The 111,631-nt window shown below is 64.9% G+C and carries 119 protein-coding genes and 3 pseudogenes (2 of these 122 running past the window's edge); 41 read left to right on the plus strand and 81 right to left on the minus strand.

Going from position 1 to position 111,631, the window contains the following annotated elements; translation table 11 throughout:
* The 5 genes from GJG85_RS09450 to GJG85_RS09470 form a co-directional block, all read right to left on the minus strand.
* Positions 1–231, minus strand: partial view of an acetoin dehydrogenase dihydrolipoyllysine-residue acetyltransferase subunit gene (locus tag GJG85_RS09450; protein ID WP_050013212.1) — the beginning only. Its footprint begins 885 nt before the window's first position; the window shows 231 of its 1,116 coding nt (coding positions 1–231); its start codon is at positions 229–231; its stop codon lies off the left edge, out of view.
* A gap of 4 nt (positions 232–235) precedes the next feature.
* Positions 236–1,240: an alpha-ketoacid dehydrogenase subunit beta gene (locus GJG85_RS09455; protein ID WP_050013213.1), complete on the minus strand. Its 1,005-nt coding sequence runs from the start codon at positions 1,238–1,240 to the stop codon at positions 236–238.
* 53 nt (positions 1,241–1,293) lie between these two features.
* Entirely contained in the window at positions 1,294–2,277 is a 984-nt protein-coding gene (locus tag GJG85_RS09460) for a thiamine pyrophosphate-dependent dehydrogenase E1 component subunit alpha (protein ID WP_050013214.1), read from the minus strand.
* A 78-nt stretch (positions 2,278–2,355) separates the two neighbouring features.
* Positions 2,356–3,132 carry an SDR family NAD(P)-dependent oxidoreductase gene (locus GJG85_RS09465; RefSeq protein ID WP_050013215.1) on the minus strand — a complete coding sequence of 259 codons (777 nt, stop codon included), beginning with the start codon at positions 3,130–3,132 and terminating at the stop codon, positions 2,356–2,358.
* Between the two features lie 57 nt (positions 3,133–3,189).
* The gene (locus GJG85_RS09470; RefSeq protein WP_089488500.1) at positions 3,190–4,248 is read right to left on the minus strand and encodes an NAD(+)/NADH kinase; all 1,059 of its coding nucleotides are present in this window, start codon (positions 4,246–4,248) and stop codon (positions 3,190–3,192) included.
* Between the two features lie 533 nt (positions 4,249–4,781).
* Here GJG85_RS09470 and GJG85_RS09475 point away from each other — a divergent pair.
* On the plus strand, positions 4,782–6,701 hold the full coding sequence (locus GJG85_RS09475) for a sigma-54-dependent Fis family transcriptional regulator (RefSeq protein WP_089488501.1): 1,920 nt from the start codon (positions 4,782–4,784) through the stop codon (positions 6,699–6,701).
* A gap of 19 nt (positions 6,702–6,720) precedes the next feature.
* On the opposite strand, the gene GJG85_RS09480 is transcribed toward GJG85_RS09475, so the two are convergent.
* Positions 6,721–7,155 (minus strand): carboxymuconolactone decarboxylase family protein, encoded by a 435-nt coding sequence (locus tag GJG85_RS09480; RefSeq protein ID WP_050013218.1) that lies wholly within the window; start codon positions 7,153–7,155, stop codon positions 6,721–6,723.
* A complete protein-coding gene (locus GJG85_RS09485) occupies positions 7,139–7,600 on the minus strand; it encodes a MerR family transcriptional regulator (protein WP_089488502.1) in 462 nt (153 codons plus the stop codon). Before GJG85_RS09485 ends, GJG85_RS09480 begins: the two co-directional genes overlap by 17 nt.
* Before the next feature lie 296 nt (positions 7,601–7,896).
* Here GJG85_RS09485 and GJG85_RS09490 point away from each other — a divergent pair, with 296 nt between their 5' ends.
* Together GJG85_RS09490 and GJG85_RS09495 are read left to right on the plus strand one after the other, a co-directional pair.
* Positions 7,897–8,508: a helix-hairpin-helix domain-containing protein gene (locus GJG85_RS09490; RefSeq protein ID WP_050013220.1), complete on the plus strand. Its 612-nt coding sequence runs from the start codon at positions 7,897–7,899 to the stop codon at positions 8,506–8,508.
* A gap of 90 nt (positions 8,509–8,598) precedes the next feature.
* Positions 8,599–9,027, plus strand: coding sequence for a YidB family protein (locus GJG85_RS09495; protein ID WP_050013221.1), 429 nt, complete (start codon positions 8,599–8,601; stop codon positions 9,025–9,027).
* Positions 9,028–9,161: 134 nt separating this feature from the next.
* Here the strand turns inward: GJG85_RS09495 and clpB are convergent, their stop codons facing one another.
* Both clpB and GJG85_RS09505 read right to left on the minus strand, forming a co-directional pair.
* The gene (gene clpB, locus GJG85_RS09500) at positions 9,162–11,759 is read right to left on the minus strand and encodes an ATP-dependent chaperone ClpB (RefSeq protein WP_050013222.1); all 2,598 of its coding nucleotides are present in this window, start codon (positions 11,757–11,759) and stop codon (positions 9,162–9,164) included.
* A 158-nt stretch (positions 11,760–11,917) separates the two neighbouring features.
* A complete protein-coding gene (locus GJG85_RS09505; protein WP_050013223.1) occupies positions 11,918–12,436 on the minus strand; it encodes an Rrf2 family transcriptional regulator in 519 nt (172 codons plus the stop codon).
* Positions 12,437–12,688: 252 nt separating this feature from the next.
* Here GJG85_RS09505 and GJG85_RS09510 point away from each other — a divergent pair, with 252 nt between their 5' ends.
* The gene (locus GJG85_RS09510; RefSeq protein ID WP_089488503.1) at positions 12,689–13,249 is read left to right on the plus strand and encodes a group III truncated hemoglobin; all 561 of its coding nucleotides are present in this window, start codon (positions 12,689–12,691) and stop codon (positions 13,247–13,249) included.
* A gap of 62 nt (positions 13,250–13,311) precedes the next feature.
* On the opposite strand, the gene GJG85_RS09515 is transcribed toward GJG85_RS09510, so the two are convergent.
* The 6 genes from GJG85_RS09515 to GJG85_RS09540 form a co-directional block, all read right to left on the minus strand.
* Complete coding sequence (locus GJG85_RS09515) at positions 13,312–13,788, minus strand: molybdenum cofactor biosynthesis protein MoaE (RefSeq protein ID WP_050013333.1); 477 nt, start codon at positions 13,786–13,788, stop codon at positions 13,312–13,314.
* Between the two features lie 19 nt (positions 13,789–13,807).
* The gene (gene moaD, locus GJG85_RS09520; RefSeq protein ID WP_050013225.1) at positions 13,808–14,065 is read right to left on the minus strand and encodes a molybdopterin converting factor subunit 1; all 258 of its coding nucleotides are present in this window, start codon (positions 14,063–14,065) and stop codon (positions 13,808–13,810) included.
* 18 nt (positions 14,066–14,083) lie between these two features.
* Positions 14,084–15,331 (minus strand): gephyrin-like molybdotransferase Glp, encoded by a 1,248-nt coding sequence (glp, locus tag GJG85_RS09525; protein ID WP_050013226.1) that lies wholly within the window; start codon positions 15,329–15,331, stop codon positions 14,084–14,086.
* A gap of 257 nt (positions 15,332–15,588) precedes the next feature.
* Positions 15,589–17,040 (minus strand): threonine synthase, encoded by a 1,452-nt coding sequence (thrC, locus tag GJG85_RS09530; protein WP_124554576.1) that lies wholly within the window; start codon positions 17,038–17,040, stop codon positions 15,589–15,591.
* A 10-nt stretch (positions 17,041–17,050) separates the two neighbouring features.
* Positions 17,051–18,379 (minus strand): homoserine dehydrogenase, encoded by a 1,329-nt coding sequence (locus GJG85_RS09535; protein ID WP_089488504.1) that lies wholly within the window; start codon positions 18,377–18,379, stop codon positions 17,051–17,053.
* 53 nt (positions 18,380–18,432) lie between these two features.
* Positions 18,433–19,671, minus strand: a complete 1,239-nt coding sequence (locus GJG85_RS09540) for a pyridoxal phosphate-dependent aminotransferase (protein WP_050013229.1) — start codon at positions 19,669–19,671, stop codon at positions 18,433–18,435.
* A 315-nt stretch (positions 19,672–19,986) separates the two neighbouring features.
* On the opposite strand from GJG85_RS09540, the gene GJG85_RS09545 reads away from it, so the two are divergent.
* The 9 genes from GJG85_RS09545 to GJG85_RS09585 all read left to right on the plus strand — a co-directional run bounded on the left by GJG85_RS09545 (position 19,987) and on the right by GJG85_RS09585 (position 28,373).
* Positions 19,987–20,361: an Mth938-like domain-containing protein gene (locus tag GJG85_RS09545; RefSeq protein ID WP_012328660.1), complete on the plus strand. Its 375-nt coding sequence runs from the start codon at positions 19,987–19,989 to the stop codon at positions 20,359–20,361.
* Between the two features lie 124 nt (positions 20,362–20,485).
* Positions 20,486–22,162 (plus strand): glycosyltransferase family 39 protein, encoded by a 1,677-nt coding sequence (locus GJG85_RS09550; RefSeq protein WP_089488505.1) that lies wholly within the window; start codon positions 20,486–20,488, stop codon positions 22,160–22,162.
* 13 nt (positions 22,163–22,175) lie between these two features.
* Complete coding sequence (locus GJG85_RS09555) at positions 22,176–22,547, plus strand: EamA family transporter (protein ID WP_050013231.1); 372 nt, start codon at positions 22,176–22,178, stop codon at positions 22,545–22,547.
* A 140-nt stretch (positions 22,548–22,687) separates the two neighbouring features.
* Positions 22,688–23,839 (plus strand): DegT/DnrJ/EryC1/StrS aminotransferase family protein, encoded by a 1,152-nt coding sequence (locus GJG85_RS09560; protein WP_050013232.1) that lies wholly within the window; start codon positions 22,688–22,690, stop codon positions 23,837–23,839.
* 6 nt (positions 23,840–23,845) lie between these two features.
* Positions 23,846–24,898, plus strand: coding sequence for a glycosyltransferase (locus tag GJG85_RS09565; RefSeq protein WP_050013233.1), 1,053 nt, complete (start codon positions 23,846–23,848; stop codon positions 24,896–24,898).
* Entirely contained in the window at positions 24,895–25,842 is a 948-nt protein-coding gene (locus GJG85_RS09570; RefSeq protein WP_050013234.1) for a formyltransferase, read from the plus strand. Before GJG85_RS09565 ends, GJG85_RS09570 begins: the two co-directional genes overlap by 4 nt.
* Positions 25,839–26,894, plus strand: coding sequence for a bifunctional UDP-4-keto-pentose/UDP-xylose synthase (locus GJG85_RS09575; RefSeq protein WP_060733329.1), 1,056 nt, complete (start codon positions 25,839–25,841; stop codon positions 26,892–26,894). The genes GJG85_RS09570 and GJG85_RS09575 overlap by 4 nt, the downstream gene beginning before the upstream one ends.
* 13 nt (positions 26,895–26,907) lie before the next feature.
* Complete coding sequence (locus GJG85_RS09580) at positions 26,908–27,804, plus strand: polysaccharide deacetylase family protein (RefSeq protein WP_050013236.1); 897 nt, start codon at positions 26,908–26,910, stop codon at positions 27,802–27,804.
* Positions 27,805–27,911: 107 nt separating this feature from the next.
* Positions 27,912–28,373, plus strand: coding sequence for a peroxiredoxin (locus tag GJG85_RS09585; protein ID WP_050013237.1), 462 nt, complete (start codon positions 27,912–27,914; stop codon positions 28,371–28,373).
* A 213-nt stretch (positions 28,374–28,586) separates the two neighbouring features.
* Here the strand turns inward: GJG85_RS09585 and GJG85_RS34965 are convergent.
* A pseudogene (locus GJG85_RS34965) lies at positions 28,587–28,813 on the minus strand (hypothetical protein); the annotation flags it as partial.
* On the opposite strand from GJG85_RS34965, the gene GJG85_RS09590 reads away from it, so the two are divergent.
* Positions 28,709–30,511: a PhoH family protein gene (locus tag GJG85_RS09590; RefSeq protein ID WP_050013238.1), complete on the plus strand. Its 1,803-nt coding sequence runs from the start codon at positions 28,709–28,711 to the stop codon at positions 30,509–30,511. The pseudogene GJG85_RS34965 and the gene GJG85_RS09590 overlap by 105 nt on opposite strands.
* 239 nt (positions 30,512–30,750) lie before the next feature.
* On the plus strand, positions 30,751–31,848 hold the full coding sequence (locus tag GJG85_RS09595; RefSeq protein ID WP_050013239.1) for a C40 family peptidase: 1,098 nt from the start codon (positions 30,751–30,753) through the stop codon (positions 31,846–31,848).
* A 149-nt stretch (positions 31,849–31,997) separates the two neighbouring features.
* Here the strand turns inward: GJG85_RS09595 and GJG85_RS09600 are convergent, their stop codons facing one another.
* The 10 genes from GJG85_RS09600 to GJG85_RS09645 all read right to left on the minus strand — a co-directional run bounded on the left by GJG85_RS09600 (position 31,998) and on the right by GJG85_RS09645 (position 39,608).
* Complete coding sequence (locus GJG85_RS09600) at positions 31,998–33,008, minus strand: inorganic phosphate transporter (RefSeq protein ID WP_050013240.1); 1,011 nt, start codon at positions 33,006–33,008, stop codon at positions 31,998–32,000.
* Between the two features lie 10 nt (positions 33,009–33,018).
* Positions 33,019–33,645: a DUF47 domain-containing protein gene (locus GJG85_RS09605; RefSeq protein WP_006478627.1), complete on the minus strand. Its 627-nt coding sequence runs from the start codon at positions 33,643–33,645 to the stop codon at positions 33,019–33,021.
* Between the two features lie 138 nt (positions 33,646–33,783).
* On the minus strand, positions 33,784–35,166 hold the full coding sequence (locus GJG85_RS09610) for a replicative DNA helicase (RefSeq protein WP_006486249.1): 1,383 nt from the start codon (positions 35,164–35,166) through the stop codon (positions 33,784–33,786).
* A gap of 142 nt (positions 35,167–35,308) precedes the next feature.
* Entirely contained in the window at positions 35,309–35,761 is a 453-nt protein-coding gene (gene rplI / locus GJG85_RS09615; protein ID WP_006486256.1) for a 50S ribosomal protein L9, read from the minus strand.
* Positions 35,762–35,788: 27 nt separating this feature from the next.
* Entirely contained in the window at positions 35,789–36,064 is a 276-nt protein-coding gene (rpsR, locus tag GJG85_RS09620) for a 30S ribosomal protein S18 (protein WP_004193360.1), read from the minus strand.
* 4 nt (positions 36,065–36,068) lie between these two features.
* Positions 36,069–36,368, minus strand: a complete 300-nt coding sequence (gene priB / locus GJG85_RS09625) for a primosomal replication protein N (protein WP_011549649.1) — start codon at positions 36,366–36,368, stop codon at positions 36,069–36,071.
* A 40-nt stretch (positions 36,369–36,408) separates the two neighbouring features.
* Complete coding sequence (gene rpsF / locus GJG85_RS09630; RefSeq protein WP_006486255.1) at positions 36,409–36,783, minus strand: 30S ribosomal protein S6; 375 nt, start codon at positions 36,781–36,783, stop codon at positions 36,409–36,411.
* Between the two features lie 226 nt (positions 36,784–37,009).
* Positions 37,010–37,897, minus strand: coding sequence for a zf-HC2 domain-containing protein (locus GJG85_RS09635; protein WP_050013241.1), 888 nt, complete (start codon positions 37,895–37,897; stop codon positions 37,010–37,012).
* Positions 37,887–38,528, minus strand: a complete 642-nt coding sequence (locus tag GJG85_RS09640) for an RNA polymerase sigma factor (protein WP_050013242.1) — start codon at positions 38,526–38,528, stop codon at positions 37,887–37,889. The genes GJG85_RS09635 and GJG85_RS09640 overlap by 11 nt, the downstream gene beginning before the upstream one ends.
* 168 nt (positions 38,529–38,696) lie before the next feature.
* Positions 38,697–39,608: a LysR family transcriptional regulator gene (locus GJG85_RS09645; RefSeq protein ID WP_050013243.1), complete on the minus strand. Its 912-nt coding sequence runs from the start codon at positions 39,606–39,608 to the stop codon at positions 38,697–38,699.
* 171 nt (positions 39,609–39,779) lie between these two features.
* On the opposite strand from GJG85_RS09645, the gene gcl reads away from it, so the two are divergent.
* The 4 genes from gcl to lysM all read left to right on the plus strand — a co-directional run bounded on the left by gcl (position 39,780) and on the right by lysM (position 44,270).
* Positions 39,780–41,555, plus strand: a complete 1,776-nt coding sequence (gene gcl / locus GJG85_RS09650; protein ID WP_050013244.1) for a glyoxylate carboligase — start codon at positions 39,780–39,782, stop codon at positions 41,553–41,555.
* A 39-nt stretch (positions 41,556–41,594) separates the two neighbouring features.
* Positions 41,595–42,404 carry a hydroxypyruvate isomerase gene (hyi, locus tag GJG85_RS09655; RefSeq protein WP_089488506.1) on the plus strand — a complete coding sequence of 270 codons (810 nt, stop codon included), beginning with the start codon at positions 41,595–41,597 and terminating at the stop codon, positions 42,402–42,404.
* Between the two features lie 41 nt (positions 42,405–42,445).
* Positions 42,446–43,339 carry a 2-hydroxy-3-oxopropionate reductase gene (locus GJG85_RS09660; RefSeq protein ID WP_050013246.1) on the plus strand — a complete coding sequence of 298 codons (894 nt, stop codon included), beginning with the start codon at positions 42,446–42,448 and terminating at the stop codon, positions 43,337–43,339.
* Positions 43,340–43,799: 460 nt separating this feature from the next.
* Positions 43,800–44,270: a peptidoglycan-binding protein LysM gene (lysM, locus tag GJG85_RS09665; RefSeq protein WP_050013247.1), complete on the plus strand. Its 471-nt coding sequence runs from the start codon at positions 43,800–43,802 to the stop codon at positions 44,268–44,270.
* A gap of 94 nt (positions 44,271–44,364) precedes the next feature.
* Here the strand turns inward: lysM and GJG85_RS09670 are convergent, their stop codons facing one another.
* Positions 44,365–45,387 (minus strand): asparaginase, encoded by a 1,023-nt coding sequence (locus GJG85_RS09670; protein WP_124554584.1) that lies wholly within the window; start codon positions 45,385–45,387, stop codon positions 44,365–44,367.
* A gap of 271 nt (positions 45,388–45,658) precedes the next feature.
* On the opposite strand from GJG85_RS09670, the gene GJG85_RS09675 reads away from it, so the two are divergent.
* The 3 genes from GJG85_RS09675 (at position 45,659) to GJG85_RS09685 (ending at position 47,504) form a co-directional block, all read left to right on the plus strand.
* A complete protein-coding gene (locus GJG85_RS09675; protein ID WP_011549641.1) occupies positions 45,659–45,949 on the plus strand; it encodes a PsiF family protein in 291 nt (96 codons plus the stop codon).
* Positions 45,950–46,207: 258 nt separating this feature from the next.
* Positions 46,208–46,657, plus strand: coding sequence for a hypothetical protein (locus GJG85_RS09680; RefSeq protein WP_204383281.1), 450 nt, complete (start codon positions 46,208–46,210; stop codon positions 46,655–46,657).
* Positions 46,658–46,916: 259 nt separating this feature from the next.
* Complete coding sequence (locus tag GJG85_RS09685) at positions 46,917–47,504, plus strand: YSC84-related protein (protein ID WP_050013250.1); 588 nt, start codon at positions 46,917–46,919, stop codon at positions 47,502–47,504.
* A gap of 123 nt (positions 47,505–47,627) precedes the next feature.
* Here the strand turns inward: GJG85_RS09685 and GJG85_RS09690 are convergent, their stop codons facing one another.
* The 9 genes from GJG85_RS09690 to mltG form a co-directional block, all read right to left on the minus strand.
* Positions 47,628–48,692, minus strand: a complete 1,065-nt coding sequence (locus GJG85_RS09690; protein WP_050013251.1) for a glycosyltransferase family 4 protein — start codon at positions 48,690–48,692, stop codon at positions 47,628–47,630.
* A 282-nt stretch (positions 48,693–48,974) separates the two neighbouring features.
* A complete protein-coding gene (locus tag GJG85_RS09695) occupies positions 48,975–50,150 on the minus strand; it encodes an AAA family ATPase (protein ID WP_050013252.1) in 1,176 nt (391 codons plus the stop codon).
* Between the two features lie 35 nt (positions 50,151–50,185).
* Positions 50,186–51,358, minus strand: coding sequence for a mechanosensitive ion channel domain-containing protein (locus GJG85_RS09700; RefSeq protein ID WP_050013253.1), 1,173 nt, complete (start codon positions 51,356–51,358; stop codon positions 50,186–50,188).
* 89 nt (positions 51,359–51,447) lie between these two features.
* Complete coding sequence (locus GJG85_RS09705) at positions 51,448–51,804, minus strand: Rap1a/Tai family immunity protein (RefSeq protein WP_006485939.1); 357 nt, start codon at positions 51,802–51,804, stop codon at positions 51,448–51,450.
* Between the two features lie 122 nt (positions 51,805–51,926).
* A complete protein-coding gene (locus GJG85_RS09710; RefSeq protein WP_050013254.1) occupies positions 51,927–52,637 on the minus strand; it encodes an ankyrin repeat domain-containing protein in 711 nt (236 codons plus the stop codon).
* Between the two features lie 43 nt (positions 52,638–52,680).
* Positions 52,681–53,460, minus strand: a complete 780-nt coding sequence (locus GJG85_RS09715) for a TatD family hydrolase (protein WP_050013255.1) — start codon at positions 53,458–53,460, stop codon at positions 52,681–52,683.
* A 141-nt stretch (positions 53,461–53,601) separates the two neighbouring features.
* Positions 53,602–54,630 carry a DNA polymerase III subunit delta' gene (locus GJG85_RS09720; RefSeq protein WP_050013256.1) on the minus strand — a complete coding sequence of 343 codons (1,029 nt, stop codon included), beginning with the start codon at positions 54,628–54,630 and terminating at the stop codon, positions 53,602–53,604.
* Between the two features lie 18 nt (positions 54,631–54,648).
* Positions 54,649–55,269, minus strand: coding sequence for a dTMP kinase (tmk, locus tag GJG85_RS09725; RefSeq protein ID WP_050013257.1), 621 nt, complete (start codon positions 55,267–55,269; stop codon positions 54,649–54,651).
* Entirely contained in the window at positions 55,269–56,288 is a 1,020-nt protein-coding gene (gene mltG / locus GJG85_RS09730; RefSeq protein WP_050013258.1) for an endolytic transglycosylase MltG, read from the minus strand. Before mltG ends, tmk begins: the two co-directional genes overlap by 1 nt.
* Positions 56,289–56,365: 77 nt before the next feature.
* On the opposite strand from mltG, the gene GJG85_RS09735 reads away from it, so the two are divergent.
* Together GJG85_RS09735 and GJG85_RS09740 are read left to right on the plus strand one after the other, a co-directional pair.
* Positions 56,366–57,400: a folate-binding protein YgfZ gene (locus tag GJG85_RS09735; protein ID WP_050013259.1), complete on the plus strand. Its 1,035-nt coding sequence runs from the start codon at positions 56,366–56,368 to the stop codon at positions 57,398–57,400.
* Between the two features lie 76 nt (positions 57,401–57,476).
* On the plus strand, positions 57,477–58,322 hold the full coding sequence (locus GJG85_RS09740) for an NRDE family protein (RefSeq protein WP_050013260.1): 846 nt from the start codon (positions 57,477–57,479) through the stop codon (positions 58,320–58,322).
* A 16-nt stretch (positions 58,323–58,338) separates the two neighbouring features.
* Here GJG85_RS09740 and GJG85_RS09745 read toward each other — a convergent pair whose 3' ends face one another.
* The 4 genes from GJG85_RS09745 to GJG85_RS09760 form a co-directional block, all read right to left on the minus strand.
* Positions 58,339–58,785: a GNAT family N-acetyltransferase gene (locus tag GJG85_RS09745; RefSeq protein WP_050013334.1), complete on the minus strand. Its 447-nt coding sequence runs from the start codon at positions 58,783–58,785 to the stop codon at positions 58,339–58,341.
* Positions 58,786–58,825: 40 nt separating this feature from the next.
* A complete protein-coding gene (locus GJG85_RS09750; RefSeq protein WP_050013261.1) occupies positions 58,826–59,785 on the minus strand; it encodes an alpha/beta hydrolase in 960 nt (319 codons plus the stop codon).
* A gap of 161 nt (positions 59,786–59,946) precedes the next feature.
* Positions 59,947–60,426 (minus strand): PaaI family thioesterase, encoded by a 480-nt coding sequence (locus GJG85_RS09755; protein WP_050013262.1) that lies wholly within the window; start codon positions 60,424–60,426, stop codon positions 59,947–59,949.
* Positions 60,423–60,737 (minus strand): Dabb family protein, encoded by a 315-nt coding sequence (locus GJG85_RS09760; protein ID WP_012328683.1) that lies wholly within the window; start codon positions 60,735–60,737, stop codon positions 60,423–60,425. The genes GJG85_RS09755 and GJG85_RS09760 overlap by 4 nt, the downstream gene beginning before the upstream one ends.
* A gap of 178 nt (positions 60,738–60,915) precedes the next feature.
* Here GJG85_RS09760 and GJG85_RS09765 point away from each other — a divergent pair, with 178 nt between their 5' ends.
* The 3 genes from GJG85_RS09765 to GJG85_RS09775 all read left to right on the plus strand — a co-directional run bounded on the left by GJG85_RS09765 (position 60,916) and on the right by GJG85_RS09775 (position 64,568).
* Complete coding sequence (locus GJG85_RS09765; protein ID WP_089488509.1) at positions 60,916–62,145, plus strand: integrase arm-type DNA-binding domain-containing protein; 1,230 nt, start codon at positions 60,916–60,918, stop codon at positions 62,143–62,145.
* A gap of 247 nt (positions 62,146–62,392) precedes the next feature.
* Positions 62,393–63,124, plus strand: coding sequence for a hypothetical protein (locus GJG85_RS09770; protein WP_143328874.1), 732 nt, complete (start codon positions 62,393–62,395; stop codon positions 63,122–63,124).
* 508 nt (positions 63,125–63,632) lie between these two features.
* On the plus strand, positions 63,633–64,568 hold the full coding sequence (locus GJG85_RS09775) for a hypothetical protein (protein ID WP_143328875.1): 936 nt from the start codon (positions 63,633–63,635) through the stop codon (positions 64,566–64,568).
* Between the two features lie 61 nt (positions 64,569–64,629).
* On the opposite strand, the pseudogene GJG85_RS09780 reads toward GJG85_RS09775, so the two are convergent.
* Positions 64,630–64,881, minus strand: a pseudogene (locus tag GJG85_RS09780) (SOS response-associated peptidase family protein); the annotation flags it as partial.
* A gap of 149 nt (positions 64,882–65,030) precedes the next feature.
* On the opposite strand from GJG85_RS09780, the gene GJG85_RS09785 reads away from it, so the two are divergent.
* A complete protein-coding gene (locus GJG85_RS09785; RefSeq protein ID WP_080334439.1) occupies positions 65,031–66,128 on the plus strand; it encodes an IS5-like element ISButh6 family transposase in 1,098 nt (365 codons plus the stop codon).
* 197 nt (positions 66,129–66,325) lie between these two features.
* Here GJG85_RS09785 and GJG85_RS09790 read toward each other — a convergent pair.
* Positions 66,326–66,691: pseudogene (locus GJG85_RS09790) on the minus strand (DUF159 family protein); the annotation flags it as partial.
* Positions 66,692–66,771: 80 nt separating this feature from the next.
* Here GJG85_RS09790 and GJG85_RS09795 point away from each other — a divergent pair.
* From GJG85_RS09795 to GJG85_RS09820, 7 genes are all read left to right on the plus strand, one after another.
* Entirely contained in the window at positions 66,772–67,224 is a 453-nt protein-coding gene (locus tag GJG85_RS09795) for a hypothetical protein (protein ID WP_179233133.1), read from the plus strand.
* Between the two features lie 47 nt (positions 67,225–67,271).
* Complete coding sequence (locus GJG85_RS09800) at positions 67,272–67,661, plus strand: hypothetical protein (RefSeq protein WP_143328876.1); 390 nt, start codon at positions 67,272–67,274, stop codon at positions 67,659–67,661.
* Between the two features lie 206 nt (positions 67,662–67,867).
* Positions 67,868–68,281, plus strand: a complete 414-nt coding sequence (locus GJG85_RS09805) for a PAAR domain-containing protein (protein ID WP_089488513.1) — start codon at positions 67,868–67,870, stop codon at positions 68,279–68,281.
* Positions 68,282–68,284: 3 nt separating this feature from the next.
* Positions 68,285–68,788 (plus strand): DUF4123 domain-containing protein, encoded by a 504-nt coding sequence (locus GJG85_RS09810; protein ID WP_089488514.1) that lies wholly within the window; start codon positions 68,285–68,287, stop codon positions 68,786–68,788.
* Complete coding sequence (locus GJG85_RS34970) at positions 68,781–69,260, plus strand: hypothetical protein (RefSeq protein ID WP_239468898.1); 480 nt, start codon at positions 68,781–68,783, stop codon at positions 69,258–69,260. Before GJG85_RS09810 ends, GJG85_RS34970 begins: the two co-directional genes overlap by 8 nt.
* Positions 69,261–69,378: 118 nt before the next feature.
* Positions 69,379–69,738, plus strand: coding sequence for a restriction endonuclease fold toxin 5 domain-containing protein (locus GJG85_RS35285; protein ID WP_306427003.1), 360 nt, complete (start codon positions 69,379–69,381; stop codon positions 69,736–69,738).
* 2 nt (positions 69,739–69,740) lie between these two features.
* The gene (locus GJG85_RS09820; protein WP_089488516.1) at positions 69,741–70,451 is read left to right on the plus strand and encodes an immunity 52 family protein; all 711 of its coding nucleotides are present in this window, start codon (positions 69,741–69,743) and stop codon (positions 70,449–70,451) included.
* Positions 70,452–70,490: 39 nt separating this feature from the next.
* Here GJG85_RS09820 and GJG85_RS09825 read toward each other — a convergent pair whose 3' ends face one another.
* The 28 genes from GJG85_RS09825 to GJG85_RS09960 form a co-directional block, all read right to left on the minus strand.
* Positions 70,491–71,282, minus strand: a complete 792-nt coding sequence (locus tag GJG85_RS09825) for a DNA adenine methylase (RefSeq protein WP_089488517.1) — start codon at positions 71,280–71,282, stop codon at positions 70,491–70,493.
* 157 nt (positions 71,283–71,439) lie between these two features.
* Positions 71,440–72,081: a hypothetical protein gene (locus GJG85_RS09830; protein WP_239468900.1), complete on the minus strand. Its 642-nt coding sequence runs from the start codon at positions 72,079–72,081 to the stop codon at positions 71,440–71,442.
* A 2-nt stretch (positions 72,082–72,083) separates the two neighbouring features.
* Positions 72,084–72,650, minus strand: coding sequence for a glycosyl hydrolase 108 family protein (locus GJG85_RS09835; protein WP_089488519.1), 567 nt, complete (start codon positions 72,648–72,650; stop codon positions 72,084–72,086).
* A complete protein-coding gene (locus GJG85_RS09840; protein WP_060157964.1) occupies positions 72,647–73,096 on the minus strand; it encodes a hypothetical protein in 450 nt (149 codons plus the stop codon). Before GJG85_RS09840 ends, GJG85_RS09835 begins: the two co-directional genes overlap by 4 nt.
* A gap of 74 nt (positions 73,097–73,170) precedes the next feature.
* Positions 73,171–74,223: a contractile injection system protein, VgrG/Pvc8 family gene (locus tag GJG85_RS09845; protein ID WP_089488520.1), complete on the minus strand. Its 1,053-nt coding sequence runs from the start codon at positions 74,221–74,223 to the stop codon at positions 73,171–73,173.
* Positions 74,224–74,233: 10 nt separating this feature from the next.
* Positions 74,234–74,440 (minus strand): tail protein X, encoded by a 207-nt coding sequence (locus tag GJG85_RS09850; RefSeq protein ID WP_059585231.1) that lies wholly within the window; start codon positions 74,438–74,440, stop codon positions 74,234–74,236.
* The gene (locus GJG85_RS09855) at positions 74,415–75,296 is read right to left on the minus strand and encodes a phage tail protein (protein WP_089488521.1); all 882 of its coding nucleotides are present in this window, start codon (positions 75,294–75,296) and stop codon (positions 74,415–74,417) included. The genes GJG85_RS09850 and GJG85_RS09855 overlap by 26 nt, the downstream gene beginning before the upstream one ends.
* Positions 75,297–75,306: 10 nt before the next feature.
* Complete coding sequence (locus tag GJG85_RS09860) at positions 75,307–77,721, minus strand: phage tail tape measure protein (protein ID WP_089488522.1); 2,415 nt, start codon at positions 77,719–77,721, stop codon at positions 75,307–75,309.
* A 55-nt stretch (positions 77,722–77,776) separates the two neighbouring features.
* The gene (locus GJG85_RS09865; RefSeq protein WP_089488523.1) at positions 77,777–78,106 is read right to left on the minus strand and encodes a phage tail assembly protein; all 330 of its coding nucleotides are present in this window, start codon (positions 78,104–78,106) and stop codon (positions 77,777–77,779) included.
* Positions 78,107–78,199: 93 nt separating this feature from the next.
* Positions 78,200–78,703, minus strand: a complete 504-nt coding sequence (locus GJG85_RS09870) for a phage major tail tube protein (protein WP_069617823.1) — start codon at positions 78,701–78,703, stop codon at positions 78,200–78,202.
* 10 nt (positions 78,704–78,713) lie between these two features.
* Positions 78,714–79,883 carry a phage tail sheath family protein gene (locus tag GJG85_RS09875; protein ID WP_089488524.1) on the minus strand — a complete coding sequence of 390 codons (1,170 nt, stop codon included), beginning with the start codon at positions 79,881–79,883 and terminating at the stop codon, positions 78,714–78,716.
* Between the two features lie 78 nt (positions 79,884–79,961).
* The gene (locus GJG85_RS09880; protein ID WP_089488525.1) at positions 79,962–80,423 is read right to left on the minus strand and encodes a phage tail assembly chaperone; all 462 of its coding nucleotides are present in this window, start codon (positions 80,421–80,423) and stop codon (positions 79,962–79,964) included.
* Positions 80,424–81,503: a hypothetical protein gene (locus tag GJG85_RS34975; protein ID WP_239468902.1), complete on the minus strand. Its 1,080-nt coding sequence runs from the start codon at positions 81,501–81,503 to the stop codon at positions 80,424–80,426. It lies immediately after the preceding gene.
* On the minus strand, positions 81,500–82,069 hold the full coding sequence (locus GJG85_RS09890; RefSeq protein ID WP_089488526.1) for a phage tail protein I: 570 nt from the start codon (positions 82,067–82,069) through the stop codon (positions 81,500–81,502). Before GJG85_RS09890 ends, GJG85_RS34975 begins: the two co-directional genes overlap by 4 nt.
* Positions 82,059–82,952 carry a baseplate J/gp47 family protein gene (locus GJG85_RS09895; protein ID WP_089488527.1) on the minus strand — a complete coding sequence of 298 codons (894 nt, stop codon included), beginning with the start codon at positions 82,950–82,952 and terminating at the stop codon, positions 82,059–82,061. Before GJG85_RS09895 ends, GJG85_RS09890 begins: the two co-directional genes overlap by 11 nt.
* Positions 82,949–83,293 carry a GPW/gp25 family protein gene (locus tag GJG85_RS09900; protein WP_089488528.1) on the minus strand — a complete coding sequence of 115 codons (345 nt, stop codon included), beginning with the start codon at positions 83,291–83,293 and terminating at the stop codon, positions 82,949–82,951. The genes GJG85_RS09895 and GJG85_RS09900 overlap by 4 nt, the downstream gene beginning before the upstream one ends.
* Positions 83,290–83,496, minus strand: a complete 207-nt coding sequence (locus tag GJG85_RS09905; RefSeq protein WP_089488529.1) for a hypothetical protein — start codon at positions 83,494–83,496, stop codon at positions 83,290–83,292. The genes GJG85_RS09900 and GJG85_RS09905 overlap by 4 nt, the downstream gene beginning before the upstream one ends.
* Positions 83,497–83,559: 63 nt before the next feature.
* Entirely contained in the window at positions 83,560–84,240 is a 681-nt protein-coding gene (locus tag GJG85_RS09910) for a phage baseplate assembly protein V (protein ID WP_089488530.1), read from the minus strand.
* Positions 84,237–84,761, minus strand: a complete 525-nt coding sequence (locus GJG85_RS09915) for a hypothetical protein (protein WP_089488531.1) — start codon at positions 84,759–84,761, stop codon at positions 84,237–84,239. Before GJG85_RS09915 ends, GJG85_RS09910 begins: the two co-directional genes overlap by 4 nt.
* The gene (locus GJG85_RS09920; protein WP_089468123.1) at positions 84,754–85,281 is read right to left on the minus strand and encodes a phage tail protein; all 528 of its coding nucleotides are present in this window, start codon (positions 85,279–85,281) and stop codon (positions 84,754–84,756) included. Before GJG85_RS09920 ends, GJG85_RS09915 begins: the two co-directional genes overlap by 8 nt.
* Before the next feature lie 5 nt (positions 85,282–85,286).
* Entirely contained in the window at positions 85,287–85,577 is a 291-nt protein-coding gene (locus GJG85_RS09925) for a hypothetical protein (protein ID WP_089488532.1), read from the minus strand.
* Between the two features lies 1 nt (position 85,578).
* A complete protein-coding gene (locus GJG85_RS09930; protein ID WP_059585215.1) occupies positions 85,579–86,574 on the minus strand; it encodes a major capsid protein in 996 nt (331 codons plus the stop codon).
* 73 nt (positions 86,575–86,647) lie between these two features.
* Positions 86,648–86,992, minus strand: a complete 345-nt coding sequence (locus tag GJG85_RS09935; RefSeq protein WP_089488533.1) for a head decoration protein — start codon at positions 86,990–86,992, stop codon at positions 86,648–86,650.
* Positions 86,993–87,021: 29 nt separating this feature from the next.
* The gene (locus tag GJG85_RS09940) at positions 87,022–88,128 is read right to left on the minus strand and encodes a head maturation protease, ClpP-related (protein WP_204383284.1); all 1,107 of its coding nucleotides are present in this window, start codon (positions 88,126–88,128) and stop codon (positions 87,022–87,024) included.
* Positions 88,125–89,618 (minus strand): phage portal protein, encoded by a 1,494-nt coding sequence (locus GJG85_RS09945; protein ID WP_089488535.1) that lies wholly within the window; start codon positions 89,616–89,618, stop codon positions 88,125–88,127. Before GJG85_RS09945 ends, GJG85_RS09940 begins: the two co-directional genes overlap by 4 nt.
* Complete coding sequence (locus tag GJG85_RS09950) at positions 89,615–89,821, minus strand: hypothetical protein (RefSeq protein ID WP_006497114.1); 207 nt, start codon at positions 89,819–89,821, stop codon at positions 89,615–89,617. Before GJG85_RS09950 ends, GJG85_RS09945 begins: the two co-directional genes overlap by 4 nt.
* 13 nt (positions 89,822–89,834) lie before the next feature.
* The gene (locus GJG85_RS09955; protein WP_343300046.1) at positions 89,835–91,877 is read right to left on the minus strand and encodes a terminase gpA endonuclease subunit; all 2,043 of its coding nucleotides are present in this window, start codon (positions 91,875–91,877) and stop codon (positions 89,835–89,837) included.
* The gene (locus GJG85_RS09960) at positions 91,822–92,352 is read right to left on the minus strand and encodes a MarR family transcriptional regulator (protein ID WP_179233134.1); all 531 of its coding nucleotides are present in this window, start codon (positions 92,350–92,352) and stop codon (positions 91,822–91,824) included. Before GJG85_RS09960 ends, GJG85_RS09955 begins: the two co-directional genes overlap by 56 nt.
* Positions 92,353–92,573: 221 nt before the next feature.
* Between GJG85_RS09960 and GJG85_RS09965 the strand changes: the two genes are divergently transcribed.
* Entirely contained in the window at positions 92,574–93,689 is a 1,116-nt protein-coding gene (locus GJG85_RS09965) for a hypothetical protein (protein ID WP_143328877.1), read from the plus strand.
* A 281-nt stretch (positions 93,690–93,970) separates the two neighbouring features.
* Here the strand turns inward: GJG85_RS09965 and GJG85_RS09970 are convergent, their stop codons facing one another.
* The 4 genes from GJG85_RS09970 to GJG85_RS09985 all read right to left on the minus strand — a co-directional run bounded on the left by GJG85_RS09970 (position 93,971) and on the right by GJG85_RS09985 (position 98,462).
* Entirely contained in the window at positions 93,971–94,558 is a 588-nt protein-coding gene (locus GJG85_RS09970) for a hypothetical protein (protein ID WP_089488537.1), read from the minus strand.
* Positions 94,559–94,778: 220 nt separating this feature from the next.
* Positions 94,779–97,286, minus strand: a complete 2,508-nt coding sequence (locus tag GJG85_RS09975; RefSeq protein ID WP_089488538.1) for a VapE domain-containing protein — start codon at positions 97,284–97,286, stop codon at positions 94,779–94,781.
* Between the two features lie 260 nt (positions 97,287–97,546).
* Positions 97,547–97,930, minus strand: coding sequence for a hypothetical protein (locus tag GJG85_RS09980; RefSeq protein WP_089488657.1), 384 nt, complete (start codon positions 97,928–97,930; stop codon positions 97,547–97,549).
* Positions 97,917–98,462, minus strand: coding sequence for a hypothetical protein (locus GJG85_RS09985; protein ID WP_089488539.1), 546 nt, complete (start codon positions 98,460–98,462; stop codon positions 97,917–97,919). Before GJG85_RS09985 ends, GJG85_RS09980 begins: the two co-directional genes overlap by 14 nt.
* Before the next feature lie 388 nt (positions 98,463–98,850).
* Between GJG85_RS09985 and GJG85_RS09990 the strand changes: the two genes are divergently transcribed.
* The 4 genes from GJG85_RS09990 to GJG85_RS10005 all read left to right on the plus strand — a co-directional run bounded on the left by GJG85_RS09990 (position 98,851) and on the right by GJG85_RS10005 (position 101,664).
* Positions 98,851–99,279 (plus strand): transcriptional regulator, encoded by a 429-nt coding sequence (locus tag GJG85_RS09990; RefSeq protein WP_089488540.1) that lies wholly within the window; start codon positions 98,851–98,853, stop codon positions 99,277–99,279.
* Between the two features lie 456 nt (positions 99,280–99,735).
* A complete protein-coding gene (locus GJG85_RS09995) occupies positions 99,736–99,954 on the plus strand; it encodes a hypothetical protein (protein WP_089488541.1) in 219 nt (72 codons plus the stop codon).
* 37 nt (positions 99,955–99,991) lie between these two features.
* Complete coding sequence (locus tag GJG85_RS10000; protein ID WP_239468904.1) at positions 99,992–100,366, plus strand: beta-hexosaminidase; 375 nt, start codon at positions 99,992–99,994, stop codon at positions 100,364–100,366.
* The gene (locus tag GJG85_RS10005; RefSeq protein ID WP_089488542.1) at positions 100,366–101,664 is read left to right on the plus strand and encodes a pyridoxal phosphate biosynthetic protein PdxJ; all 1,299 of its coding nucleotides are present in this window, start codon (positions 100,366–100,368) and stop codon (positions 101,662–101,664) included. Before GJG85_RS10000 ends, GJG85_RS10005 begins: the two co-directional genes overlap by 1 nt.
* Before the next feature lie 440 nt (positions 101,665–102,104).
* Here the strand turns inward: GJG85_RS10005 and GJG85_RS10015 are convergent, their stop codons facing one another.
* The 5 genes from GJG85_RS10015 to GJG85_RS10035 all read right to left on the minus strand — a co-directional run bounded on the left by GJG85_RS10015 (position 102,105) and on the right by GJG85_RS10035 (position 106,233).
* Complete coding sequence (locus tag GJG85_RS10015) at positions 102,105–102,692, minus strand: hypothetical protein (RefSeq protein ID WP_143328878.1); 588 nt, start codon at positions 102,690–102,692, stop codon at positions 102,105–102,107.
* A complete protein-coding gene (locus tag GJG85_RS10020; RefSeq protein WP_179233135.1) occupies positions 102,670–103,290 on the minus strand; it encodes a type II TA system antitoxin MqsA family protein in 621 nt (206 codons plus the stop codon). The genes GJG85_RS10015 and GJG85_RS10020 overlap by 23 nt, the downstream gene beginning before the upstream one ends.
* 65 nt (positions 103,291–103,355) lie before the next feature.
* Complete coding sequence (locus tag GJG85_RS10025) at positions 103,356–103,649, minus strand: hypothetical protein (protein ID WP_143328879.1); 294 nt, start codon at positions 103,647–103,649, stop codon at positions 103,356–103,358.
* A 654-nt stretch (positions 103,650–104,303) separates the two neighbouring features.
* On the minus strand, positions 104,304–105,782 hold the full coding sequence (locus GJG85_RS10030; RefSeq protein WP_050013263.1) for a sensor domain-containing diguanylate cyclase: 1,479 nt from the start codon (positions 105,780–105,782) through the stop codon (positions 104,304–104,306).
* Between the two features lie 58 nt (positions 105,783–105,840).
* Complete coding sequence (locus GJG85_RS10035; protein ID WP_143328881.1) at positions 105,841–106,233, minus strand: hypothetical protein; 393 nt, start codon at positions 106,231–106,233, stop codon at positions 105,841–105,843.
* Between the two features lie 422 nt (positions 106,234–106,655).
* On the opposite strand from GJG85_RS10035, the gene GJG85_RS10040 reads away from it, so the two are divergent.
* Positions 106,656–108,797 carry a hypothetical protein gene (locus tag GJG85_RS10040; protein WP_050013264.1) on the plus strand — a complete coding sequence of 714 codons (2,142 nt, stop codon included), beginning with the start codon at positions 106,656–106,658 and terminating at the stop codon, positions 108,795–108,797.
* Between the two features lie 70 nt (positions 108,798–108,867).
* Here the strand turns inward: GJG85_RS10040 and GJG85_RS10045 are convergent, their stop codons facing one another.
* Both GJG85_RS10045 and GJG85_RS10050 read right to left on the minus strand, forming a co-directional pair.
* Positions 108,868–110,268, minus strand: coding sequence for a sensor domain-containing diguanylate cyclase (locus GJG85_RS10045; protein WP_050013265.1), 1,401 nt, complete (start codon positions 110,266–110,268; stop codon positions 108,868–108,870).
* A gap of 265 nt (positions 110,269–110,533) precedes the next feature.
* Positions 110,534–111,631, minus strand: partial view of an acetyl-CoA C-acyltransferase gene (locus tag GJG85_RS10050; RefSeq protein WP_050013266.1) — the 3' portion only. It continues 81 nt past the right edge of the window; only the last 1,098 of its 1,179 coding nucleotides appear in the window; its start codon lies off the right edge, out of view; it ends in the stop codon at positions 110,534–110,536.

A 111,631-nucleotide genomic window follows, 5' to 3' on the forward strand; every position in this document is an offset into this window, starting at 1 on the left:
GACGACGCCGAGCAGCGCGCCGACCGGCAGCGTCTCGCCCTCCTGCGCGACCTGCCGGCGCAGCGTGCCGTCGAACGCGCATTCGACGCCCGACGAGATCTTGTCGGTCTCGACGTCGAGCACCTCGTCGCCCTTCGCCACGCGTTCGCCGATCGCCTTCAGCCAGCCGTTGACCTGCCCCTGCTCCATCGACAGCCCCCACTTGGGCATCGTGATCATGTGAATCGACATCGTGTCAGCTCCTCGTCTTGAGTACCGCCCGCGCGATCGCATCGGCGGACGGGATATACAGGTCTTCCAATACGCCGGCGAACGGCGTGGGCGTATGCGGCGCGGTCACGAGCTCGATCGGCGCCTTCAGCGAATGGAACGCACGCTGCGCGACGAGCGCGGCGATGTCGGTCGCGATCGAACAGCGCGGATTCGCTTCGTCGACCACCACCACGCGCCCGGTGCGCTCCGCGCTTTCGAGGATCGTTTCCTCGTCGAGCGGCGACGTCGTGCGCAGGTCGATCACGTCGCACTGGATGCCGTCCTTCGCGAGCGTCGCGGCCGCGTCCATCGCGAGATGCACCATCCGGCCGTACGTGACGATCGTCGCGTCGTCGCCGTCGCGCAGCACGCTCGCCTCGCCGAACGGAATCGCATAGGACTCCTCCGGTACGTCGCCCTCGCGCGTATAGAGCAGCTTGTGTTCGAGAAAGATCACAGGATCGTTGTCGCGGATCGCCTGGATCAGGAGCCCCTTCGCGTCGTACGGCGTCGACGGGCACACGACCTTCAGCCCCGGGATGTGCGTGAACAGCGACGTGAGCATCTGCGAGTGCTGCGCAGCCGCGCGCAGGCCCGCGCCGTACATCGCGCGAATCACGACCGGCGTCACGGCCTTGCCGCCGAACATGTAGCGGAATTTCGCGGCCTGGTTGAAGATCTGGTCGAAACACACGCCCATGAAATCGATGAACATCAGTTCCGCGACGGGCCGCATCCCGCACGCGGCCGCGCCGACCGCCGCACCGATGTAGCCGCCCTCCGACAGCGGCGTATCGAGCACGCGGCCCGGAAACTTGTGGAACAGCCCCTTCGTCACGCCGAGCACGCCGCCCCATGCGTCGTCCTCGCCCGGCGCACCCGCGCCGCCCGCGTTGTCCTCGCCCATCACGATCACGCTGTCGTCGCGCGCCATTTCCTGCGCGAGCGCCTCGTTGATCGCCTGCGAATAAGTGATCTTCCTTGCCATGTCTGTCTCCTGGAATATTGGGTTGCCGTGCCGGCTGCCGGGTCAGCCCGCGCTCACGGATACGACACGTAGACGTCGGCCAGCAGGTCGGCGGCATCCGGCAGCGGCGCGGCCTTCGCCTGCGCGACCGCGTCGTCGATCAACGCCTTCACTTGCGCGTCGATCGCGCGCAGGTCGTCGGTCGTCAGCGCCTCGGCGCGCACGACGCGCGTTTCGAAATGCTTCAGGCAGTCCTTCTCGTCGCGCAGCTTCTGCACCTCGCCCGGCGCGCGGTAGGTTTGCGCATCGCCCTCGAAGTGGCCGAAATAGCGCGTGAACTTCACCTCGACGAGCGTCGGGCCGCCGCCGTTGCGCGCGCGTTCGACGGCCTCGCCGAGCGCCTCGTGCACCGCGAAGAAGTCGAAGCCGTCGACGATCACGCCCGGCATCCCGAACCCGTTCGCGCGATCGGCGATGTTGTCGGTCGCGACCGACCAGCTCGACGACGTCGCTTCCGCATAGCCGTTGTTTTCGGCGACGAAGATCGCGGGCAGCCGCCACACCGACGCGAGGTTCATCGATTCGAAGATCACGCCCTGGTTCGACGCGCCGTCGCCGAAGAAGCACACGCCGACGCCGCCCGTCTTCTTGTGCTTGGCCGCGAGCGCCGCGCCGCACACGAGCGGGCCGCCCGCGCCGACGATCCCGTTCGCGCCGAGCATCCCCATCGACAGGTCGGCGATGTGCATCGAGCCGCCCTTGCCGCGGCAGACGCCCGTCTTCTTGCCGTAAATCTCGGCCATCATCCCGTGCACGTCGACGCCCTTCGCAATGCAGTGGCCGTGGCCGCGGTGCGTGGTGGCCACGTAGTCGTCGAGGCCGAGGTGCAGGATCGTGCCGACGGCGGACGCCTCCTCGCCCGCGTACAGGTGAACGAAGCCGGGAATCTCGCCGGTCGCGAATTCGACGTGCAGGCGTTCCTCGAATTCGCGGATCGTGCGCATCAGCCGATAGGCGTCCAGCAGCTTGTCCCTGCCGAGCTGTGTCGAAGCGGTCATGTGTGTCTCCTGGTTAGGTCTGACTGCGAATGCCGCCCCGGCCGTGCCGTGGCGGCGGATTGCACGGCCTCGCGGCCGTCAGTGGAACGTGAAGCCGCCGTCGACGTTCACGGCCTGGCCCGTCACGTTGTCCATCGTCGCGAAGAACAGCGCGAGCCGGCCCATGTCTTCCGGCGTCTGCGCGCGGCCCTGCGGAATCAGCGTCAACTGGTGCCGCTGCCACGATTGCTCGACCGATTCGCCGTCGGTCTTCCATTCGTCGGACAGCCGGTCCCACATGTAAGTGCGGACGATGCCGGGACAGATCGCGTTGACGGTTACGCCGTCGCGCGCGAGTTCCTTCGCCAGCGCATTGGTGAAGCCGACGACCGCGAATTTCGATGCGCTGTAATGCGCGAGATTCGGAAAGCCTTCCTTGCCCGCGATCGACGCGACGTTGATGATCCGGCCGCGGCCCTGCGCCTTCAGGTGGGCCAGTGCCGCCCGGCAGCCGAGGAACGTGCCCTTCGCGTTCACGTCCATCACGAAATCCCAGTCGCGCTCGGTCAGTTCGGCGACCGGATGAATGCTGATCACGCCCGCGCAATTCACGAGGATGTCGAGCCGGCCGAGTTCGGCGAGCGCCTGCGCGACCATCGCGTCGACCTGCGCGGCCTGCGTGACGTCGACCTTCGCGATCGCGGCCCGGCGGCCGAGCGCGCGGACCTCGCGCGCGGTGGCGTCGAGCGCGTCGTCGAGCAGGTCGGCCAGCAGGATGTCCGCGCCGGCGCCGGCAAGCGTCAGCGCGATGCCGCGGCCGATGCCGCGCGCGCCGCCCGTGACGATGGCGACCTGTCCTTCGAGAGGGGCTGTCATGCGATGTCTCCTTGATGATCGTTATGGATGGCGAAGCGTCTTCGTCAAACCGGTGTATCAGTCGTGCCACGCGCCGGCGGCGCGCAGCAGCTGCCGCGACGATGCGTAGCGCAGCGTGCGACCGACGTCGACCGTCAACGGCCCGCGCCAGTCGAGCGCGATCTCGTAGCGATCGCCGCGCGCGACCTCGATCTCGCGCTCGCCGTCGAACGCGAGCGTGCCGCGCTCGAACGGAATCGCGTGCCACGTGCCGGGTTCGAGCCGCTCGCAACTGCGCATCACGACACGATCGACGCGCCCCGGCGCGATCGGCGCGACGAGCGGCGTGCCGGCCGCGTTGCCGGCTTGCGCGAAGCGCATCGAGAGCCCGTGCGGCGCGCTGCGCTCGAGCGGCGCCCACGCGCCGCCGAGCGCGGACAGGCCGATGCCGTCCGGTTCCGCGAACGTCAGGTAGAGCGAGTCGATGTCGTCGGAGCCGGAAATCGCGCGCGCGCCGATGAAGCGCTGCCGCGCGGCGCACACGTCGACGAGCGCAATCTCCTCGCGCCCCGGCTGCGCGCCCGCGACGCAGCGCACGACGAGCCGCTTGTTGCGCACGAACGCGACCTCGGCCGGCACGGCGCCGGTCGCGGCGAGCCCCGCGGCGACGCCCGCGACGGTTGCCTCGCGATGTTCGGGAAACGCGTTGTTGGTGCCGGTGGACAGCGCGACGAGCGGCGTCGCGCCGCAATGCGCGGCCACCGCGCGATGGGTGCCATCGCCGCCGAGCACGACGATCAGCGACACTTCCATCCGATGCAGATAGGCAGCGCCCGCCTGCGTGTCGGCGACGCTGTCGGTGATCGGCAGGTCGACGAATTCGACGTGGGGCCAGCGCTCGTGCGGCGCGACCGCGCGATGCGTGTCGATCGCGCGCAGCAGCAGCGTCGCGATGCCCGTGCGGTCGCGCAGCGTCAGCACGCGCTCGACGCCCATCGCGCCGAGGCCGGCCAGCAGGCGCACGATCATGTTCGCCTTCTCCGCGGTCGGAAACACGGATGCATGCGTCGTGAGGCGGCGGATGTCGCGCCCCGATGCGGGGTTCGCGATCACGCCGACGGTAACGGGCGTCGTCACGGGTTTGTCTCCATCCAGTCGACGGAGCCGGCGCATTGACGCGCGCCGGCTCCGCCTGTTTCGTCCGCAGCCATCGACGGGCGGCGGATCGTCGTCGCCGACGCGATCGCGGCGGCTTGCCCGTCATTACTGCAAGCGGCATGCCATCGTGCGTGCGATCGCCGCGAAACCCGCGTGGACGCTGGCGCGGCGGGCATGCGCGGGTTCCGGATGCGCGGCCGTGACGACGCAGCGCGCGTCGAATTCGCGCAGACGTCTCACGTCGCCGATACGGCGACGCGATTGCCGCGGCGCCCGTGCATGCGCGGCGTACCGCCCGCAAACCCTGCGTTCGCGCCGCGCCGCGCACGCGACGCCCCGCCGCACGGCCGCCGCGCGCCGCGCATGCGGCCGTCTCAACTGCGCGAGACACGGCGCGATACCGGTGAGACGACCGTCTCATGCGCGCCGCGTGCTGCGATGCAATGTGATTCGCCGAACCGGATGTGCTACAAGAACAGCGACATCCCCGCCGTACGGAACCGGAGCCGACCATGCCCTACGCCGTCCCCCAGGCCCAGCACGCCGACCGTGTACTCGGCGCGCTCGCCGGACGCCTGCCCGCGCCGGCGGATTCCGCGCGCCTCGTGTCGTCGTGGCAACGGTCGCTGGAGCGCTACCGTCTCGACCCCGCTTCGTCGATCGGCCCGCGCGTGCTGACCGCGGCGGAGCTGCGCGAGGTGCGCGACAAGGAGGAAGCCTTCCTGCGCGCGTCGGGCCAGTGCCTGACGCGGCTGCACGACATGATTCGCGTCGCCGACTACTGCGTGATGCTGACCGACGCGCACGGCGTGACGATCGACTACCGGATCGACCGCGAACGCCGCAACGACTTCCGCCATGCGGGGCTGCACATCGGCTCGTGCTGGTCGGAAAGCGAGGAAGGAACGTGCGGCGTCGCGAGCGTGCTGACCGATCTCGCGCCGATCACCGTGCACAAGACCGATCACTTTCGCGCGGCGTTCACGACGCTCACGTGCAGCGCGGCGCCGATCTTCTCGCCGGGCGGCGAACTGATCGGCGTGCTCGACGCGTCGGCCGTGCATTCGCCCGACGGCCGCGACAGCCAGCGTCTCGTCTACCAGCTCGTGCGGCAGAGCGCGGCGCTGATCGAGGACGGCTACTTCGTGCACAGCACCGCGCAGCACTGGATATTGTTCGGGCATCCGAACCGTCACTACGTCGAGGCGCAGCCCGAGTGGCTGATCGCATTCGACGAATGCGGCAACATCGTCGCCGCGAACCGGCAGGCGCGCGACGCGCTGCCGGCGCTGCGCGAGCCGCGCCATATCGACGAGATCTTCGATGCGACCGAGATGCCGCTGCGCGACGCCGCGCGGCTCGACACGATCGTCGCGCTGCGCGTGCGCGCGACCGGCGCCCCGCTCTACGCGCGGCTGCGTGCGCCGCTACGACGCGCCGGCCGCGACCCCGGCGCGGCGTCGCGCCGCCCGGGCACCGCTGCGCCGCGTCACGTCGGCGCGCTGACGCCGTTCCTGCACAGCAGCGATGCGCGCATCGCGCAACAAGCGGAACTCGCGCTGCGCGTCGCGAGCAAACGGCTGCCGATCCTCGTGCTCGGCGAAACCGGCGCAGGCAAGGAAGTGTTCGCCCGCGCGATCCACGACGCCGGCGCGCGGCGCGCGCGGCCGTTCGTCGCCGTCAACTGCGGCGCGCTGCCGGAAGCGCTGATCGAGAGCGAACTGTTCGGTTATGCGGCCGGCGCGTTCACCGGCGCACGCAAGCACGGCGCGCGCGGCAAGATCGCGCTCGCCGACGGCGGCACGCTGTTTCTCGATGAAATCGGTGACATGCCGCTCGCGCTACAGACGCGCCTGTTGCGCGTGCTCGCCGACGGCGAGGTCGTGCCGCTCGGCAGCGATACGCCCGTGCGCGTCGATCTCGACGTGATCTGCGCAACGCACCGCGATCTCGCGCGGATGGTCGCCGACGGCACGTTCCGCGAGGATCTGTACTACCGGTTGAGCGGCGCGACGTTCGACCTGCCGCCGCTGCGCGAACGCGCGGACGTGCGCGACGTGATCGCCGCCGTGTTCGCCGAGGAAGCGCAGGCGACCGGCCACGTGCTCACGCTCGACGCGACGCTCGCCGAACAGCTCGCCGCGTATGCATGGCCGGGCAACGTGCGGCAACTGCGCAACGTGCTGCGCTATGCGTGCGCGGTGTGCGACGCCGCGCGCGTGACGCGCCGCGACCTGCCGGCCGACCTCGCCGCGCAACTCGGCGGCGCGCCGCCGGGCGCGCTGCCCGACGACGAACGCGGCCGCATCGTCGCCGCGCTCACCGCGCATCGCTGGCGGCCCGACGCGACCGCCCGGGCGCTCGGCATGTCGCGCGCGACGCTGTACCGGCGCATCGCGAAGTACCGGATCGTCGCGCCGCACCGCGCGTGACGCACGGGCGCACGCCCCGTCATGCGGGCTGTCCGGCCGCTTCGTTCGCGTCGTCCGTCACGCCGGCCGCCTCGTCGCGCCGCGCGAACACCTCGCGCGCGGCGAACAGCGCGTTCAGCGCGGCCGGCATCCCCGCATACACGGCCATCTGCATGAACACCTCGACGATCTCGTCGCGCGTGCAGCCGACGTTCAGCGCGGCCTCGATATGCACCTTCAGTTGCGGCTGCGCGTTGCCGAGCGCGGCCAGCGCCGCGATCGTCGCGATTTCGCGCGCCTTCAGGTCGAGCTGCGGCCGGCTGTAGATGTCGCCGAAGCTGAATTCGACCAGGAGCCGCGCGAAGTCCGGCGCGATCGGCGCAAGCGCCGCGATCACGCGTTCGCCCGCTTCGCCGTCGATTTCCTTCAGTTTGTTCCAGCCGCGCGTGTAGCGATCCTCAACGAGTCGTTCCATCGTGTCCGTCCTGTTCCGATAAAGAGTGAGAAGGTTTCGCCCGTCGTTCCGTTTCCCGTTCCTGCGCCTCGTAGTACGCGATCTTGTCGCCAATCGCGTCGAGGCTCGCCTGCAACTCCGCGATATGCGCGCGCACCGCGTCGCGATGCGCGACCAGCAAGTCGCGCCGCGTGCCGAACGTCGACGCGCCCTGCTCGCGCAGCACCGCGAACGCCTGCATCTGCGCGATCGGCATGCCGGTCGCCTTCAGGCGCATCACAAAGGCCAGCCAGTCAAGGTCGGCCGGCGCATAGAGCCGGTGCCCGGCCGCCGTGCGCGAAATCGCGCGCAGCAGCCCAGCCTGCTCGTAATACCGCAGCGTGTGCGTCGACACGCCCGTCAGTTCGGCGACTTGCCCGATCGTCAGCGGACCGGCGGCGGAGGGTTGGGATACGGTTTTCGACATGGCAGGAACAAGGTTAGGAGTTAGAGTTCACTCTAAGTCAAGCATTGTCTGACGGCCAGTGGCGCGTTCACCCGCGATACGCTCGCGATACCCGGCGACACCGTAAAGAATGGTCAAAATCGGCGCCCCGCAGCGGTTTCGGCCTTTACAGCGCCGCAAGCCTTCAGCAAGATTCGGTCAGCCTGTCTCAAAAAGGGCACGCATTTGTCCTATGCTTAACGGCGACGCCCGGCGAGCTCGCGCGTCGTCGTCCGTTGCAACAGCCATTCATCCGTCAGAACCAGGGAGCCCTTGCCATGCTGAAAAAGCTGCTGATGCTGTTTGTCGCGCTGTCGCTGTCGCTCGCCGCCGGCCTTGCCGCGGCCGTCGAAGTCAACACGGCCGACCAGGCCGCGCTCGAATCCGTGAAGGGGCTCGGGCCCGTGAAGTCGAAGGCGATCATCGACGAACGCACCAAGAACGGCCCGTTCAAGGACGCCGACGATCTCGCGAACCGCGTGAAGGGCCTCGGCACGAAGTCGGTCGGGCATCTCGAGGAAAACGGCCTGACGATCGGCGGCGCGTCGACGCCGCCGAAGGGCGTGAAGCTGTCGAAGCCGGCCGCGACGACGTCGGCGGGCACGTCGACCACGACGTCGGCGGGCACCGCCTCGACGTCCACGACCGCGACGGCCGGCACGACGACCGCGGTGCCCGCGCCGTCGGCGAGCGCACCGGAAGCGGCGAGCAAGCCGGCCAAGACCAAGCGCGCGTCGAAGAAGGAAAAAGCGGCAGCCGCTGCCGCGGCATCCGCCGACGCCGGCGCGAGCGCACCGACCGCCGCGTCGTCCGCGAAGGCGACGAAGGGTTCGAAGAAGAAGAGCAAGAAGGACAAGGCCGCCTCCGCCGCCGCGGCGTCGGGCGCCTGATGTGCGCCGCGCGCGCGCGACGGCGTGCGCGCGGCATTCGTTCAACGGGCGCCGTCGTCACGGCGCCCTTTTCAGTGAAGGTGAAGAACCATGGGTCTCCTCGACATCGTTGGCGGTCTGATCGGCGGCCAGGCCGGCGGCAACTCGCAAAGCGCGCTCATCGCGACCGCGCTCGAATTCATCAACAACCAGCCGGGCGGCCTGAACGGGCTGATCGAGAAGTTCAAGGCCGGCGGCGCCGGCGAGATCATCGGTTCGTGGGTCGGCACCGGCGAAAACCAGCCGATCTCGCCGGATACGCTGCAAAACGTGCTCGGCTCGGACGTCGTCGGCTCGCTCGCGAGCAAGGTCGGCATCGATCCGTCGCAAGCGTCGTCGATCCTCGCGCAGGTGCTGCCGCACGTCGTCAACGGCGCGACGCCGAACGGCGAAGTGCCGGCCAGCGGCCAGCTCGACACGTCGAACGTGCTCGGCACGCTCACGCAGCTCGCCGGCATGTTCGGCGGCAACAAGGCCTGAGCCCGCACGCCTGACAGCCCGGGCGGCCGCTTCGAACGTTTCGGCCGCTCCATAAGCAAACACCCCGCCTGAGCGGGGTGTTTGTTTTTGCGCGCCCGGCGGTGCGAACCGGGCGCACCGCCGATTACCGGCGATCAGTGCACGACGCGGTCGAACACGAACTGGCCGTCGTTGACGTCGACCGGGATCACGTCCTTTGGACCGAAGCGGCCGGCGAGGATCAGCTTCGCGACCGGGTTCTCGATCTCCTGCTGGATCGCGCGCTTCAGCGGCCGCGCGCCGAACACCGGATCGTAGCCGACCTTCGCGATCTGCTCGAGCGCCGACGGCGACACGTCGAGCGCCATGTCGAGTTTCGCGAGCCGGTCGTGCAGGCGGGCGAGCTGGATCTTCGCGATCGACTCGATGTTGCTGCGGTCGAGCGCATGGAACACGACGACGTCGTCGATCCGGTTCAGGAACTCGGGGCGGAAATGCTGCTTCACCTCGAGCCACACCGCGTCCTTGATCTCGTCCTGCGGCGCGCCCGTCATCGCCTGGATTACCTGCGAGCCGAGGTTCGACGTCATCACGATCACCGTGTTCTTGAAGTCGACCGTGCGCCCCTGCCCGTCGGTCATGCGGCCGTCGTCGAGCACCTGCAGCAGCACGTTGAATACGTCCGGATGCGCCTTCTCGATCTCGTCGAGCAGGATCACGCTGTACGGCTTGCGGCGCACGGCTTCCGTCAGATAACCGCCTTCCTCGTAGCCGACATAGCCCGGCGGCGCGCCGATCAGCCGCGCGACGCTGTGCTTCTCCATGAACTCGCTCATGTCGATGCGGATCAGATGCTCTTCCGAATCGAACAGGAACGACGCCAGCGCCTTGCACAGCTCGGTCTTGCCGACCCCCGTCGGGCCGAGGAACAGGAACGAGCCGTACGGACGGTTCGGATCGGCGAGACCCGCGCGCGAACGACGGATCGCGTCGGCCACCGCACTGATCGCCTCATCCTGGCCGACCACGCGCTCGTGCAGCTTTTCCTCGATGTGCAGCAGCTTCTCGCGTTCGCCCTGCATCATCCGCGACACCGGAATCCCGGTCGAACGCGACACGACTTCCGCGATTTCCTCGGCGCCGACCTGCGTGCGCAGCAGGCGCGGGCGCGTCGGGTTGTGCTGCTCCTGCTCTTCGGCCTGCGTGACCTGCTTGAGCTGTGACTCGAGCTGCGGCAGCTTGCCGTACTGCAGCTCGGCGACCTTCTCGAGCTTGCCTTCACGCTGCAGGCGCGCGATATCCGCCCGCACCTTCTCGATCTCTTCCTTCAGTTGCGCGCTGCCCTGCACCGCGGCCTTCTCGGCGGTCCAGATCTCTTCCAGGTCCGCATATTCGCGGCCGAGGCGGTCGATCTCTTCCTCGATCAGCTGCAGGCGCTTCTGCGACGCTTCGTCCTGCTCCTTCTTCACGGCTTCGCGCTCGATCTTCAGCTGGATCAGACGACGGTCGAGCTTGTCCATCTCTTCGGGCTTCGAATCGATTTCCATCTTGATCTTCGAAGCGGCTTCGTCGATCAGGTCGATCGCCTTGTCGGGCAGGAAGCGGTCGGTGATGTAGCGATGCGACAGCTCGGCCGCGGCGACGATCGCCGGGTCGGTGATGTCGACACCGTGGTGCAGTTCGTACTTCTCCTGCAGCCCGCGCAGGATCGCGATCGTCGCCTCGACGCTCGGCTCGTCGACGAGCACCTTCTGGAAGCGGCGTTCGAGCGCGGCGTCCTTCTCGATGTACTTGCGGTATTCGTCGAGCGTGGTCGCGCCGATGCAGTGCAGCTCGCCGCGCGACAGCGCCGGCTTCAGCATGTTGCCCGCATCCATCGCGCCTTCGGCCTTGCCCGCGCCGACCATCGTGTGGATCTCGTCGATGAAGACGATCGTCCGGCCTTCGTCCTTCGCGATGTCGTTGAGCACCGCCTTCAGGCGTTCCTCGAACTCGCCGCGGTACTTCGCGCCGGCGAGCAGTGCGGCCATGTCGAGCGACAGCACGCGCTTGCCCTTCAGCGTCTCGGGCACCTCGCCGTTGACGATCCGCTGCGCGAGCCCTTCGACGATCGCGGTCTTGCCGACGCCCGGCTCGCCGATCAGCACCGGGTTGTTCTTGGTGCGGCGCTGCAGGATCTGGATCGAACGGCGGATTTCGTCGTCGCGGCCGATCACCGGATCGAGCTTGCCCGCACGGGCGCGCTCGGTCAGGTCGACCGTGTATTTCTTCAGTGCCTCGCGCTGGCTTTCCGCGTCCTGGCTGTGCACCTGCGAGCCGCCGCGCACCGCGGCGATCGCGGCTTCGAGCGCCTTGCGCGTGAGGCCGTGCTGACGCGCGAGCTTGCCGGCGTCGCCCTTGTCGTCGGACACGGCAAGCAGGAACATCTCGCTCGCGATGAACGTGTCGTTGAGCTTCTGCGCTTCCTTGTCGGCCTGGTTCAGCAGCCCGGCCAACTCACGGCCGATCTGGATGTCGCCGCCCGTGCCCGTCACTTGCGGCAGGCGCGAAATGGCTTCGTTCAGCGCGCCTTGCAGCGCCTGCACGTGCACGCCCGCACGCGACATCAGCGAGCGGGCCGATCCGTCCTGCTGCGCGACCAGTGCCGCGAGCACGTGAACGGGTTCGATGTATTGATTGTCGCGGCCGGCCGCGAGGCTTTGCGCGTCCGCGAGTGCTTCCTGGAACTTGGTGGTGAGCTTGTCGATTCTCATTTGGTTGAGACCTCCAATTTTCGATTAACACCAAGATGAGGATGGTTATGCGGCTTTCAAGCGAAATTCGGGTTGATTCAGCGCAAAAAATGCCGGACACCCTTAAAACGGCCCGGCGGTGTGATCGGATGGACGCAGGGGCCCGCGGCGCCCGCGTGTCAGTGGGCGTTGGACGACGGCTCGGCGGCCGTCGGCGCTTCGTCCGGCGTCGGCGCGGCGCGCACGAGCGCGACCGGACGGATGCCGAGCAGCGCCGCGAGCGGCGACGCGGGCTCGGCCAGTTCGCCGAGCGTGTGACGATCGAGTTCCGCGAAGAACGCATCGCGTGCGGCCGCCAGCACGCCCTTCAGCCGGCACTGCGGCTCGATCGCGCAGCCGCGCGACTCGCCGCCATCCGACGAAAAGCAGCCGACCAGCGCGAAGTCGTTTTCGGTCGCCCGCACGACCTGGCCGACCGTCAGTTGCAGCGAATCGGCGAACAGCCGCAGCCCGCCGTTGCGGCCGCGAACGGTGTCGACCCAGCCCAGCTCGCCGAGCTGCTGGACGACTTTCATCAGATGGTTCTTCGAGATGCCGTAGGCGTCCGAGATCTCCTGGATCGTCGCGAGTCCCTCGCCGCGCACGGCGAGGTACAGCATCACGCGCAGCGAATAGTCGGTGTAGTCGGTGAGTCTCATGAGCGAATACGGAAAAGATCGATCGTGCCCCAACGACGTGAGCCGGGCCGATCGCGACGCGTGCAAGGCCGATCGAGGATCCCGCGGCGCGGCCCCGGGTTGCCGGGATCGCGTGCGCGCAATAAGATGCGTGATATCTGCACGTTTTCCAGGGGTTACAGGACGCTATTTTGCGTCAAAATCCGGCCGGCGTCCTGCTCGTTGCCTGCGCCGGCGCCCTGTCGCTGCCCTGCTCCACCGGCCCTTTTTGTCATGACTGCCCTGCCTGCCTCGCCCGAACCCGTACCGGCCCGCCCCCGCGACGCCGAGCCGACCGAAGACAACATCCGCGCTCTCGTCTACGCGTTTTACGACCGCGTGCGCGCCGATCCGCTGCTCGGGCCCGTGTTCGACGCGAAGCTCGCCGGCCGCTGGGACGATCATCTGCCGAAGATGGTGATGTTCTGGTCGAGCCTCGTGCTCGGCACCAAGGGCTATCGCGGCAACGTGCAGCAGGCGCACCAGCCGCTCGACGGCATCGAGCCGGCCCATTTCAGCCGCTGGCTGTCGCTGTTCCTGAACACCGTCGAAGCGCGTTACGCGCCGGCCGCGGCGATCCGTTTCATGGAGCCCGCGCTGCGGATCGCGCAGAGCCTGCAGTTGAGCCGGTTCGGCTGGGACTACCGGATTCCGCCCGAACAGCAGGCGCTGCTCGACGCGGTCGCGCCGCGCCGTCGCGACACGGGCGACGATCCGCACGCGTTGCCGTCGCGCGCTCGCGGCGAGCCGTTTCCGACGAAGATCATCGGGCGCGGCGTCGACCCGGACGCGTAATACCCGTCACGCGCGACGACGCCGCACCTGCGGTACGTCGCCGCATCGTCCGCGCGCCGCACTCAGCGCCGCGTATTGCCCGACTCGACGCCCCAGCGCGCGAGCGCCGCGTCGTCGGTACTGCGCGCATCGACCCAACGCTCGCCGTCCGGCGTCGTTTCCTTCTTCCAGAACGGCGCTTCGGTCTTCAGATAGTCCATCACGAACTCGCATGACGCGAACGCATCGCCGCGGTGCGACGCGACCGTCGCGACCATCACGATCTGGTCGAGCGGCAGCAGCCTGCCGACGCGATGCACAATCGCGACGTCGATGCCCGGCCAGCGCCGGCCGGCCTCCGCCGCGATCTTCTCGAGCGCCTTCTCGGTCATGCCCGGATAGTGCTCGAGCTCCAGCGCGGCGACCGCATCGCCTTCGTTCAGGTCGCGCACCGTGCCGACGAAGCACGCGAGCGCGCCGATCTTCGGGTTGCGCGCGCGCAATGCCGCCACTTCGGCGTTCAGGTCGAAATCGTCGGTCTGGATTCGTATCGTTGCCATCACCGGTCCCATGCAAAGCTCAGCCGCCCGTCACCGGCGGGAAGAACGCGACCTCGCAGCCTTCGGTGAGCCGCGTGTCGGGATCGGTCATCTCGTGGTTGCAGGCCATGCGCAACGCGCGCCCTTCGGCGAGCGTGTCGGCCCACGCGCCGCCGCGCACGCGCAGCCACGCACGCACGTCGCCGACGGTCGTCACGCTGTCCGGCACGTCGGCTTCTTCGTCGGCCACGCCCAATGCTTCACGCACGCTTGCAAAAAATTTAAGCTGAATCTTCATGGTTCGGAAGCCGCCGCGTTACGACAGCAATTCGGAAAACGGAATGAAACGCACGGTCTCGCCCGCGCTGATCGCGTGCTGCGGCGGATTGTCGATCAGGCCGTCGCCCCAGACCGTCGACGTGAGCACGGCCGAGCTCTGGTTCGGGAACAGGTCGAGGCCGCCGGCCGCATTGACGCGCGCACGCAGGAATTCGTTGCGCCGGTCGCCCTTGCTCTGCGAAAAATCGGCACGCAGCGACAACGCGCGCGGCGCGACGTCGCGCACGCCGGACAGGCGCAGCAGGAACGGCCGCACGAACAGCAGGAACGTGACGAAGCTCGAGACGGGGTTGCCGGGCAGTCCGATGAAGTGCGCGTCGGCGCGCGCGTCGCCACGGCGCACCGCGCCGTACGCGAGCGGCTTGCCGGGCTTCATCGCGATCTGCCACAGCGCGAGCCGCCCTTCGGCCTCGACGGCCGGCTTCACGTGGTCCTCGTCGCCGACCGACACGCCGCCGCTCGTCAGGATCACGTCGTGATCGCGGGCGGCCTCGCGCAGCGTGTCGCGCGTCGCGGCCAGCGAGTCGGGCACGATTCCGTAGTCGGTCACGTGGCAGCCGAGCCGCTCGAGCAGCCCGCGCAGCGTGAAGCGATTCGAGTTGTAGATCGCGCCGGGCTTCAGCGGCTCGCCGGGCATCGTCAGTTCGTCGCCGGTGAAGAACACCGCCACGCGAATCCGCCGCGCGACCGACAGTTGCGCGCAGCCGACCGATGCGGCGAGGCCGAGCGCCTGCGGCGTGAGCCGCGTGCCGGCCGACAGGATCACCGAACCCTGACGAATGTCCGCGCCCTGCGCGGTGATCCATTCGCCGGCCTTCGGCGTGTGGAGGATCTCGACCGCGTCGCCGTCGGCCGACGTCTGCTCCTGCATCACGACGGCGTCGGCGCCGGGCGGCACCGTCGCACCGGTGAAGATCCGCGCGGCCGTGCCGGCCGCGAGCGGCGCGGCCGGATACCCGGCCGGAATGCGCTGCGACACCGGCAAGCGCCGATCGCCGTGCAGCAGGTCGGCGACGCGCACCGCATAGCCGTCCATCGCGCTCGTATGCATCGGCGGCACGTCGAGCGGCGAGCTGACGTCGGCCGCCAGCACGCGGCCGAGCGCGTCGAGCGTGGCGACGGTTTCGGCGCCGGGCAGCGGCTTCGCGGCATCGAGCAGCGCGGCGAGCGCCTCGGCGGTCGACAGCATCGGCGCGCGCGGCGCCGCGGGATTCGGGTTCGACATCGATGGAATCGGGGATCGTTGGAATCAATACGTCATTGTAGCGACGCCGCCGTACGCACGCGCGATATGGCGAACATGCGAAGACTGTGATCGGCGCGAACCCGCAGGTCTGACACTTGTTTCGCGCATTTCGCGCCACATGCGATGTCCGCGTACCCAACCCGCGGGCCAAACGAAACGGCCGGAACCCCGATCCATTCGACGAATCGGCATTCCGGCCGTCCTGCCTGCACGCCGGGCTCGCGCCCGGCGGCACATCATGCGCCCGTATGGGCGGCGATGAAGTCCTTCACCTGCTGCGCGTCGGCCTTCACGACCTCGAAGCGCTGCGGCAGCGCCTCGAGCCCGTCGAATGCGGCCGGCCGCTCGGCTTCGCGATCGAGCGCTTCGCGGATCGTCTCGCCGAACTTGATCGGCTGCGCCGTCTCGAGCACGACCATCGGCACGCCGGCCTCCAGATGCTCGCGCGCGACCTTCACGCCGTCGGCCGTATGCGTATCGATCATCGTGTCGTAGCGCGAGAACACGTCGCGGATCGTCGCGATGCGGTCGGCGTGGCTGCTGCGGCCCGACACGAAACCGAATTCGGCGACGCGCGCGAAATCGCCGCTGGCCGCGAGATCGAAGCCGCCCTTCTCCTCGACGTCGCGGAACAATTGCATCACGCGGGCCGGATCGCGGCCGAGCAGGTCGAACACGAAGCGCTCGAAGTTCGAGGCCTTCGAGATGTCCATGCTCGGGCTGCTCGTGTGATAGGTGTGCTCGGCGCTGCGCACGCGGTATGCGCCGGTGCGGAAGAACTCGTCGAGCACGTCGTTCTCGTTGGTCGCGACCACCAGCTTCGCGATCGGCAGCCCCATCATCCGCGCGATGTGGCCCGCGCAGACGTTGCCGAAGTTGCCCGACGGCACCGTGAACGACACGCGCTCGTCGTTCGACTGCGTCGCCGCGAAATAGCCCTTGAAGTAGTACACGACCTGCGCGACGACGCGCGCCCAGTTGATCGAGTTGACGGTGCCGATCTTCTGCTGCGCCTTGAATGCGTGATCGTTCGATACGGCCTTCACGATGTCCTGGCAGTCGTCGAACACGCCTTCGACCGCGAGGTTGAAGATGTTCGGATCCTGCAGGCTGAACATCTGCGCGGTCTGGAACGCGCTCATCTTCTTGTGCGGCGACAGCATGAACACGCGCACGCCGGCCTTGCCGCGCATCGCGTATTCGGCCGCGCTGCCGGTATCGCCCGACGTCGCGCCGAGGATGTTCAGCGCTTCGCCGTGCTTCGCGAGCGTGTACTCGAACAGGTTGCCGAGCAGCTGCATCGCCATGTCCTTGAACGCGAGCGTCGGGCCGTTCGACAGTTCGAGCAGCGACAGCGCCGTGCCGTGCTCGGTGCCGAGCGTCTTCAGCGGCGTGATGTCGGATGCGTTCTCGCCGTGGCGCGTGTTGCTGTACACGGCAGCCGTGTACGTGCGGCGCGTGATCGCGCGCAGGTCGTCGGCCGGCACGTCGTCGCAGAACTTCGACAGGATCTCGAACGCGAGATCCGCGTACGGCAGCGTGCGCCAGCGCGCGAGCTCGTCGGCGGACACCTTCGGATACTCGGCCGGCAGGTAGAGCCCGCCGTCCTTCGCGAGACCGCCGAGCAGGATGTCGGAGAACGTATGGCGCTCGCCGATGCCGGCGCCGCGCGTGGAGATGTAGTTCATGTCGTCAGCCTCAGTTCAGCGCTTCCATGCGCAGCTTCGTCACCTTCGACACGACGGTCGCGAGGCTCTCGATTTGCGCGATCGCCGCGTTGACGTTCTTCTCGACCGTCTCGTGCGTGATCAGGATGATGTCGGTTTCGCCGTTCGCGCCGTCGATCTGCTCCGATTCCTTCTGCAGCAGCGCGTCGATCGAGATGCCCGATTCGGCGAGGATGCGCGTGATCGCGGCGAGCACGCCGGTCTGATCGGCGACGCGCAGGCGCAGGTAGTAGCCGCTCGTCACTTCCTCGATCGGCAGAATCGGCGTGTTCGACAGGCTGTCCGGCTGGAACGCGAGGTGCGGCACACGATGCTCGGGATCGGCCGTATGCAGGCGCGTGACGTCGACGAGATCCGCGACGACGGCCGAAGCGGTCGGCTCCGCGCCCGCGCCCTTGCCGTAGTACAGCGTCGTGCCGACTGCGTCGCCGTGCACGACGACCGCGTTCATCGCACCCTCGACGTTCGCGAGCAAGCGCTTTTCCGGGATCAGCGTCGGGTGCACACGCAGCTCGATGCCGTTTGCGGCGCGGCGCGCGATGCCGAGCAGCTTGATCCGGTAACCGAGCTCTTCCGCGTAGCGGATGTCGGTCGCGTCGAGCTTGCTGATGCCTTCGACATACGCGCGGTCGAACTGCACCGGCACGCCGAACGCGATCGCGCTCATGATCGTCGCCTTGTGCGCGGCGTCGACGCCCTCGATGTCGAAGGTCGGATCGGCTTCCGCGTAGCCGAGCGCCTGCGCGGCCTTCAGCGCGGTCGCGAAGTCGAGCCCGCGGTCGCGCATTTCGGACAGGATGTAGTTCGTCGTGCCGTTGATGATGCCGGCGATGTACTGGATGCGGTTCGCGGTCAGGCCTTCGCGCAGCGCCTTGATGATCGGGATGCCGCCGGCGACGGCCGCCTCGAACGCGACCATCACGCCCTTCTCGCGCGCGGCTTCGAAGATCTCGGTGCCGTGCACCGCGAGCAGCGCCTTGTTTGCCGTCACGACGTGCTTGCCGTTCGCGATCGCGCGCAGCACGAGCTCGCGCGCGATGCCCGTGCCGCCGATCATCTCGGCGATGATCGAAATCGACGGATCGTCGACGACCGCGTTGAAGTCGTCGGTGATCTGCGCGGTGCCGGCGTGGGCGCCGAGCGCCGCCTGCGCCTTGGCCGGGTTGCGCACGGCAATGCGCGCGACCTCGATGCCGCGCCCCGCGCGTCGTTTGATTTCTTCCTGGTTGCGGTGCAACACCGTGAAGGTGCCGCTGCCGACGGTGCCGAAGCCCAACAGGCCAACTTTGATCGGTTCCATGCTGCGTGTGATCGATGAGTAAGAAGTAGTGAGTTCCGTGAGACGCTGCCCGCTCAGACCGAATGGCGCTTGCGGTAGCCGTCGAGGAAGCGTGCGATCCGGTTGATCGAATCGGTCAGGTCGTCGAGGTTCGGCAGGAAGACCACGCGGAAATGGTCCGGCGTCGCCCAGTTGAAACCCGTGCCCTGCACCAGCAGCACGCGCTCCTCGAGCAACAGGTCGAGGATGAACTGCTGGTCGTTCTGGATCGGGTAGAGCTTCGGGTCGAGGCGCGGAAACATGTACAGCGCGGCCTGCGGCTTCACGCAGGTCACGCCCGGGATCGACGTCAGCATGTCATACGCGAGTTCGCGCTGCTTGTACAGGCGCCCGCTCGGCACGATCAGCTCGTTGATGCTCTGGTAGCCGCCGAGCGCCGTCTGGATCGCGAACTGGCCGGGCACGTTCGCGCACAGGCGCATCGACGACAGGATGCCGAGCCCTTCGAGGTAATCCTTCGCGCGCCGGCGGTTGTCGCCGCCGAGGCCCGACACGGCCATCCAGCCCGCGCGATAGCCGCACGACCGATAGCTCTTCGACAAACTGTTGAACGTGACGGTGATCACGTCCTCCGACAGCGCGCCGAGCGCCGTGTGCTCGAGGCCGTCGTAGACGATCTTGTCGTAGACCTCGTCCGCGAACACGATCAGCCCGTGCTGGCGCGCGATCGCGAGCAGCTCGAGCAGCAATTCGTCGGAATAAAGCGCGCCGGTCGGGTTGTTCGGGTTGATCACGACGATCGCCTTCGTGTTCGGCGTGATCTTGCTGCGGATGTCGTCGAGATCGGGCATCCACGCGTTCTGCTCGTCGCACACGTAGTGCACGGGCGTGCCGCCCGACAGGCTCACGGCCGCCGTCCACAGCGGGTAGTCGGGCGCGGGCAGCAGCACTTCGTCGCCGTCGTTCAGGAGCGCCTGGGTCGCCATCACGATCAGCTCGGACGCGCCGTTGCCGATGTAGATGTCGTCGAGACCGACGCCGACGACGCCCTTTTCCTGCGTGTAGTGCATCACGGCCTTGCGCGCCGAGAACACGCCCTTCGAATCCGAATAGCCGGACGACGCCGGCAGGTTGCGGATCATGTCCTGGATGATTTCGTCCGGCGCGTCGAAACCGAACGGCGCGAGGTTGCCGATGTTCAGCTTGATGATGCGGTGGCCTTCTTCCTCGAGGCGCTTCGCGTGCTCGAGCACCGGGCCACGGATGTCGTAGCAGACGTTGAGCAGCTTGTTCGACTTCTGAATCGGTTTCACGACGACACGGTTCCTGGGTTGGCCTTGCGGCCGGGGGACGGGATCAAAACTGGAAAGCGGCCGGTCTGTGCGCGCTGTCTAGACTGGGAAAAAGCGGCGGCCGGACGCGGCTTGTGGCGACGCACGACGCAAGTGGCGCCCGCGGGCGACCAAAAAGTTATAATTTAGCGGATTTTGGCCGACTTTCGCAATGCACCATAGCCGCGCCGGGCCCGCGCCGTCGGGCGTCCGCGCGTGGCCGGGCGCGCGAAACCGGCCTGCCGGGCCCTTGCGGCCCGGCCAACCCATTCCCCTACGGAACCGCGGAATACCGATTTGAAACTGCACCAGGACACGAGCGGCGCGCTCAACACCGTCACCGGCTACGGCCCCGATTATGTCGACGTCAATCTCGAACGCCATGAAACGAGCGTCATCGTGCTGCCCGGCGCGCCGGTCCAGGCCTGGCCCGTGTCGTCGTTCGACGCGCTCGCGCCCGAGCATTTCGCGATGCTGCTCGATCCGACGCCCGAACTCGTGATCTTCGGCAGCGGCGCGCGGCTGCGCTTCCCGCACCCGCGGCTCGTCGCGGCGCTCACCGCGAAGCGGATCGGCGTCGAGACGATGGATTTCCAGGCCGCCTGCCGCACCTACAACATCCTGATGGCCGAAGGCCGCAAAGTCGCCGCCGCGCTCTTAATTGAACGTTAATCCCGGTTGCGGTAAAACTCGGGCCGGCGCAGCGGGTCGATCCCCCGGATCGCCCCGGCCAGGCCGCCCGCCGCCGGCGCACCCCGCCGGCGGCCCGTCACACCAACCAACAGGCTGAAAACCCATGAACGATACGCCGTCGAGGCTACCGCTCAATCGCATCACGCTCGTCCTCCTGCTCGTCGCGTTCGCGATCGTCTGGTTCGCGCCGCTCGGGCTGCGCCACCTGATCCCGAGCGACGAAGGCCGCTATGCGGAAATGGCGCGCGAGATGTTCGTCACCGGCGACTGGATCACGCCGCGCTACAACGGCTACAAGTACTTCGAGAAGCCGCCGCTGCAAACCTGGCTGAACGCGCTGACGTTCGCATGGTTCGGCATCGGCGAATGGCAGGCGCGCCTGTATACCGCCGTCGCGAGCTTCGCCGGCGTACTGCTCGTCGGCTACACCGGCGCGCGCCTGTTCAACCCGCTGTCGGGCTTCCTCGCGGCCGTCGTGCTGGCCAGCGCGCCTTACTGGAACCTGATGGGTCACTTCAACGCGCTCGACATGGGGCTCGCGTTCTGGATGGCGCTGTCGCTGTGCTCGCTGCTGCTCGCGCAGCGGCCCGGGCTGCGCCCGGCCGCAGTGCGCGGCTGGATGTGGGCGTGCTGGGCCGCGATGGCGTTCGCGGTGCTGTCCAAGGGCCTCGTCGGGCTGATCCTGCCGGGCGCCGTGCTCGTGCTGTATACGGCGATCGCGCGCGACTGGGCGCTGTGGAAGCGCCTGTATCTGGTCAGCGGCCTCGTGATCTTCTTCGCGATCGTCACGCCGTGGTTCGTGCTCGTCCAGCAGCGCAACCCCGAATTCTTCAACTTCTTCTTCGTCGTCCAGCAGTTCCGCCGGTACCTGACCCCGGAACAGAACCGCCCGGGCCCGCTGTACTACTTCGTGCCGGTGCTGCTGGTCGGCTTCCTGCCGTGGCTGTCGGTCGCGTGGCAGAGCATCCGCCATGCGCTGCGCATGCCGCGCCAGCCGAACGGCTTCTCGCCGATGCTCGTGCTGCTGATCTGGAGCGCGTTCATCTTCCTGTTCTTCAGCGCGTCGCATTCGAAGCTGATCTCGTACGTGCTGCCGGTCGCGCCGGCGCTCGCGCTGATCATCGGCGCGTACCTGCCGCTAATGACGGCCGAGCGCTTCCGCCGCCACCTGCTCGGCTATCTCGTGTTCTTCGTCGCCGCGGCGTTCGGGATCATCTTCCTCGCGTACCAGGGCGACGCCCGCACGCCGAACGCGCTGTACCGCGCGTTCCAGATGTGGCTGTACGCCGGTCTCGCGGTCTCGGCCGCGCTGACGCTCGCGGCCGCGTGGCTGAACCGCCGCGCGGGCGTAGCCGCCGCGCTCGCCGCGTTCGGCGCCGCATGGCTCGCGTTCGGCACGATCGGCGGCACCGGGCACGACGAGTTCGGCCGCTACAGCTCGGGCGCGCTGCTCGCGCCGGCCGTGCGCGCCGAACTGGCGAAGCTGCCGCCCGACACGCCGTTCTACTCGATCGAAATGCTCGATCACACGTTCCCGTTCTACATGGGCCACACGACGATCATGGTCCAGCGCCAGGACGAGCTCGCGTTCGGGATCTCGGTCGAGCCGAACAAGTGGATCCCGACCGTCGGCGAATGGGTCACGCGCTGGAAGCAGGACACCCATGCGCTCGCGATCATGCCGCCCGGCCAGTACGACGCGCTGGCCAAGGAAGGCGTGCCGATGCGCGTGGTCGCGCGCGACAACCGCCGCGTGATCGTCGAGAAACCGCAATCGTAAGGACGTCCTTCGCATGAATCCCGTTTCGTTCGTCTGCATCATCACCGGCGTGATGCTCAACGCCTGTGCGCAACTTCTGCTGAAAGCCGGCGTCAACGCCGTTGGACACTTCGAATTCAGCCGTGCGAACATCATCCCGGTCGGGTTCAAGATCGCTACCCAGTTGCCGATCATTGGCGGGCTCGGCTGCTACGTGCTGAGCGTCGTCGTGTGGATCGTCGGGCTGTCGCGGGTCGACGTGTCGATCGCGTACCCGATGCTGTCGCTCGGCTACGTCGTCAACGCGTTCGCGGCGTGGTACCTGTTCGGCGAGGTGCTGTCGATCCAGAAGTTCGTCGGCATCGGCATCATCCTGATCGGCGTGCTCGTGCTCGCGCGCAGTTGAGCGCGGCCCGCGGCCCCGGCGTTCGTTAAGCGTCCGCCTACAAAAAATCACGGTGCGAATCGGCCAACCGGTGTTTAATGCCGGTTTCGGACGGATCGCCCGACCCTTTTATTACACGCCATTACAGGCCCAACGCGTTCATGAGCCAGACTACCGCTCCGTTTCTGCCGTTCACCCGCCCCGAGATCGATGAGGAAACCATCCAGGGCGTCGTCGACGTGCTCCGCTCGGGCTGGATCACGACCGGCCCGCAGTGCCAGAAATTCGAAGCCGCGCTGTCCGAGTACTGCGGCGGCCGTCCGGTCCGCGCATTCAATTCGGGCACCTGCACGCTCGAGATCGGCCTGCGCATCGCGGGCGTCGGCCCCGGTGACGAGGTGATCACGACGCCGGCGTCGTGGGTCTCGACCAGCAACGTGATCATCGAAACCGGCGCGACGCCCGTGTTCGCGGACATCGATCCCGTCACGCGCAACATCGACCTCGACAAGCTCGAGCAGGCGATCACGCCGCGCACGAAGGCGATCATCCCCGTGTTCCTGTCCGGCCTGCCGGTCGACCTGGACCGCCTGTACGCGATCGCCCGCGCGCACAAACTGCGCGTGATCGAGGATGCCGCGCAGGCGTTCGGCTCGACGTGGCACGGCAAGCGCATCGGCGCGATCGGCGACATCGTGTCGTTCAGCTTCCACGCGAACAAGAACCTGACGACGATCGAAGGCGGCGCGCTCGTGCTGAACGACGAGGACGAAGCCGTGCTCGCGCAGAAGTACCGGCTGCAGGGCATCACGCGCACCGGCTTCGACGGGATGGACTGCGACGTGCTCGGCGGCAAGTACAACCTGACCGACGTCGCCGCGCGCGTCGGCCTCGGCCAGCTGCCGCACATCGAGCGCTTCACCGCGCAGCGCCGCGCGCTCGCCCGCGCGTATTTCGCCGCGTTCGACGGCGGCGCGGCCGTGAAGCTGGGCCTCGGCCTGCCGGTCGCCGAATTCGAGAACGGCAACTGGCACATGTTCCTGGTCACGCTGCCGCTCGAGCGGCTGACGATCACGCGCGCCGAATTCATGGCGCAGATGAAGGAACGCGGGATCGGCACCGGCATCCACTACCCGGCGATCCATCTTTTCACGCTGTACCGTGCGCGCGGTTTCAAGGAGGGCATGTTCCCCCACGCCGAACGGTACGGCGCGTCGACCGTCACGCTGCCGCTGTTTACGCAGATGACGGAAGGCGACGTGCGTCGCGTGGCCGACGCCGTCAATCAGATTTGCGAACAATACGGAAAATAAGCGTACATGAGTCACCTTGAAGCACGCGCCGGGCATTCGGGCGCCGGGCACCCGGGCGCCGCGCATCTGGACACCGACCGGCCCGAAGTATCGGTCATCATCCCCGTATACAACGAGGAAGACGGCCTCGCCGCGCTGTTCGCGCGCCTGTATCCGGCGCTCGACGCACTCGACGCGTCGTACGAAGTGATCCTGATCAACGACGGCAGCCGCGACCGCTCGGCCGCGATGCTCGCCGATCAGTTCCACGTCCGGCCCGACACGACGCGCGTCGTGCTGCTCAACGGCAACTACGGCCAGCACATGGCGATCCTCGCGGGCTTCGCGCAGTCGCGCGGCGAGATCGTCATCACGCTCGACGCCGACCTGCAGAACCCGCCCGAGGAAATCGGCAAGCTGATCGCGAAGATGCGCGAGGGCTACGACTACGTCGGCTCGATCCGCAAGCAGCGCCAGGACAGCCTGTGGCGGCGCAAGGCGTCGCAGATGATGAACCGGCTGCGCGAGCGCATCACGCGCATCAAGATGACCGACCAGGGCTGCATGCTGCGCGCGTACAGCCGCCGCATCATCGACACGATCAACGTGTGCGGCGAAGTCAACACGTTCATCCCCGCGCTCGCGTACACGTTCGCGCAGAACCCGACCGAGATCGAAGTCGCGCACGAGGAACGCTTCGCGGGCGAATCGAAGTATTCGCTGTACAGCCTGATCCGGCTGAACTTCGACCTCGTGACGGGCTTCTCGGTCGTGCCGCTGCAGTGGCTGTCGTTCATCGGCGTGATCCTGTCGCTCGGCTCCGCCGCGCTGTTCGTGCTGCTGCTCGTGCGCCGCTTCATCGTCGGCGCGGAAGTGCAAGGCGTGTTCACGCTGTTCGCGATCACGTTCTTCCTGCTCGGCGTGATCATCTTCGCGCTCGGCCTGCTCGGCGAATACGTCGGCCGCATCTACCAGCAGGTGCGCGCGCGTCCCCGCTACCTGATCCAGGCCGTGCTCGAGCAGCACGACGGCATGCCGCCGGTGCCGGCCGCCGCGAACCGCCCGGGAGCCGCGCAATGAAGCCGCGCGCGGTCGTCTTCGCGTATCACAACGTCGGCGTGCGGTGCCTGCAGGTGCTGCTCGCGCGCGGCGTCGACGTCGCGCTGGTCGTCACGCACGAGGACAATCCGAACGAGAACATCTGGTTCGGCAGCGTCGCGTCCGTCGCGGCCGAGCACGGCATTCCGGTGCTCACGCCGGCCGACCCCACCGATCCGGCGCTGCGCCGCGCGGTGTCCGACGCGCGGCCCGATTTCATCTTCTCGTTCTACTACCGGCACATGCTGCCGGTGGACCTGCTTGCGATCGCACCGCGCGGCGCGTACAACATGCATGGTTCGCTGCTGCCGAAATACCGGGGTCGGGTACCGACCAACTGGGCCGTGCTGAACGGCGAGACCGAGACCGGCGCGACGCTGCACGAGATGGCCGCGAAGCCCGACGCGGGCGCGATCATCGGCCAGACGGCGGTACCGATCCTGCCGGACGACACGGCCGCGCAGGTGTTCGACAAGGTCACGGTGGCCGCCGAGCAGACGCTGTGGCGCGTGCTGCCCGCGCTGCTCGCGGGCGAGGCGCCGCACCTGCCGAACGATCTCGCGACCGGCAGCTACTACGGCGGGCGCAAGCCCGAGGACGGCCGCGTCGACTGGTCGAAGCCGGCCGCGCAGGTCTACAACCTGGTGCGCGCGGTCGCGCCCCCGTATCCGGGCGCGTTCACGGACGTCGACGGCGCGCGCTTCGTGATCGCGCGTGCGCGCCTTGCAGCGCCCGGCAGCGCGGCAGCGGCCGCCGCGGCGGATTTGCCGCCCGGCCTGCACGTAAGCGATAATGCGCTATTCGGCGTCTGCGGCGACAGCCGCGCCCTATCCATTCTCGAGCTCTGGCAGCAGCGCGACGGCAGCGAAACCGTCGTGACGCCCGCGGAATTCGCGCAGTTCATTCATTCTTCCCGTCATTCATGAAAGCAAAAAAAGTCCTGATCCTGGGTGTGAACGGCTTCATCGGCCATCACCTGTCGAAGCGCATTCTTGAAACCACCGATTGGGAAGTGTTCGGCATGGACATGCAGACCGACCGGCTGGGCGACCTCGTCAACCACGAGCGGATGCATTTCTTCGAAGGCGACATCACGATCAACAAGGAGTGGGTCGAGTATCACGTGAAGAAGTGCGACGTGATCCTGCCGCTCGTCGCGATCGCGACGCCGGCGACCTACGTCCAGCAGCCACTGCGCGTGTTCGAGCTCGACTTCGAGGCGAACCTGCCGATCGTGCGCTCGGCCGTCAAGTACGGCAAGCACCTCGTGTTCCCGTCGACCTCCGAGGTCTACGGCATGTGCTCGGACGAGCAGTTCGACCCGGACGCGTCGGCGCTCACCTACGGCCCGATCAACAAGCCGCGCTGGATCTACGCGTGTTCGAAGCAGCTGATGGACCGCGTGATCTGGGGCTACGGGATGGAGGGCCTGAACTTCACGCTGTTCCGTCCGTTCAACTGGATCGGCCCGGGCCTCGACTCGATCTACACGCCGAAGGAAGGCAGCTCGCGCGTGGTCACGCAGTTCCTCGGCCACATCGTGCGCGGCGAGAACATCAGCCTCGTCGACGGCGGCTCGCAGAAGCGCGCGTTCACCGACATCGGCGACGGCATCAGCGCGCTGATGAAGATCATCGACAACAAGGGCGGCGTCGCGTCGGGCAAGATCTACAACATCGGGAATCCGAAGAACAACTTCTCGGTTCGCGAACTCGCGCACAAGATGCTCGAACTGGCCGCGGAATTCCCCGAGTACGCGGATTCGGCCAAGCAGGTGAAGCTCGTCGAAACGACGTCCGGCGCCTACTACGGCAACGGCTACCAGGACGTGCAGAACCGCGTACCGAAGATCGACAACACGATGCAGGAACTCGGCTGGGCGCCGCAGGCGACGTTCGACGACGCGCTGCGCAACATCTTCGAAGCGTATCGCGGCCACGTCGCCGACGCGCGCGCGCTCGTCGAACAGCAAGGCTGACCGGGACGTTCGCTTGGCTCGCATTGTCCTCAAGATCGACGTCGACACGCTGCGCGGCACGCGCGAAGGCGTGCCGAACCTTGCGCGCATCTTCGACCGCTTCAACGCGCGCGCGACCTTCCTCTTCAGCCTCGGGCCGGATCACACCGGCTGGGCGCTGCGGCGCGTGTTTCGCCCGGGCTTCCTGAAGAAGGTGTCGCGCACGTCGGTGGTCGAACACTACGGCGTGAAGCAGCTGATGTACGGCGTGCTGCTGCCCGGCCCCGACATCGGCCGTCGCGCGATCGCCGACATGCGCGCGATTCACGAGGCCGGCTTCGAATGCGGGATCCACACGTGGGATCACGTGGTCTGGCAGGACAACGTGCGTGCACGCGATCGCGACTGGACCGCCCGTGAAATGCAGAAGAGTCACGCGCGCTTCGTCGAGATCTTCGGCGCGCCGCCCGTCACGCACGGCGCGGCCGGCTGGCAGATGAACGACGCCGCGTTCGAGCAGATCGACGCATGGGGAATGCGCTACGCATCCGACGGTCGCGGCCATTCGCCGTACCTGCCCGTCGTCGGCGGCCGCACGCTGTCGCACGTGCAGATGCCGACCACGCTGCCGACGCTCGACGAAGTGCTCGGCGTCGACGGCATCGACACGCACAACGTCGCCGCGCACATCCTCAAGTTCACCGAAACCAATCCGCACGACCAGGTATTCACGCTGCATGCGGAGCTGGAAGGCCAGAAGCTCGCGCCGGTGTTCGAGCAACTGCTCGCCGGCTGGCGCGCGCAAGGCCATACGTTCGCGACGATGGGCGACTACCACGCGACGCTGGACCGCGACTCGCTACCATCGTACCCTGTCGCGTGGGGCGAAATCCCCGGCCGCTCCGGCGAACTGGTCGTCCAGCCCGACTGAATTCGCGCGAGCCGGCGTCGCCGCCCCGCCCTTGCGGCGCGCTGCCGCGACGCCCCGCCGAACCGCGCCGCCGCAGCGGCGCCATTCCATAACAACAGGAGAAGCACGTGTCCGTCGAAGTTGACCGTCAAGTTCCCGATTTCACCGCACCGGCCACGGGCGGCGACATTTCGCTGTCCGGCCTGAAGGGCAAGAAGCTCGTGCTGTACTTCTATCCGAAGGACAACACGCCGGGCTGCACGACCGAAGGGCTGCAATTCCGCGATCTCTATCCGAAGTTCAAGAAAGCCGGTGCGGAAGTCATCGGCGTGTCGCGCGACAGCCTCCGCTCGCACGACAATTTCAAGGCCAAGCTCGAACTGCCGTTCCCGCTGATCTCCGATGCCGACGAAGCGCTGTGCGCGTTGTTCGATGTCATCAAGATGAAGAAAATGTATGGCAAGGAAGTGCGCGGAATCGAGCGCTCGACGTTCCTGATCGACGCCGACGGCGTGCTCCGACAGGCATGGCGCGGCATCAAGGTACCGGGTCACGTGGACGACGTGCTAAAGGCTGTACAAGCGCTTTGAGGCGCGTTATATTGGGCCGCAATGAATGCCAGTTCGCCCCATATTTCTCGTAGCTGCGCCGGTGCCTGTTGCAATGCTTCACGGCACCTGACGCGCATCACGACGGCATCAGCCGAGCCGCATGTCCCTGTCGACGGGGCAGCGGCTTTTTTTATGGAACGCGCGCCGGCCCGCCCCGGTCCGGCCTTTACCGCATCGAGGAGCTGATCGACACTTAGGCGAACCGGCTAGACGAAATTCCTGTGCGCCACCGCGCGCAAACTGCATGCGTCTACGTCACGCAGGATGCGATCAGCGGCGCACGCCATGCGACACGATTCCTCCCGAGGGACACCATGCCTTTGCCTACTCCCCCCAGCAAGCTCGGCAGCCTGCTGCCGCCCGACGAATACAAGGCGAAAGCGCGGCCCGCGAAAGCCGCGAAGAAATCCGCCGAAGGGGACGCATCCACAGCCGGTGACTATGGTCCGGCCAGCGTGGCCCAACCGATGATCGAAGCCGCGAACACGGCCGCGCCGCTGCGCGCCGTCGCGTCTTCGGCGCCCGAGGCCGCAAGCGCCCCCGCGCGCGGCCGCAAGACGAGGCAGACGGCCGCGCTGCTGCAGCCGCTGCAGACGCCCGCCGAACCGGCGGCACCGGTCGTCGCACGCAACGACAAGCCGGCCGCCGACAAACCGGCCGCCGCGCCCGCGCGCGATGCCGGCGCCGCGACGAAGTCGCGCAGCCGCAAGCCCGCCGAAGCCGAACTGCAGAAGCTGTTCGTGCTCGACACCAACGTGCTGATGCACGACCCGAGCAGCCTCTTCCGCTTCGAGGAACACGACGTCTATCTGCCGATGATGACGCTCGAGGAACTCGACAACCACAAGAAGGGGATGTCCGAAGTCGCGCGTAACGCCCGCCAGGTCAGCCGTACGCTCGACGCGCTCGTCGCCGACGGCGGCCCGATCTCGGCCGGCATTCCGCTGTCGCGCCTCGGCAGCCGCGACGCGCTCGGCCGCCTGTACTTCCAGACGAAGCTCGCCGACATCGCGCCCATCGAAGGCCTGCCCGAAGGCAAGGCCGACAACCAGATCCTCGGCGTCGTGCGCGCGCTGCAGCGCGACCGGCCCGATCGCCAGGTCGTGCTGGTGTCGAAAGACATCAACATGCGGATCAAGGCGCACGCACTCGGCCTGCCCGCGGAAGACTACTTCAACGACCAGGTGCTCGAGGATTCGGATCTCCTGTACAACGGCGTGCGCGAGCTGCCGCAGGATTTCTGGACCAAGCATGCGAAGGGCATGGAGAGCTGGCAGGACACGAAGACGGGCACCACGTACTACCGCGTGACGGGCCCGCTCGTCGCGTCGATGCTCGTCAACGAGTTCGTCTATCTCGAGCCGCAGAACGGCGAGCCGACGTTTCATGCGATCGTCCGCGAGCTGAACGGCAAGACGGCGCTGCTGCAGACGCTGCGCGACTACAGCCACCACAAGAACAACGTGTGGGGCATCACCGCGCGCAATCGCGAGCAGAATTTCGCGCTGAACCTGCTGATGAACCCCGAGATCGATTTCGTCACGCTGCTCGGCCAGGCCGGCACCGGCAAGACGCTCGTCGCGCTCGCGGCCGGCCTCGCGCAGGTGCTCGACGACAAGCGCTACAACGAAATCATCGTGACGCGCGCGACCGTGCCCGTCGGCGAGGACATCGGTTTCCTGCCCGGCACCGAGGAAGAGAAGATGCAGCCGTGGATGGGCGCATTCGACGACAACCTCGAGGTGCTGCAGAAGACCGACGACGCGGCCGGCGAATGGGGCCGTGCGGCGACGCAGGAGCTGATCCGCTCGCGCCTGAAGGTGAAGAGCATGAACTTCATGCGCGGCCGCACGTTCGTCGACAAGTACCTGATCATCGACGAGGCGCAGAACCTGACGCCGAAGCAGATGAAGACGCTCGTCACGCGCGCGGGCCCCGGCACGAAGATCGTGTGCCTCGGCAACATCGCGCAGATCGACACGCCCTACCTGACCGAAGGCAGCTCGGGCCTGACCTACGTCGTCGACCGCTTCAAGGGCTGGGGCCACAGCGGCCACGTGACCCTCGCGCGCGGCGAGCGCTCACGGCTCGCCGACTACGCGTCGGACATTCTGTAACGCGCAGGCCGGCCTCTCGGCCGGGCTTTCGACGCCCACGCGGCGCTCCGTTTTTTGGGGCGCCGTTTTCATTTGGGGTCGAAGAGAAAAGTAACGCTTTGTCACGCAACAATGCAGTTTACGCGCGAAACTTCAAGTAAATTCTCAAGAATGGTTGCTTAAGCCCCGTCGGAGCGTCTACCATCGGGTCTGTCTGTTGTCATACGATTCGCGAGCGCGTCGCGCTCGCCCGCCTTGCCATGCTTCGAATCTGGGTTCCCGTCGCCGTCGTCTCCCTGCTTGCGGCCTGCTCCAGCGTGCCGCCGCAGTCGGCATCGCGTTCCGCGTCGGGCATGAAGATCACGACGCCGCGTGCGTTCCCGGCGCCCGCCAATTTCCCGAAATTCGTCGACCACAGCGTCGGTCAGGAAGAAATCTCGATCCAGGCGATGAGCCTCGTCGGCGTCCCGTATCGCTGGGGCGGCAACACGCCGACGAGCGGCTTCGACTGCAGCGGGCTCGTGCGCTACGTGATCGGCCGCGCGGCCGACGTGAACCTGCCGCGCACGACCGCCGACATGAGCGGTCGCGGCGTGTCGATCGAGCCCGACGAGATCGCGCCGGGCGACCTGATTTTCTTCAACACGACCGGACGGCCGCATTCGCACGTCGGCATCTATGTCGGCAAGCTGCGCTTCGTCAATGCGCCGTCGACGGGCGGCACCGTGCGGCTCGACTATCTGACGAACCCGTACTGGGCCAAGCGATTCGACGGCATTCGCCGCGTCGCGCCGCCGCGCTCGGCCCCGACGCCGTTCGATGCGCCGACCTACGAGGCCAAGCGCGACGAGCCGCGCAATCCGCCGGCTGTCGCGGTCGCGCCGGTGGTCGTGACGGCTGCCGCCGCGTCGCGGCAGCCCGCGACTGCGTCGTCGCAAGCGAGAGCGACGCAGGTGCCGGCTCCCGCTCCGACCGTTCCGAGCACGCCGGTCGTGACGGCTGCCGCAGTTGCACCGGCAGCCCAGGCCGCCGACCCGTACGAGCCGCCACCACCGCGGATGCAGGTGGCCCGGCAGCAGGCCACGTCGGTAAATGACGATGCGGCCGCGACGACGGCCAACGCCGCACCGGCCGCGCCGGCGGAAGTCGGCACGCAGATTCCGACGACCGCGCTGACGGCCGCCCAGGCCGCCGCGTTCGATGCCGAACCGCCGCCCGCCGCCGCGTCGGCGCCCCCACGCAATATCGAGCCCGCGCCCGTGCAGGTATGGCGTGCGTCGACGCAATCCGCGCCCGTCAGTCCGCGCACGAGTACGGCTGACGATCCGATCGCGCGATTCGCGAACGGCAGTTACTGACCGCTCGTTCTTGCCGAGCGGCGGTGACGTCGAAGGTATTGTCGGCCGCCCCACCCGCGCCGCAGCACGCTTTGGCCACCCCAAAAGAAATGCGCCGCAGCCTTTCGGCTTGCGGCGCATTTTTCATGTCGATCCGGGCGTGTCGGCGATCAGAAGATCTGATGCCCGAGCCACCACCCGCCGGCCGCAAACAGCGCGGCTGCCGGCAGCGTCAGCACCCACGCCCACACGATATTGCCGGCGACGCCCCAGCGCACGGCCGACAACTTCTGCGTGGCGCCGACACCGACGATCGCGCCGGTAATCGTGTGCGTGGTCGACACCGGAATGCCGAGGAACGACGCGACGAACAGCGTGATCGCGCCACCGCTTTCCGCGCAGAAGCCGCCGACCGGCTTGAGTTTCGTGATCTTCTGGCCCATCGTGCGCACGATGCGCCAGCCGCCGAACAGCGTGCCGAGACCCATCGACAGGTAGCACGCGCCGATCACCCACGCCGGCGGCGCATCGGCGGTCGCCGACGCGTAGCCGCTCGCGATCAGCAGCATCCAGATGATACCGATCGTCTTCTGCGCGTCGTTGCCGCCGTGGCCCAGGCTGTACAGGCCGGCCGACAGCAGCTGCAGCCGGCGGAAGCGCCGGTCGACCTTGCTGGGCGCGGTACGGAAATACAGCCACGACACGCCGAGCATGAACAGCGAACCGAGGATGAACCCGAGCAGCGGCGAAATGAAGATGAACGCGATCGTCTTCAGCAGACCGTCGACGTTCAGCGCACCCCAGCCGGACTTCGCGAGCGCCGCGCCGACGAGGCCGCCGATCAGCGCGTGCGACGAACTCGACGGAATCCCGTAATACCAGGTAATCACGTTCCAGCCGATCGCACCGACCAGCGCGCCGAACACGACGTAATGGTCGACGATCTCGGGATCGATCGTGCCTTTACCGACGGTCTGCGCGACTTTCAGGTGGAAGATGAAATACGCGATCACGTTGAACGCGGCCGCGAACACCACGGCCTGCTGGGGCTTCAGCACGCCGGTCGACACGACGGTGGCGATCGAGTTCGCCGCGTCGTGAAAGCCGTTCATGAAGTCGAATACGAGCGCGACGAGCACCAGCGTCGCGACCATCCATAGGGCGAGTTGTATCGAATGCATCGTGGTCCGCTCAGGCGTTTTCCAGCACGATGCCTTCGATGATGTTCGCGACGTCCTCGCACTTGTCGGTGATCTCTTCGAGCAGCTCGTAGATCGCCTTCAGCTTGATGAGCGTCTTCACGTCGTCTTCCTCGCGGAACAGCTTCGACATCGCCGCGCGCAGCACGCGGTCGGCCTCCGACTCCCAGCGGTCGATTTCCTCGCATTGCTTGAGGATCTGTGCAGACTGCTTCATGTCGGACAGCAAGCCGACGGCCTGCTGCACGTGTTGCGCCGACTGCGTGACGATGTGCGCGAGCTGGCTCGCCTCGGACGTGACGGACTGCACGTCGTACAGCGACACGGCCGTCGCGACGTCCTCCATCAGGTCGAGGATGTCGTCCATCGTCGTGATCAGCTTGTGGATCTCGTCGCGATCGAGCGGCGTGATGAAGGTCTTGTGCAGCAGATCGATCGCCTCGTGCGTGAGCTTGTCGGCGGCCTTCTCGGCGATTTGCACGTTTTGCTTGTGAATCTCGGCGTCGGCGAGATTGTCGATCAGCAGTTCGAGTTCGCGGCCACCGGAAACGATGTGCTTCGCGTGCGCGTTGAAGAGTTCAAAGAACTTGCCCTCGGTGGGCATGAATCGACCGAACATGGGATTCCTGAGAGATTGTCAAACTACTGTCACGAAAACGGGCGACATTGTACCGGTTTCGGTCCCGACGCGACGTGCGCATATGCGCACGCCGGGATTGGATACAACAATTGGCGAAATAGGTGTTTACAACCGGCTTTACTCGCCGTAGAAGGTCTGCGCCCCGGCAAAATTGTCGAACTTCGTGTATTGCCCCAGGAACGTGAGCCGAACAGGCCCGATCGGGCCGTTACGCTGCTTGCCAATGATGATTTCGGCCGTCCCCTTGTCGGGGCTGTCCGGATTGTAGACCTCATCGCGATAAATGAACAGGATCACGTCCGCGTCCTGTTCGATTGCGCCCGATTCGCGCAAATCCGACATCACCGGACGCTTGTTCGGGCGCTGTTCGAGGCCGCGGTTCAGCTGCGACAGCGCGATCACCGGCACGTCGAGCTCCTTCGCGAGACTCTTCAGCGAACGCGAAATTTCCGAAATTTCGGTCGCGCGGTTCTCGCCCTGCGACGAACCCGACATCAGCTGCAGGTAGTCGACGATGATCAGGCCGAGCTTGCCGCACTGACGTGCGAGGCGCCGCGCGCGCGAGCGCAGCTCCATCGGGTTCAAGCCGCCCGTCTCGTCGATGAAGAGCTGCGCCTCGCTCATCTTCTGCACCGCGTGCGTCAGCTTCGGCCAGTCCTCGTCCGTCAGGCGGCCGGTACGCATCCGGTGCTGGTCGAGCCGGCCGATCGAGCCGAGCATACGCATCACGAGCTGGGTCCCCGGCATTTCCATCGAGAACACCGCGACCGGCAACCCGTACTCGACCGCGACGTATTCGCCGATGTTCATGGAAAAGGCCGTTTTGCCCATTGACGGTCTTCCGGCCACGATGATCAATTCGCCGCCATGCATCCCCGACGTCATCCGGTCGAGGTCGACGAAGCCGGTCGGCGTGCCGGTGACGTCGCTCGGGTTCGCGGTGTGGTACAGCGTGTCGATGCGCTCGACCACCTGCGTGAGCAGCGGGCCGATCTCGAGGAAGCCCTGGTTGCCGCGCGCGCCCTCTTCGGCGATCGAGAACACCTTCGATTCGGCCTCGTCGAGCAGCTGGCGGACTTCCTTGCCCTGCGGATTGAATGCGTCGGCCGAGATCTCGTCGGCGACCGACACGAGCCGGCGCAGCACCGCGCGGTCGCGCACGATTTCCGCATAGCGGCGGATGTTCGCCGCGCTCGGCGTGTTCTGCGCGAGGGCGTTCAGGTACGCGAGGCCGCCGACGTCGTCGGCCTTGCCGGACGTGGTCAGCGCTTCGTACACGGTCACGACGTCGGCCGGGCGCGTCGACGCGATCAGGCGGCCGATGTGCTCGTAGATGATCCGGTGGTCGTAGCGGTAGAAGTCGCCCTGCGACAGGAAGTCGGCAATCCGGTCCCATGCCGCGTTGTCGAGCAACAGGCCGCCGAGCACCGACTGCTCGGCTTCCACCGAATGCGGCGGGACTTTCAGCGATTCGATTTGGGGATCTTGCGGCGCGTTCATGGGTTGGGATTATCGCGAATAGATGGCGGCAGCGCTACCACCGCTTGCCGGCGAGCAGGCAATAAAAAAGGCAGGCCCCGGTTACCCGGGCGCCTGCCCTTGTCCGGACGGCGGAAGCCGCCCGGCAAGCTTGCGTCTACGCTTACGCGTGGTCGCCGATCACGTTGATCGTGACGTCGACGACGACGTCCGTATGCAGCGCGACTTGCACGTTGTGCTCGCCGATCATCTTCAGCGGGCCTTCCGGCATGCGAACTTGCAGCTTCTCGACTTCGTAGCCGGCCTTCTTCAGCAGTTCCGCGACGTCGCCGTTCGTGACCGAGCCGAACAGACGGCCGTCGACGCCCGACTTCTGCGTGATTTCGAACGACTGGCCGTTCAGCTTCTCGCCGACTGCCTGCGATGCCGCCAGCTTTTCAGCGGCGATCTTTTCGAGTTCAGCGCGGCGCACTTCGAATTCGGCGATCGCTTCCTTCGTTGCACGGCGAGCCTTGCGGTTCGGGATCAGGAAGTTGCGAGCGTAACCGTCCTTGACCTTGACGATGTCGCCGAGGTTGCCCAGATTGGCGACTTTTTCCAACAGAATGATTTGCATTCGAATTCTCCTTATTGCGTCGCCTGATTACGCCTTGTGCTGATCGGTGTACGGCAGCAGCGCGAGGAAACGCGCACGCTTGATTGCCGTATCCAGCTGACGCTGATAGTGGGCCTTCGTACCCGTCAGGCGAGCCGGCGTGATCTTGCCGTTTTCGCCGATGAAGTCCTTCAGCGTTTCCGTGTCCTTGTAGTCGATCTGCTCGACGCCGGCAGCCGTGAAACGGCAGAACTTCTTGCGCTTGAAGAGCGGGTTTTGTTGCTGACGACGCTTGTCGAATTTCTTACCAGTCGGGCGGGCCATGATTTCAGTCCTTTCCTGTGTCCTGCAATGCAGTGATGTGAAACACCAAGGTTCTCGCGTTGCGGCTTTTCTTGGCCAGGAAGCCCGTGAACAGCGTTTCGACGCCCATTTCACGACTTTCCAGCTTGCCGCTCGCCTCACCGGCCGCCACCGCCTCGATCGTCATTTCGACCTGACGGGGAATGCCTGCTTCGACGACTTCCGTGCGGTGATGCAACGTGGCGCTTGCGATCGGAACACCGGCCGGCGTATATCGCACCGGTGCGCGTTCGACGACGCTCGCCGTCAATTGCAACCTGTTCACGTGAGTGGCGCGCTCCTTGATGGCTTAATAAGTGACGAACTTAAGCCTGCGCTTCGGCCGGCTGAGCGGCAGCCGCCTTCTTGGCTTCTTCGCGCTGAACTTCCTTCATCATCGGCGACGGGCCGGTTTCGGCCTTCTTCATCTTGACGATGAGGTGACGCAGCACGGCGTCGTTGAACTTGAACGCGTGTTCGAGTTCGTCGAGCGTCGTCTGGTCGCACTCGATGTTCATGCAGACGTAGTGAGCCTTCGCGAGTTTCTCGATCATGTAGGCCAGCTGGCGACGGCCCCAGTCTTCGACACGGTGGATCTGGCCGCCGTGCGACGTGATCGTGGACTTGTAGCGCTCGATCATCGCGGGCACTTGCTCGCTTTGATCCGGGTGCACGATGAATACGATTTCGTAATGACGCATACACACTCCTTGTGGATTAAAGCCACCCGGGCGTCTGAACCGGTGTGGCAAGTGAGAAGCCGAAGATTCTAACCCGGTTACGGGGCGCATGCAAGGCCAATCGACGATTCGCCGACTGATTCGGCCGTGTTTTCAAAGACTTGAACGGGTATGCGGGCTCGCGAGCGCCCTTCGCCCTTTCGCGGCCGGGGTCGGAACAAGAGTGCACCTCCCCATAACGGCATGGTCATTCGCCGTGCGCGCCGGCCAGCCGCGCGTCGAGCGCCGTCCGGAACGCCGCGAGCGCCGACGGCTCGGCGTCGGTCACCGCCCACCACGTCATGCCGGCCGCGTTCCAGCGGTCCAGCGCATAGCCCTGCGACACGGTCGCGTACGGGGCCGCCGGCCGTTCGCCGGCCGGCTGCACGTAGACGTCGACCACGTGCTGCCGGTGGCGGTAGACGAGCACTGCGACGCGACGCCGCCCGACGTAGTCGAGCCGGCCGCCGACCAGCGCGAAACCGTCCGTGGCGAGATTCTCGACCGGCGGCGCATAGTCGAGCCGGCCGTTGAACCACGGCTTGACCGTGTGCTGGTCGGTCGAGATCACGTCGATGTCGCGCGCCGACAGGTCGGCCCGCACGTGGCTCGCGACCAGTTCGTCGACCGTGCGGTCGGTGTCCGCGTGGCGGGCGGACCACGCCACGCCGCCCGCCGCCGCGACCGCCATCAGCAGCGCGACGCCCCAGCCGAGGCCCGGCCACGCGGCCACGCGCGACCCGGCGCCCGTGCCGGCCGACCCGGCCCGCCCGGTCAGCCAGGCGAACCAGTCGCGTCCGCGCGGCCGCCGGGGCGGCGCTGACTGCCGTTCAGGCCGGGGCGCGGCCCGCGACGGCTCATGGGCCGGCGCGTCGGCCGCGGCCGGCAGGCTCGCGAGGATACTCGCCCGCAGCGCGTCCGGCGCACGGTGATAATCGGCCTGCCGCACCGCCTGCACCAGCGTGACGATCCGTGCGCGTTCGCGGCGGCATGCGTCGCACCCTTCGACATGCTGCTGGACCCGCAACGCATCGGGCGCCGACAGCTCGCGGTCGACGTCCGCGTCCAGCAACGCTCGCGCTTCGTTACAGTCCATCGATCGCCTCCGATGCGGTTCCGCCAGCCGGCGCACGGCCCGGCCGGCCTTCGGTCGCCGGCGCCTGTGCCTCGCCCAGCAGCGCGGCAAGCTTGCGCCGGCCGCGCGCGAGCCGCGACATCACCGTGCCGACCGGCACGTCCGCGATCGCCGCGATCTCGCGATAGCTCAGGTCCTCCATCTCGCGCAGCACGAGCACCTCGCGGTATTCCGGCGGCAGCTTCGCGAGCGCCGCGTTCACGAGCCGCACGTTCTCGCCGCGCAGCAGCTGCGCGAGCGGGTCCTCCGTCGCCGGCTGCCAGTCGTCGGGCACGTCGGCATCGTCCAGCGTGTCGGGCAGCGCGACCTCGTGCGCCTGCGTGCGCCGCCGCCACTCGGTGTACCAGGTGTGGCGCACGATCGTCAGCAGCCACGGCCGCGCGTTGTCGCCGCGACACGAGTCGACGAAGCGCAGCGCGCGCATGCACGCGTCCTGCACGACGTCGTCCGCATCGCCGGCGCTGCCGCTCAGCCAGCGCGCGAGGTTGTACGCGGCGTCGAGATGCGGCAGCACGAGCGCGCGAAACCGCTCGCCGCGCGCGAGCGCATCGTCCACCGCCCGCTCATCGACCGCCTGTCCGGCTTGCCCCACATGGCCTCCCTGGTCCCGGCGGCCGACGCCGCGCCCGTTCCGCGCACGGCGCCCGGACAGACCGGCAACGTGCGCGCTCGATGACCTTACCGCTGCTGCGTCGAGTTTATTCCCGCGCCGCGCGCATGAAGCGTAAAAAATCGCCGGACGGCCGGGCAGCCCGCCCCGTTACGGCGTGGTGCTCCAGTAACCGGGGCGCGCATACGCTTCGCGCAGGTAGTCGATGAAATAGCGCACGCGCGCCGGCACGTAGCGCTGCTGCGGGTAGACCGCGAGGATGTCGTAGTCGGGCAGCGCGTACTCGTCGAGCACGGTCTCGAGTTCGCCCGTTTCGAGCTGCGCGGCGATTTCCCACGTCGAGCGCCAGCCGAGCCCGAGCCCTTCGGCCACCCAGCGATGCAGCAGCTCGCCGTCGTTGCAGTCGAGATTGCCGGTCACGCGCATCGTCGCGATCTTGCCGTGGCGCTGGAAATACCAGCCGCGGTTCTGCCCGCCCTGCAGGTTGAAGGCCAGGCAGTTGTGCTTCAGCAGGTCATCGAGCGATTTCGGCCGGCCGTGCTGGCGGAAATACCCGGGCGTGCCGCACACCACGCGCCGGTTCGACGCGAGCTTCACCGCGACGAAGTTCGGATCGACCGCGCCGCCGATCCGGATCGACAGGTCATAGCCCTCGCGCACGAGATCGACGACGCGGTCGGTCAGGTTGAACGACAGCTGCATTTCCGGCTTGTCGGCGAGAAAACCGGGCGCGTGCGGCGCGACGTGCTTGCGGCCGAACGCGGCCGGCGCCGACACGATCAGGTGCCCGCTGACCGCGCGCCGCCCGGCGGCCAGCTCGTTCTCGGCCTGATCCCATTCGGACAGCAGCCCGCGGCAGCGCTCGAGGAACGCGGCGCCCTCCTCGCTGACCACCAGCCGCCGCGTCGAGCGGTACATCAGCTTCACGCCGAGGCGCTTCTCCAGCGCGTCGATCCGCCGCCCGAGCACCACCGGCGACACGCCCTCCTCGAGCGCGGCCGCCGCGAGGCTGCCGGCATCGGCCACCCGCACGAACGTCTCGATCTGCTTGAAACGATCCATCTGCTGTCTCCGTCCCGGCTCCGACACCGGCGGGAAGCCCCGTCCGGCCGTCATTCCATACTTTTAGTTTCGAAATAAGCGACTTCGGCTGATCTTATCAAACCTTTCGTGCATCCCTAAAGTGTCCTCAACAGACCGATTCGCAAGATCCCACTATCCAAGGAGACATTCATGGCCAAGATGAGAGCCGTCGACGCAGCCGTACTCGTGCTCGAGAAGGAAGGCATCCAGACCGCGTTCGGCGTGCCGGGCGCCGCGATCAACCCGTTCTACTCGGCCATGCGCAAGTCGGGCGGCATCAGCCACGTGCTGGCGCGCCACGTCGAAGGCGCATCGCACATGGCCGAAGGCTTCACGCGGGCGGCGCCGGGCAACATCGGCGTGTGCATCGGCACGTCGGGCCCCGCCGGCACCGACATGATCACCGGCCTCTACTCCGCATCGGCCGACTCGATTCCGATCCTCGCGATCACCGGCCAGGCGCCGCGCGCGCGTCTCTACAAGGAAGATTTCCAGGCCGTTGACATCGAATCGATCGCGAAGCCGGTCACGAAGTGGGCGGTCACCGTGCGCGAACCGGCGCTCGTGCCGCGCGTGTTCCAGCAGGCATTCCACCTGATGCGCTCGGGCCGTCCGGGCCCGGTGCTGGTCGACCTGCCGATCGACGTGCAGCTCGCCGAAATCGAATTCGACATCGACACGTACGAACCGCTGCCGGTCTACAAGCCCGCGGCCACCCGCGCGCAGATCGAGAAGGCGCTCGCGATGCTCAACGACGCGGACAAGCCGCTGATCGTGTCGGGTGGCGGCGTGCTGAACGCGGCGGCCGAAGACCTGCTCGTGCAGTTCGCGGAAACAATCGGCGTGCCGGTGATCCCGACGCTGATGTCGTGGGGCGCGATTGCCGACGACCACCCGCTGATGGCCGGCATGGTCGGCCTGCAGACGTCGCACCGCTACGGCAACGCGACGCTGCTCGCGTCCGACTTCGTGCTCGGCATCGGCAACCGCTGGGCGAACCGCCACACGGGCAGCGTCGAGGTCTACACGAAGGGCCGCAAGTTCGTGCACGTCGACATCGAGCCGACGCAGATCGGCCGCGTGTTCGGCCCGGATCTCGGCATCGTGTCCGACGCGAAGGCCGCCCTCGAGCTGTTCGTCGCGGTCGCGCAGGAATGGAAGGCCGCCGGCAAGCTGAAGGATCGCAGCGCGTGGGTCGCCGACTGCCAGGCACGCAAGCGCACGCTGCAGCGCAAGACGCACTTCGACAACGTGCCGGTCAAGCCGCAGCGCGTGTACGAAGAGATGAACAAGGTGTTCGGCCGCGATACCTGCTACGTCAGCACGATCGGCCTGTCGCAGATCGCCGCCGCGCAGTTCCTGCACGTGTTCAAGGCGCGCAACTGGATCAACTGCGGCCAGGCCGGCCCGCTCGGCTGGACGATCCCCGCCGCGCTCGGCGTGCGTGCGGCCGACCCGAGCCGCCCGATCGTCGCGCTCTCCGGCGACTACGACTTCCAGTTCATGATCGAGGAGCTCGCCGCCGGTGCGCAATTCAAGCTGCCGTACGTGCACGTCGTCGTGAACAACTCGTACCTCGGGCTGATCCGCCAGGCGCAGCGCGCGTTCGACATGGACTACTGCGTGCAGCTCGCGTTCGACAACGTGAACGCGCCGGAACTGAACGGGTATGGCGTCGACCACGTGGCCGTCGCGGAAGGCCTCGGCTGCAAGGCGCTGCGCGTGTTCAAGCCGGAAGAGATCGAGCCGGCGCTGCGCCAGGCGCAAACGCTCGCGGAAGAGTTCAGCGTGCCGGTGGTCGTCGAGGTGATCCTCGAACGCGTGACGAACATCTCGATGGGCACCGAAATCGACGCGATCAACGAATTCGAGGATCTCGCCGATAAGGCCGAGCACGCGCCGACCGCGATCTCGATGCTCGACTGAACCGCACGACATTTTTGACCGACCGAAGAGGCTTAGCTCATGCCGAAGTTTGCTGCAAACCTGACCATGCTGTTCAACGAAGTGCCGTTCCTCGACCGTTTCAAGGCGGCCGCGGATGCGGGTTTCGACGCCGTCGAGTTCCTGTTCCCGTACCCGTACGCGAAAGAAGAACTCGCCGAGCAGCTCGAGTCGCACCGCCTGCGCCTCGTGCTGCACAACCTGCCCGCCGGCAACTGGGATCAGGGCGAGCGCGGCATCGCGTGCCTGCCCGATCGCGTCGGCGAGTTCCAGGAAGGGGTCGGCCGTGCGATCGGCTACGCGAAGGCCCTGAAGGTGCCGCAGCTGAACTGCCTGGTCGGCATTCCGTCGGCGAGCACCGCGCGCGACAAGACTTTCGTGACGATCGTCGACAACCTGCGCTTCGCGGCCGATGCGCTCAAGCGCGAAGGCATCCGCCTGCTCGTCGAGCCGTGCAACCGCTTCGACATCCCGGGCTTCGCGCTGAACTGCTCGTCGGAAGGGCTCGACGTGATCCGCGCGGTCGGCTCGGACAACCTGTTCCTGCAGTACGACATCTATCACATGCAGCGCATGGAAGGCGAACTGGCCGCGACGATCGAACGCAACCTCGCATCGATCGGCCACGTCCAGCTCGCGGACAACCCGGGCCGCAATGAGCCGGGCACCGGCGAGATCAACTATGCGTTCCTGTTCGCGCTGCTCGACCGGCTCGGCTATGCCGGCTACGTCGGCTGCGAATACAAGCCCCGCACCACCACGACGGAAGGCCTCGGCTGGCTGCAAAGCGTGGCCGGCTGCGCACCGGCCTCGGCGCGTCGCGCCGCCTGAGTCGCCCCCTTCCCGTTTTCAGCCCCAGAGGAGACTTTCACATGGCAATCATCGGTTTCATCGGCCTCGGCATCATGGGCGCGCACATGGCGCGCAACCTGCTCAAGGGCGATCACCAGCTCGTCGTGAACGGCGCGTTCCCGATTCCGGACGATCTGCGCGGCAGCGCGAAGGTCGTCGCGAACTCGACCGAAGTCGCGCAGCACGCGGACATCATCATCGCGATGGTGCCGGACACGCCCGACGTGCGTAACGTGCTGTTCGCCGACGACGGCGTCGCGAAGGGCCTGACGGCCGGCAAGCTCGTGATCGATATGAGCTCGATCTCGCCGCTCGACACGCAGGCATTCGCGAAGCAGATCAATGCGCTCGGCTGCGACTACCTCGACGCGCCGGTGTCCGGCGGCGAAGTCGGCGCACGCGAAGCGACGCTGACGATCATGGTCGGCGGGCCGGAAAAGGCGTTCGAGCGCGCGAAGCCGCTGTTCGAGAAGATGGGCAAGAACATCACGCTCGTCGGCGACAACGGCGCGGGTCAGACCTGCAAGGTCGCGAACCAGATCATCGTCGCGCTGAACATCGAAGCGGTCGGCGAAGCGCTGCTGTTCGCCGCCCGCTCGGGCGCCGATCCGGAGCGCGTGCGCCAGGCGTTGATGGGCGGCTTCGCCGCGTCGCGCATCCTCGAAGTGCACGGCGCGCGGATGACCAAGCGCACGTTCGATCCGGGCTTCCGCATCGAGCTGCACCAGAAGGACCTGAACCTCGCGCTCGACGGCGCACGCAAGCTCGGCCTCGCGCTGCCGCACACCGCGAGCGCGCAGCAGCTGTTCAGCGTATGCGCGTCGCACGGCGGCAAGGCGTGGGATCACTCGGCGCTCGTGCGCGCGCTGGAGATCATGTCGAACTTCGAGATCGGCCAGACGCCGGCCGCGTAACGCGGATGCAGCAACGCGCGTTTCGCTGCAATGGTGAAACGCGTGTCACGAACAGACGCGATCCGGTTACGGCCGGTCGCATCGATGCGCGACGCACGCGCGCATCACGGTGGGGCGCCCCGCCCTGCATCGCCAACGGCATGCGGGACGGGGCGAAAAACGCCGCTCTGGGCTGAGAGCGGCGTGGTGGGGTCCGCAGCGGCACCCGGCGGCGCCGGGGAAGCCTTGGTCGGTCAGACGTCGTCGTCGGGTGTCCGCCTGTCGGATTTCGCGTATTACATTTCTTTACGTTCGAGCGTGCGATTTTTCATGCATTCGTCGCGATGAACGCCTACACTTTCGCCACGCCTTTCGAGAAAACCGCCGCGCCTGCGCGCCCCTTCCGGGCCCGCACCCAGCGCGGTGTTTTTTTCGCCACTTCACGGCGCGTTTTCTTTTCAACCACCTAAGGAGTGCAACGATGGGTCTTCTTTCGTTTATCAAGGAGGCGGGTGAAAAACTGCTGGGTCACGCCGATGCACAGGCAGCGGAAGATCCGAATGCCGCGAACCAGACCGCGGCCGATGCGATCAAGAATTACATCAACTCGCAAGGTCTCGACACGTCGAACCTGACCGTCGCGTTCGACGGCGCCTCGCGCACCGTCACGCTGTCGGGCAGCGTCGCCGATCTCGACACGAAGGCGAAGGTCAAGGTCGCGGCCGGCAACGTGCAGGGTGTCGCGGGCGTCAACGACGACGATCTGCAGCCGGACGATCCGGAAGTGCGGTACCACGACGTGAAGCCGGGCGACACGCTGTCGGCGATCGCCAAGGAAGTGTACGGCGACGCGAACAAATATCCGGCGATCTTCGAGGCGAACAAGCCGATGCTGTCAAGCCCGGACCGGATCTACCCGGGCCAGAAGCTCGTGATTCCGCCGCAGTCCTGAGCATTCGCGCAGCACTGACGTAAAAATGGCAGGCTATTCATTGGCCTGCCATTTTTTTATGCTTTCTACGCGCCGCCCGAGCGGCGGCCATCGGTCACAGCGTGTCGAATACGCGTTGCAATGCGTCGCGATCGCGAATGCCGTTCGCGAGTGCGAGCATCAGCAGCACACGCGCCTTGAACGGGTGCAGCGAGCCCGCGCTCACGAAACCGAGCGCATCGTCGCTCGCGGCGCCGTTGCGCATCACGTGCCCCGAACCGACGCGCGACGCACGGACCACGGCCACGCCCGCGTTCACCGCATCGGCGAGCGCCGTCTGCAGCGTCGCATGGATCGACCCGTTGCCGGTGCCCGCGACGACGAGGCCGCGCACGCCGGCCGCGACGAGCGCGTCGACGGCCGTGCGCGTCACGCCCGCATAGCTCGCGACGACTTCGACCGGCGGCCAGGTCGCGGCGATCGCCAGTTGCGCGTCGCGCGTGCGCGTGACGCGGCGGGCGAATTCGACGCGGCCGTCCTGCACCCAGCCGAGCGCACCGAGCTCCGGTGACTGGAACGCGTCGACCGCGTACGTGCTCGTCTTCACGACGTCGCGCGCGCCATGGATCCGGTTGTTGAACGCGACCAGCACGCCCTGCCCGCGCGCGGCCGGATGGGCGGCCACGGTCACCGCGTTCAACAGGTTCAGCGGGCCGTCGGACGACAGCGCGGTGGCCGGCCGCATCGCGGCCGTCAGCACGACCGGCTTGTCGCCCCGGACGACCAGATGCAGCGCGTACGCGGTTTCCTCGAGCGTATCGGTGCCGTGGGTGATCACGATGCCGTCGATGGCCGGATCGGCCATCAGCGCGTCGATCCGCGCGGCGAGCGTATTCCATAGCGGCAGCGCGAGATCCTTGCTGTCGATGCTGGCGACCTGCTCCGCGTCGATGCGTGCGACCGACGCGAGCGCCGGCACGGCGTCGACGAGGAAATTGACGCCGAGCGCGCCGGCCTGATAGCCAGCCGTGCTGGCCGCGTCGGGCGCGGCGCCGGCGATGGTGCCGCCGGTGGCGAGTACGGCGATGCGCGGCAGCGCCGCCGCGGACGAAGAGGATGCGGTGTTCGGTGTATTCATGGCCGCGATTGTAATGGCTCGCGCCCGGCATCCGGTAGGTCCGGCGCGAACGCGCGCTGCGCGCGCCCCGTGTCATGGTTTGTCCCGATCGCCGGCGCGTGCGCGCCGTCAACGGCCATGCCGCCCCCCGCGTTATAGAAAGGCCGTTTTGGTGTTTTCACATTGATTTGCCATAATCGGAGCGCGCGGCGCGATGCGACCCTGTTCACGTCGCGCCGGGCTTCGTGACGGCGTCGATATAAAACGCAATTCACCCCATGGGAGTGTCGAAATGAAAATCCAATCGCTCGTAGCCGCAGTGCTTCTCGGCGGCATGCTGGCTTCCCCCGCATTCGCGGCGAACAGCCAGCAGGACAAGATGAAGGCCTGTAACACGCAGGCAGCCGGCAAGACGGGCGATGAACGCAAGGCGTTCATGAAGGACTGCCTGTCGGCGAAGCCCGCGAAGGCGATGACGCAGCAGGAAAAGATGAAGGCGTGCAACACGCAGGCCACCGGCAAGAAGGGTGACGATCGCAAGGCGTTCATGAAGAGTTGCCTGAGCAACCAGCCGGCCGCCTGAGTTCCGGCGCTCCCGTCTCGAATGCCGCGCCCCGCTTCGGCGGGCGCGGCATTTTTATATTCGTTGCACGCGCATCGACGCACGCATTCCCGTTCTTTCCGCCCTGTTTTTCCGGCCTGCCGCCGCGGTGCCGTCACATGGTGCGGCAATTCGCCGCGTTTTCTTCTATGATGGCTGCAACGCGGCCCACCCAAGACCAAGAAGCGCCATCGGGCCGCCCTCGAGACGGACGCGCACGCGCGTCAAACGGAGGCTTGGATGGCATGGAGACAACACCGCTGGTTCCGCCGCTGGCTGATCGTGATCGTGTTCTGGGCGGTGCCCGTCGCGATCATCGCCGTGCGCGAGATCCGCGAGGAAATGTCGTACAACAAGGCGGACCTGCAGCTCGCGCTGACCACCTGGCAGCTCACCGACGCGCAGCAGGCCGCCGGCGCCGCCGCGAAGTGCCACGGGGATCCTGACGAGGCGCGCGCGGCCGGCTGCCCGGCCGACGTGCTCGCCGCCAACGCACCGCGCCAGCAGGCGGCCCGCGACGAATACGTGGTGCGCCGCAATACGCTCGCCGGCTATCTGTGGCATGCGTTCGTCGGCTACTGGGTCGTCCCGGCCGCGTTCCTCTTCGCCTGCGGCGTCGTGATCGCGCTGATCCGCCGCGCGCTGCGCCGCCCGCCGATCAAGCCGCCCGTTCCGCCCGTCACGCACTGACACCGACGCACATCGACGCACACCGCAAGCGCCGCCGCTCTCCGCTCGCCCCTCGCGTTCGCCGCACGCCGGCCACGCGCGGGCCACGCGTCGCGCGTCGGCGTCGTTTCGTCCGTTGGCGCGCCGCGACATCCCCGCGCGATTTGACGCTTTTTCACACGGCAACGAAAAAAGGCCGTAATCCGCTGTGATATAACTGCCGACGTGATCCGCTCCTTGAGCGAGACTCACTCCGAACGTCATCCGATGGAGAACAACGATGCAAAAACGGACTCTTGTGCTCAAAGCCGCCGCCGCGCTCATCGTCGGTAGCCTCGCGCTCACCGGTTGCACCACCACCCCGGACAAGCCGGACAACGCCGCGACCAACGCGTCGAAGCGTCAGTCGATCGACGCGAGCGTCGACGCCACGCTGTCGCGCATGTACTCCACCGTCAAGGGTTCGCGCGAGCTCGTCGCGAAATCGCGCGGCGTGCTGGTCTTCCCCGAAGTGCTGCAGGCCGGCTTCATCGTCGGCGCCCAGTCCGGCAACGGCGCGCTGCGCGTGGGCGGCAGCACCGTCGGCTACTACAACACGTCGTCGCTGTCGGTCGGCCTGCAGGCGGGCGCGCAGTCGAAGGCGGTCGTGTTCCTGTTCATGACGCAGCAGGCACTCGACGAATTCCGCAACTCGGACGGCTGGGCAGCCGGCGCCGGCGCATCGGTCGCACTCGTGAAGATGGGCGCGAACGGTGCGGTCGACTCCAACACGGCCACGGCGCCGATCCAGGTCGTCGTGCTGACCAACGCGGGCCTGATGGGCGACGTGTCGATCAACGGCACGAAGGTCACGAAGCTCAAGATCTGACGTCGACGCACTGCCCGCGCGCATGGCGCGCGGGGCATGCGCAAACGGCGATGTCCTTGCGGGCATCGCCGTTTTTTTATCCGCCCGCGACGCGCGCCAGGTCGGACAGGTTGCTCAGGCCGATCAGGTCGTCGAATCGATCACCTTGAAGCGCGAGCGCTTCTGCGCGCGGATCACCGACTGGTACACGTCGACGTACTGCTGCGCCATCCGGCGCGACGTGAAGCGCTCCTCGAAGCGCTGCCGCACGCGCGCACGCGGCAGCAGATGCAGCCGGTTCACGGCGGCCACCGCGCTGATTTCATCCTCGACGATGAAACCCGATACGCCCTCGTCCACCACTTCGGGCACCGCGCCGCGGTTGAACGCGATCACCGGCGTGCCGCACGACATCGCCTCGATCATCACCAGGCCGAACGGCTCAGGCCAGTCGATCGGAAACAGCAGCGCATGCGCGCCCGACAGGAATTCGGCCTTCTCGTGATCGGCGATCTCGCCGATGTATTCGACATGCGGCAACGCGAAGAGCGGCTTGATCTCGCGGTCGAAGTATTCCTGGTCGGCCGCGTCGATCTTCGCGGCGATCCGGATCGGCAGCCCGCACTGGCGGGCAATGCGGATCGCAGTGTCGACGCGTTTTTCCGGCGAGATGCGGCCGAGGAACGCGAGATAGCGCGGCTCGACCGGCTGCGGCATGTACAGCGTATCGGGCAGCCCGTGATAGACGGTCGTCAGCCATTTCGCCTGCGGCAACGGCTGGCGCTGCGAATTGGAAATCGAGATCACCGGCGCCGTGTTGAACGTGTCGAACACCGGTTGCTGCTCGGGCAGGTCGAGCCGGCCGTGCAGCGTCGTCACGTAAGGCGTTTCCTGCCGGTTGAAGACCGAGAACGAGTAGTAGTCCATGTGGAAATGGAGCACGTCGAAATCCTTCGCGCGGCGCGCGACCGTCTCCATCAGCAGCATGTGCGGCGCGACGCGGTCGCGGATCGACGAATCAAGCCGCAGCGCGCGCGGCCACACGGGCTCGAGTTTCGCCCGCGTCGTCGAATCGCCGCTCGCGAACAGCGTCACGTCATGGCCGAGCTCGACGAGCGCCTCGGTGATGTAGGACACGACGCGCTCCGTGCCGCCGTACAGCTTTGGCGGCACGGATTCGGTCAGCGGGGCGATCTGGGCAATTCTCATGGTCCACGTCTCCTGTGTCGTGTCCGTTGCGGCACGGCCGGCCGGGCCGCGCTCGCGCGCGCCGTCCGTCTCCCTGCCGCGCCGGCCGGCGTGGGGCCAGCCGGATATCTCATTATTATTCGCGATCCCGACGAGCGGAACCGCAGGTCTTGCATTTTTTGGGGGTTGTTACAGACCGGATACATTCGACCGAGCGGGCCCGGCCGCCTCGCGTCGGGCCCCGGTCGGGCCGATCCCGCGCCACCGGGCGCCGATCGCCACCCCGAGCACGCGATCGGGCTCTCAACGCGACGGCCACTTCCACGCCGGCAGGTCGCGCGAATCGGCATCGACGAGCGCGGTCGCGCCGAGCTGCTTGTCGAGCACCAGCGATTCGCAGCCGGCCTCGCGCTCGAGTGTCGCGATGAGCCGCGCCGCGTGCGACACGACCAGCACCTGCGAGTGCCGGGCCGCCTGCGCGATCAGGCGGCCGAGCGCGGGCAGCAGATCGGGATGCAGGCTCGTCTCCGGCTCGTTCAGCACCATCAACGCAGGCGGCCGCGGCGTCAGCAGCGCGGCCGCGAGCAGCAGGTAGCGCAGCGTGCCGTCGGACAGCTCGGCCGCCGCCAGCGGCCGCAGCAGCCCCGGCTGGCGCATCAGCACGTCGAAGCGGCCGCGGCCGCCCGGATTGTCGATCTCGACCGACGCGCCGGGAAACGCGTCGTCGATCGCCGCGTCGAGCGCCGCCGCGTCGCCGATTTCGCGAATCGTCTGCAGCGCGGCGGCCAGGTCGGCCCCGTCGTCCGCGAGCACCGGCGTATGGGTGCCGACGTGCGACTGGCGCGCTGGCGCCTGCGCATCGGTCCGGAAATGGTCGTAGAAGCGCCACGAGCGGATCCGTTCGCGCATCGCGATCATCTCGGGCGCGCCGGTCGGATCGGCGAACTCGGTCATCATGCTGTCGAAGCTCGCGACCGGCTGCGGAATCGTCCGCCAGTCGCCCGATGCGGTGCGCGCACGGATCTGCGCGCCCTGCCGGTCGACCAGCAGCGTGGACGGGCGCGGCACCGCGCCGCCCCAGATGCATTCGCGCTTGACCACCGGATCGAGCGCGAACTGCGAGCGGCTCGGCAGCGGCAGGCCGAGATCGATCGAATAGCCGAAATCGTCGCACGCGAAGCCGAGCTTCAGGCTCACCGGGCCATTGCGCACGGTGCCCGTCACCGGCACGTCGCCCGCCAGCATCGCGCGCGAAAAGCGCTCGGGGCCGGCCCACAGCGTCGACGGCAAGCCGCCTTCGCGCGCGAGCGACGGGATCACGCGACCCTGTGCGGTATCGGCGAGCAGCCGCAGCGCGCGGTACACGCTCGACTTGCCGCTGCCGTTCGGTCCCGTGACGACGTTGAGCGCCGCGAGCGGCACGATCAGCTCGCGCAGCGAGCGGTAATTGGCGATGGCGAACGTCTTCAGCGCGGTCATGGGAATGGGGGCGGAAATGGCAGGCCGGGCCGCGTTCAGCGGCCGTCGACAGCCTGCGGATCGGCTGCGGTGTTGGCCGCGGTACTGGCGGCAGGCGAGCGCGCATGCGGCCGTTCGGGATTCGGCGCGGCCGGCGCCGATTCGTGCGGATACAGCTCCATCCGGCTGCGCGGCAGGCATTGCGGATAGCGGTTCTGCAGATAGGCGATCAGCCCTTCGCGCACGCGGCAGCGCAGATCCCAGCACGACGACGAATCGGCCGCGCTGACGAGCGCGCGCAACTGCATCGTGCGCTCCGTCGCGTCGGTCACCTGCAGCACCTGCACGCGGCCGTCCCACTCGGGCGCGGCATGGACGAGCCGCGCGAGTTCCTCGCGCAGCGGCGCGAGCGGCGTGCGGTAGTCGACCGACAGATACACGGTGCCGATGATTTCCGCGCTGCTGCGCGTCCAGTTCGTGAACGGGTTCTCGATGATCCACTGCAGCGGCACGACGAGGCGCCGCTGGTCCCACAGCCGCACCGACACGAACGAGCCGGTGATTTCCTCGATGCGCCCCCACTCGCCCTGGATCACGACCACGTCGTCGAGCCGGATCGGCTGCGTGAGCGCGATCTGCAACCCGGCGATCAGGTTGCCGAGCACCGGCCGCGCGGCGATACCGGCGACCAGCCCGGCCACACCGGCCGATGCCAGCAGGCTCGCGCCGACCTGCCGTACGTTGGGGAACGTCATCAGCGCGGCGCCGGTGCCGATGATCACGATCAGCACCATCACGGTCCGCACGAGCACCTTGGCCTGCGTATGGACGCGCCGCGCCTGGAGGTTGTCGGCCGTATCGATCGGATGGGCCTGGATGATCGCGTCGCCGACGCCGGCCGCGAGCCGCACGAGCAGCCACGTGAGCGACACGATCGAGCCGACCGCGGCCGCGGTGCGCATGCCGCGCACGAACGATATGCCGTCGTCCGCCTGGACCCACAGGAATTCGAGCGCCAGCAGCGCCAGCACGACGAGCGACGGCTTGTCGATGTAGCGCAGAATCGCGCTCATCAGCGGATACGGCTGCGCGATGCGCTTGACGATGCGTGCGCCGAGGCGGTGCACGACCGTGACGACCAGTATGACGATGGCCGACACGAACAACGTGCCGAGCCACGAATGCAACGGCGCATCGGCGATGCGCTGCAGTTCCTCGATTGAAATCATCGGCGCCCTCGAGTGATGAAGCGCGCAGGCTTCGTCCTGGATGCGTCGGCGACGTCCGGGCCACGTGCGCGCCCGGACACGGCGTCAGATCAGTTGCCGCTCCTGCAGGGAAACGCCTTGCCGAGACCGAGCGACACCGCGGTGCTCGCGTTGTAGTCGGCCAGCTTCGGATTTTCCGCGATGTACTTGCGTACCGCGTCCGTCATCTGTTGCGCCCGGATGTCGGGCGGCAGGCAGAAGTACTGGCCGACGCGCGGCCCCGTGGTGCCGCCGATCGCATCGATCGTGTTGTAGACGCCGTCGGCGGCGCCTTCGATATAGGCCGCGCACGACGCCCGCGACTTGACGTCCGTCTTCGCGCACAGCCGGTCGAGATCCGCGCCCGTGAAAGCCGCCGCCGACAACGGCACGGCAAACGCCGCGGCACAAAACATTGCGCGCAACATGGTGTTCCTTCTTATGTCAATGCGGCCGGAGACCGCCTGCTGCCTTGGCCGGTGCGGCGCCGGACGCCCTGCTCCGGCCGGAAAGCCGGCCGGGCGGACACGCGCCGCCGCACCAAAAAACGTTATTTTGCACTCTTTTGAGCATCTGCCGGCGTCGCCGCACCGATACGCGTCGTTCGCTTGCTCAGGATCTCGATCGCGTCCGGCGCGTTGTAGTGCTTCGCGAACTCGAGCGCGGTGATGCCGAGCTGGTTCTTCACCTGCGGATCGGCGCCCTGGTCGAGCAGCAGCGTGACCGTCGACGCATGGTTGCCGCGCGCGGCCATCATCAGCGGCGTCGTGCCGTTCGGCGATGCGGTGTCGATGTACGCGTCGTGGTCGAGCAGCACCTTGACGACCGCGTCCTGGCCGTTGGTCGCCGCGTAGTGCAGCGGCGCCCAGCCCTTCTTGCTCACTTCCGCGCCCTTGTCGATCAGCAGCTTGACGAGGTTGAGGTCGCCGTTCAGCGACGCGAGCATCAGCGCGTTTTCGCCGGCCTTGTCTTCCTTCTCGAGATCGACGTTCGGCGTCGTGGCGATCGCCGCCGCGACCTTGTCGGACTTCTCGCGTGCGGCGATCACGAGGAGCGGGTCGCCGTTCGGCGCGACCGTGTTCGGGTCGAGCTTGCCGCTCTTGAGCTGCTTGCCGATATCGGCGATGTCGTCGAACTTGACGGCCTTGACGATCGCGTCGAGCGACTCGGCATGCGCGCCGGCGGCGGCGAACAGGCCGCTCGCGACGAATGCGGCGGCAACGAGTGCGCGTTTGGGCAGATGGTTGGTCGGCTTCGTCATTGTTGTGGGCTCCTTCCCTGGGTTGTCGGCTGCGCGCCCGTCGTTAGCGGGCGATCTTGAACAGCCGGAAAAAGTTCTGCGTCGTCGCATCGGCGAGCGCCTCGACGGCGATCCCGCGCTCGGATGCGATAAAGCGTCCGACATGGCTGACGTACGCAGGTTCATTCGGCTTGCCGCGATACGGCACCGGCGCGAGGTACGGCGAGTCGGTCTCGATCAGCAGCCGGTCGAGCGGCACGCGCCGCGCGACGTCCTGCACGTCGGTCGCGTTCTTGAATGTGACGATGCCCGACAGCGAGATGTGGAAGTTCTGCGCGAGCGCCTGCTCGGCGACCGGCCACGGCTCGGTGAAGCAGTGCATCACGCCGCCCGGCACGTCCGCGCGCTCCTCGGCCATGATCCGCAGCGTGTCTTCCGACGACGAACGCGTGTGGATGATCAGCGGCTTCATCGTCGCGGTCGCCGCGCGGATGTGCGTGCGAAAGCGCTCGCGCTGCCATTCCATGTCGGCGATCGAGCGGCCTTCGAGACGATAGTAGTCGAGGCCGGTTTCGCCGATCGCGACGACCTTCGGATGCGCGGCCAGCTCGATGAGCTCCGCGAGCGTCGGCTCGCGCATGTCCTCGTGATCGGGATGCACGCCGACCGACGCGTACACGTTGTCGTGCGCTTCGGCGATCGCGAGCACGTCGGGCAGCGTCTCGAGATCGACCGACACGCACAGCGCGTGCGTGACGTCGTGCTCGCGCATGTTCTCGAGAACGGCCGGCAGGCGGTCGGCCAGGCCCTTGAAATTGATGTGGCAGTGAGAGTCGACGAACATCGTGTTTCCTGAATACGTGAGACGGGCGCTCATGCGCCCGCCGGCATGCGGCACCGGGCGACGTAGGCGGGCCGGCCGGCCACGGTCGCGCCGCCACGTGATCCGTTCATCGTTTCGCAACGCATCGGAAACAATGCCGGATCAACCAAACATTTCCCGATATCCGAGAAACAATTCCTCGAATACGAGCCGCGCGTTGAGCGGATGGTTCTCGGCCGTGCGCTGCCGCGTCACGGCCTTCATGAAGCGCGCGAATGCGTTCGCATCGACCGCTTCCGCGCAGCGCGCCAGGGCGGCCGCGTGCGTCGGGAAGTAGCGCGGCGCGCCGGCCATCCGCTGCGCGAGCAGATCGTACAGCCAGCGCTGCAGCCAGCCGAGCACCAGCGGCACCGGCAGCTTCTGCAGCGCCTCGCCGCACGCGAACGGATCGCAGCCCGCACCGGCGGCCAATTGCCCGAGCGTGTAATCGCGCAGCGGGCGATTCTCGTCGCTCGCGAGCGCCAGCGCGGCGAGCGGCGCGCCGCCGGCCTCGGCGAGCAGCGCGCTGGCGTGGTCGACGCCCTGCGCCGCGAGCCACGCGGCGGCGGCCTCCGGCGCCGGCACGGTCATCGGCCACTGCCGGCAGCGGCTGATGATGGTCGGCAGCAGGCGGTCGATGCGCGCCGACACGAGCAGGAACACGACGCCCGGCGGCGGCTCCTCCAGCGTTTTCAGCAGCGCGTTCGACGCGGCGACATTGAGCGCCTCGGCCGGATACAGCACGACGACACGCGCGCCGCCGCGGTGCGAACCGACCCCGCAGAAGTCGAGCAGCGCGCGCACCTGCTCGATCTTGATTTCCTTGCTCGGCGCCCGCGTCTTCTTGCCGCCTTCGTCCGCGTCGGCCGGCTTCGCGTCGTCGGCCGCACCCGGCGCCTCGCCCGCCAGCGCCTCGGGCAGCACGATCCGGTAGTCCGGATGGTTGCCCTGCGAGAACCAGTTGCAGGCCGCGCAGGCGCCGCACGGCTCGCCGTTCGGCTGCGGCGATTCGCACAGGAAGCCCTGCGCGAGATGCTGCGCGAACTGCAGCTTGCCGATCCCGGCCTGACCGTGCAGCAGCAGCGCATGCGGCCATTGCGCGCGCAGTTGCTGCAGGCGGTCCCAGTCGTCGGTTTGCCACGGATAGATCATGGGTGCGTTCCTTGCGGGTTACAGCGCGGCGAGCACGCGTTCGAGCTGCTGGCGAATCTCGGGAATCGATCGCGTCGCGTCGACGATCGCGAAGCGGTGCGGCGCCTCTTCCGCGCGCCGCAGGTATTCGGCGCGCGTGCGGGCAAAGAACGCGTCGGACTCGCTTTCGAACTTGTCGGGCATGCGCGCGGCGCCGCGACGCTCGCTCGCGACCTGCGGCGCGACGTCGAACAGCACCGTAAGGTCGGGCTGGAAGCCGCCCTGCACCCAGCGCTCGAGCGTCTCGAGCTTGTCGCGCGGCAGCCCGCGGCCGCCGCCCTGGTACGCGAACGTCGCGTCGGTGAAGCGATCCGACACGACCCAGTCGCCGCGCGCGAGCGCCGGCTCGATCACGAGCGCGAGGTGCTCGCGACGCGCGGCGAACATCAGCAGCGCTTCCGTCTCGAGATCCATCGGCTGGTTCAGCAGGATCTCGCGCAGTTTCTCGCCGAGCTGCGTGCCGCCCGGCTCGCGGGTCACGACGACCTGCCGGCCGGCCGCGGCCAGCCGGCCCTGGAGGCGTTCGCAGAACCATTGCAGGTGGGTGGTCTTCCCCGCGCCGTCGATGCCTTCGAACGTGATGAATTTACCGCTCGCCATTATTGACCTCGTATGTATTTATCCACGGCCTTGTTGTGGTCGCCGAGCGTGTCCGAGAACACGCTCGTGCCGTCGCCCTTCGCGACGAAATAGAGCGCGCTCGTCGGGGCCGGATTGATCGCCGCCTGCAGCGCGGCGACACCCGGCAACGCGATCGGCGTGGGCGGCAGCCCGCGTCGGGTGTAGGTATTGTAGGGAGTGTCGGCCTGCAGGTCGCGCTTGCGCAGACGGCCGTCGTACGCGTCGCCGAGCCCGTAGATCACCGACGGATCGGTCTGCAGCGGCATGCCGATGCGCAGCCGGTTCGCGAACACGGCCGCGACGAACGCGCGATCGGCCGCGTGGCCGGTCTCCTTCTCGACGATCGACGCGATCGTCAGCATTTCGTAAGGCGTCTTGTACGGCAGCCCCGGCGTGCGCGCGGCCCAGGCCTCGTCGATGCGCGTCTGCATCAGGTGGTACGCGCGCCGGTAGATGTTCAGGTCGCTCGTGCCCTTGTCGAACAGGTAGGTATCGGGGAAGAACAGCCCCTCGCCGCTGCCGCGCTGCACCGCGCCGTCCGATGCGCCGATCGCGCGCAGCAGCTCGGCGTCGCTCATGCCGGCCGTCGCGTGCGACAGATCCGGGTTCGCGTCGAGTTCCGCGCGCATCCGCTTGAAGGTCCAGCCCTCGATGACCGTCGCGACGTACTCGTTCACGTCGCCGCGCGCGATCTTCTGCAGCACGTCGTAAGGCGTGATGCCGGTCTTGAATTCGTAGTTGCCCGATTTGAGCCGGCTCGACAGCCCGAGCACGCGCGTCATCGCGACGAACGCGAACGGCTCGACCGGCACGCCGCCGTGCTTGAGCTGCAGCGCGACGCTTTTCACGCTGCTGCGCGGCTTGATCGTGACGTCGAGCGATGCCGAGCCCAGCAACAGCGGCCGGGTCGCCCAGTAATACCCGCCGCCCGCGCCGGCAGCGGCCACAACGACGGCCAGCGCCACGATCGTCGCGGCGCATTTCTTCAGTAGGGACATGGAAACGTGACTCAGGTAAGACCCATATAATACTTGCTCGCCTCCGTCAAAGTCAGGGTTGACTGTTCCCTCATTCCATGAGCACACCGTTCGCTTCACCGGCTGCCCAGGCCGCATCTGCCTCGCTCCCCGTTTTCCCCCGCCCGCCTGCCGCCGATTTCGATGCGCCGGGCGCCTGCATGCCGCTGCCGCAGTTCGGCGTGATCGACGTGGCCGGCGACGACGCCGCGACGTTCCTGCACAGCCAGCTCACCAACGACATCGAGCATCTCGATGCCGGCAGCGCGCGGCTGTCCGGGTACTGCTCGCCGAAGGGCCGCCTGCTCGCGTCGTTCCTCACGTGGCGCGCCGGCCACGACGTGCGCCTGCTCGTGTCGAAGGACGTGCAGCCGGCCGTGCAGAAACGGCTGTCGATGTTCGTGCTGCGCGCGAAGGCGAAGCTGACCGACGCGAGCGACACGCTCGCGGTGGCCGGCTTCGCGGGCGACGTGCGCGACGCGCTGTCGGGCATCTTCGATGCGCTGCCCGACGGCGTGCACGTGAAGGTCGACGGCCCGGCCGGCGCGCTGATCCGCGTGCCCGATGCGGCCGGCCGCAAGCGCTATCTGTGGATCGGCCCGCGCGCCGAGGTCGACGCGCGCCTCGCGGCGCTCGCCGGCACGCTGCCCGTCGTGTCGCCCGCCGTGTGGGACTGGCTCGACGTTCGCGCGGGCGAGCCGCGCATCACGCAGCCGGCCGTCGAACAGTTCGTGCCGCAAATGGTCAACTTCGACGTGATCGGTGCCGTTAACTTCAGGAAAGGGTGCTACCCGGGCCAGGAAGTGGTGGCGCGCAGCCAGTACCGCGGCACGATCAAGCGCCGCACCGCGCTCGCGCACGTCGCCGGCGAGACCGATACCGTGCATGCCGGCGTCGAGCTGTTCCACAGCGACGACCCGGGCCAGCCGTGCGGGATGATCGTCAACGCGGCGGCCGCGCCGGCGGGCGGCGTCGACGCGCTCGTCGAGATCAAGCTCGCCGCGCTCGACAGCGGCACGGTGCACCTCGGTTCGGCCGACGGCCCGCCGCTCGCGTTCGACGCGCTGCCGTACGCGTGGCCGACCGAAGCGTGATGCACTGACAACCCGTTCGCGCGCCGGCTCGCGAGTCGCAGCCGGCGCGCGACGTTTCCTGCGAGAGATTCGCCCGATGTGTCTGATTGCCTTCGACTGGCAGCCCGATGCCGCCGCCGGTCCCGTCTTTACCCTCGTCGCCAATCGCGACGAGTTCTTTCGCCGGACCAGCGCGCCGCTCTCGTGGTGGGAGGACGTGCCGGGCGTGCTGGCCGGCCGCGATCTCGAAGCGGGCGGCACGTGGCTCGGCGTCTCGCGCGACGGCCGCTTCGCCGCGCTGACCAACTACCGCGCGCCGTTCGACATCCGCGCGGGCGCGCCGACCCGCGGCAAGCTGGTCTCCGACTTTCTCGGCGGCGCGTCCGTCGCGCCGCTCGACTATCTCGCGCAGCTTGCCGAGCATGCGGCCGTGTACAACGGCTTCAACCTGCTCGTCGGCGACTGGCGCCGACGCGAGCTCGCGTGGTTCTGCAACCGCGCGCCCGAAGGCGAAAGCCGTGTCGCCGCGCCCGTCGCGATCGCGCCGGGCGTGCATGCGCTGTCGAATGCGCGGCTCGATACGCCCTGGCCGAAAGTGGTGCGCAAGCGCGCGGAGCTCGGCACGCTGCTCACCGACAACCCGACGCCGTCGCTCGACGAACTGATCGCGCTGATGCGCGACCCGCACGTCGCGGACGACGACGCGCTGCCGCACACCGGCATTCCGATCGAGCGCGAGCGCGCGCTGTCGGCCGCGTTCATCGAGACGCCCGAATACGGCACGCGCGGCACGACCGCGCTGCGCGTCACGATGAAGGAAGGCGTACGGCTGACGGTCGAGATCAAGGAACGCAGCGACGACGACGGCTCGCACCGCACCGTCCGCCCCGGCGCGTTCGAACGCGCGGTTACGTTCGATATCGACGCGGCGCGGCCGCGCTGAGCGCACACGTGGCGCGCTACGGCGCGCGCGCCATCTCGACGTGCGGCACGCCGGCTTCGACGAACGGCTCGCCGACCGCCGCGAAGCCGTGCCGCAGATAGAACGACACCGCCGAATCCAGCGCGTACAGCCGCACGACGGCTTCGCCGCGGCGGCGCGCGGCGTCCAGCAGCGCATTCAGGACGGCCGACCCGACACCCTGCCCGCGCATGTCGGCCAGTACCGCGACACGGCCGATCGTGCCGGACGGCAGCAGCCGCCCCGTCGCGACCGCACGGCGCAGCCCGGTCGCCGCGTCGGTCCGGTACGCGACCGCATGCAGCGACAGCGGATCGTCGTCGTCGAGTTCCCATTCCGGCGGAATCTGCTGCTCGCGCACGAACACCGCGTCGCGGATCCGCGCGGCGTCGCCGCCCAGCACCGTCCAGTCGCCCGTTTCCACCCCGCCCACGCCGTTCGTCATCGCCATCCTCCCGCGGCGCGCGCGCCTTCCGCGCTCGCCGTCAAACCTCGTCGAATGCAGCCTTCAGCGCCGCGACCGCATCGGCATGCGCGACGCGCACCTCCGGCACGTAGCCGCCCATCTTGAAGAATTCGTGGATCATCCCCGGATAGCAGACCAGCGTGACCGCGTTGCCGGCCGCGCGCAACTTGTCCGCGTACGCGGCGCCCTCGTCGCTCAGCGGATCGTATTCGGCCGTCGCGATCCACGCCGGCGCGACGCCCGCGAACGACGGCGCATCGCGCGTGCCGTCGAGCGGCGCGAAACGCCAGTCGTCGCGATCCGCCCGATCGCGCACGTATTGCGTGAAGAACCACTGGATCGTGTCCTGCGTCAGCAGGTGGCCGCTGGCGAGCCGCGCGTGCGATTCGGTGTCCTGGTCACGCGTCACACCCGGATAGATCAGCAGCTGCAGCGCAAGACGAATGCCCGCGTCGCGCGCGAGCACCGCGCAGACCGTCGCGAGCGTCCCGCCCGCGCTGTCGCCGCCGACCGCCAGCCGCGCGGCGTCGACGCCGAATGCGGCGGCCTCGCGATGCAGCCATTGCAATGCATCGTCGGCATCGTTCACCGCGGTCGGAAATCTGTGTTCGGGCGCGAGCCGGTAGCCGACCGACAGCACCGCGCATTGCGCATCGCGCGCGAACATCCGGCACAGCGCATCGTGCGTGTCGACGCTGCCGACCGTGAAGCCGCCGCCGTGGTAGTACACGAGCGCGGGCAGCGGCTCCGCCAGGCTCGGCGCGACCGGCAGATACAGCCGCGCACCGATCGTGCGGCCGTCGCGCGTCGGCACCACGCATTCCTCCACCGAATGCATCGGCGCCGGCACGACGTCGAGGATCGGCGCGCTCTTCTCGTACGCGGCGCGCGCCTGCTGCGGCGTCTGATGGTGATACGACGGACGTTTCGCGCGCTCGATCATGTCGAGCACCTGGGCGATCTTCGGATTCAGCGGCATCGGAGTGGACGGCGCGGGCGTGGCGCCGTGAACGGACAAGCGTGACATGATGCCACGTGGGGGGCCGGACAGCAGCGGCGCGCCGCGCCGTGTGCCGTTCCGTCCTGCCAAACGAAACGGCCCTGCCGCATCGAAGAGACAGGGCCGCGCGTGGCGAATGCTTACGCGTCGCTCGGCCCGGGATGGGCGTCCGGCGCCGTGCGCGAGCGTTGCCGCTTGATGTCGCGGCCGACCGCGAGCCGCCGCATGTACTTGAACGTACCGAGCGCCTTCGCGACGAAATTGCCGTCGCTGTCGCGCACTTCGCCTTCGCAGTAGGCCATCGTCGTCGAGCGGTGCATCACGCGCCCGTAAGCGCGCAGCTCGCCGCGGCCCGGCTGCATGAAGTTCACCTTCATCTCGACCGTGACGACGCCGACGCCGTCGTCGGTCAGGCTGCGCGCCGCCATCGCGAGCGCGATATCGGCGAGCGTCATCGTCACGCCGCCGTGCGCGATGCTCCACGTGTTCATGTGGCGCTCCTCGAGCGGCAGCACGATCTCGCTCGCACCGTCCTTCGCGAACACGAGCTGCACGCCGAGCAGATCGACGAACGGGCTTTCGATCGACGGGCCTTCCGTCGGGGTTGCCGCGTCGCTCATCGTGCGACGTCGACGATGTAGTCGACGCACTCGCGCGATTCGGCCACCGCGACGACGAATTTCTTCACTTCCTGGTGAACCGGATGCACCTGGTACGCGTCGAGCGCCGCCTTGTCGGTGAAATCGGAGACGAGCACGATGTCGGCGGTCGCGTCGAGGCCAGGTGTCGCCAGGCCGACGTCGATCTGCAGGGTGCCGGGCACGAGGTCGCGGCAGCCTTCGAGCTTTTCCTTCAGCTTCAGCGCGTTCTGTGCACGCGTCGCGCCTTCGGCGGATTCTTTCAACTTCCACATGACAATATGTCTAATCACTTCGTTCGCTCCTGTTCGTGTTGGTTCGCGAATTTGCCGAAAACCCTTTCCGGACGGTCGTCTTTCACCCTTCCACCGTTCGCTTACGTTCGCCGGAAATCGTGTCCAGCCGGAAAAAAAGGGGGTATAAAAGGGGGTATCATTTTGACCATCTAGAGACGATACCCCCTTTTTCACCGTGCCACTTACCGACATCAAGATCCGACAAGCGAAGGCGGTCAACAAGCCTACCAAACTTACCGACGGCAATGGACTGTATCTGTTGGTGAAGCCGTCCGGCTCCAAGCTCTGGCGATACAAGTACAGGATTGCCGGGAAGGAAAACCTCTTCGCGATCGGCGAATATCCCACGATCAGCCTTCAAGACGCACGCGCGGCGCGTGACGATGCCCGCGAACTCGTCAAGAAGGGACTGCACCCATCGCATGCGCGACAAGAAGTACTGTCGGCGCGCATCGACGAAGGCAAAGCAACTTTTCGCTCAGTCAGCGATGAGTGGCTGGAGAAGAAGCGGAAGACCTGGACCGAGCGGCACTTTGGCGAAATTCTCCGCATGCTCGAAGCCGATGCGTACCCGTTCATCGGGAACCGCCCCATGCGTTCTGTTACCGCCCATGACGTGCTTGCTTTGATGCGTCGGGTCGAAGAGCGTGGCTCCCCTTCCGTAGCGATCAAACTACGCCAGTACGTGTCCAATGTGTTCCAGTATGCGGTGATCACACTGCGAGCTGATACAGATCCCGCGTCGGTGCTGCGTGGTTCGGTCCTGAAACCTCCGACAGAGAATGCTCGGGCGTTGACCCGTGAAGAACTGAAGAAGCTTTTTCGCCAGCTTCCCACCTACAAGAGCAGACGGACCGCGATTGCGATTCGATTGCTGATGATGCTGTTTCCACGAACGATCGAGCTTTGCCGGGCGCGATGGGAAGAAATCGACCTGGGAACCGCCGAATGGAGGGTACCCCCGGAAAAAATCAAATCACGACGCCTGCACATCGTTCCCCTCCCCACGCAAGCAGTGACACTGCTGCGCGAGCTGCAGGAAATGTACGGAAATCGCGGGTACATCCTGCCGATTCTGCATAGCAACCGAAAGCGCCCACACATGAGTCGCGCAACGATCAACCGGGCGATCGACTACATGGTTCCGGATAACCCTGAACCGATAACTGGTCATGACTTTCGGGCAACAGCGTCGACCAACCTCCATGAAATGGGATGGAAGGACGAAGTCGTCGAAATGCAGTTGTCGCACAAAGACAAGGACAGGACTCGCTCGACATACAACCATGCCAAGTATTTGCCAGAGCGTCGGGAGATGATGCAAGCGTGGGCGAACTGGCTCGACGACGTCGAGGCGGAGGTAATCTCCAACGCAGGAGGTGCTGCAAGCACGCCACGTCAGTAAGCGATGACGCAGCTGTAGGGCCAATGATCTAGACTAGACCGGACCGTCAAGGACCCTAGTCAACCCGAGTACCTCGCTCCGCTGCTGGTTGCACTGGGTCGAGCACATGCGCGGCAGTGCTTCTGAGCGTCGATCCTATGCGCGCGGTTGCAACGTTACTCGTAGCCTGCGAGACTCCCTTGCCCCTTGGCACAAAATTCCAATTAGAAAGTTGCGCCACAACTTACGCTCCACGGAGAAAAACGACATGACGCAGAAAAAGAAAGAGCCACGCGTTCGACGCTCCAAAGCTGAAATTCAGAACGCACTCCGCTCCCAGCTCGCGCTTCTGGCGAAATCGTGCCGAGAGTTTGACGAAGGTGACCGCGATGAAATTGTGCGGATTGCACAGGCGTTGCGCGTGATCCTGAATTCAAATGGTCGCGACAACGTATCCTTGGTGGCTCAACTCGGCGAAAATCAGGCCCGGTTCATCGACACGGCAGCACGCTTCTCCGAGACAAATCTACTGACTTACGCGGGCTTGATTCGCGTGCGAATCGATGTGTCTCCCGATTCTCAAACCATGCGCCCATTGCCTGTATTCGACAATCAACTCGGACATTCACGGAAACTTGTCCGCTTTGCGGACTGGTGGAATATCTTCCCGGTGATTCGAGACAACACTCGTGAGAAATTCACGCGCCGACAACTAGTTGGTTGGATGGCAAATGAAGACGGCGGAAGTCACGTTGACCCCGGACTCACCGCCGCTTACCATCGTCTGTCCCGCACAAACGCGCTGGGACACGTTCTCAGCATCCCCGGCTCCGATGAGATTCCGCTCCTCGGAGCCGTTGATGCAACCATTCGGCAGATCGCACATGAGGTGCTTCGGACGTTTCAACGCAGGCACCCTGAATGGCTTCACGGTGTCCGCTATGAAATGTATATGACGTCAACACCTCCAGACGAGCCTATCGCAGCGTCTATGCCGTAGTTCAGGGAATGGAATGATAAGCGCAAGGCTTGTCCAGCAAAGGTTCCGCCCCTTGCTGTAGCAAATTTGTAGCACGTGAAAAAGCCCGCTCGCGGCGGGTTTTTGTGCTTTTGGGCGCCGATCCTGCCACTTGGTTGCAAAGCAATTTGCAGTGCCCGATGATGCAGCAGTACCTGTACCTTATCTGACAAGGCCCTGCGCACAAACCCGCCCCCTCGTGCCCGTCCATACGAGTGAAAAAATGACATTAAGTACCCCAGCCACCCCGGACTACCCTCGCGTTATGCAACGTAGTAGCGCTCCCGTGTTTCGAGGAGCGGCTCATGGTGTTCAACTACTTTGCGAGCAATGTCAGAGTGTGCTGGTAGAAGGATACGAACCTAGGCGCCTTATCGCACTTGATATCCAGTGCTTCGCGTGCAGCGGTGTAACCCGCACTCCATCCTGGCCCGACGATGAGGCGCTTCCCACGCCGTTAGTGTCGCTCGGTCGTACCGGACGCTTTAGTGTGACTACTGTCGATCTAACTGCTGGCGCAGCGGTATTTACGTGTGATCAGGAAATTGAACGGGTGCGCGCCCTCACTGGAGCGGCACGACGAGCCGCAAATGGCGACGCGATTTCGTTGAGCAACGATGACTTAGATGCAATGGTAGAAGAGTTAGATCTACTGACCGGACAGTCTTTCAAGCCCGCAATCAAGTCCGTTGAGCGAGCGATCCGCGCTGGAAATCACTATTTTCTCCAGTGTCCTCCTGCATGGGCCGTGGTACACCTCAGAGAACGATTAGCCGCCGGTGAAATCGGAGCCGTCGACGACCAGCATGCAATCGGCTACCTGCAGCTCGCCCGCCACTTTTGCGGCCGATGGAGCCATCATCGCCTCTTTCCGGTTATCGGGAGGTCGCTATGTAATGAATTTCATCACGCGATGACTATGCTGGGCATCGCGAGCCATCTTGATGATCATGGCACGGCGATCGGAATCACTGCCCCAGTCCGCCAAGGACAATCGCCGGATTTGTACGTCAACGTCTCGGCAAGCGATCGCTTGTCCGTAGAAGTGAAGGCGCCCAAAGCACTATTCTGGCCCTCGTTGGCTCCGTCAAAAGAAGAGATTGAAAGATGCATGAGGAAAGAACTTCAGGCAGCTCGTAACCAACTCACCGGCGCTCTTGGAGGTATCGTAGTGATTGGGGGTAGCCATCCCGAGCCTGCCGTAGGTCGCGCTTTCTCTGAATGCATTGAGGAGATCATGGACGGAAAGAGACACGTCTCCTCGCGCATAGCAGCAATAGCCGGTGTTTTTTTCACCAGCGCATTTGACATCGGTACCACGCCTACATCCGCGACATTCCAGCAACAATGCGCCGTCACGGTACGCTTGAATCCAAAATTCGACGGGCCAAACCCGGTGGTCCCCACGGAAAGGCCACGGAACTAGAATCGTGTATGAAAGCTTGCAGTCAACCAACGTTCTTGCTACTGCTCCTAGCGCGAGAAAGTTACTTTGACTCCGCAATCAGCTCGCCGGCAGGATACAGGCGCAACATCGAGCGCGCGGCTTCAACGTCGGATGTTGTGAGCCACTCCTCCCAGTCGTCCGGCCTCAAGATCACGACAGACCGCTTTTCATCGGCCGGTTTGTGCATGCGCGACATCAGCGGATGGCCGTCGGCGTTGACGGTGAGCATCGCCGTCGCATGAACGTCCGATCCGTCCCGGCGGCGCAGCGTTTGCCAGATACCGGCGACGCACATCGTGGGGCGATCGATTACGCTGATGCGCTGCCACACGCACGGACCTAGCAGGCTGTTGAAATTCGGAACGGTGTAAACGGGCGTTGCGAGCGGTGCGTTAGAGATATCGTGTTCATGACCTTGGGCAGATAAGAGCGATGCGCGGAATGGACGAGATGCAGGAACCGCTGTTCACGACGGTGAAGCTGGAAGATTTCGTGCCGGCCGATCACCCGTTGCGGCCGCTCCGGCTGCTGGTCAATCAGGCACTGAAGCGGCTCAACGGGTTGTTCGGCACGATCTACGCGGACAGCGGCCGCGCGTCGATTGCACCGGAGAAGCTGTTGCGTGCGTTGTTGCTGCAGGTGTTCTACTCGGTACGCAGCGAGCGCATGCTGATGGAGCAGATGCGCTACAACCTGCTGTTCCGCTGGTTCGTCGGCTTGGCCATCGAAGACGCCGTGTGGGACCACTCGGTGTTCTCGAAGAACCGGGATCGACTGCTGGAGCACGACGTGGTCGAAGCGTTCTTTACCGAAGTCATGAGCCTGGCCGACAAGCAAGGGCTGCTGTCCAGAGAACACTTCTCGGTCGATGGCACGCTGATCCAGGCTTGGGCCAGCCACAAGAGCTTCCGGCCCAAGGACGGTTCGGACGATCCGCCAGCCGGCGGTGGCCGCAATGTCGACACCGACTGGAAGGGCAAGCGGCGCAGCAACGACACGCATGAATCGAGCACCGATCCGGATGCGCGCCTGTTCCGCAAGGGGCGGCAAAGCGGAGCCATCCTTTGTTATCAGGGGCACATCCTGATGGAGAACCGCTCGGGCTTGGTGGTCGGCGCAGTGGTCAGCCACGCTGATGGTTTCGGCGAACGCGCGAGTGCGTTGCGCCTGCTCGATTGCGTGCCGGGTCGTCACGCCAAGACGCTCGGCGCCGACAAGGGTTACGACATGCGCGACTTTGTGCGGGATTGCCGAGCGCGCAAAGTGACGCCACACGTCGCGCGCAACGACACGCATCAAGGCGGCAGTGCGATCGACGGCCGCACCTCGCGGCACGCCGGTTATGGCATTAGCCAAGTGATTCGCAAACGCATCGAAGAGCACTTCGGCTGGGGCAAGACCGTCGGCAGGATTCGACAGACCGCGTATCGCGGCCTCAAACGGGTCGACCAGCACTTCAAGCTGACGATGCTGGCGAGCAATCTGACTCGAATGGCGCGAATGCTGACGGTGGTGCCGCCGCAAGGAGCGGTGCAATGAGCCGCCCAAGCGCGGCCGTCGTACGGCAACGCGCCGGCTGGATCGCTCGCGAACGGTCCAGCTTCGGCGATTCGTTGGCAACTCGGCAGCCAAGCGCATACGAAATCCTTTTAAACAGTGCCCCAGTCATCAAAGCGAGGCGCTTTTCAACAGCCTGCTAGCACCCATTTGCCATCGTTCCCTTGATAGGCGTCCGGATACGACGGCTCGACGACGTACTTGGCCGGGATGAGGCAGCGGCCCCCGGCTCGCCACGTTGGAGCGAATAGCCGCGACTTCCCGACGTTGTCATCGCGCACGTTCATCAGCGTGCGCATTATGTCCGGCTTCTTGCCGGCCGCCTTTGCCGCTTCAATCCGCTCCTTCTGAATCGCACGCGGCACAAAGCCGAAGCTGGCGAGCAGCGGCTTGAACTGCCCGTCGACGTAGCCGACGATCGGCGCGTCGTAGTCCTGGTAGATCTCGGGCTTCCACGGGGTCCAGCGGTACAGGTCACGGAAGCTGTCGATCTTGAGCTCGCTCAGGCCCGGATCCTCGCCCGGCGCCACGTAATTCGTGCACATCGCCGTCCCCAATTTTCGATCTTGACGGCACCATCTTACCCCGCGCTACACTGTACATCCATACAGCATCACGTCGCATCATGAAACCGCGCTGGGCCTATATCTGGGAGTACACGCACCTCGAATCCGGGGAGCGCCGGCGCACGCACCTCCCTGTGACGCGGGGAGAATTTCAGTCCTACACCGGACAGTTCCCCGATGAATCGGACCCGCGCCCGCTGGAGGAGACGAAGGTCGATCGAAATGTGGTGCCGCTTAGGGAGCCATGCCGCCGCCACGTGCCGATGCCGGACTTCGTCGCCCCGACCGAAGCGGAGCTGCGCGAGCTCTGGCGCACCAACCGCGACCCCGAGGTACGGCGCCTGATCCTCGAGATCGTGGCGCTGCGAAAGTCTCTTGAGAAGGTCATGGACTGGTGGCAGACGACCGAAAGTGCGACGTCGAACCGTGGCGATCTGGACGGTCCGTTTGGGCCGTTTCGAAAGCTATACCACCTGCTGGGAGAAGAGATGCTGCGCGCCGGCATGAAGTGAGGGCGCGGCTATGGCATCCTGAACGTTCGTCGCACTTGGAGATCGACATGCGCACGATTGCGGAAGAATTCAGGGATTCCGACGACGACTGGTTTGGCTTCGCCTCGGCGCAAGACCGGAAGGACGGCCATTCGCTGCGAGCGTACCTGCTGCGTTACCTGGACCGCATTCCGGAACACCATGTCGTCGTGAACGTCGAGCTCGTACTACGCACGGAGTATCCGCCTCGCGGCGTTCGTCCGCCGTACCTCTGCGTCGTCCACTTCGATCCGGGGCACTCGACCGACTTGCCGCTCACATGGAAGCGCAACATCGAGGAACTCAAATTCGATTCCAAAACTACGTACGTCGAATGCGGATACGACATTTTCGACTCGTTCAGCGACGTCAAGATGGACCTGACGGCGCGCGGATTCTACATCGAACCGCTCAACTAGGCTCCAACGGACGATAGGTCCCGGACAAACCCTGCGGTGTCCCGGCGAACGATGCGACGTGTGAGCAGACACCCGCGCGCAAATCCCACTTGTCACCGCTGCCCCAATTCGATTAGCGAACGTAGACAGCCGTGAGGGGCGTCATTGGGCGGTCGTTCCTCGGTTGATGGTAAATTCATACAAAAACCACACCTACGAGAGAACATATGGCCCGAGCCATGATCTGCGTCGGCGACACGACGACGCATGGCGGCCGCGTGCTGGAGGGCAGTGCGACCGCGACCATTGATGGAAAGCCCATTGCCGGCGTCGGGCACAAGGTACTTTGCCCACAGTGCAAGGGGGTCTTTCCGATCCTTGCGACTGGGCGACAATACTCGCACACGTTCGACGGACGAGAAACCGCCGTCGAGGGCATGAAAACCGCGTGCGGAGCGACGCTGATCGCATCGCAGTCGTCAGCGACGTTCGAGGACGTCGGATCAGGAAAAGCGACGACTGGCGGCGCAAGTACCGCCATCGCAGCGACTGCCGCAGCGCTTGCTCCCTCACCGACGCTCTGTCTCGAATGCCTGAAAGCTGCGGCCGAGAATGCCGCGACGATGATCGCGCGCGGGTAGCCCATGACCGGAAATTCGATCGAAGCCTTCTTCTTCAAGCGTCAACAGCAGTTGACCATGCAGGTGCATCTGTACGCCCTCGTCGACGGCCTTCTCTACGCTGATGCGGCCGGCGGTTCATCGCCCCAACGATCGCAGTCGGCCATAGCTGTATTCGATGGCACGCAGGACGCGTCACTCGCAGACGCTGGGCCGTGGCTTTTTGCGTACGAGGCTGCGGCCGGCAATATCCGACGAACTCTCTCCACAATGGCCAGCGGCTCCACCGGCGTGTCGTGGCTGATCAGCGCATATCCGATCGAATCACTCGCTGACGAGCTGCGCGGCCGCCTCGACGTACGCTTGCCCAATGGAAGCACGGCCCTGCTCCGCTTCTACGATGCCCGCATCATGGCCGACATGGCGTCGCTGATGGAATTCACGCAGCGCATGCAGTTCTTCGTGCCGACATTCGACTGGCTCGTCGAAGTGAATGGAAAACTCAGGGGAGTACACCCGCATGCTTGAGCTGACAAGCGAACAGGTCGCCGGCCTCACCCAAATCGACGCGCGCGGATACGTCGAGCGCGTCAGGCAGGATCTCGTCAAAGTCGATCCAAAACTGGCCGACGATAGCACTCTGTCAACGCGTCTATGGAACGCATACGTCGCGGCTCGACAGTTGGGCATTCAGTCCGATGAAAACGTGGCGGCGTTCCTTCGAATCGAGGCATACGCTCCGAAGTTTTACGAAAAGCCGGCCACGCGCGCATGGATGACGCGGCCCGGCCGATCTGCCGACGAACGCTTTCACGACTATTTCCGCGTCATCAAGTGGCGCATCGAACATTCGGAATACGATAGGAGATCAATCGATGGCGGGGTTCGTGGGACCGATAATCGAAGCGGCAGCAGTGGAGCTTGGGCCGCTATTGGCGCGCGCTGGCGCAGCCTTGTTGGGCGGGGCAGCAGTGGCGGGAACGGGGAGTCTGTCGGGTGATACGCCGAGGGACGAAAGCAAGGCGACGCCGGACGTCCGCGCAGTGCCTCGTACTGGTGAAAAATGCCAGCAATGCCCGCCCGAATTAGGCGGTGCGCCGGCCCGGCGCCGTTACCACATGAATCGCGGGCCTCGCGAGTATCAAGGACGCATCACTGGACGGCCGTACAGCGTCGAGGAAGGATGGAGCGAGGAGTGGGCATGGAATGGCACCGACTTTGATGGATTCCAACAACCGGCCTGCCTCCTGCAGGAAGCGAAGGGGGACTATGACCAGTTCTTCGACAGCGAGACGAAGAAGCCCGTCACGTGGTTCAAGGGGTTTTCTAAAATCACGGTGGAAATCGAAGAGCGAGCAATGAAGGTCCATGCCAACCCACCGACCAAACTCCAGTACTATTTTCAGACTCCGCTAACGATGTCCTACTTCCGCACAACTCTCGCAGAAAACGGGATTCCCTACGTTGTCACTGGCTGAATATGAAAATCACCTCCCGCTTCAGAGATCCGCAGCATGACGCATCCGACCTGCCCGTCGTCTTTGAACAGCTCGGATCAGTCGCGCAGGCAATACACGCTCACGCGCCGCAGTTCTCCCAATGGTTCCTGACAGGCGAGTCGAAAGAGGAAGCCCGTCTGTATCCTGCGTTTGAGGACTGGAAGCCGACGGCCGCTGCGCTGGCAGTGTTGCGAACCGAGTTCGAAGGCGCGGAACATCGGCCGCAGATTGTTTCACTGTGGGATGGCGGCGATGACCAACGGACTGGCGCAACATTGACGTATCTCGTCGCAACGAAAGAGCGCCCGAAGAAAATCGAAGCGGACTTCAATGACGAACGACTGCTTTCGGAACAACAAGCCATTGCGATCGTCGAAGCTATTGTCCAGCACACCGCGCCGGCATACGTGACAGTCGAGCCTCAAGGTTACGTCGACAAGCAGGTCTTCGACGACAAGCCCGGCGTCGGTTGGATGCTGTACTTACCGAAGATCATCACGCAACAACAAGTCCCCGAGGCACGCGCCCTGATCCCTGTTCCCGAAGCCGGCAAAAACCAGACCGGTACAATCATCGTCAGCGTGACAGATGCCCCATTCTCGATCGACAACCCCGAGCACATCGAGGTTGCCAATCGCATCGAAATCCGCCTCGTCGATCAGGATCTTCTCCCGACCTACTCGAGTATCTGAGTCAGGTGGGGCAATCGCCCCACCGGCTTCTCTTCCTCTTCAGAACAACCCGACCGGCTGCGCCGCGTCGTCCCAACTGAAAATAATCAGTTCGTTTCGCTCGACGCCCTTGTGACCACCGGCAACCGTATACTGGAGCGGCACCGTCTCGATATGAAAGCCTTCAAACACGCGCCGGATGTCGGGATGGTCGTTCAAGCTGACAATCGCTCGCCCCTTAATTTTTCGAAGACGGTCCGCAATCTTCTCGTATTCCTCAAAGGCAAACTCGACGCCGTAACCGCGTGTTTCGTAGTACGGCGGATCGAGATAAAAAAGCGTGTGCGGACGGTCGTATCGTTCCATGCATTCGCTCCAATGCATCCGCTCGATGTACGCACCCGCGAGGCGTAAGTGCGCGGCTGACAGCTCCTCCTCCAAACGAAGCAGGTTCAACCCGGGCGGCGCAGTCGTCGCGGTACCAAATGTCTGACCGTGCACAATGCCGCCAAAGCAACTTTTCTGCAGGTAGTAGAACCGCGCAGCACGCTGGATATCGGTGAGCGTTTCCGGGACCGTCTGCTTCAGCCACTCGAACACCTGCCGGCTCGTCAACGCCCACTTGAACTGACGTACGAACTCCTCCAGGTGATGCTGCACGACGCGATAGAGGTTGATCAGTTCCCCGTTCACGTCGTTGATAACTTCGACCTTGGCCGGCGGCCGCAGAAAGTACAGCGCAGCCCCACCCGCGAACACTTCGACATAGCAATCGTGCGCCGGGAAACGCGGGATGAGATGGTCTGCAAGACGGCGCTTGCCGCCGATCCAAGGAATAATGGGATTTGCCATTGTGAAAGCCGTTTTTTGAACTTGGTGTAGAATCCGGCCCGCCTACCGGTAGGTAGCAGGGCCTTGGCTGATTCACTGGCGCTATCAGTGGAAAGGCGACCGGGCGAATGCTCCAACATTCCCCCGGCCGCCCTGTTTCTTCAATGCCTCGCTGCCGTCACAGCGTTCGGCGCTCGGCTGGAACCGATGCAATCGCCTTCGGATCGATCGGGCCGCCCGTCACCGTGATGTCGGGCGACACGGCGAACTGCGTAATGCGGTCCGCTTGCTTGTCCGCCCGCGACGAGGATCCGAAGAAGTACTCCTTCGAGCCGATCACCATCGTGATCAGCACACCGAGCAGCGTGTCGAGCGTGCTCTTCACGACGTCGGGCATCTTGATCTCGCCGATCGCCAGATAGAACTCCAGCCCGATCACGACGAACAATGCCACCGTGTACATGTAGGCGAGGTTCCGCGCCGTGTGGTCGTGTTCGGCCGCAGCGTACTGGCGAGCGCTCGCGCGATCGTCGGCCGCGACCTTGTCGGCCTGCACCTGAATGCCCGCCATGCTTTCCGCATGCTCGAAACCGGCCTGCCGCATCTTCAGCTCGAAGTCCGCGTCGGCCTGCCTCAACGCAAGCAGTTGCTCGGGCGTCACCGACTGACCGGCCAGCGCTGCCTTCACGGCGTCCACCGAACCGTCACCGAAGCCAAGCTTGTCCGCGATCGTCGACGCGGCCATCGCCGCGATACCGGGCACACCGCCGGTCAGCGCCGTGACCAGCCACGGCGCAACAGTCTTCAGGATGTCGAGCATCGTCACACCCCCAGTGCGCGGTTGAGCTGCCACCCGTATTCGAATGTCTCGTTCTCCGGCCGGCACTCGGCCAGCTCGATGTAGAACACCGACTGTTGCGCGGCGACCATGCCATACAGCACGCGATGCCCGTCCGCCCCACGTTGCTGCAGGAACGCCTTCAGCGCCGTGATCGTCATCGGGCCGATGCCGCCGTCGACCGAGATATCCGGGAACGTCTTTTCGTTCTGGTTCAGCACGTTCAGCGCCCGCTGCATGAATTTGACGCCGGTCGGCGGCCCCGTGTTCACGCCGATGTCGAACAGCTTTTCCGCGAGCGTCGACGAGATTGCGTCGACCTGGTCGAACTTCGGACGCTGCCAGTACCGCGACTCGTAGATCGCGACGGCCGTCGAGCGCGGCATGTCCTTCATCGGCCCCGTGTATCCATACGCGCGCGCTTCGGCGGCCGTCACACCCCACATGGTTCCTTCGAGCTTCCCGAGATACCAATTGCCGCGATCGTTCGAATCGTTCGAGAACCCGCCTTCGCGCCCGATCAGCGCGTCAATCTTCGCCGTTACGTTCATTGCTTCCCTCCCCGGCTCACCGCCTGTTCCAGTAAATCGATGCGCTGCTGCTGCAGACGATTGAGCGCATCGCCCTCGTTGATGTGCGTGAAGACCCAGACGATCGAACCGACCAGAAACGTCTGCACCACACCGAGACACACACCGAGCACCCACATCGCGCCCGTTGCCTTGTTCTTCATCGCGTCGACCTTGCGATCGACGTCGGCGATCTCGTCGGCCAGCTCGCCGCGAGCACGCTCTTCCGCCCGCGACCGGCTCCACAGCAGTCCGATGTCCTCTCGCGTCGTCTCCGCTCGCACGGCCATCTCTGCGAGTCGCCGGTCGAGATCCGCGAACGGCTGCACCGATCGCTTGATGTCCTCGACACTCGCCGCGACGGCGCGCATCTGCTGCGTCAACGTCGCGATCTGAACGGCCAGCCCCTCCTGCTTTTCATCACCCATCAAACCCCCGCTGAAAATAAAAAAGCCGCCCGGGTTGCCCCGAGGCGGCTGCCAGAAATTGATACGCTCGCGTGTTACTTCGGCGGCGACGGTACGACCAGGTCGACTTTCTTCGTCGGCTTCTTGCGATGGCCGACCTTCGCCTTCCCCTTGTTGCCGGCGTTCAGCTCCACCGACGTCTCCCACCCGTTACCGGCATAGGTATGTCGGACGGAATCGACCAGAAAATCGCCGTCCGCCTCCTGCTTGAAGCCGGAAAGCTTCACGGTCTTCTCGGCCGATATGTCGGTGCGCCCCTTCATGCGCAGCACGCTGCGCGCCGTATGCCGGTTCAGCTTCTCCAGACGAGACTTCGCGCCGGCCTTGGCCGCCTCCGGACTGGCGAACGCATGGCGCTCGGTATGGACAGCGGCGGCTCCCGGCGGTGCGTCTGGATTCGGGATCGTCAGGTCGATCTTCTTCCCCGTTTTCTTGTCGTGCACCTTCGCCCGTACGGCAACGAAGCTGGCGCGGTCAGGAAACGAGATCTCGTAGTCCGTCAGATCGGCCGGCGTCAGGGTGATGGCCGGCAGCGGCTTGCCGCTCGCGCTCTTGCCGCCGCCGATCGGCCCGACGATCAGCTTGCCTGCCTTCACCGTCGCCGTTGCGCCGTACTGCCGCGCGATACGCGTGATGAAATGCAGGTCGCTCTCCCCGAACTGATCGGCACGCGGCACGGCGGCGTCGACCGAGCACGCGGCCACCCATTTGTTGCGCCGAGCGACGTCGCCGACGATGTCGGCCAGCTTCACGTTCGTCCAACTACCGTTGCGCTGCGTCTTCGAGGTCGCTCGCATGTTGGACGGTCGGCCGCGGATGATGATCGTCGCCGGCGGCCCGCGCAGCACGATCTCGTCGACGGCATACTCGCCGAGCATCGACAGCCCCTGCCCCTCCCAACCGAGCGAGATCTTCAACGTCGCGCCTTTCGGCGGGAATCGGACCTTGCCGTCCCGATCGTCCAGCTCGACCTCGCATTCGTCGGCCTCAAGGCCCGGCTTGTCGGTTGTCTGGATCCGCAGTACGCGATCCTGAATCACGCGCGTGATGTCGTCGCCGTTCGCGACGACCTGAAAAATTGCACGCATCGTCCCTCCGTCACGACCAGAGCTGAATCGGTTCGTCGCGCGGCGTGTCGAGATCCGGCATCGTGATCAACACGCCCGACCGGAACGGCTGCGGCTCGCGCGCAAGGCCGGAATTGGCTTCGTACACGGCCTCGACGGTGCCCTTCAACGTCCCGTAATGGGCGTAGCAGAGCGAGTCGAGGATGTCCCCGTCAGAGGTTCGCAAAATCTTCGCCATAGCGGCCAAACTCCAGACTGTAGGTTTGCTTGCGGGGCGCACCGTCCGACATCAGCGCCTCCTGCTCTTCGTCGACGCTGTGCAGATACCAGCGTCCGAGCACGTCGCCCGTGCCGGCCGTCAGTTGCACCGGCTTCAACTTCGCGCCAATCGCGCGCAGCGTTTCCAACTGACGGAAACCGGCACCGAGCGACGGAAACACGACGCCGGACAGCGTGATCGTGTCGCCACCCTGACTCACCGGCTGCTGCGCCTCTTCGCGATTCAAGCGTTCCTGCGACGCGATCTTGAAGCGCGTCGAACGCCGCAGCTTGTCGTACGCCGCCGTCGACAGCCCGAAGTGGAACGCGTCCCCGTCATCCGTTGATAGCGTCAGCAGATGAGGGGTGGAAGACGTCGCGCTATCGAACAGGCCGGAGAGAACCGAACTCAGGCCGGTCGTCTGCGCGAACGACTTCAGCGCGCCCATCGTCTGCTCGCCGACCAACGCGGTGAACTGCGTTTTCGCGTCGCCCAACGCGCCCATGACCGACTGCGCGGCCGACTGGATCAACGGGTGATTGACGCCCCCGATCATCTTCAGCACGCCACTGACGGCCGCACCGGTTGCCGAGAAGCTGCGCATCACCGTACCGATCTGCGGACTCAGGTCACCGGCGACCGACAGCAGGCTCGTTGCCCCGCGCAGCAGGTCGGCGGCCGACGTAAGGTTTCCCATCGCCAACTTCGTCAGCACGTCGACCGTGTTCTGACTCGCGCTCCGGTTCCGATCGAACACGCGCACCACGTGCCGAACACGTTCGGACGCGATGCTCGCTTGCGTTGCCGCCTGCGTCACACTCGAAATGAAGTCCATCCACTCCCCCTTACAGATGCGGCGCGTCGAACATGGCCGACCGGTTGCTCTTGTCCATCGACTCGGTCATCGTTCGCTGAATCAGCGGATTGATGCGCGCGAGCAGCTTGTCCGCGATCTCCGCGTCCGTGCCGCCCTCGACCTTGATGTGGAACACCGGCGCAAACGAGTTTTGCTGCTCGACCTTGAACGGCCGCGACTGCGGCGAGTCCGGGCCGGCCGCCACCTTCGCGGCCGCCTTCGCCGCGTTGCTGTCGCCGTCCTTCGAACCCGTCGCCAACCGCGCCATCGCCCCAAGTAACTTTCCACCGGCGAACGTACCGATCGCACCGCCGACAACACCACCGACCGCCACACCAATCGGCCCGCCGAGCGCCCCGATACCTGCCCCGAGCTTCGCCCCGATCATGCCCCCTGCGAGCGAGCCACCGATGCTCGCGTACCCTTCCGCCTTGCGCTCGGACGGCTGATCGCTGCGTGCAACCGCGTACGCATCCTTGGCTGCGAATGCGATTTTCATGACACTGGCGGCGACGGCCAGTTTTCCCGCGTAAGGCGCGAAACGACCGACGATCGTCCGAAACGCCCCGATGACACGGCCGAGACGACCGCGCGGAACCGGGCCACCACCCGAGCCGCCTCCGGCCAGATCGCCGAGCAGGTCACCTGCGGCCCCAGCAACGCCGCCAAGGCCGCCGCCCGGCAAGTTGACAACGAATACGCGCTGTACGCCCCCGCCAGCGCCACTCAACGCATCGAGCGCCTTACCAACGCGCCCTCCGGCGGCACCGCCCCCGGCCGCTCCACCGCCACCGCGTCGCGCCATCCAACCGCCGCGCAGGATGTCGAGCACACCGCGCCCCATGTTCCACGCGGCACGGGCACCACGAACGGCAATCGCCGTGCCGATGACGCCAACGACCGCCGCCGTCGAACCAGGTGCGGCGTCCGACGCGTGCTGCACCGTTTCGCCCGCCCGCTTCGCGACCTTGCCGGCCAGATCCGTCACCGGCCGCAGCGCATCGCCGATACTGCGCATCGCGTCGTCCCACTGCTGGACGACCTCGCTCCAGATCTGCTTCGATGTCGCACGCCGATCAGCCAGATCCTTCTCGATCTCGCCGTTCGCGTCCGCCGCATTGCGCTTGAGCTTCTGATACAGATCGGCGTTCTGCATGTAGGCCGTCAGCGCGGCCTTGACCTGCATGTCATTGAACAGGTCACCGGTTTTCATCGTGTCCTCGAAGGCCCGCATCTGCGCCTGACGCTTGGCCGGATCCAGCTCGCTGTTCAGTTGCTTCGCCACCGCTGCGAGCTGGGCCGCCTTCTTCGGATCGACACGCTCGATGTACGCCCGAGCGAGAACGAACGACGCCTCCAGCGTCGACCAGCCCTTGCCGATCGCCTCTTTCATCTTCGCTTCGTAGTCGACGCCGGCCTTCTTGTAGTTGCGCTCGGTCTCGCCCGAACCGATCTTCGAGAACCAGTTTTTGAGGTTGTTCGCCGCCTCGTCGGCGTTGCCGGCGGTCTTCATCTGAACCTGCAGCATCGCGCCAAGCTGCGTCACGGAATCCTGCCCCGTGATACCGATCTTCTTCATTTCGGCAAGCAGCACCGGGAACCACCGGGCCATGTCGACGGACTCGAACGAACCATCCTTGCCGAGATACGCGATCGCTTCGAGCGCCTTCATCATCGCCTTGGGATCCGTGATGTTGGCGTTCTGCTGCAGCGCCTGAATCATCTGCGCGGTTTCTACACTCGACGCTCCCTGACCCACCGAGAATTTCGCCACGGCCGGGCCGAAGTTCAGCGCCCGGTCGACGTCCATCCCGGCCGCGACCATCTGGTTGACGGCGTCGGCCAGCTCGTTGCGCCCCATGCCGTTCGACAGCGCGTCACGTCGGATGCGCTCGGACATCGTGCGTTCCTGCTCGGTGCGCGCGATGCCGGCCTTGATGGCGATATCTCGGATGATTGCCTGATACTGCGCGGAGACAGCGGTCGGTACGGCGACGGCCGCACCAAGCTTCACCGCGTCGCCGGCCGCGCTGCGCATGCCTTCGCGGCCGGCGGCCAGACGCTCATGCCCTGCGGCCTTCAGCTCAAGTCCCCGCACTGTCCGGCCGAGCCGGGCGTATGCGCGATCGAGCCGGTCGACCTCGAAGCCCGCATCACGCAACGCACGGACGTTGTTGTCCAGCTTGCGCCGGATTCCGTCAGCCGCGCTGTCGCCGGCAAGATGCAGGCGGCGGAACTCCTCCTGCAGCTTGATCGTCTCGCCGATCTGCCGCTGCCACATGCCGCGCTCGCTCGCAGTCTTGCGCAGCCCGACGATCTTCGAATTCGTATCGGCAAACGCCTTACCGAGCGTTGCCGACACCGCACCGCCGATGACGATGCCAAGTGCAATATCGCGTGCCATGTCAGTCCTCGGTCAATCCGTCAGCCACCACAACAATTCGTCGATCGTCATGTCGTCAACCGACTGCGGCTGCGTTCCGTACTCCCTCATCATCCGCCGGGCCAGCGCCTTCACCGTCTCGATTGGAAGCCGGACGAACGGATCGAAAGGATTCGTATGCACGCTGCATGGCGTCGTAATCGACCATGTCCATTGCTTCGATATCGTCGGGAGCGACTTCGGCCAGCGTCGCGAACAGCACGATTTCGCGCAGCTCGTCGTCGCCCTGCGCCTGCTTGCTCGCGGTACGCATGTCGCGCACCTTCGGGCGACGCATCACCAGCTCGTTGCGCACAACGCCGTCGAACGAGACGGGATACTTCAGCGTGATCTTCACGGTTTCCATTCAGCACCTCTGAAATGACAAAGGGCGGTCAACGGACCGCCCCCTCTGGTTATCGAAAAGTTACTTTGCCGGCGTTGCCGCCGGCCAACGTTCCTACATGCCGAGCGCCTTACGCACGTCGGCAAGCTGGTCGACACCGTCGATGACGCGGATCATGTTGAGCACGTCGATCTCGCAGATCACCGCACCGTCGATCTCGGCCTTGTAGTACGACAGTTCGGCCGTGTACTTCAGCTCCGACGTCGAACCCGGCTTCCAGCTGCCGGGATCGTATTCGGACAGCATGCCGCGCATGATGAGCGCGACCGATTTCACCTTGCCACGCGTGTCGCGGAACGCACCGCGAAACGTCGCGTTGAATGCGTTGTTGTCGGCCAGGCCGAAGAATTTCAGCACGTCACGCTCGACGCTGCCCATGGTGAACGCCGCCTGCAGCCCCTCCATGCCTTGGTCGACCTTGACCGGCGCGTCCATGCCGCCCGCGCGATAGTCCTCCGTCTTGATCTTCAGCTTCGGCGGACTGACTTCGGGCGAGCGGCCGGCAAAGCCGCGCCCATCGACGTACAGCGCCATGTTGTTGAGAGTTTCCGGGACCATACGTCACCTCTTACGATTGCGTGTCGAGAACTTCCGTCAGCCACTCGTTGGTGACCTCGAAGCGGAAGATCGGGTTTTCTGCGGGCGGGACGTCCGTGAAGCGGATGTTCCAGTACACCTTGCCCTGTTCAAGCTGCGACGCCGAATTGAGCTTCGGATCCGGGTACACCTCGAAGTTGATCACCGCACCCTGCGTGCGCAGGTCGCGCATGAACATCCGCAGCCCTTCGGTCACATCCTTCACGTACGTCCCCGTGATCCCGCGATCGACCGCCCACTTATGGCCGGCCTGCACGGCGTCCATCACGATGTCGAGCGTGCGCACACGGGTCACGAACGACCACTTCGGATCGGCCGACAGCGTGCGGTTGCCCCACAGGCGGAACCCACCGTCGCGGATGATCGTCGTGATGAATGAGTTGTTCAGCAGGTTCGCGCGGCACGTCTCGTCGCCGTCGAGGAATTCGATCGGTCGCTTCGTACCGCTGATACCGACGATCTCCTTGTTCGACGGCGACGCCCAGAAGCCGATCGCCGCGTCGGTCTGGCAGAACAGACCGGCAGCGTACGCAGATGCCGGCGCATCGACGTCCGCGTTCTTCGCCGTGTCCCAATACCGCACGCCGGGATCGACGAGATACAGCCGCTTGCTGCCGAAGTTCTTCGCGTACTGGATCGCGTCCTCGTCGGTCTTGTTCGGCCCGTCGAGGATGGCGATTGCGCGCAGCTTCGCGGCCAGCTCGTCGGCCGCCGTCGCGACCGGCTGCTTGGCCGTATGCCCCGGCGCGAGCAGCAGCCGCGGCTTCAGGTCGAACAGCGATTTACCGTCGAGCAGTGCCTGCATGCCGGTGCGAACACCGCCTGCCGACACACCACCGATGATCGCGGATGTCAGCTCGGCGTCGGTCTGATCGGCCGGGACGCCGACCGCCACCATGACCGTCTTGCTCTGCTTGTAGACGCCCTGAATCGCGCGCGTGATCGAGCTCGTCTCGCCGAACGCTGCGGCGGCGTCGTATTCGCTGGTAATACGCACGGGCACGTGCGGTGCGACGAGGTCCGGGCCCGGCGTGTAGGTATCGGCGATGCCGACGACCGACGTCGACGGCACGGCGATCGTACGCGGGCCGACGTCGACGAGCACGGTCGTCACGCCGTGATAGAAAGAAGTAGCAGCCATTCAGGTCTCCGAGAAAGCTACAAATAAAAAGGCCGCTCGAATCGAGCGGCCTTGCATAGGTTTGAATCGAAAGTCTCGTTACGCCGTCGCCTTGGGCTGGGCCGTCGCGAACGGCGGTGGTGACGGCAGGTCTGTATACGGCCAGCCCGGAAGATCGCTGGCCTCCCGCAGCGACTGTCGATAACGCAGCAGCGCCGCAAACTGATCCGCAGTGAGGGTCGTTCCGTCGCCAAGCAGTTGCTCGTCTTGATGCCGAGAGACGAGCCAGTCTGTCGCGTGCAGCGCCGCGTCGCGCTCCATGCGCTTGGCAAATGCAGCTTCCGCCCGCGTTGGCGGAAGTGGATCAAGGGCGGCGACCTTTCCGGTCTTGTCAATGACAAGGCGCTTACCGGTGGATTGCGCGGCGATGAGATCGAGCCATAGCTCGAAGTCGATTTCGACAGCACTTACTTCGTCCGGAACCGGACTGTCGACGCTATCGTAGAACGCGGTGACGTTGCCTTGCGCGTCAAATGCTGCGAATTTTTTACCCGTAATCATTTAGTTTCCGATCGCAATCCAGAACTGATTTTTCGAAGTATTCACCGACGATCCACCGCCGAAGTAACAGTTGATAGTTAATCCCGTTTTCGTCAATCCGCTCGGAATATTCGAATAGGAATTAGCCACGTCGTTCGATACGGATATTGCAGAGAAGCAGTTGTTCGGAAAGGCGATCGGGAAAGTAACGGATGCCGTTCCACTAGAATTTGTGACGATGTTGCCCCACTGGATGATCAGACCGCTCGGCAGCCTCTGATAGCCGCTGGAAGATTGACTAGCACTGAATCCGTTTGTAAATGCCAGCGGAGTCGACCCACCAACCGAATACCAATTGGCGCCGTTACTCTCGATGACGAAGGTGTCACCAAGTGCCATGGGTACCGTCGCAAGCGACGTGTTGGCGTTCATATAGATCACGTCGGTGCCCTGACGCGAAATGCTCACCGGCGAGACGCCAATCCCGCTGACAAATTCCAGCCGCACGCCCGCCGGCACGGAGGACGCGCGCGGCAATGTGACGGCGTAGTTTCCAGAGCCCCCGAGATAGATCGTGCTGCCGGCGTGCTCTTCGGTCAGCACCGTCGCGCCGACCAACGTCGTGAATGCGCTCGCCTGCATGCCGACGGATTTGACGAATGCACTGTTGACGGCCCGCGTGCTGTTGTCGAATCGTGCCAGCGCGGGAACCTTTGGCGTCCCTGCGAACACTGGTGAATCGAGCGGCGCTTTCGCGGCAAGCGCATTCGCGATCGTCGTCGCGAAATTCGGATCGTTGCCGAGAGCCTTCGCCAGCTCACTCAGCGTATCGAGTGTCTCCGGGGACTGCGCCACCAGCGCGGCTACCTTCTCCGCCAAATCAGCATGCGTCGCATACTGCGGATGCGGATCGGCTGCCGCGACATGCGCATCAAAGTTGCTTTGACCAGATTCAACCGCCTTTTTCAGGTAGCGGGTGCGGTTCGCAAGTTGTTTCGCCTGCAGGTTGTCGATTCCCTCAGGTCCACCGACGACGGGATCCGATGTTTCGAGTTGATAGACCCCGTCTTCCCACCGCTCAATCTCAACCAGATTGGTCATGTTGTAATACTCCCTCTTGTGTATTGCCCGTCCCGCCGCGCAACGCCGTTGTGTCGGATCGGCACGGCCGCATAGTCGAGCGCGGCAAGTTGGCTGCGTGCGGGCGCGTAACGCTCAATTGCGCGCCACAGCTTGTCGCCTTGATCGCGTGTGATCGGCACCTCAAGCTTCACGATGTACTCGGCCCACGCGCTTGGCTTCCCGTGCAGTTGCTCGCCATTACGAACAATCGAGCCGTCGCGCCGTCGACCGCTGCGCCCCTCGATGATCGTTACCTCGCCGAAACCGAGCCGCCGGATCACCTCCCGGACCGCCCACGGCGTGCCCTTCTTCCGGTGCAGCGCCATCGATCCCTTCACCAGCGCTCGCCGCGCGTCTTCCGATTCCGCCAGTTCCCAACCATCGACGGCGAGCGCCCATGCGAGCCACGGCAACCATGCTGTCGGACAACGATCCGCGTCCCACAACGTGCGCAAGATCTCGGGATCGACGCTCGGGCGCAGCACGCGAGCGAGTGCGGCCTCCAGCGGCGTCTGGTTGGACGGCAGCAGTGGTTCACACGTCATCTGCCTTGACCTCCAGATTGATGCTCGTACAGTGCGCAAACTCGCGCGCACCACACAAGACGTCGGCGGCCGGCGAGCGCAATTCGATACGCGTGACACCGCTGTCCGGGGCATGCAGCGCCCCTTCAATCGCGGATCGCGGCATGCCGGCACGAAGGCGTCGTGACTTCGCTATCACGCCGTCGAGCACCTTACGCCGTGCGTCAAGCACAATGCTCGGATCCGGCCCGCTGCCGACATAGATCAGCCCATCGATCGCATACTCGATCTTGATCGCCGGCTCGACCAGAACCGTGTCATTGAGCGGGCGAACCGTCTCCGGAGTAACCTTCGCGCGGACAAGATCGAGCAACGCCCCATCCGGTACACCGTCACCGCGTGCGGACATGATCGTGAGTCGCACTGTGCCCGCCACCGGCCGGTCGACAGTGACATCGAGGACATCGGCCGACGCATCCATCGCAAATGCCCGGTATGCCGCGAACGGCCCGGCGACCGTCGCGCGCTCCATCGACATCTGCGTGCGCAACTTCAGCCGGTCATCCGATTCCATGCGCCGCTCGACTGGCGGACTCGCCTCCGGATCGCCGGGCTCGACGACTGCGCGCTCCGTATCCAGCAGCACGGCTAGATGCTCCAAATCAGCGCCCGTCGAGAAAGCGAGCATGCCCGCGCGGGCTGCGTCGTTGAGACGCGCTGCTGCGCGGATCTCGTCATACGCTGCCAGCTCAATCAGCTTGACGACTGGATCCGACTTCAGCGCCGCCGTCCAATCGGGATAGATCGATTTGAAGTACTCCAGCTTCATCTGGAACGCCGCCTCGAAGTCGAGCACCTCGACAAGATCAGGCGGGTCCAGCGAAGCGAGATCGATAATCGTCATGTTGGCACCTCGATTTCGACGGCCGTGCCGTCGTACTCGCCACGAATCGCGAACGTTGGTTTGCCGTCGATGACCAACAGCACCTTGACCTGAGCCAGCTTGATGCGCGGCTCCCATCGGCCGATCGCGCGTGCGGCCTCGGCCTGTGCCGCCGAGATCCATCCGCGCGTGACCGGAAGGTCGACCATCAACGGAAGATCCGAACCGTATTCAGGCAGTTCTCGCCGCGTGCCCTTGCGCGTGCTGAGGATGTCGCCGAGACTCTGCTTCAGGTGCGCGACGCCACTGATCGGCGCACCGGTCCATCGGTCCATGCCGACGAGCGCACTGGACCGGCTCATCCGCGCTCCTCGAGCCGCTTGAAGTCCGGGTGCGCGTCGAGGTATTCGATCTGTGCGGCAGTCTTTGCGGTCGCTTCACCGGAAAAGACGTGCAACACATCGCCGTTCGGGAACACGATCACGCGGCTACGGAACCGCGTATCGAGGAACGTCGCAACGGACGGAGCGGCCGAAGTAGTTGCCTGCGGAGTATCTTTTGCCATGATCAATCCCTCAAAAACAAAACCCCGCCGAAGCGGGGCAAAGCAACTTTGCGAATGCGCGCGTTACAGCGGCGGCGACACGGGTGCACCGTCACCCTGTTCCATGTGCGAGTGCCCGAGGAACGATTTACCGCCGATTTCGACGTCGTCCGTGTAACGCGCCCCGCCATCCACCTGGACGGCTGGGCCGCCGTTACCGCCGCCCTTGCCCTGCATCCCGCCGTTGAACGTCAACAGCTTCTCCGTCGTCGTGTTGCCCGTGAACGTCGAGTCAGGAATGTCGCCGAGCAATTTCTCCGTGCGCAACGTCACGCCGTCCGCGCGTAGCTCCAACTCCGTTGCGCCGATGCGGAACACGATCCGCCCGCCTGCCGGCACGTCGACGCGGTATTCGTGCTTCTCGTGGTCATAGACCTCCGACCCACCGTCCGGGTAATCCCATGCGGTTTCGGCCGGATTAGACCGTGCCGACCCGCCGTGCTGATCCGAGTAGTAGCCCGGAGCCGCGTATGCGCCAGCCAGATCGCCGGACGGCGCAAACATCGACGCCTGCTCGCCAACTGAAGGGGGCCGCCAGAATCGAACAACGCCCGCTGCCGCCGTCTTCCACGGCATCCAGTCGCTGACCCAATCGCCGATTCGCACACGGCACTGTGGCGGCTGATACGAGACATTCTCGACAGTCCCGTGCTGCACCATGCAGGCCATGCGGCGATCGATCTCGCCCAGCTCGTAATCGCTCATGATTCGCCGCCTCCCGCACCGGGATCCCAGTACTGCCCTTCACTATCGGGGCCAGTGTCGGGGTCGACGCCCCATAAGATCGAGCACCCGTCCGGAATCGGCTCCAGCTCGATCCCGAGTCCGAATTCGTGCGTCCACTCGACGAGCCAAACGCAGTAGGTATCGAGCTGCGGCCGGAACGGATCCTCCGCAACCTGTACGACCTTACCCGGCGTGATCGGCAGCTCCCACGTGTTCCCGTGCACGACCATTGCGACACGCGCCGCGACCTCGCGCACGGCCAGCTCCGCATCGTCGTCGATTGGATCGAACACAACGCGGGCCTGCATGCGTGCGATCAGCGCCACGTCGCCGGTCCCATCGTCGTGACCGGGTTCGAACTCGTTCAGTTCGATCGCGATCAAAGGCGTGTCGATCTTCTGGCCGAGCCGCGGATATGCCTCGATTCGCTTCATCGCGGGCAGCTTCGCGCGCATGCCACGCTCAATTGCCTCATGTAGCGCTTTCAGATTCTCAAGCACGGCGCATCACCTTCTGCAGTTCGTAATTCACTTCCTGACGGAGAATCACCATCAGCCGCGCCTCGCAGGCTTTCGCGGCCCGCCGAAACGCCGGGTCGCCCGATTGCTGCCACGCCACCGTCACCATCCGGTACGGCATCCGTTCCTTGCCGACGCGCTCGTAAATCGGCCCGTCCGGCTTGCGATTCGTCTGTCGCCACGCGCCCTCGAACGACTGGCGGCCGACTCGCATCCCCTTGCGCGTCTTCGTCGCATTGCCAAGGCGATGCGCCTCGATCGGATTCAGGCCGAGCCACACCTTGCCGGTATCAGCCGAGCGAAGAAAGAAGTAGAGGCGGCGACGGATCGCCTTCTGCGGGATCTTCGTCGCGGCCCCGACCTCCTTCGCCGTCTGGCTCTTGATCCACCCCGCCGTCTTACGCAACGTCCGTCGCCACGCTGCCTGCATCGCGGACGGCGACAACCCTTGCAGCACCGCCGTCGCCTCTTTGATGTCGATTTCGATCTTCAGGTCGTCCATATCGCCTACTGGAGAATGAGGACTGTCCAGCCGGTGCCGTCCGGCTTCGCTTCGAGCACGCGGTAACGCTCCCCGCTCGCGATCAGGATGCTGCCTTGCCGGACGCCAACAGCATCGCGATCACGCACATGGAACACTGGCGCAACCAGTTGCGTACGCTGGCTCCCGAGATCCGGGCCGAGCCAAGGCGACGCGAACATACCCTCGACGGGCCGGCCGTCGATCGTGATATCCGCATCGCCCAGGTCGCGCAGCACCGCAGCGTCGACGTCCGAGACCAGATCCCGGAACGCCATGTCAAGCCTTCAGCTTGATCAGCGCTTTCGGGCGCGTGCACAGGTGGATGGGGTTCGACTGCGCCTCGACCTCGACGCCCTTGCCGAAGGGCATCAGTTCCTGCTTCGCGTAGTACGGAATCCCCGTCGTGTTCACCGCCTCGACGTAGTCGGCCGGCGCGAAACGCGTGATGAACAGATCGGACACGCCCTCCGGCACCGCATGCGCTTCGTCGTCCGCGACATATCCGACATCGCCGACGCGACCGCGATAACGCTCGAACGTGCAGCCACCGAAGTCGAACGCGTCGCGCGCATCGCCACGCAGCTGCGCGGCCATCACGGACGCGAGATACGTTTCCTTCACCGACTTCGCGGCGATCAGCTTGTTCCAGAACTCGCGCCCGCAGAGCACGCGCACACCCGTGTACGTCATCGCGCCGAGCGCATCTTCAATCGCGTCCTGCACCTCGACGCACTTCTGGCGAATCTCGGTGGTCGCCGTCGACAGCTCGAACGCAATGACCGTCTGCTCGATACCGAAGTACTTCAGCAGATCGATCAGCACCGTCTTGCCGTCCGCGTCGAGCACCGCGCCCTTGATTGCGCCGATGCGGTGGAATTCGTGCGTCGCATCGAGCTGCCGACGCATCTTCGCGAGTCGGCGATTCACGACGGTCTGGAGTGCCTCCAGCTCCGTTTCCGAACCGAACGCACGCAGGTTCGCGATTTCGTCGGCCATGATCACCGCACGCTGCGGCAGATGCACCGTGTTGAACGGGATCATGCTGCGCTTGCTGCCCGCGACAACAGCGGCCGGTGCACCGCGCTGGCCAGACGCGACGAGCGACAGCGTGTCACCGTCGCGCTCGATCTGGATCGTCGTCGTGGTGATGCCGTCCTCTTCGAACAGTCCGAGCGTGCCGATCCGGCCCGGAACATACGGCTGCTCGTTGATCGCAGCACTCAGGGACGACAGCGAAAACGCGTCGTCTTGAAACAGGGCGATATCCGCCATACAACCTCCGACATGAAAATGGATACAAAAAGGGCCACGCGGTCGGCGTGGCCTTGAATGGGGTGTAATGCGATCAGCGGACGATCACGTGTCGCTCGGCGAGATCCCCGCGACCGGCTGCATCGAGCCCCGTGAGCAATCCGCCCGCGACTTCGGCGAGCCGGACGATCCCCGTCGCCGGTCGCGGCGCTTCCGACGCAAGCAGCGGCGCGTAGAGCACGGCTGCTGCGACTTCGGAACCATCGTTCGCGGCGTTGTCGTACGGCGCGTATTCGCCGGTACTGGTCACGCCGAGCACCTGCCCGGCCGGCAGCGCCGGACCTGCCTTCACCACGATCTGCTCGCGCGAGATCTGCCCATTACCCTCCGACACGAGAAATTCAGCCGGGAGATTTCCCTGTACCTTCCAGTTCGACATATGTTTCCCCTCCTCGGGTTACGTCAAAGTTACTTGCCGCTCTTGCGAGCCGCGTAGATGGACGCCGCACGCGGCGCATTCGCGACCACGGGCGCGTCTTGCGACGCAACCGGGGCAGCTCGATGGTTGATCGGCTTCTGCGAGGCCGTCATGCGCTCGAACAGCCGCGCGCGTACCTGATCGGGCGACAGGCCATCCGAGACAAAGCCGGCCGTCAGCTCGGTCAGGCTCGCGGCCAGACAGATACCGGCGATGTCCTGCGCGTTGCGGATCGCGGCGTCGACGCTCGCGCGATCCCGCAGGCCGGTCGCCAGCACGATGCCTTCGGCGCAGTGCTCGATGCGCGCGTCACGGCATGCCGCGTACACATGTGACGCCAGCGCCGCAACGTCCGGCGCTGCCGGCGGCTGCGGCTGCGGCTGCGGCTGCGACTGCGGCTGCGGCTGCGGCTGCGGCGCAGGATCGGCCGGTGGATTGACCGGCGGCACCTCGCCGTCACTCTCCAGCGCGGCCATGATTTCGGCGGGCACCGACGTGAAGCGTGCCGCGTGCCGGGCTGCGCCCGCGTATGCGGCAATGCGGACCGGATCGACAATCGTGTCGCAAAACCCTTGCTCCTTCGCTTGCGCGGCCGTGAGCCAGGTCTCAGCATCCATGATCGTGCGGACCTCCTCCGCCGTCCGGCCGCTGCGCTCGACGTATGCCGCCAACATACTGTCGGACGTACTGTCCAGCAGATCCGCAAGCCTGCGCAGATCCCCGGCCTCGCCGGCCGCGAACGTATGCGGGTTGTGAATCATCAGCCGCGCATTCGAAGGCATCTCGATCGTGTCGCATGCCATCAGGATCAGCGACGCTGCCGACGCAGCCACACCATCGACGCGCCCCGTCACCTTGCCGGCGTACCGCCGCACAGCGTTGTAGATCGCGAACGCGTCGAACACGTCGCCACCCAGCGAGTTGATCGCGACGACGATCGATGTCGCGGTCGACGCCACCTCATCGAGCTTCGCGGCGAACATCTCGGCGTCGGTGCCCCAGAATCCTATTTCGCCATAGATCCGGATCTCTACCTCGCTGCCGCCCGTCGCATTCGCCTGCGCACGGATGTCCCACCACCGCTTCTTCTCTTTCATTCGTCATCCCCATTAGAAAGACCACCCGCTCCGTCGACCGGATCGAGCGTGTCATATCGAATCCCGAGCCGGCGCTCGCGCGCGAGATCGGCCGCGTTCTCTTGATCGACCTGCTCCGGATCGTCGCCACGCGAGAGCACTGCGCCTGTCCGGCTCGCGAGACCGGACCGGATCTCCATCCGCTTCGCCGTGACGTCCTGCACCGGATGGATATACGGCCACCCTTGCGGCACCCACCGCACCCGCAGATAGTCTCGACGGCGTCGGTAGTAGTCCGCCATCGGCATCGCGCCCGACAATGCGCAGGCGTCGACCCACCAGCGCCATACCTTCCGGCAAAACTGATGAATGAACACGTTCCACTGGATCTGCTCGATCGACCGCCGGAACTCGTTCAAGATCACCCGCAGCACACGATCACTGACGTCGCGCAGATCGCCGGTCATGACCTCGTACGGCATGCCGACCGAAGCCGCTGCGGCCATCAGTTGCTGACGCATGAACGGGCCGTAGTCGGTTCCCGCGCCCGGCGGCTCGGCGAACTTGACGTCTTCGCCCGGCGCCAGCTCCTGCATGCTTCCCGGTTCGAGCGAAACGACCGGCGAAAAGCCGTCGACGTCGTATTGCATTTCGCCGCCGGTCACCGGATCGCCCATGAGGCCCGGCTCGGCGGGCGGCTTCGTGACAAAGCCGGCAAAGAGGTTGCTGACCTCCTGCCGGAACAGCACCGCGTCGTCGAAGTTGTCCAGCGACTTGAGCCGAAGCAGCACGGTCGACAGTTCGGGAACGCCGCGCACCTGGCCGGGCCGCAGCGCGAGGAACACATGCGCGATCTCGTCGGCCGGCACGCGAACGGTCTGCATGTTGGCCGTCGAAGCACGCCCATACTCGCCGGGATGACGCTGCAGCAGGTGATACGCAACGCGTCGACCGTCCGAATTGAACTCGACGCCGTTGACGATCTCGCCCCCGCCGGGGACGATCTCGTTCTTCTCCATCGGCAGCAGATCGCCTTCGAGAAGCCGGATTTGCATCGGGACCGCCAAGCCCTCGCTCGGGCTGCGAAACTGGCGACGTACCAGCACCTCGCCGTCACTGAAAAACGCCCGAGCGGCAAGGGTCTGCACGCCCGCCATGTCGAACAGATCGTCCGCGTCGATCTCCTCGCAGCTATCCTCCCAAAGTTGCTTTTGCATCTTGCGCACCGCGTCGTTCGGATGCTGCGGGTGCGCTTGGATGCCGTTGCCGATCGTGTTCGATACGAGTCGGGCGATCGCAGTTTTCGCCCACGGATCGTTGCGGATCGCGTCGCGAGCGCGCGAGCGCAGCAGCGGCAGGTTTTGCGCCGCCGCCGCATTCGGTCCCGCGCTCGACGCACGCCACGACTTCGCTCGCGCGCCCGTCGTGCTCGCCGACTCGTATGCCGCCGCCTTCAGCCGCGTCGGCACCACGAAGCCGCGCCGCGCGAGTGACGGAAAGCCCGCCTTCATCGCACCCCCTTGCCGGCGTGGCGAATCCGGACGATCGACGAACGCCCGGCCGCGCCGTTCAGGTCGCGAATGATCTCGGTGCGAGCCTCGCGCAGTTCGCCGATCGAGCGATATTTCACGCGCCGGTCGGCATACTGGACTTCCAGCTCTCCCTTCGCGATTGCAGACTGGATGTTCTGCAGATCCTGTTTCGTGTATGCCATGCCATTCCCTCGTTTAGCGCCGCTTTAGGTACGTCGAGCGACCAACACGACGCCCCTGAATGCGCGAAACCCCGCTCGGGGGCGGGGTTTCGGTGGGTTTTGCTACCTGCGACGGCGGCCGCGGCGTCTCGATGAACTTGGCCACGTCCGGCGGATCGGGCGGCACCTCGGCCGGCAGCGCCGCAGGCAATGCCTCCAGCACCGGGACCGCATCGAACAGGGAGACCTGCGATGCACGATGCTGCTCGACCTGCCAGTGCGCCTCGGTCATCAGGTGCACTTTTACGCTACGGGCCGCGTGCAGCGCGTACGCTTCGCAGTCCAGTGCCTCGTTGCGCGGGCTGATCTTCTTCCACACGCGCTTGCCGCCACGCGGCCCCGGCACCTTGACCTCCGCCGTGAGCTGCGACAGGTAGTCGCTGCGCACGCCGCTATACCAGTGCATGCGGCCCGGCCCGTCGCCTTCGAGCTTCAGTCGGTTTTCGAGGATCAGATCCTTCGCGCGACTCACGCCGACCATATACGGGCGCAGCCCGTACTTCGCCGCCTTGCTGTTGTTGCGCGTCGAGTCAATCGACGCCTTCGGCACGCTGAAGATCTCCGCGTCGATATTGCTACTGCCCTTGGCGGCCATGACGTTGTAACCTGCCTTCTGCGCCGCGCGTACATACTTGTATACCGCGTCCGACGTCGCTCCGTCCGACGAGTCGATCGACGTTGCACGTACGCGCAACAACCAGCCGTTCTCATGCCGGTATGCATGCGACAGTAGCATCGTCAACGCGCCCCATACGCCGCCCGTCATCGGGTCTTGCTGCTGCTCCGCCACGTTGCCGTAGATCTCGCCCCACAAGACGAGCCAGCTTTCCTCGCCGCGTCCCCATGCACGCACGACGATCGCCAGCCGGTCGTGTTGCACGTCGACGCCGAGCGTCAACACCAGACCTCCGAGCGGCACCGTCAGCTCCGCGTATGGCAGCGCACGTTGCGCGAGCACGTCCAGCTCGGGCAGATCCGTCTTGTACTTGTACGCCCGGCCCTGCGAGTTGTTCACGAACGAACGCATCTTCGTATCGTCGCCCTCGCGCAGCGCCTTGTCGGCCGTCAGCCACTTCTTGACCAGCTCGGCCATGTTCGAGCCGGGGAACGGCGACACCAGCTCGTTGATGCGGAAGCCGGCCACGCCGTGAAACGGTGCCGTCGCAACCCATCGCCCGCGACGGACCGCGCGAATACGCGTCGCGTCGTCCCACAACGAACCGCAATGCGGGCAGGCGTAACGCGCCGTCTCCGGTTGTGCGCGACCGTAGACCTCATGTACGACTTCGGCGCCCTCGCTCCACGTGACGTTTTCCCACGCCAGCTCATGCTCCTCGTCACAATCCGGACACGGCACCAGATACACGCGCTGATCCGATGCCGCGTAAGCCTGCTGGATGCGCGACAGGCCGTCGATGGTCGGCGTGCCGCCCAAGATCATCTTGCGTCGCCGGGCCGAATAGCTCTTGTTTCGTTCCTCCAGCAGCGTGATCGAATCGCCCTGCTCGCGAACGTTCGTATTCGCGTCGTCCGGCTCCTCGACCGCAACCACCGGGGCCGGCGTCGACTTCACTTCGTCCGGCGCGTTCGACGTGATGAACTTCAGGAAGCCGCGTGCGAACGTCTTGTGGTCCCACAAGTTGTTTTTGTCGCGGGCCGCGTGAACCGGCAATTTCGCCGACAGGCGAGGCGTCACCTCGATCATCGGTTCGAACTTCTCCAGGTTGAACTTCTTCGCCGTCTTCTCTTTCGGGAACATGACGATCATTGGGCACGGGTCAACGTCGATCCGCTTGCCGATGTAGTTCAGTAGCACGCCATCAGTCCACGCGACCTGCGCCGACTTCATGCACACGATCTTTTGCACGGACGGATCGTCCAGCGCTTCGTGCATGCCGAACACCCACGGCGTGATGTTCGGGTTATACCGGCCAGGGCTGGCCGATCCCTTCGCGCTCAACCTACGATGTTTGCGCGCCCAATCCGTCGTCCCAATCCGCTCCGGCGGACGCAGCATCTTCGCGATTCGGCGAATCACCGCGTGGACTGTCTGGGTCGTATTCAGAAAGCTGCTCAAGGCATCCATATATGTGCTCGTTCAACCATTCGACGTCCACCTCGACGCCGTATAGCGTGCGCAGCTCCTGCACCAGCTTGTCGGACAGCGACAGCAGCTCCGTTTGAAATGCGCCGACCATCAGGCCGTACGCCTGTTCGAGCTGCGCAGCATTGACGAGCTGCCCCTTCTTCTCTGCCAGCGTCAGTAGCTTGATCTCGCGATCGACGATCTCGGTCTTGGCCCTTTCGGCGACGAGATCGATACCTGTACCGCTGGACCGGCCGGCGGCGACCTCGCGCAAATGCCGGATGTACGCGACGCGGATCTCATCGATCGACGCCACGCGGTAATCAAGCTGGACCTTGTCGACGAACCGCGAAACGGCCGACTGGTCAAGGTCGAGATGGTCAGCGATCTGCTGCTGAGTCGGCATGAATATGACCCCCTATGGAGACTCGCCAGTAGAGAAAAAACGCGGGTGCGAGCCCCCGCACGCCGGCGCCCTTCGAGGGTCCCCGCGCTCAGCCTCCCCGCAGGTGGCACCCCTATTTGTTAGACGTTATGCCACTGCGCCGAGAATGCCGTTCAGACCTTGAAAAACAGCAGATCATTGGCTATCAATCTCAGTAATAAACACCACACTACGGGGGAGTTATGCGCCGCAAGACTGTGTACTTGCTTGGATTCGCTTGTCTAACGGCTATCGGCCTTGTCGGTTGTAAGAGGCAAGACGTCGTATCAACCGCAAATAGTCAAGCCGAAGTAATTGCCGTCGCGAACTACGACGTTCTGAATAACATCCTGGCAAAGCGCATTCGAGAACTGCTCGGTGTGGCTGACGCTAATTCAACGACACAGGTGCTGGTGACCAACGGCGGGGCTGCCATTGGTTCAGTCTACCGAACAGGCGGCCGTTGGATTCCATACAACGATTCGTCTTGCACCTTCCCCGACCCGCAAAGAGCCGCTTTACCGAGCGCCTTCCCCTCTTATCAAATCAGTAGGACCTTGGCGTTGAGTATGGGTCTAGACAACGAACTGATTCAAGCTCTGTCGAAATTCGACATCAAGCTCTCGGATGCGTCTTCCTTTTCCTTTTCTGTCGAAAAGCCGATCATGCAAGTTGTTTCCGACACCGCTCTTACAGACGGTATCGAAAAGCCGACTTGTAAAGCCGCTCTGATGGCGGCAAACGGTGACCTCTACATCGTCCGCGGATACATCTCGGGCAAACGTACGTTTCGGACGTCCGTCGACGCAACTCGTCTCGTTGAAGCCGGCATAAAGAAGATCGCGAGTTTCGACATAAATGCTGGCGGAGGAAAGACACTGCTTGAGATCTCAGATTCCGAGCCCTCTGCATTCCTGCAGATTCTCGAACTTGAGAAGTATGCGGCACCCACTCCCGTGACGTACCCCCCTGTTACTCCCGTTGCAGATGCCACTTTGCCCGTCGGTGATACCACGCATAGCACTGACTTGCCAAGTATCGTTTACATCCAACAAAACTCGGCTGACGCGAAGAGTGTCGGTAACGCCGCGCAATCATTGCTTAGCGCACGAGGCATTCGGGTGGCAAGCGATGTCGAGTCACTCGAAAAAACGCCAAGTACATCGCAGGTCAGATACTTCCGCGATGCGGACCGCAATGCGGCCGAGCAAGTTGCGTCTCAACTCAGTTCGAGATTTAGAAACATCGAACCGGTAAGAAGCAAAGTGCCAGGGGCAAAAGCCGGACAGCTGGAAGTATGGTTGTCGAAACAACCTTAACCAGCCTACGGTCGCCCGACACACGCGTCATTGCGTGTATCGGGCGAGCAAGTCCGGGTTGAAACTTCAGAGCAAAAGCAAAAGCCCCGAGGGCTTTCGCACTCAGGGCTTCAAAATTCATTTCGTAGGGACGAACGCCCCCACACGACCTAACGGGCTCCACTATGTGTTCTTATGTCCCGAGAGGTTTGCACGACTAACGCGCGGTGCCAGCGGATATCCAGTGAAACCGTAAAGGATTTCCGAATTTTACGCGATCTACTCTTGGAATGAAAGACTTTTCATTCTCGCATCTGTCGGCGCATTGTGTCGGATACCGATCCATTCACCTGATCGAGCAGCGAATGCATGTTGTGAAAGCGCCGCGACCAGTGGCGTCGACATTCATCGAGTGGAATGCCGAGTGCGTGTGCACGCGCGGGTTCATCAGTCGGCCGCCGGCCTGAACCAGCACAATCGGGGCAAATGTATCGGCCGTCTCGTCGAACAATGCCGCGCCCTTCGCACCGAACGCATTGATCGTTGATCCACTCGTCCAGCACGCGCAACGCGAAGCGCTCGACAATATCGACCCTCGCGCGTTCGACTTCGCGTCCTGCGCGCTGATCGCGACGCTCCTCACGGTTCAGGCCCGTGAACCGGTTGCGCTTAAACCGGCCTGACAGTCGGATCATCTGCGCAAACAGCAACGTTGCCTTGCGGATCGTTTCGGGCCTTGTCTCCTGTCCCGCCTTGATCCGCACCAGCAACCGACCGAGATCGTTCGCAAATGCGATTGCACCCAAAGTAACTTTCGGATCGGCAATCGGGTCGGTGAACTGACCACGAACGCTCATTGCAATTCCTGCCCGCTCCATCAAATCGATCACGGCTCTCTCCTATTCGTCTTAATGTCCCAATGTCCCAAGGGAAAAGGCTTGCAGGGGTGCGCGCCTGCGACATGCGACATGCGCCGCTCACGTCGCGCATGTCGCGCCCCTGCACCCGCGCCCGAGACCGCGCCTTGGGACATTGGGACATGGGACGTCCGCAGCGCGCCAAGACGGGCCAAGTGGCGCGCTTACCGCGCATGCACAGCGCGCCACGCGATCACAGCGGACTGTCGTCATCACCCGCTGCGACCAGTTCGCGCTCCGCTTCCGGCTGTTGTTCTTCCTTCACGTAGTACCAACCGCGCGATCCGGTCGACTCGCGCTTGCGCACCCACCCGAGAGACTTCAACGCCTTGCCGATGCGGCGCTGCTCGGCCAGCGTCCACTTCGACGTGTCGAGCCTCAGAATGTCCGCGAGGATCTCTTCCATCGTCGTGCGCGACACGAATTCCAGGGCCTTGGCGATCTTGTCCTCGTACACGTCGCCTTCGTAGCGTTCTGCCTGCTCGATCTCGAACAGCGGGCGCTCATGCTCTTCTACGTGCCACACGACGCCCGAGCGATACAGATGCACGGCTTCCGCCCACAGCTGATCGCGAACGGCCAGAATGCCGTCGATATCGACCAGCCCGCCGACACGCAGCGGCCAGTAACGCCGGTTGCCTGATTCGTCTTTCAGGTACGTGTCGAAGTTGACCGAGCCGGCGAACACGCACTGACGCGGGACGTCGGTCGCCCGCTTGCCGTAGAAGTTGCGGAACCGGTCGACGGCCGTCGCGAAGAAGCTCTTCACCGCCGACGAGTCGGCCTTGTTCAACGAGTCCAGCTCGGCCAGCTCGATCACCCACTTCCCCGCCAGCACCGCGTACGTGTCCTTGTTGCCGATCTGGATCGGCGTATCGGTGAACCACGGTGCGCCGGCCAGCACCTTCAGCGCCGTCGATTTGCGGTGCCCCTGCTTGCCTTCGAGGATCAGGACGTTGTCGACCTTGCAGCCCGGCTCCATCACGCGCGCGACGGCGGCGATCATCCACTTCATGAACGCGAGCCGCACATATTCGCTGTCGGCCACACGCAGGTATGTCGACGGCATCGAGCGCACACGCGGCACACCGTCCCATTTCAGCCCTTCGAGGTATTCGCGAACGTCATGGAAGTGGGTCGCGTCCGCCACCAGCAGAACCGCGTTCATCACGACATCAGTGCGCGTATCGAGGCCGTACCGTTTGGACAACCAGAGAACGGTCCGCTGGTCGTCCATGTCGGTCCATTCGCCCGTCACACCCTGCGGGAACGGCGGTGCTTTGCGCTTCATCACGCGACCACCGAAGTCGTCCTGCTCGATCACACCCTGCCACGCCTTGTGGTTCGACAGGATCAAGTGCACGTTACCGAGCGTCGGCAGCAGCCGGCCCTTGTCCGATCGCGCCAGATCCTGCTCCCACGTGTGCGCGCCGCACTCTGCCTCGCGGCCATCCCATTCCGGCTGTTTCGCGGCAGCGGACGTCGCGGCGGGTTTCGTCGGCGTGGCGTCCGCGGTCGACACGGCAACCGACGCCGGCCGGATCTCTTCGTTCGCTGGCGCGATGACGCGCAAGATTGCCGCCTGCACCTGCGCCTGGACAGGGCCGATGCCCTCGTCGACGTGCAGGTCATTGAAATCGGTCAGCTTGCGCTCGCCGCGCTTGGCGAATGCCGGATAGACGACGCTGACGTCGGCAACCGCCGCTGCCGCCTCATATGCGCGCTTCAGGCCCGTGTTCTCGAACCGCTTACGGCGCAACGGCATCACGTCGTTTCGGTAGCTGACCTCGACATACGGCACGCCATTGTCGTCACGACGGCGTGACGCGGCGACCATGTACCACGTGTTCTTCGCCTCGATCCGCACCGGTTCGGCACCAAACACCAACTCACCCCGGAAAGCGAACTCGTGGGCGAGCCAGTCGCGCATGCGCTGCTCGATCTTCCAGTCGTCGTCGGCGCAGACCAGCACCTGCACGTCCGGATACGTCGCACGCAGGTAGCGTACGGCGGGGAGAATGCCACCCGCGTCGAAGCAGACATTGACTGCGAACGCCTCGTCGATCGCCATGCGGATCGACCGCGCGGTCGCGTAACCTTCGGCGACCAGCACGATCTGGTCGTCTGCGCCGACCTGCCCGAGCAGATACGACGCGCCCTTCTTTTCCATACCCTTGTTGAAGCGTTTCGCGCCGTCCGGGGTGATCTTCTGCAGGCCGACAAGCCGCGCGTCATCGCCGTACTGATACATCGGCACGAACATCGTGCCGTCCGCGTCGAAACGCACGCCTTCGGCCGTGATGCGCTTGCGTTCAAGATAGGCGGACTCGCCATACTCTGCCGCACGGTTCCACTGGTCGTGCGCGCGGTTCGCGGCGAGCTTCGCCTGACGCGCATCACGCTCCGCCTGCTCACGGTCGGCGGCTTCCTGCCGGCGACGCGTCTCCGCGAGCACTTCCTCGCTCAGCGGTGCGCCGCTCCACTCGAATCGCTCGGTGCCCGGGTCGTCGCCCGAGAAATGGCCGAACGTGCCGCCATAGCCGATGACCGCGCCCTTGCTGATGACTTCGCGAAGCTGATACCAGTATTTCTTGCGCGGCCCGTACCGGTGATGTTTGCCGTCCGCGACGGGATGTCCAGCGGGCAGGTCGGGATGACCCGCCGCACGCAACTGCTGAATGATCTGGTCCAGTGTCGCCATACAAATATTCCCTCGATGAAAGTTACTTTGGCCGCATGTCGCGGCCAGATCACAATTCGTTGAATGGTTCCCTGCTAACCCGCACGACGAGCGGTCTCCAGCTCAACAAGGCGGCGGTCGCGCTCGACCTTGTGAGAAAAACTTCGCCATGCGGCCCGCCCGGCCGCATAGCACTGCCGGCCGCTCGGCGAGCGGCTGTACTGCGACGCGCCACGTCGCAACGCGCTGCTGATCCCGTTCACGTTCACATATGCCTCCGTTTATTTGCCGCGCAGTCGACGCCATTCCGCCGACATGAGATCGTCGAACGCGGCAAGATCCAGCGCGCAGAGACGATCGGTAAGCTGGTCGCGGAATGCATGGCGTTCCGCCTTGGTCGCGAGCGCGGCGCATGCGCGCGCAGCTCGCTCGATGAACAAACGCACGCGCCCCGCTGCGTTCGCTTCCGCGAGAATCGGAGCAAGGCGGTCGGGGAACTTGGCGATCAGTTCGGATAGCAAGCGCCCCGCTTCGGCGGGGGCATACTCGAATCGGCATGCGAGCGTCGTGACAGCGCACGCCAATTGCTGCTCAGGCGAGCAACAGAGGCCGATGTGTTCACGGTCCGGCCGGCAGCACCCCATGCCGGGCTTAAACCGCTTCATGACGACGGCGACGACGTGCGGCAAGGTTTCGAGCAGCGTGGATGAGGCGTTGGAACAGACGCTGCCCCTTGCGGCCAGTCGCGATGATCTGCTCCGCGCGGCCGTCATCGATGCGCTGTTCCCCAAGGACACGCGTCACGTCGTCTGCGACGCGGCCAACGTGAGCCTGAAGGTGCAAAGCGGTCGAGACCAGATGCACGTCCACGCCCGGCCCGGTGTCGTCATCAGCGCCATGCTCGTCGACGTATTCGGCAACCAGCCCGAAACGCGCATTCAGCGCATGGAGCGCATCAAGCGCGTGCGCCTTTGCCTCCGTCTTTTCCTGCATCCATTCGATCAGCAACTCGAACATTTCCATCGACAAGCGACTGTCGCCAACACCACGCAGGCGAAGGCGTAGCGATTCCGGCGTGATGTTCTTACCGCGCCGGATCGTGAGGTGGTTCGCCGCGTCGGCGACACCGCCGGGCGTGTTGCGAACGGACGTATAGAGGACGTCCAGCCATTCGGTACTGTCGTATCGGCAGGTCATAGCAGGAGATTGGTAGAGAGTGACTTTCATCCTGTCGCGCGCACACAGCCGCAACTAAGATTCAGCTCACGAGGCGCGTAACTACGGTTGTCACGCGTCGATGGGGGGTGACAACGAGTTGTCGTGTGCGTCTAGAGAAGCAAACAGGTCAGGACGCGCGAGCTTCAAGAAAAGCAGACGCGCTCGCGGAATGCCTTTCCGACGCCATTCGGATACGGACGGCATCCGAACTTCGCACAGTTGGGCAGTCGCGGCCGTTCCGCCGAATGCATCGATCACGGCACACGCGTACGGGTCTCGATTCTGGAGCGTATTCATGCCGCCATGTTAGGTGTTCCTTACATGAAAAGCAAGGCATTCCTTACGCTCATTCAGTTAGGCTTTCCTAATGACGACACTAGCCGAACGCCTGGAACAGGCAATGAAGTTGCCGCCTGAGAAAAAGGCTGCAGATTTGGCGCGAGCGTGCCGAGTGCGGGCACCCTCGGTCAGCGACTGGTTAAGCGGGAAAACCAAAAAGATGGAGGGCGCGAACTTGCTGCTCGCGGCCGAATTCCTGAACGTTGACCCATGGTGGCTCGCCACGGGCGAAGGTCAAATGGTGCGCCGAGCCAACGCGCCCGCCCCACAGAGACAGGAGACGCTCGGCACGCATGCTCGGGCACTAGTTGACGCACTCGCCAAGGCAGACAAGCTTGGATTGCCGTCGACGGCATTTATCGCGCTGCTGGAAACCCTTAAGGTGTTTGAAGATCTGCGCGGACAGCAGTCCGGTGACCTTCTCGATCTGAATGCGCCTGACCCGCAAGAGGGGTAAGGTTCCAGTCGAATACAGCGGCTCTGCGGTGCGTTCCGACGCACCCTGAACGTATCCCGCGCCCCCTGATCGGGCCGCCAAGGATCTCAACATCCCAATCGAAGTCATTGCTGCCATGCGGGCCGATGATCCGTACCAGCATGCCGATACGCGACCGGTTTCGGCATCGGCTGACGATCGCCACATCGCCCGGTTTGCAGCGCAATTCCCCTGTTGACATATCCCCGCAACAACCTCCCCTCGGCAATATTTTCGCTTAACCACTGTATAAACATACAGTATTTGATCGGAAGAATACAACACCTTTCAGCAAGGTCCAGCGCATTCTGCCGGGCCCACTCGCGGGCAGAGCACAACGATACGGGAAAATAGTTAGGCATTCCTATTGCCAATAGACAAAGGAATGCCTAATATTCGGCTTCATCGCTGCCGCTCGCGCAGCCTTCGGAGAAGCCCATGAAAATGCTCGACCATCAGTCCGCCGACCGCCACGAATGGCTTCGTGAGGAAAGCACGCCTCGCATCACGCCGTCCGAACCCGCCCGCCAAAGCAACTTTGAAAAATCGAAGATCTTCCGCTGGACGGTCGTCGCCGCCCTGCTGTTTGTCGTCGTGAATGTGTTCCAGGACGATCCGGTAGTCGCTCCGACGACCGCCTACCACGTCACCGTCTAAATGCCCCGACATTGCCGGGGCGAGCGGCCCCGGCGTCATGGAGACCGTCATGCCGCGCATTACAGTAAAAGCCGAGCCCCTCTTCGATGTCGAACGTCGAGATACCCTCTCCCTTCACACCATCACGCGATACGACCGGAACGCACGTCGTCCGTCGACCCCGATTCTGATCGGCAAGTACGTAGTCGGACGTCGCCCACTGCCGGACAGCGTGCATACGGAGTATTTGATCCTCGACGGCACTGAGATTGCCCGCAGACAGATCTCGATTCCGGACGAAGGCAACTGCGCCGACGCAATCAAACGCCTGCGCGACGTCAAGCGCGCAGCAGGTGTCGAGGCGTCGAACGCGATCGATAAAGCGAAGAAGCGTGGCAAGACGCGGACGGCGGCCCCGCAGGAGGTTGCGTAATGGACGACCGCACGCAACAGCTCGACCTCACCGCGCCGATCCCGACCGGCAGCGCGAAGGCAGCAGCAGCCGCTGCGGGCGCAACGTCAGCGGACCTGTGGATGGTCCCGTACGGCCAACTTCATTACGACCCGTCCGACAACATCCGCCCCGTTGATCCCGAATGGGTGACGCACCTTACTGCCCTCATCATCGAGAACGGATACGACAAGGGTTCACCGCTTCATTGCTACGCGCGGAGGGTCGCAGGCAAGGATCTGCTGTTTGTATACAAGGGGCAGCACCGCTACCTTGCGGCCGGCAAGGCGATCGAAGCAGGCAAGGACATCGGCAAGATCCCGGTCGTCGTCCGTGACGCCAAGACAGTCAACCGCGCCGAAATGGTGATCGACGGCTACATCAGCAACAACGGCAAGCAGTCGTCGCCGCTTGATCTGGCCGCTGCCGTCGCCGAGCTGCGCGACATTCATGGCATGACGCTTGCCGCCATCTGCAAGCGCTTGAACGTCACCGATCAAACGATCCGCGACGTCGGTCTGCTCGAACGCGCACCAGCCGAACTGCATCAGCTCGTACGGAACGGCCAATGCACCGGCACATTGGCCATCGAGCAGATCCGCCTGCACGGCGGCGACAAGGCGCTCGAACGGATCGTGTCTGGCCTGTCGAAAGCGAAGGAGGCCGGCAAAGGGAAAGTCACGAAGAAGCATCTGGCCAGCAACACGAAGCCTTCCGAGCCGGCCGCGCCCAAAGCGACGAAGATCACCGATGCGTGTGCAAAGCAACTTTTGCAGGCGTTACAGGCAGTCCTGCACGACCCAGTTTTTGGCAAGCTTTCGCCCGGAACGATTCGAGCCGTCCATACGGCACTCTCGCCGCTCACCGATCTCCTCGATACTCCGCAAAAGGCACGGATCTACCCCGTGACGGCACCGGATCAAGACGGTCGCTGCGTCGCGACCGATACCCTTCGCTCGCCCAACAGCAAGCGGACGAAAAAGCCGATCGCGGAGATCTACGTAGCCCAACCGAAAGCAGATCAGTGGATTTGCGCGGCTATGTACAACTTCGGGGACAGCTTCGCATCGACGCCACTGAAGTTGGGTGCAGGCACCACGATCTATCCGACGCGGATGCAGGCAGTTCAAGCAGGCGCTCGATGGCTTAGGAAGGTTCTCGCCAGTGGAAACGTGAAGCGTCAGAAAGATCTGGCGGTTGTCCTGCCGTGGATCGATGACATCTTGCAGTTTCCCGATCCCGACTGGACGCTGGAAATGGCGCTGAAGATGGTCGAATAACTTCGCACCCGGCTTTTTACCCCAAGCCCGCTGCCGCGTAAGCGGTAAAACTCAAAGAACCGGGCGGCTGTTAAAACGGTGCGGCTCATGCAGTTCGCAGCCCAGCACGCACGCCATACTATCCATGAACCATGGGAATCTCAATTGAGCACTACGCCGGAACGCTTGCTACGACTGCCGACTGTTATTGGCATGGTGGGTCTTGGCAAAACAACCATTTACGACATGATGAAGAACGGTAGCTTTCCGAGGCCGCGACGGGTCCGTAATCTTTCACTGTGGGTGGAATCAGAAATTCAGAAGTGGATCAACGATATTTCCTCTTCATCGGCCTCAACAATGCAGTAGACCACTTAATAGACGACAATCACATACACACATGAAAATATGGGGCTATCGAGCCCCATATGTATCCAGACAGCGACTCCTTCGCCACTATTTTATAGGAAAGCGCCATCTTCCCACGAAGTTTTCTCTCGAAGCTTCGTCAACCCTTCCTCGAAGGATTCAGGATATTTGGCCTTGGACTTTAATGCAACCATAATAACGAGGCGCACATGCAGAGAAGCCTCGAAAACCTCGTCCAAAAAAGTCGCAACCGGCCGTGCAGGCAACGTTTCAGCATCCGACCGATAAACCGCACGAAGCCTTATCATCCCATTCCCCTCAACAAACTCGATTTTTGCATCAAGGAGGTGGTCCTGATTAAGCCTATTTACGATTCGAAGTACGTCGGCCTCATCAACACCGTTGGGCACGCGATAAAGGCTGGAGAACACTCTTAGCACAGCTTCGTCATGACTAAAAATGTTCGCCACGAAGGCAGTGGGGGTTGTACCGCCTGCATCGCCGTTCTCGTCGTCCGCAACGCTGAATGCCACGGTAACCATACCTATGCCAGCAGCCTTTGCCTTCTCCGATGGCTCAGGGGCATTAAAAGTAAGGTCCATTTCGCGAAGGACAGCGTGGAGCACGCCTTCATTCGTCAATATGCTTAGCGTTTTCTTAGCGTTTTTCTTGCGCGACATTTTGCCTCTCTGGCAATCGATTAATCAAGATCATTTTATCGTCACCACGATGATACAAGCAGTCAACCGACAATTGACTCGATTCACCATATCGAGCGCTAAAACTTATTTTATTTACGGCCATTCTGCCAGCCTCGGCATTCAACACGGAATTATCAATCACCGAATCAAGAACTGGCTTTACCACCACTCTACCAATCGGAGCACCTTTACAAACTCTCAAGAACTGAACAGCACGTCCACCAACCTCATTCGTGAGTCGAAGCAATCTATCCATTGCTTGGCTTTGCAAAACCTCACCAGATTCATATTTATTGAATGAGTTTACTCCACCACCAAAAATAAATGATGCCTCGCGCTGAGATAAACCAAATTTCTCACGAATATAGGAAATATCATCACCCGCAAGCAATCCATCCTGCTCACGAGCTTTATCGCGCGCTACTAAGAAAGCACTCCGTATTTGGTCGTCGTTATGCTGCCGTTGCGGCGGAGTAACCCAAGTGTGTCGGCACTCGGTGCAATAATTCTTACGAAGGCCCTCCACATCTACATCGAGCCCACGTGTATGCACGGTGTCACTATAAGTCACCTCCATCCAATTTTTTGCACCGCACTTCGAACATTTGTCCGTAGGCGCCGCGAATCGTGTTCTACCGAATGTCATTTCGACCCCGAGAAGTGTAAGGTGACAAGGCCAGCAGCTTCATTGCCATCATCGTCAGTAAATAGTGTCAGCTTAAGCGATAACGTCACACATCCCGCACGAACGTCTCGATACCACTGGCGCTCGGAATCGTGCCAAATGATGCAGTACTGGTCAGCAGTCATGAAGTGTGGTCCTCCTTCCGGGTGAAGCACCTCGCAATTGGGCACCTCCTTCTCCCAGTGGACGTTCATATCGAGCGCCAAGATCATGGCAACGAGCTCAGGCTCGCCCCAATCGAGCTTCCGCATGGTCTTCCAGGCGTACCCTTCATGACTTCGGTTTTCGTCTTCGTTCAGGTACCAGAAATTCCCCTGCCCAAAGTGGGCTTGGTACCGCGGGAGATCGCATTTTGCCATGCAAACGTTACTCTAGTTCACCATCATGGTGACATTTTTCGAATTTTCAAGCAATTTCAGTCGCACCGCTTGAATCGTGCCAGGTCTCATGGCGACATCTTACAGCAACGAAAATTGGGGGTACCGAAAGGGGTATCACTCAACACGAAAAAATATAAAATCGTTATTTATCAATAGCTTGACTATATTTTTTCGCATCCAACTTCCACATGACGATATGTCTGATCACTTCGTTCGCTCCTGTTCGTGTTGGTTCGGCGCTTGGCCGGGGACCCTTGGCAGTCGTGCACATTACGCCCGTTCGCCGGTCGCTTTCGTTCGCTCGGGATCTCGTCCGGTTGGAAAAAGCGGGCATCTTTGAAATCTTCACGGAAGATACCCGCTTTCTCGCCGTATCATTTACCGGCGTCAAGACGCCGACAAGCGAAGGCAGGCGACAAGCCTACCAAACTTACTGACGGCAATGGACTGTGTCTTGACGTGGGTCCGTCAGCTTTGGTCACTGCCGACATGAGTCTGACGAACGGCGCAATGCAACCATCTCCATCACTCCGCCGGCTGCAGCGCGGCAACCTTGTTCCGCCCGGTCGCCTTCGCGTAATACAGTGCCTCATCCGCCGCCTTGATCACGGCATCCGGCTGCCCTTCCTGATCCGGCATCCAGCACGCCAGGCCGATGCTCGCCGTCACACGCCCGTATTCGCTGCCGGCGTGCTCGAGGGCCAACGCATCGATTGCCGCGCGGATCCGCTCGGCAATCTGCGCCGCGCCGGTTTGTGGCGTGTCGGGAAGCAGCACGACGAACTCCTCTCCGCCATAACGCGCCGCCGTATCGGCCGGCCGACGAATATTGTCGCCGATGCACCGCGCGACCGCCGCCAACGCATCGTCCCCGGCCTGATGACCGTACGTGTCGTTGTAAGCCTTGAACCGATCCACATCCACGAACAGCAGCGAGAAAACGGAATGCGCACGTCGCGCGCGACGCCACTCCTGGTCCAGTACCTCGCCAAAGCTGCGGCGATTGCTCAGGCCGGTGAGACCGTCCGTCCGGGCGAGCAGCACGAGTTCCGATTCCGCCCGCATACGGCGCCGTAGCTGCGAACCGAGCAGAAGGGACAGTGCGATGAACGCCACCCCGAACGTCGCGACCAATCCGCCGATCTTGATCGCACGTTGCCGCCATGCGGCGTAAATGTCCTCCTCGGCCTCCGCCACCATGATGATCAGCGGCAGTTTCGGCAAATGCTTGAAGTAGTACAGGCGGCGCACGCCGTCGATCGATGACGTTTCGGAGAAGGCGCCCTCTCGCGCGGTCTGAAACCGCCGGAACGTCGCGGCTTTGCTGATGTCGCGGCCGATGGTATGCACATCGTACGGCTGACGCATCACCATCTTGCCGTCTTCGCCGATGAGCGAAATCGAGCCATGCTTGCCAAGCGAAAGCCCGGCGAAGAGCTGATGGAAATAATCGAGATTGACCGCGATAACGACGATGCCGCCAAACGATCCATCGGGGTTCGAAATCCGCCGCGTGAGCGCGATACTGAGCTTTCCCCCACGCAAACGGGAGACGAACGGGTCACTGATATAGAGTCCGACGTTCGGATTGTCGCGGTGGACCGTGAAGTATCGGCGATCGGAGAAATTACCCTTGCGCGGCTCGTCATAGCCCGAATCCAGAACGATATTGCCGCCTGCATCCATCACGAGCATCGAACCGAGAAATTCCGCGGTCATCGCGTGATCGAACAGCACCGACCGGCGCAGGCCCGGCGAAGCATCCATCACATCGCGGCGCTGCAACCCATGGATGACCGCCTGCAAAGACAGGTCGTACAACTCGATATTGCGTTCGATGTCGCGTTCGGCGATCAGTCCGAGGTTGCGGGACGTTTCCCTTGCCCGCTCCATCGCATCGTCACGGCTCTGCAAGAGTTGCAGCACGCATAGCGCCATGAGCGCGCATGCGATCACGGAAGCAATCGCCACGATGATGTAAGGGGCAGTCTTACGGGGATGCATGGGTCTCCTCACCGCGAATGCGCGCCCCTCGCGTCGAGCGCAGATTGCTCATACTAAATCAGTTGGGCCGATATTCGCGCCCGGCGCGAACGGAAAGGCTCAGCCGCGGGCGATTATAAATATCCAGCGCGAAAAATTGCCCGCTCGTAGCGGGCTTCTGCCTCCGATACACACGTTCGGCGCGCGTCATCGGCCGCGAACGAGCCGCTCGAGCTTCGCGCCGTCTTCGTCGAACTGCTTCAGCCGGCGAAGCGCCGATGGCGACGTCGCGTCGTCGTGCGGGCATACGCAGGAACGCGGATTGCCAGGCGGCCTTCGCGCGCGTTTGCCGCGCATGTCGGCCTGTCACGACACCGACCGACACAATCCGGCGATTCGTTTCCTGTTCGGCATCAATCGCCGGCGCGACAGCGTATTGCCGACCGGTTTTCAACCGATATCCGGAATGCATTAATCCGATCCCATTGAATCGCACATTTTACCGGCGCGACGGGTAATAATTGCGACCGATTTTCAATTCAATATTGGAAAACAAAAACATTATTGACTTCGACTTTCCCGCAAATTTAGAATCGCCTACGACGGCCTACGTATCGTTTTCCTCGCCGCTCCGGATTCGCCACTCACCTGCGCGAAGGTCCTTCGCATCGGCCTTCCCGCCGGGCATCGACGTGCGCCCCTGTCGTTTTCAGCTGTCGGCATTTATCGACCACCCGGTTGTTTTTCAACCCATTTTCCTTTCGAAGAAACGCAATACCTCCATTCATTCCAGTCATTCGCCAAGAATGAATGCAAAGCAGCACCAAACGGACCCAAGATCCACCAATTAGATATCCAGATAAAAAATCGCCAGTCATCAGGAGGGACATCAACATGCATCGCCTTGCGAAGTCGCTGTGTCTCGGGCTCGTCTGCGCCGGCCTGCTGTCGGCCTGCAATGACGACGACGTCCAGTCGACCACCCCGCCGTCGAATACCGCCGCGTTGTCGTTCCGCATGGATACCGGCGGCCAGATCAACGCGTTCTACCGGCAGGACAAGGTCGCCGCGCACCTGCTGGTACGCTCGTCGACGAAGCCGCGCCTGCTCGTGGTCTTCCCCGCCGGCAACAGCGGCACCGGGCTGTGGTTCGACGACACCGCGCAGCCGGTGAACTGGACCCTCGACACGCCGCCGTCCGCGCTGTCGGCCCCGGACGCACACGGCCGCCCGCTGTACGGCATCGGCGCCGACGTGTCGGTCGACACCGCTACGCTGACGATCCGCCAGGGCGTGCTCAGCAACGTGCGCTTCCTGCGCGACTTCAACGGCGGCGCGACGATTCCGCAGCAGATCCTCACCGCGCCGACGGTCCAGGGCGGCACCGCGCAATGGCAACGCGACCGGCTCGACGGCGCGCCCGGCTATGCGCTGCGCATCACGCTGCGCGACGGCGGCAGCATCGCGCCGGCAGCGGGCGGCAAGCTCGTGCTGAACGCGCCGGCGGGCTCGCGCACGCTGAAGCTGCACATCGATGCGCTGTCGGGCGAGACGCCGCTGTCGCCGATCACGCACGCGGACCTGTTCGCTCCGTCCGTGAATCCCGACCCGGTCAGCCAGAACGTGCTCGAATTCCTGAGCTTCAACGACAAGCTGCTGGCGGGCTCGTGGCAGTACGACACGTACTTCGGCCGCGACACGCTGATCTCGGTCCGCATGCTGATGCCCGTGCTCGAACCCGCGGCGATCGAGGCCGGGCTGTCGTCGGTGCTGAGCCGCCTGTCGGCCGACGGCAAGGTCGCGCACGAGGAAGGCATCGGCGAATTCGCGCTGATCGACAACCAGAAGAACGGGCGGCCGAACGACGCGACACCGACCTACGACTACAAGATGATCGACAGCGACTACCTGCTCGCGCCGATCGCGGCCGCGTGGCTGATCGACGATACGCGCGGCCAGGCGCGTGCGGCCGCGTATCTGGCGCAGCGCGGCAGCGACGGGCAAACCAACGGCAGCCGCCTCGTCGTCAATCTGCTGCACGTCGCGACGACCGCGCAGCCGTTCGCGCAGCAGCCGTCGGTCGCGAACCTGATTCACCTGCGGCCCGGCGAAATCGTCGGCAACTGGCGCGACAGTACCGACGGCCTCGGCGGCGGCGTGTACCCGTACGACGTGAACGCAGTGCTCGTACCGGCCGCGCTGCGCGCGGCGAACGCGTTCCTCGCCCGCGGCCTGCTCGATCCGTACCTCGACGCCGGGCAACGCGCGACGCTCGCCAACACGGCGAACGAAGCGGCCACGTGGGAAACGCAGGCGCCGCCGCTGTTCCAGGTCAGCGTGCCGGCCGCGCAGGCGGCCACCGACGTGTCGGCCTATGCGCCGTCCGCCGGGGTGCCGGCCGGCGCCGCGCCCAATGCGCCGCTGGCCTTCTATGCGCTCTCGCTCGACCAGCAGGGCAACCCGATCCCGGTGATGAATTCGGACGGCGGCTTCGCGCTGCTGTTCGGCGCGCCGCCGGACGATCAGCTCCAGCGGATCGTGACCGACGTCACGCGGCCGTTCCCGACCGGCCTCGTGACCGATGCCGGGATGCTGATCGCGAACCCCGCGTATGCGAACCCGTCGCTGTGGCCGAAGTTCACGAGTTCCGCGTATCACGGCACGGTGATCTGGTCGTGGCAGCAGGCGATGTGGGTGGCCGGGCTCGATCGCCAGCTGGCGCGCCAGGACCTGTCGGCCGCGACCCGCACGCTGCTCACGCAGGCGCGGCAGACGATCTGGCAGGTAATCTCGAACGGACGCGACATGCGCACGTCGGAAATGTGGACGTGGTCCTACGTGAACGGCAAGTACCAGACCGACGCATTCGGCACGCGCAGCGCCGATGCGACCGAAGCCAACGCGGCGCAGCTCTGGAGTACGACGTATCTCGCGATCCGCGATCCGCAGCAGCGCGCGGGCAAGTACTGGTGGCAAGCCTCCCAGCCGATGCAGGACGGGCAGCCGAAGCAGGCGACGGCGGTGGCGTCGCGCTAGCGCGCGGCCGGCACCGGCCTGCAAAAGCCCCGGCGGCGCGCCCGCCGCCGGGGTGTCGGTGCCATGCGGATCATCGCGACACCACGCGGTTGCGCCCTTCCCGCTTCGCCTGATAAAGCCGCTCGTCGACCGCCCGCAGCAGCGCATCGACCGTGCCGCCGTCGACGCCGTATTGCGCGACGCCGACGCTGACCGTCACCTGCACGCGCTTGAAGTCCAGCCCGAACGGCGCACTCGCGATCGACGAACGTACGCGCTCGGCCGTCATCCGCGCGCCTTCGAGCGGCATCTCGGGCAAGAGCGCCATGAATTCCTCGCCGCCGACCCGTGCGAGCGCGCCCGCCGGCCGGATCGCCTCGAGGCACTGGCGCACGACGCCGCGCAGCACCTCGTCGCCGATCTGGTGCCCGTAGGCATCGTTGATGTTCTTGAAATTGTCGAGATCGAGCGCGAGCAGGCAGAACGGCGTGCCGTCGCGCTCGGCCCGCACGATTTCGCGCTCGACCTGCGCGATGAACTGCCGGCGGTTCGACGCGCCCGTCATCGGGTCGGTCGCGGCCATGTACTCGAGCTTCTGGTTCGTACGCCGCAGCTCCTGCAGCGCGCTTTCGGTGCGCGCCATCGATTCCGACAGCCGGCTCATCAGGTCTTCCTGGCTGTAGATCGCCGAGAACGAGCGCGTCGTCTGCAGCGCCTGCACGACACCGTAGCTCAGCAGGAAGAACCCGCCCGCGAAGATCGCGTGCGCGAGCCACCACATGTGATTCCACGGCTTGCCGAGGATGAACGCGAGCGACGACAGCGCGAACGCCATGATCGACACGCCGTAGATCACCATCAGCGGCGAGCGGATCCGTCGTGCGAGCAGCAGGCACACGTTCAGCAGCGAGAACACCAGCGCGCCGCCTTCCATCGACAGCCGCGTGCCGAGCGCGCCCGCGACCGGCGAATACGCGATGTACGCGACGGCCACGTTGACGAGCAGGAAGAACACGATCCACGGCAGCCACGTGCGCACGCTCGTGCGCTTGTCGAGCCGGTCGGGCGGCCGCGAATACGACAGCAGCCCCGTGAGCAGCAGCGCCGACATCACGAACCGCGACGCGGGCCCGTACAGCAGGAACAGCCAGATATTGTGGTGCGCCATCCCGGTGAACGCGCCGTGCAGCGCGTAGATCATCGCGAAGCCGAGAAAGCCGAGCGTCAGCCAGCGCAGCAGCGGCTCGCCGGACGACCGGTAACACACCCACGTCACGTAGGTGACGAACGCGCCTTCGATCGTCGCCGCCGCGATCGCGATTTCATGGAAGGCGTGGTTCTCGAACACGACGCTCCGGTCGCTGAAGAACCACAGATAGGCAATCAGATAGGCCGGCAACAACGCGAATCCGACCAGCAGGCATTTCGCGTAGAGCCTGGCGGCCGCGCTGACGACGCGCGGCGGTTCCCCGGCTGCATAGGTCGTACTCATTCGGTCCCCGGTCGGTCTGCTGCGTTGGCTGGAATCTTCCCGGGACGGATCGCGCCCCCACGCGCGATCTGGCCCATCATGCCGAAAGGCAAATGTCAGAGCAAGTATAGGAGGGGTAATTCGTTTGACAAGTCAGGGGAAACGGCATTGCCGGGTGCATGCCTTTTGTTTCTCCATCATTGCGAATGGCGCATCGGTCGCGCCGATTCGCTGCGGCGGGGTGCGGTGGCGCCGAAGCGCGACCGCGGCCGCCGCCGGTCAAAGATCAGAGGATTTCAAACAGGCCGGCCGCGCCCTGCCCGCCGCCGATGCACATCGTGACGACCACGTACTTCACGCCGCGCCGCTTGCCCTCGATCAGCGCATGGCCGGTCAGGCGCGCGCCCGACACGCCGTACGGATGGCCGACCGCGATCGCGCCGCCGTTCACGTTCAGGCGGTCCTCAGGAATCCCGAGCGTGTCGCGGCAGTACAGCACCTGCACCGCGAACGCCTCGTTCAGTTCCCACAGGCCGATGTCGTCGACTGTCAGCCCGGCCTGCTTCAGCAGCTTGGGCACAGCGAACACCGGGCCGATGCCCATTTCGTCCGGCTCGCAGCCAGCCACCGCGAAGCCGCGGAACGCGCCCAGCGGCTGCAGCCCTTCGCGCTGCGCGGCCTTGGCGCTCATCACGACGCATGCCGACGCGCCATCCGAGAACTGGCTCGCATTGCCCGCGGTGATCACGCCGCCCGGCACGGCCGAACGGATCTTCGACACGCCTTCGAGCGTCGTGTCGGGGCGGATGCCTTCGTCGACCGAGACCGTCACTTCCTGCGTGAACAGGCGGCCCGTCGCCTTGTCGGCGATGCCCGCGAGCACGGTGATCGGCACGATCTCGTCGCGAAAACGCCCGGCTTCCTGCGCGGCCGCGGCCCGCAGTTGCGACTGCACGCCGTACGCGTCCTGGCGCTCCTTCGAGATCCCGTAGCGCTTCGCGACGTTCTCGGCGGTCTGCAGCATGTTCCAGTAGATCTCGGGCTTGTGCTGGACGAGCCAGCCTTCCTGGACCATGTGCCGGTTCATCTCGTTCTGCACGCACGAGATCGACTCGACGCCGCCGGCCACGTAGATCTCGCCTTCGCCCGCGATGATCCGCTGCGCGGCCAGCGCGATGGTCTGCAGCCCGGACGAACAGAAACGGTTCACCGTCATCCCCGGCACGCTCACCGGCAACCCGGCGCGCAGCGCGATCTGCCGCGCGATGTTCGCGCCGGTCGCGCCTTCGGGGTTCGCGCAGCCCATGATCACGTCCTCGACGCGCGCCGGATCGAGCTTCGCGCGCTCGAGCGCGGCCGCGACCACGTGGCCGCCGAGCGTCGC

The organism is Burkholderia sp. MS389 (assembly GCF_016899425.1).
Lineage (GTDB): Bacteria > Pseudomonadota > Gammaproteobacteria > Burkholderiales > Burkholderiaceae > Burkholderia > Burkholderia sola.

Bases quoted from the DNA above. Each gene is read 5' to 3' on its own strand.
- hyi (WP_089488506.1), top strand. From the start codon at position 41,595: ATGCCGAAGTTTGCTGCAAACCTGACCATGCTGTTCAACGAAGTGCCG.
- GJG85_RS09980 (WP_089488657.1), bottom strand. From the start codon at position 97,930: ATGAAGCGGTTTAAGCCCGGCATGGGGTGCTGCCGGCCGGACCGTGAA.
- GJG85_RS09575 (WP_060733329.1), top strand. From the start codon at position 25,839: ATGAAAGCAAAAAAAGTCCTGATCCTGGGTGTGAACGGCTTCATCGGC.
- GJG85_RS09810 (WP_089488514.1), top strand. From the start codon at position 68,285: ATGACCGGAAATTCGATCGAAGCCTTCTTCTTCAAGCGTCAACAGCAG.
- GJG85_RS09840 (WP_060157964.1), bottom strand. From the start codon at position 73,096: ATGGGTGATGAAAAGCAGGAGGGGCTGGCCGTTCAGATCGCGACGTTG.
- GJG85_RS09950 (WP_006497114.1), bottom strand. From the start codon at position 89,821: ATGGCATACACGAAACAGGATCTGCAGAACATCCAGTCTGCAATCGCG.
- moaD (WP_050013225.1), bottom strand. From the start codon at position 14,065: ATGAAGATTCAGCTTAAATTTTTTGCAAGCGTGCGTGAAGCATTGGGC.
- GJG85_RS09860 (WP_089488522.1), bottom strand. From the start codon at position 77,721: ATGGCACGCGATATTGCACTTGGCATCGTCATCGGCGGTGCGGTGTCG.
- rpsF (WP_006486255.1), bottom strand. From the start codon at position 36,783: ATGCGTCATTACGAAATCGTATTCATCGTGCACCCGGATCAAAGCGAG.
- GJG85_RS09985 (WP_089488539.1), bottom strand. From the start codon at position 98,462: ATGACCTGCCGATACGACAGTACCGAATGGCTGGACGTCCTCTATACG.
- GJG85_RS09515 (WP_050013333.1), bottom strand. From the start codon at position 13,788: ATGGCAACGATACGAATCCAGACCGACGATTTCGACCTGAACGCCGAA.
- GJG85_RS09690 (WP_050013251.1), bottom strand. From the start codon at position 48,692: ATGAGAATTGCCCAGATCGCCCCGCTGACCGAATCCGTGCCGCCAAAG.
- GJG85_RS09940 (WP_204383284.1), bottom strand. From the start codon at position 88,128: ATGAAAGAGAAGAAGCGGTGGTGGGACATCCGTGCGCAGGCGAATGCG.
- GJG85_RS09880 (WP_089488525.1), bottom strand. From the start codon at position 80,423: ATGATTACGGGTAAAAAATTCGCAGCATTTGACGCGCAAGGCAACGTC.
- GJG85_RS09835 (WP_089488519.1), bottom strand. From the start codon at position 72,650: ATGAACGTAACGGCGAAGATTGACGCGCTGATCGGGCGCGAAGGCGGG.
- GJG85_RS09930 (WP_059585215.1), bottom strand. From the start codon at position 86,574: ATGGCGGATATCGCCCTGTTTCAAGACGACGCGTTTTCGCTGTCGTCC.
- GJG85_RS34970 (WP_239468898.1), top strand. From the start codon at position 68,781: ATGCTTGAGCTGACAAGCGAACAGGTCGCCGGCCTCACCCAAATCGAC.
- GJG85_RS09945 (WP_089488535.1), bottom strand. From the start codon at position 89,618: ATGAAGGCGGGCTTTCCGTCACTCGCGCGGCGCGGCTTCGTGGTGCCG.
- rplI (WP_006486256.1), bottom strand. From the start codon at position 35,761: ATGCAAATCATTCTGTTGGAAAAAGTCGCCAATCTGGGCAACCTCGGC.
- GJG85_RS10030 (WP_050013263.1), bottom strand. From the start codon at position 105,782: ATGCATCCCCGTAAGACTGCCCCTTACATCATCGTGGCGATTGCTTCC.
- mltG (WP_050013258.1), bottom strand. From the start codon at position 56,288: ATGTCCCTACTGAAGAAATGCGCCGCGACGATCGTGGCGCTGGCCGTC.
- GJG85_RS09595 (WP_050013239.1), top strand. From the start codon at position 30,751: ATGCTTCGAATCTGGGTTCCCGTCGCCGTCGTCTCCCTGCTTGCGGCC.
- GJG85_RS09645 (WP_050013243.1), bottom strand. From the start codon at position 39,608: ATGGATCGTTTCAAGCAGATCGAGACGTTCGTGCGGGTGGCCGATGCC.
- GJG85_RS09600 (WP_050013240.1), bottom strand. From the start codon at position 33,008: ATGCATTCGATACAACTCGCCCTATGGATGGTCGCGACGCTGGTGCTC.
- GJG85_RS10020 (WP_179233135.1), bottom strand. From the start codon at position 103,290: ATGGAGGTGACTTATAGTGACACCGTGCATACACGTGGGCTCGATGTA.
- GJG85_RS09680 (WP_204383281.1), top strand. From the start codon at position 46,208: ATGGCATGGAGACAACACCGCTGGTTCCGCCGCTGGCTGATCGTGATC.
- GJG85_RS09710 (WP_050013254.1), bottom strand. From the start codon at position 52,637: ATGACGAAGCCGACCAACCATCTGCCCAAACGCGCACTCGTTGCCGCC.
- GJG85_RS09495 (WP_050013221.1), top strand. From the start codon at position 8,599: ATGGGTCTCCTCGACATCGTTGGCGGTCTGATCGGCGGCCAGGCCGGC.
- GJG85_RS09490 (WP_050013220.1), top strand. From the start codon at position 7,897: ATGCTGAAAAAGCTGCTGATGCTGTTTGTCGCGCTGTCGCTGTCGCTC.
- GJG85_RS09475 (WP_089488501.1), top strand. From the start codon at position 4,782: ATGCCCTACGCCGTCCCCCAGGCCCAGCACGCCGACCGTGTACTCGGC.
- GJG85_RS09660 (WP_050013246.1), top strand. From the start codon at position 42,446: ATGGCAATCATCGGTTTCATCGGCCTCGGCATCATGGGCGCGCACATG.
- GJG85_RS09965 (WP_143328877.1), top strand. From the start codon at position 92,574: ATGCGCCGCAAGACTGTGTACTTGCTTGGATTCGCTTGTCTAACGGCT.
- GJG85_RS09900 (WP_089488528.1), bottom strand. From the start codon at position 83,293: ATGAGCCGGTCCAGTGCGCTCGTCGGCATGGACCGATGGACCGGTGCG.
- clpB (WP_050013222.1), bottom strand. From the start codon at position 11,759: ATGAGAATCGACAAGCTCACCACCAAGTTCCAGGAAGCACTCGCGGAC.
- GJG85_RS09870 (WP_069617823.1), bottom strand. From the start codon at position 78,703: ATGGTCCCGGAAACTCTCAACAACATGGCGCTGTACGTCGATGGGCGC.
- thrC (WP_124554576.1), bottom strand. From the start codon at position 17,040: ATGAACTACATCTCCACGCGCGGCGCCGGCATCGGCGAGCGCCATACG.
- GJG85_RS09820 (WP_089488516.1), top strand. From the start codon at position 69,741: ATGAAAATCACCTCCCGCTTCAGAGATCCGCAGCATGACGCATCCGAC.
- GJG85_RS09550 (WP_089488505.1), top strand. From the start codon at position 20,486: ATGAACGATACGCCGTCGAGGCTACCGCTCAATCGCATCACGCTCGTC.
- GJG85_RS09635 (WP_050013241.1), bottom strand. From the start codon at position 37,897: ATGGACTGTAACGAAGCGCGAGCGTTGCTGGACGCGGACGTCGACCGC.
- GJG85_RS10035 (WP_143328881.1), bottom strand. From the start codon at position 106,233: ATGCATTCCGGATATCGGTTGAAAACCGGTCGGCAATACGCTGTCGCG.
- gcl (WP_050013244.1), top strand. From the start codon at position 39,780: ATGGCCAAGATGAGAGCCGTCGACGCAGCCGTACTCGTGCTCGAGAAG.
- GJG85_RS09570 (WP_050013234.1), top strand. From the start codon at position 24,895: ATGAAGCCGCGCGCGGTCGTCTTCGCGTATCACAACGTCGGCGTGCGG.
- GJG85_RS09715 (WP_050013255.1), bottom strand. From the start codon at position 53,460: ATGTTCGTCGACTCTCACTGCCACATCAATTTCAAGGGCCTGGCCGAC.
- GJG85_RS09535 (WP_089488504.1), bottom strand. From the start codon at position 18,379: ATGGAACCGATCAAAGTTGGCCTGTTGGGCTTCGGCACCGTCGGCAGC.
- GJG85_RS09960 (WP_179233134.1), bottom strand. From the start codon at position 92,352: ATGCCGACTCAGCAGCAGATCGCTGACCATCTCGACCTTGACCAGTCG.
- GJG85_RS09975 (WP_089488538.1), bottom strand. From the start codon at position 97,286: ATGGCGACACTGGACCAGATCATTCAGCAGTTGCGTGCGGCGGGTCAT.
- rpsR (WP_004193360.1), bottom strand. From the start codon at position 36,064: ATGGCCCGCCCGACTGGTAAGAAATTCGACAAGCGTCGTCAGCAACAA.
- GJG85_RS09770 (WP_143328874.1), top strand. From the start codon at position 62,393: ATGACGCAGAAAAAGAAAGAGCCACGCGTTCGACGCTCCAAAGCTGAA.
- GJG85_RS09805 (WP_089488513.1), top strand. From the start codon at position 67,868: ATGGCCCGAGCCATGATCTGCGTCGGCGACACGACGACGCATGGCGGC.
- GJG85_RS09855 (WP_089488521.1), bottom strand. From the start codon at position 75,296: ATGGACTTCATTTCGAGTGTGACGCAGGCGGCAACGCAAGCGAGCATC.
- lysM (WP_050013247.1), top strand. From the start codon at position 43,800: ATGGGTCTTCTTTCGTTTATCAAGGAGGCGGGTGAAAAACTGCTGGGT.
- GJG85_RS10040 (WP_050013264.1), top strand. From the start codon at position 106,656: ATGCATCGCCTTGCGAAGTCGCTGTGTCTCGGGCTCGTCTGCGCCGGC.
- GJG85_RS09735 (WP_050013259.1), top strand. From the start codon at position 56,366: ATGAGCACACCGTTCGCTTCACCGGCTGCCCAGGCCGCATCTGCCTCG.
- GJG85_RS09850 (WP_059585231.1), bottom strand. From the start codon at position 74,440: ATGGCGAAGATTTTGCGAACCTCTGACGGGGACATCCTCGACTCGCTC.
- GJG85_RS09555 (WP_050013231.1), top strand. From the start codon at position 22,176: ATGAATCCCGTTTCGTTCGTCTGCATCATCACCGGCGTGATGCTCAAC.
- GJG85_RS09610 (WP_006486249.1), bottom strand. From the start codon at position 35,166: ATGAACGCGCCGCAAGATCCCCAAATCGAATCGCTGAAAGTCCCGCCG.
- GJG85_RS09695 (WP_050013252.1), bottom strand. From the start codon at position 50,150: ATGACCGCGCTGAAGACGTTCGCCATCGCCAATTACCGCTCGCTGCGC.
- GJG85_RS09700 (WP_050013253.1), bottom strand. From the start codon at position 51,358: ATGATTTCAATCGAGGAACTGCAGCGCATCGCCGATGCGCCGTTGCAT.
- GJG85_RS10045 (WP_050013265.1), bottom strand. From the start codon at position 110,268: ATGAGTACGACCTATGCAGCCGGGGAACCGCCGCGCGTCGTCAGCGCG.
- GJG85_RS09955 (WP_343300046.1), bottom strand. From the start codon at position 91,877: ATGCTGCGTCCGCCGGAGCGGATTGGGACGACGGATTGGGCGCGCAAA.
- GJG85_RS09800 (WP_143328876.1), top strand. From the start codon at position 67,272: ATGCGCACGATTGCGGAAGAATTCAGGGATTCCGACGACGACTGGTTT.
- GJG85_RS09675 (WP_011549641.1), top strand. From the start codon at position 45,659: ATGAAAATCCAATCGCTCGTAGCCGCAGTGCTTCTCGGCGGCATGCTG.
- GJG85_RS09745 (WP_050013334.1), bottom strand. From the start codon at position 58,785: ATGACGAACGGCGTGGGCGGGGTGGAAACGGGCGACTGGACGGTGCTG.
- GJG85_RS10015 (WP_143328878.1), bottom strand. From the start codon at position 102,692: ATGTCGCGCAAGAAAAACGCTAAGAAAACGCTAAGCATATTGACGAAT.
- GJG85_RS09670 (WP_124554584.1), bottom strand. From the start codon at position 45,387: ATGAATACACCGAACACCGCATCCTCTTCGTCCGCGGCGGCGCTGCCG.
- GJG85_RS09480 (WP_050013218.1), bottom strand. From the start codon at position 7,155: ATGGAACGACTCGTTGAGGATCGCTACACGCGCGGCTGGAACAAACTG.
- GJG85_RS09705 (WP_006485939.1), bottom strand. From the start codon at position 51,804: ATGTTGCGCGCAATGTTTTGTGCCGCGGCGTTTGCCGTGCCGTTGTCG.
- GJG85_RS09920 (WP_089468123.1), bottom strand. From the start codon at position 85,281: ATGGACGACCTGAAGATCGAAATCGACATCAAAGAGGCGACGGCGGTG.
- GJG85_RS09865 (WP_089488523.1), bottom strand. From the start codon at position 78,106: ATGGAAACCGTGAAGATCACGCTGAAGTATCCCGTCTCGTTCGACGGC.
- GJG85_RS09895 (WP_089488527.1), bottom strand. From the start codon at position 82,952: ATGACGATTATCGATCTCGCTTCGCTGGACCCGCCTGATCTTGTCGAG.
- GJG85_RS09505 (WP_050013223.1), bottom strand. From the start codon at position 12,436: ATGAGACTCACCGACTACACCGACTATTCGCTGCGCGTGATGCTGTAC.
- GJG85_RS09740 (WP_050013260.1), top strand. From the start codon at position 57,477: ATGTGTCTGATTGCCTTCGACTGGCAGCCCGATGCCGCCGCCGGTCCC.
- GJG85_RS09785 (WP_080334439.1), top strand. From the start codon at position 65,031: ATGGACGAGATGCAGGAACCGCTGTTCACGACGGTGAAGCTGGAAGAT.
- glp (WP_050013226.1), bottom strand. From the start codon at position 15,331: ATGTCGAACCCGAATCCCGCGGCGCCGCGCGCGCCGATGCTGTCGACC.
- GJG85_RS09995 (WP_089488541.1), top strand. From the start codon at position 99,736: ATGAAAATGCTCGACCATCAGTCCGCCGACCGCCACGAATGGCTTCGT.
- GJG85_RS09560 (WP_050013232.1), top strand. From the start codon at position 22,688: ATGAGCCAGACTACCGCTCCGTTTCTGCCGTTCACCCGCCCCGAGATC.
- GJG85_RS09605 (WP_006478627.1), bottom strand. From the start codon at position 33,645: ATGTTCGGTCGATTCATGCCCACCGAGGGCAAGTTCTTTGAACTCTTC.
- GJG85_RS09590 (WP_050013238.1), top strand. From the start codon at position 28,709: ATGCCTTTGCCTACTCCCCCCAGCAAGCTCGGCAGCCTGCTGCCGCCC.
- tmk (WP_050013257.1), bottom strand. From the start codon at position 55,269: ATGGCGAGCGGTAAATTCATCACGTTCGAAGGCATCGACGGCGCGGGG.
- GJG85_RS09905 (WP_089488529.1), bottom strand. From the start codon at position 83,496: ATGGCAAAAGATACTCCGCAGGCAACTACTTCGGCCGCTCCGTCCGTT.
- GJG85_RS09825 (WP_089488517.1), bottom strand. From the start codon at position 71,282: ATGGCAAATCCCATTATTCCTTGGATCGGCGGCAAGCGCCGTCTTGCA.
- GJG85_RS09755 (WP_050013262.1), bottom strand. From the start codon at position 60,426: ATGAGCGACGCGGCAACCCCGACGGAAGGCCCGTCGATCGAAAGCCCG.
- GJG85_RS09830 (WP_239468900.1), bottom strand. From the start codon at position 72,081: ATGCTCGACATCCTGAAGACTGTTGCGCCGTGGCTGGTCACGGCGCTG.
- GJG85_RS09455 (WP_050013213.1), bottom strand. From the start codon at position 1,240: ATGGCAAGGAAGATCACTTATTCGCAGGCGATCAACGAGGCGCTCGCG.
- GJG85_RS10000 (WP_239468904.1), top strand. From the start codon at position 99,992: ATGGAGACCGTCATGCCGCGCATTACAGTAAAAGCCGAGCCCCTCTTC.
- GJG85_RS09990 (WP_089488540.1), top strand. From the start codon at position 98,851: ATGACGACACTAGCCGAACGCCTGGAACAGGCAATGAAGTTGCCGCCT.
- GJG85_RS09460 (WP_050013214.1), bottom strand. From the start codon at position 2,277: ATGACCGCTTCGACACAGCTCGGCAGGGACAAGCTGCTGGACGCCTAT.
- GJG85_RS09720 (WP_050013256.1), bottom strand. From the start codon at position 54,630: ATGATCTATCCGTGGCAAACCGACGACTGGGACCGCCTGCAGCAACTG.
- GJG85_RS09485 (WP_089488502.1), bottom strand. From the start codon at position 7,600: ATGTCGAAAACCGTATCCCAACCCTCCGCCGCCGGTCCGCTGACGATC.
- GJG85_RS09935 (WP_089488533.1), bottom strand. From the start codon at position 86,992: ATGTCGAACTGGAAGGTACAGGGAAATCTCCCGGCTGAATTTCTCGTG.
- GJG85_RS09685 (WP_050013250.1), top strand. From the start codon at position 46,917: ATGCAAAAACGGACTCTTGTGCTCAAAGCCGCCGCCGCGCTCATCGTC.
- GJG85_RS09795 (WP_179233133.1), top strand. From the start codon at position 66,772: ATGAAACCGCGCTGGGCCTATATCTGGGAGTACACGCACCTCGAATCC.
- GJG85_RS09875 (WP_089488524.1), bottom strand. From the start codon at position 79,883: ATGGCTGCTACTTCTTTCTATCACGGCGTGACGACCGTGCTCGTCGAC.
- GJG85_RS09465 (WP_050013215.1), bottom strand. From the start codon at position 3,132: ATGACAGCCCCTCTCGAAGGACAGGTCGCCATCGTCACGGGCGGCGCG.
- GJG85_RS09845 (WP_089488520.1), bottom strand. From the start codon at position 74,223: ATGCGTGCAATTTTTCAGGTCGTCGCGAACGGCGACGACATCACGCGC.
- GJG85_RS35285 (WP_306427003.1), top strand. From the start codon at position 69,379: ATGAATCGCGGGCCTCGCGAGTATCAAGGACGCATCACTGGACGGCCG.
- GJG85_RS10005 (WP_089488542.1), top strand. From the start codon at position 100,366: ATGGACGACCGCACGCAACAGCTCGACCTCACCGCGCCGATCCCGACC.
- GJG85_RS09925 (WP_089488532.1), bottom strand. From the start codon at position 85,577: ATGGCGTTCCGGGATCTGGTCTCGGACGTCGACGCTGCGGTGCTGCGC.
- GJG85_RS09890 (WP_089488526.1), bottom strand. From the start codon at position 82,069: ATGACGTGTGAACCACTGCTGCCGTCCAACCAGACGCCGCTGGAGGCC.
- GJG85_RS10025 (WP_143328879.1), bottom strand. From the start codon at position 103,649: ATGCGGAAGCTCGATTGGGGCGAGCCTGAGCTCGTTGCCATGATCTTG.
- GJG85_RS09910 (WP_089488530.1), bottom strand. From the start codon at position 84,240: ATGAGCGATTACGAGCTGGGCGAGATCGATCGCCGCATGGCCTGCATG.
- GJG85_RS09565 (WP_050013233.1), top strand. From the start codon at position 23,846: ATGAGTCACCTTGAAGCACGCGCCGGGCATTCGGGCGCCGGGCACCCG.
- GJG85_RS09510 (WP_089488503.1), top strand. From the start codon at position 12,689: ATGACTGCCCTGCCTGCCTCGCCCGAACCCGTACCGGCCCGCCCCCGC.
- GJG85_RS34975 (WP_239468902.1), bottom strand. From the start codon at position 81,503: ATGACCAATCTGGTTGAGATTGAGCGGTGGGAAGACGGGGTCTATCAA.
- GJG85_RS09750 (WP_050013261.1), bottom strand. From the start codon at position 59,785: ATGCCGCTGAATCCGAAGATCGCCCAGGTGCTCGACATGATCGAGCGC.